The organism is Streptomyces sp. Y1, assembly GCF_041053115.1.
Taxonomy (GTDB): Bacteria; Actinomycetota; Actinomycetes; order Streptomycetales; family Streptomycetaceae; genus Kitasatospora; species Kitasatospora rubellomurina.
Map to the genome: position 1 here is coordinate 1878749 of NZ_CP163445.1, position 115343 is coordinate 1994091.

Sequence of the window (115343 nt, forward strand, 5' to 3'; positions counted from 1 at the left end):
TCGAGGTGCTTCAGATCGCCACCCCCGATCTCTGCCTTGCGGTCGGCGCGGTCCCGGATCTTGCGGGCGCGCTCCATCTCGTAGCGCGCGGCCCGTTCGGCGGACTGCGCCCAGGTTTCGCGCTTCATGCTGTTCAGGCGCAGGGTGAACTGTTCCAGCAGCTGCCAGACGCTTCCGCGTTCGGGGCGGGTGAGGGCGCGGCCCATGCCCGGGCGCCGGGCCTTGAAGTAGTCCTGCCTGGTGGCAAGCGACTGGCCCAGAATCACCTGTTCCCACTCGTCGAACAGGAATTCCGTGTCCCAGCGCCGTTGCGGGTCATGCTCGAAGAGGATCTCGCCGAGAACTTCCTTTGCCTGGGCGTCGCCGATGAGCGAGCGCTGGGCGCCGGCGGCGCTGTTTTCGTTGAGGACGCCCTGGGCGAGGATGTCGATGTGCTTGATGTCCACGCGGGCGAGCAGGTCAGGGGTGACCAGTGAGCTGAGCCGGGACCGGAGGTCAGCGGTGAGGTTCTTGGTGTAAGTGGTCAGAAGGATCGGCTTGTCCCGGCCGGGCTGGAGCTGGGCGGCGAGCCGGGCGGTGCGGTGCAGCGCGACGATCGTCTTGCCAGTGCCGGGGCCTCCGCTGACCCGGGCCGCACCGCTGTAGTTCCGCTCGACGATCTTGCGCTGCGTGGGGTGGAGGTAGACCTTCCAGGCCCTGAAGTCACCCTCGGCGAGCACGTTGCGAAGGTCGTCGTCGACAGTGGTGACGGCGGTACGGATGAGGGCGGCACCCATGTCGTCCTCGAAACCTGGTTCGAGGACCGTGGCGGCGGGCCGGGTGATCTCGCTCTCCACCTCCTCGACGCTCATGCCGGCGCCCAGGCCAGTGAGCACTTCGGCGGTGAGGCGCGGTGCGCCGGCGACGAGCTGGTCGAGTTCGTCGTCGGTGGTGACCAGGAGGGCCACCTCGACCAGAGCTTCCGCGACGCCGAGACGGCGGAGGTCGTCGGCGGTGCAGGCGGCGAGCAGCGGCACCGCGGACGGTTCGGCGTCAGGGGTCGGAACGGCGGCAGACTCGGGTACGGCAACGGGCTCGGGTACGGCAGCGGCCTCCACCGGAACGCGCTCCGCCGGGTCGGGCGTGAGCTGGATGCCGGCCCGCTTGAGCACGCTCTGGCCGACGACGCCGAGGTCGACGAATTCGATCTCGCCGGTGACCCGGTTAATGGCGACGCTGAGCTCTTCGTAGACGTGCTTGCGGTGCCGCACGGCAACGACGAGCCATTGCTCGACGCCGTCCGGGCCCACGCCGGCGGGAGCCAGGAGGGCGCGGTACGAGGGGTCGATCTTGGCGCGGTAGATGCGGCGGTCGCCCTTGAGGGGCTTGAGGTCGAGCTTCGGGTGCCCCGGGTCGTTCCGGAAGAGGTGGCAGAAGTCGTAGAACTTCGTCTTGACCGACGAGTCCATCTTGTAGAGCTCGTTCTCGGCCTTCTGATAGAGGCTCAGGCGTGCTGTCATCGTGCGGCACTCGGTTCGTTGGAGTCGGGGCGGTCAGTGGCATCGGGGAGGGCGGCGAGCAGGTCGTCGAGCCGGTCGAGCCATTCGTCAGCGGAGCGTACGGTGAAGTCCGCGTCGCGGTAGGCCTGCCAGGTCCTGTGGTTCTCCTCGTCGTCGCTGTCGTACGGCTCGGCCATGATGGCGATCCGCAGCCCTTCGTCGGCCCAGACGAGGTCGGCGAGCCAGCCGCGGTCACCGAGTTCGTAGCCGTAAACGGGTGCCCGCTTGCCGCGGTCGGCCAGCACGTGGGCGAGGCGGGCGAGCGGAGCGCCGGCGTCGTCCTCGTCCAGGTATCCGAGGATCTCCCGGTCCCACAGCAGGTCCCGCAGGGCGGCCTCCAGCGGGGTCTCGTCCAGCAGTTCGGCCACTGCTACCTGCGCTGCGCGCTCGCCCTCGCCGTACTGGACGACCAGGGATTCGAGTTCGCCGATCCCTCCGAATGCTTTGAGCATGCCGAGGTCGAACAGGCCTGCGCTGGAGGTGGTGAGCTGGACGCCGTCGCCACCGGCGTGGGTGAGGAACTGCAACAGGTTGGACCACTGGAGCCAGGCCCGCCACCTTGCCTTGTGCTCGGGTGTACCGAGCTGGTCGGTCTCCGTGTCGTCGAGGCACACCAGCGCCGTCCAGCGACCGGTGGTGCCATCAACCATGAAGGCAACGGGCAGTCCGGACCGATCGCTGGCCTGAAACAGGTTGACCGTCCCGCCCCCGGCCACAGGGGCCGGGTCGATGCCGCCGGTCCGCCCCCAGGCTTCGAGGAGCGTCCCGAGCGTCCGGTGTGCCTCCTCCGCGGAGCCGTTACCAACGAGCGCCATGGGGTCGGCACCGAGCAGTCCGCCTACGACGGATGCGGCCCGCCTGCCCCAGGCGGCGTCATCGGGGCTGCGCAGGTATGCGAGGAGCTGGCTCATCGGGTCGAGGAAGGCAGTCGAGTCCAGGTCGTCCTCGCCGTGGTCGGCGTGCAGCTGCTTGGCCACCGCTCGGGCGCTGTGCTCGTACGGCGGCCACACCGGGTCGGCTGCATCGCGGTCCCCCGTGTGCACGCCTATCTGCTGTTCGAAGGCGGCCAGGTCGTCCCACGTGAGCTGGAAGACGGCACGTCCCTTCGCTCGCAGCCGGTTTCGCTTGTCCGCGTCACCTGCGAGCCGGTTGTGGCGGCGGGAGGCATGAAAGCGGCGGCCGTCGAGGTACACCGTCACCTTCCGCTTGGGGCCTTCGGTGCGTTCGAAGGTGAAGTCGGTGCGAGTGAAGCCCTCGCTGCGCTGCGCGGTGAGGCGCCAGCCGTTCACCGTGGTCGAGTCCTTGAGCCGGAGATACCCGCTGTTGTCACCGCTCTCGTCGAGCGAAGCGTCGCTGTCCCGCTTCTCGGCCCAGGCCCGCAGCACGGTGAGGAAGCGTGCCTCGAGATCGGACTCGACCTGTCCGTCCAGCCCGATCTGGTCGGTGTTGCCGACCTCCTGGGTGGTCCAGCCGTCGGTGCCGCGGCCGAGGAGGTCGTCGAGGATCTCCAGCGCCGCCTGCCGGGACACGGCCTCGATGTGCCGTTCGTCGGTGTAGCGGTACAGGCAGCGGTGACAGGCGGGCCGGTTCTCTTGGACGCACGGGCAGTCGACGAGCAGGGTTCGCGCGTCCTCCAGGACCTGCCGGAAGTCGGCCGGCTTGGTGAGCCGGTCGAGGTAGCCGGTGCCGTGCGGAAGCCGGTCGTAGAGGACGAGGAAGTGCCTGGTCTCCTCGGTGTCGCGATCGGGCATGGTGGCGAGGCAGGAGTCCAGGTGCTGCGGGTCGCCGCCGAAGGCACGGTCGACGCCGAGCCGCAGGGCTGCCTGGAAGGAGTACACCTTCTCGTCGACCAGAACGGTCGCCGCGGGGAGCAGGATGCGCAGCGCCTCGGTCTCCAACTCGTGGGCGAGCAGCACCTGTTCTTGCGCCACCGCCTTCGTGCCGCGCCGGTGCGGGCACCAGGGCGTGTGGTGCTTGAGGGCGCGCTGGCGGTTGGCCGAGATGTCGACGGCGTCGCGGTCGTCGTCGAACACCGGCTGCCCGTCCGCGCTCGCCGCACCGCATGCGGTACACACCTGGAAGGGCGCGATCCGTACGGGCCGCCCGGCGAGCTGGTCGCCCTCCTGGGCGCCGATCCTTAGCGGCCCGACGTTGACCCGGCGGATCACGGCCCGTCGCGTGTAGTCGACGCCGAACACCTGACTGGTGTGCCGCCAGGAAGTCTTGGGCACGAAGTCACCGGGGGCGATGTCGACCATGTCGACGACGCTGTAGAACCGCCGGTCGCGGTCGTCGCTCTCGTCCCCGATGCGGGCGTCCTCGCGCTTGGCGCGGGCGGTGACCGTGGTCGGCTGGACGATCTGCCACAGGCTGCCGGAGTCGGCGATGCCGGTGTCCCCGCAGCGTGGGCAGGGTGAGATGTCATGCTCTGCGTTGTGCGTGCGCACGTGGCCGCAGGAAGGGCAGAAACGCCAGTAGCGCCAGTCCTGTTCCTCGCCCGTGACGATGTCGATGCCGGTGATGCGGTGCTTGTAGCCCTCCGCGTAGAAGGTGTTGCCGGGCGCGAGTTCGGCGATGGCGAAGGAACGTGGCCGTTCGTAGGTGTACGGCTTCGACTTGTACTGCTCCTGCCCTGTGCCGGCCTTCCCCTCCGGCCAGTAGAGCGTGGCCGACAAGGTGGTCGTCGAGTCGATCAGTGCGTAGTTCGGGAGCAGCCCGAGATCGCACAGAACGCTCTGGGCGGGCTGGCGCAGCCTGGCCCCGCCCTTCTTCGACAGTGCCCGCGCCTCGGCCTCCAACTCGGCCTTCGTCCGGGCCTGTTCCTCGTCGCCGTCCTTCAGCTCGTCGATGGCCGACCGGATCGTACGGATGCGGTCGCGCAGCTTCTGGCTCTCGCGCTCCCAGTTGCGCTCGGCACGCTCGACCGCGCTGCGCAGGCCGCGCACCGCGTACTTCGTCAGCTCGGCCCGGGCGTTCTCGCTCACACCGGTCGGGAAGAGGTCAAGGAAGCCGCGAACCAGCTCCTCGCCGTGGGCGAGGGCGGCTGCGGCGAAGTCCTCCAGGTACCCGGACGGGCCGAAGAGTTCGTCCACCCGGCGCGGCAGCGCGGCCAGCGGCCTGCCGTCCTCGCGCAGCAGCCGTCCGCGGGCCGCGAGGTCGAGCAGGTGGGCGGTGTACTGGCGGCGCAGGATCTCGACGGCCGACAGGTACGAGCCTGGCGGCACGATCTCTCCGTCGATCATGTCGCGCGGCCGGTCCAGGAAGTACAGGTCGCGGCGCGAGCGGTCCGGGATGGTGAGCAGGAACGCGTTGCCGGTACGGCGGCCGGCCCGGCCCGCCTGCTGGGTGTAGTTGGCGGGACGGCGTGGCAGGGCCCCGAGCACGACGGCCGACAGGTCGCCGATGTCGATGCCCATCTCCAGGGTCGGGGTGCAGGAGAGCACGTTGGGGTCGTTGAAGCCCTCACCCTTGCGGAACGCCTCCTCGACGCGTTCGCGCTTCGCCCGGGAAAGAAGTCCGGTGTGCTCTGCGGTGATCACCTGGAAGGTGCCGGCCCGCCGGTAGAGGCCTCGGTAGTAGTCGTCGCGGTAGTCCCGGTCGCGGTCGTGCCGGTCGATGGTCTCCTGCCAGCGGTCGCCGGCGACGAGCCGCCCGGAGGCACAGCGGTACGCGCGGCAGGGCTGGTCGTGGTACTGGGCCAGCAGCGACGGGTGCACGGTCTGTTCCCAGAAGCACTTGGGGCAACGCACGTACGCGCTGTTGACCTGCTCGTCGGAGAGCAACTGAAGGTGCACGGACCCGGGTTGGAGGCCGTAGATCCGGGCCGCCGAGTCGCCCGGCGTACGGACCGCGAGCAGTCCGGCGTCGGCGAGCCGCGGCAGCAGGCGGAGCCAGAACTCGTCCGCCTGCTCGCGGGTCAGGCCGAGGCAGCGCTGCGCCCACGTCTCGTACCAGGACAGGCGCCCGGCCGCGACGTCGAACTCGCTGTTGAGCTTCGGCTTGGCGAGCAGGAAGACCGGGGCGGAGACACCCTTGGGGAATGCCTTCATGCCAGGCGGACGGCCGCCCCAGATGAAGAACCGGCTGGTCCCCGCTTCGTCGAGGTATTTCCCCAGCCAGCGGTGGCCGATCGCGCCTCGGGTACGCATCCGGTCAAGGAAGCCCCGCAAGAAGGCAAGGTAGCGGTCGTCGTCGTGCTCGGTGAAGGCCAGGCCGCGGTCTGCGGTCTCCTCGTGGGCGGTGCGGACCAGCGCGGTCGCGGCGTGCTCGTCGGGGATCTCGGCGAAGGCTGCGGCGGTGCGAGTGAGTTCGAGGGTGCGACCGTTGCGGGAGCGGTGGCCGAATTCCATCACCGCCTCGAAAGCGAACCGCTCGCCGATCAAGTCCCAGGTCCGCTTGTCCCCGCCACGGCCGGCACCCGACAGCAGGCGGGCCACCCCCGTGTCGTCATGCAGGTCGGGCGGGACGACGGCGGCCAGGGTCTCACGGTCGGTGGTGGCCTCGACCACGTCGGCCACCAGGTCGTTGAGCGCGGTGGGCCGGTGCTCGTTCAAGTGCTTGGTGAACAGGGCACGCAGGGAGAACGTGTAGGAACGGGAAGCGACGAAGCCGGCCCGGTGCGCGGCGTCCTGCACCGAGTCGTTGAACATCAACGTCTTGGTCTCTCGCTGCTTCTTGTCCATCTCGCCGCCGGTGAACAGCTGAGTGACGGAGGCGGCGGCGAGCGCGGCGGCACCGGTACCGAGGAAACGAATCGCGTTGTGGGTGCCACAGGCCGGGCACCAGTCGTCCTGTGCCGCACGCTCGGCGCGCTCGCCCAGCTGGACGAGGACGAAGGCCGCGTCCGCGCCCCGGGGTCGGGGATCGCCCTCGGCGGTGTAGTCGTCGATCGGATCCGGCAGCCGCAGCCGGCGGTCGGGGCCGTCCAGCACCATCAGGACGCCCGCACCTCCGGTGGTCAGCGACCGCTGGGCCGCCGGGTCCATCGGGGCACGGCCGCTTCCCTCCAGGGCCTCCCTGTCGGTGGCCGCGATCAGGGTACGGATCTTCGCCTTGTCAGCGGTCACCGAAGCGCGTCGGATCTTGTGGGACTCGAAGCTCAGCTCCTCGTCGTCCGACTCGGGTGCCAGCACCGACCAGCCTGAGCGACCGCACTCGCGGCAGTACACCGCCGGCAGGAACAGCCGAGTCTCACGGGGGCCGGTAGTATCCGGCGTCGTCCGCGGCTGAGCCTGCGTCCCGGCCGCGTCCCAGGCGAACGATGCCTGCGGCCACGGCTGAACGCCGCGCAGCATCCGCGTCACCGACCGCGCCCACTGGTGCACCTCCACCTGCACCAGCGGACGGCTGGTCTCGGCGGGCGCGTCCGGATCCCGGGCGACGGACAGCAGAGCGACGAACCGGGCCAGGGCGAGTGCCGCCACCTCTGGCCGGGTCGTGATCGCCTCGTCCCAACTGGCCGCTCCTTGGCGCCGCATAACGTCCAGGATCTCGTCGTAGCTGCGCACCGTGCCGTCGAACCCGGACAGGACGGCGTAAGTGAGCCGGTTCCGCTTGAGCGCCGCGCCCAGTTCCCGGACGTCGATCGGGCCGGCCGCGTCGAAGTGGCTCCCGGTGACGGCCTCGGCGAGTGCGGCCAGTGCCGCGTAGCCGGAGGCGGGGTCGGGCAGTGTGGTGAGCGCCTCGGGCGTGGGCACCCGGCCCGGCAGGAACTTGGCGTCCGGGACCGTCTCGTCGAGCATGAACTCGTCGACGGTGAGCCGGTCCTCGCCGACGATGGCGTCCTCGGTGAACTCGGTGCCGAAGACGTGCGCGGCGACGTCGAGGAGCTGGCGCACCCCGTCCGCGTCGGTTCCGGACGCGAGGGTGGCCGAGGTGGCGACCGGGGTGATCGTCCCCAGCGGCTTGCCGGGCTGCGTCGCCCCGACTGCGGAGGCCAGGCGGCGCAGCAGCATCGCCACGTCGGTGCCCTGCGCGCCGTCGTAGGTGTGGAACTCGTCCACGACGACGTAGCGGATGTCGTTGCTGTCCCAGAGCGGGGCGTCGGCGGAGCGCTGCAGCAGCAGGTCCAGCATCTTGTAGTTGGTGATCAGGATGTCCGGCGGGGACAACTGCATGTCCTGCCGGCGGGTGTAGACGTAGTCGTAGTGTGTCGCCGCCTTGTCGCCGATGTACAGGCCAGCGCGGACTCCCTTGAGCGCGTCCTTCTCTGCGTCCAGCAGGTCGTTGATGCGTCCTGCCTGGTCGGTGGCGAGGGCGTTCATCGGGTACAGGAAGACGGCCTTGACGCCGGCGTTCCCGGCCGCGCGCTCGCGGGCGCAGTGGTCGAGCACCGGGTAGAGGAACGACTCCGTCTTGCCGGAGCCGGTGCCAGTGGTGACCAGGGTCGGCTGCGGGGTGTGCCCGTCCTTGGTGGTGAGCCGTGCGAAGGCGCGGGCCTGGTGCGCGTACGGCGACCAGCCGCCGGCGCGGTGCCAGTCCAGGTGCTGCTGCCAGCCGTCCTGGGCGCGCGTGAACGGCGTGCGCAGGCGCAGGTACGGGCCACGGAACATGCCCGTGGCCTCGTCCCCGAGGAAGGTGTGCAGCGCCTTGCGAGCGCCCTCGTCGGCCAGGCCGTAGGTGGTGGAGAGGTATTGGAGCAGGCTCTCCTTGAGTCCCTGTGCTTCGAGAGTCGGCCTCACGGCTTCGGGACCTCCATCGTCGTCGGGTCCCACAGTCCCTTGGCCACAGCGTCGTTCAGGCGCTCGGTGAAGTGGGCGTGGGCACGGCGCATCTCCGCTTCGCGGTCGGCCTTGTAGAAGGGCGCGGCGTAACCGTCTGGGACGGGGTTCGTCGCAGCGTCCTCCTGATAAGCCTCGAACTGCTGCCAGTGCTCCTTGGTCTGGTCGAAGCCGTAGGTGTAGCGGTCGCCAGCAATCTTCCGCTCGTTGGCGTCGAACCAGGTCACCCGATCGAAGTCCTGCATGATCGGGAACCGGGCCCGGTACATGGCGACGAGCGTGTCCGCGTCGATGCCGAGCCACACGGCGACGAGCGCGTCGATCTCGACAAGGGCGGCACGGCGCGCGTACTCGGTACGGAGCGGCGTGTCCCGCTGCCAGGAGGGGGTTACGGCGTGCAGCTCGGTCTCCATGCCGGGCCACTCGATCGCCCAGGGCTCGTAACCGGCCCAGAGGGGGTCGAAGAGCTCTTTCCAGAGGTCAGCATAGGCGGTGGTCAGAACATTCAGGCGCAGGGTACGGAGGAGGAGGGCAGGCGCGAGGGGGTGGTCTGGCTGAGGGGCTGGCATAGTCCGTGCCCCCGCTGGCAGAAGATCGGAACGTGCGGCGATCCGCAGGAAGTAGTCCAGTGGCAGGGACGCCCAGAAGCCTGCATTGAGAACGGTCGATTGGCTAGTGGCAACCCGGGCGCTATGCATCGCATACAAATGAGAGACGCCACGCGGAATCACAGCGGCATAGAGAGCGCGTTCAGTGTCAGGTGCGATCTGGCGTCGCCACGCCAAGCGATACCACTTGCTGTACGGCGTGCCAGCCTTGTCACGCAAGAACGCCTCAATCTCCGCGCTCTCGACCTGCTCTGGCTCCACCTTCTGCTTCGCTGCAACCGCCAACCGGCCGGCGACCCACTCCTCCTTCGAAGTGACCAGTTCCTCGTAAAGCTCCCAATCGATCCAACAATCCTGTTCGCCCTTGAATACCCCGACCGGGGCCACCCGCCGATACTCCGACTCTGGTACCGCATCGTCCGCGAGCACCCGCGGGTCCAGGCCACGCGTCTCGCCTCCGCCCTGGCTGGGTTGCTTGAACATCGGGTTGGCTACACCGATTTGCGGACCCTTGAGAATGACATCCTCCCAGGACTCCGCGTGGTAGTCCTCCTGGCCATCGACGCCGGTGTTGTAGTCGATGAGCCGCACGTTCTTGTCCGGGCCGAACGTTGCCTTCTTGGCTCCGCTTTCGTCGTACCCGCGAGTGATGTCCGACTCCAGGGCGCCAAGCCGCAGCGGGTACAGGCCCAGTGCGTCGATCGCCGGGTCCTCAGCAGTACTCACCGGAGTGAGAAGGCGTGTGTGCTCCACCGGCCCCATGTCACCGGCGAGGCGTTGCCAGCGCCGCAGGGTGTCCGGGGTCACCCGGATGACGCGCTTGGGGTGCGGGCGCTCGTCCCAGTCGCCCTGGTACTTCACTCCAGGATCTGCGTCGTCCTTTTCAACAGCAGCGGTGGCCGACATTCGCAGGGTGTCGACCGTGAACAGCCAGGACAGCGAGTCGAAGGCGATCTCGCCCACGCTCCCGTAGATGTGGATGCCGAAGTGGCTCGACCGACCCACCGGCGGCGGGAAGAACCGGTTACCCGCGTTGACGAAGTCGCCGTGTACCCGCAGTCGCGCATAAGTGGCTGCCCGCAGCTTCGCCTCTTTATCGCCAGCGAAGTGCGTGTCCGGGTGCACCATTCCTGCCGTGCCGCCAGCGCCTGCGTGGTCCCACACCTCACACATGAACGCGCGGTACAGGTCGGGCTGACTCCCCGAAATCAGTGGATAGACGGGCCCGGCCGCCAGGTACGACGCCGTCGTCACGGTGCTCGTGACCTCGCCCAGCAGGTAATCCTGCACCTTTCGCTGTTCGAGTTCAGCCTCCCGCCGACGGGCCTTCTCCTCGGCCTTCGGCTTCTCCTGCAGCACGAACCATGGCTCGGACTCGGCAAGGGCTGGGTCTTCCGCCCACTGGGGCCGCACCCACGGCGGATTACCGACCTGGAGGTCGAACCCTCCGGCCTGCCCCGCGAAGACCCCGGCGTACTCCAGCTCCCAGTGCAGGAAGCCCTGTTCCGCCGCGATGTCCCGAACCGTCCGCATCCACGGGTATCGCGTCTCGACGGCTCGGCGGGCATCGTCCATGCCCATCTCGGCCTCGACCAGCTTCTCCAGGTCCCTCAGCTTCGTCAGGGAGTCGACGGACGTGGCGAACGTCCCCGTGGGCACCTCACCCGTCCCGACCATGGACTCCAGGAACGCGAGCCAGTCGTCGAGGCCGGTCAGCGCGATGACGTCACGGCGACGCACCGGCCCGCCCGCGCCGCCCTTGCGGCCGGACGACGACGCGCCGGCCTTCTTGATCTCCCGCCGCTCGACGAGGTCGTCTCCGCCCTCGCCGAAGGCCAACTGGTCACCGGGCAAGGCGAACAACAGCCCGTGCTCCACGAACGCGGGCTCCGCCTCAGGTTCGGCAACCGGCTCCGCAGCCCCCGTGACCGGCGCCACTCCGGAGGACAGCAGCACATCCAGACCAACAACCGGTGCAGTGGCGTACTCGGGATCGGAGCCGTCCAGCAGGCCCACCTTGTCCAGCGGCCAGAACCAGAGCGCGCACCAGGCGTCCATGACCTGCTTGAGTCGCCAGTACGGCGAGCCCTCCGCCGCGAACAGGTCCTTGAAGACCTGCTCCTTGCTCAGCGGCAGCGCGCCGCCCGCGCTCTCCTTGTCGCGGCGGAGGAAGGCGTACTCCTCGGCGTCCTCCGGCCGGTCGGTGCCCCAGACGTCTATGGTTCGGGCGATCTCCTGCTCACTGAGCTCCAGCCGCATGACGACCAGCCCCCACAGGTACTCCACCCGCTCCGCGACTGCCTGGAGCCGGGCCAGCTGGCTGCCCTTGCCGCCGGTGGACTTGGGCTTCGTCATCACCGTCTTGCGCCACGCCTTCAGAGCGTCGACCTGGTCCCCGGCGAGCCGCTCGACCAGCTTCTTCGCGTCCCCGCCGGCGTCCTGGACCGCGCCCCACCCGGGCGAGGGCAGCAGGAACTGGTGCACCGCGCCTTCCGGCAGCGGCTGCTTCTTGCCGTCCTCCGCCGACCTGAACGGCAGCTTGGTCGGCGTCTGCGCGGCGACCGTCCGCTCCTTCTTGAGGGATTCGACTGCGTACACCCAACGCCTGGCCCCGATCAGCGAGTTGCCGCGCCGTAGGTGCAGGCCGAACCACGGTGCTCGCATGCCGGGGTGCATGGTGTTGAGCCACAGCGACACCTCGGCGAGTTCGACACCGGTGGCGTTGAGATCGACGCCGTACGCGTTGTGGAGGGCGATGTACGCCTTGACCTTCTGCTTCGCCTCCAACGCCTGCGAGGTGTCGAGGGTGAGGCCCAGCTCCTCCTGGCGGCGCTTCAGGTACGCCTCGGCGACCTGGTTGATCGCCTCGTTGAGGAACGCGCCGGAGCCCAGGGCCGGTTCGCAGATGGTGTAGCGGAGCAGTTCGCTCGCCCGGGTCCGGACGGCCTTGCCCTCCTCGTCCGTCTTCTGGTCGAGCCGGTGCTTCAGGGCCAGTTCGACGGTGACCTTGGTCAGCGACTCGGGGGTGTAGTAGGACGCCGAGGTCTCGCGGTCGCGTCCGGCGAGGCGGTAAACGAAGGTGCCGGGCTCGTACTTCTTCGGGCCGCGGAGGCCGTGCTGTTCAGCGTCCTGCGCGGAGTAGACGACGTGGGTGTTCGCCGGGTAGTCGCTCAGCCGGTCGGCGGGGATGAGCCAGGAGCCCTTCTCGGGGTCGCCGTGCTGCTGGGTGCCGCTCTTCGCGCCCGGTTTGGCGACCTCGGCCAGCAACCGCTCGTCGTCGATGATGCCGGTGTAGGACATCAAGCCCTCGTAGACGGCGCCGAGCTGGTTGATGCCGAGGTTGCGGTAGGAGATGAAGCCGCCCTGCCGGCCCTTTGCGCTCGCCTCCTTCATGGTCAGCAGGCGCAGCACCTCGTGCAGGGCCTCGTTGCGCAGCCGGAGGTCGAGCCACTTCGGGAGTTCGTCCGCGCCGCTGTCGGCGTCGACGCGTGGGTCGCGGACGCCGCGGCCGATGAGGGTGATGGCCTTCGGGTCGAAGAGTTCGCTGCGCAGCGGCTCGAAGCGCAGACCGCGCCGTTCGCTGCGTTCACCGGCGGCCTTGTGGTCCTCCGGTTCGGTGCCGTGCGGGCGGTGGCCGTAGTTGACCTTGTTGAACAGGACGTCGAGCGAGGCGTAGAGGTGGAACCCCTTCTTGCTCTCCTCGTCGACCAGCTTCCGGTCGCGGGAGACCAGTTCGCGCAGCCGGGCGACGGAGTAGCCCGCCTCGTAGGTGGAGTCGTCGGCGGGCAGGATGCCCAGTTCGGGGCGGGCCTCGGCGTACAGCAGGAAGAGGATGCGGTACAGGTAGCGCAGCGACTCGCGGGTCAGCTGCTTGGCGAACGGTCCGTGCCGCTCCGGGTCCTCGATCTGCCTCGGGGTGACTTCGTGTTCCTTGAGCCGGGCGAGCACCTCGTTGGCGATGATCTCGACCGAGCGCTGGAGGCCCTTACGCAGCTCGGAGTTGACGCCGACTGCGTTGTCGCGGGACGCCTTGAGGAGGTCGTCCATCCGGCGGCCCTTGCCGTCGGGTCGGGGGGCCAGCATGTCGTGGGAGAAGAGTGCCGCGAGCAGGGCGAGCTCGCCGGTCTTCTTGGTGTCGTTGCGCAGCAGCGCCGCGTCCACGCTCGCCGCGAGGTACCGGCCCTCGGACCAGGTGGTGCGGTCGGCGAGGACGATCACGCCGCCGCAGAGCAGCAGCACAAACCGCGGTGCCTCGCCGCCGGGCTCGTGTAGTTCGCTCTGGAAGAGCCAGCCGGCGAGCTTCTCGCCCGTACTGATCAGGCCCTCGGACGTCTTGAGGGGGTTCAGCAGGCGGCCCGCGCCGTCGGCGTCGAGGGCGTCGTCGAGGTTGTCGGTCCACCCGCAGTCGAGGGCGACGATTCCGTCACCGTGCCAGGCGACGGGGAGTTCGTACGCGCGGCCGGCGTTGTGCAGCGGCAGCACGCGGTCCGACGTGCGGTATCCGAGGGCGGCGAGCAGGGCGGTGTGCCAGGCGGCGAGGCGCTCGGCCCGCTCGCCCGCCGGGTCGTCGTCAGCGGCGAGGGCCGGCCGGACCCGGCCGGCGTACTCGGTGTGCAGCCTGAGCAGCAGCTCACGCGGGGTGGATTGGGTGTCGTGCTGGTCGGTCTCGCGGTAGGTCCACAGTGTGAACAGGCCTTCGTCGTCCGCCGACTTCTTCTTGAGGGTGTTCTCCAGTTCCTCGCTGAAGTAGTGGGCGGAGAGGTACTCGCCGCGGTTGGCGAAGGAGTCGAAGGTGTAGCTCATCGGGCGGACTCCTCGGCGCGGGCGGCGGTCGGTGCGGCGGTGGGTGCGGCGGAGTAGAGGGGTTCGAGGACGGCGAGGACCCGGATCATCGGGTCGCCGGAGGTGCGCATGCGTCGGACGAGCTCGCGGCGGTCGGTCGCGGTGTCCTCGACCTTCTCGCGGCGGCGGTGCTGGTTTCCTGCGACTTCCAGCGCGAGCTGCTCCCAGGTCTGGACGCGGTCCTCGTACGGGGCGAGGTAGCCGTCGATCAGCCGGTCGTACTCGGCGCGCCGGGCCCGCAGGTGGGCCTCCGCGGCGTCGACGGCGGCCGGCACGAGGGCCTTCAGGCCATTCTTGTCGAGGATCCGGTCGCGTCCCGGCATGTTCGGGCCGACGCCGCAGGCGGCGAGGAACGCCGAGTCCATCCGCCAGACCCGGGGGTCGGCGCTGTCGAGGCCGGTGACGGCCATCCACTCGACCACGGTCGGAGTGCCGGCGGCGTTGGAGTGGACGCCCTGCAGCAGGTAGACGGGGCCGTTCAGGGCGGCCGGCAGATCGGGGTGGATGCGGGCGGCCCTGGCGGCGTCCGGCTGGTGGGCGAGGACGAACGCCTCGTCGTACTTGAGCTTGGCGAGGACCTTGTCCGTCACCCAGTCGAGGACGGGGTGGATGTCGGATACGTAGGAGACGTTCGGCCACTGCGACGCGGTCTGCTCGGTCTTTCCCCGCTTGGCGTCGCGGGCCGCTTCGAGTCGCTCCGCCGCGTACTTCCGGTTGAAGGTGATGCTCAGCGTGCCGTCGTACTTGGACGTCGTGAGGATCTTCTCTTGGTCGAGGTACGAGGCGGGCAGTGCGCGCAGCCGGTACTGGAGGTCGTCCGGCGGCGTGAACTCGACGCGGCCCCGGTCCGTGACGGGCTTCCAGCCCATGGCCTCGCGCTCGGCCTGCGGGTAGACCAGGTCCATCGCGGCGTGGAAGTACGCCTCGGTGTCGGCGAACAGATGCGGTACGTCCGCCTTGGCCACCGGGGGGATCCCCGCGGCGGTCGGCGCGGCCGACGGATCGGCGATCAGCGCGTTGACGTTCGCGAGGAGGCCGGCCAGGACGCCTCCCGCCTCCTGCCGGGACTGCTGGATGGAGCGCTCCGCCGTGCCGCCCTTGATGAGGTCGCGGGTCAGGCGGTCGTCCTCCTTCTTGGCGTCGTACAGGCCGGTGACGGCCTCGGCGCAGCCCTCGCCCGTCTCGATCTCGTGGGCCTGCGCCTCGCGGCGCAGCAGCCGGACACCGACCAGCCGGTCGTCGAGGGTGAGCTGCTCTCCGGTCGATTCGTCGCGCCGCCACGGGACGTCGGCGGTCAGGGTGATCGCGCGGAACTCGGGACTGACGGCCTGGCCGTAGCGGTCGATTCGGCCGTTGCGCTGCTCGATGCGGATGAGCGACCACGGCAGGTCGTAGTGGATGAGGTCGTGGCACTGGTGGTGCAGGTTGACGCCTTCGGAGGCGATGTCGCCGGTGAACAGCAGCCGTACGGGCTCGTCGCGGCGGCCGAAGCGGTCGACGATCTCGCGCTGCTGGTCGTCGTTGGTGGCGTCGCCGTGCATGACCTCGACCGCCCCGCCGTACGCCTTCCAGGGGCGCGCCTTCTCCGCCAGGGCCGGCTTCGCCTTGAAGCCCAGCCGCTCCGGGACGACCTGCGCGAGCCACTCCAGCGTGGCGATCCGCTCCGAGAAGATCACGACCCGGCGTTCGGAGCGCGGGCCGACGCCGAGCTCCTTCTTCAGCGTGTCCACCAGAGCGTCCAGCTTGGCGGAGTCCTTGTCCTCGAACTCCGCGACGAGCGCTTCGAGTTCGGTGAGGGCCCGGTGTTCCGCCGTGAACGCCTCGCGGGCCTTGGGAGCCGCCTCGGCGCGCCGCGGGTGCTCCAGGTAGGCACGGCGGTTGGCGAGCGACTTGCGCAGGGCGACGTGGGAGGAGAGGAACGCCTTGAGGAAGCCGTACGCCACCATCGGCTCGGCACAGACCGAGGAGCGGGCGGGATCGCCGGGGGTCCATTCAGCGGCCAGCTTCTCCAGGATGGCCACCTCCTTCGGCGTGGCCGGGGCCGGGACGGGAAGGGACGGGCCGCGCTCCGCCCACGGCTTGTCCTTCAGGCCGTCCCGCACCTCGCGGTCGGTCTTGGTGCGGCGGATGTAGAGGTGGTCGAGGTCCGCGACCTTGTAGTTCTTGACGTCGGCGATCGCCGCCGGGTCGAGCATCCGGATCAGCTCGGCGAAGGACTCGGCCTCGCCGTTGTGCGGGGTCGCCGAGGCCAGGATCAGCGCGTCGGTGTTCTTGGCGAGCCGCTCTGCGAGGCGGTTGTTCCGGGTGCCCTTGTTGACGAGGTTGTGCGACTCGTCGATGACCACCGCGTCCCATGCGGTGTTCTCCAAGTGGTGCGCGTAGGTGGCCGACTTGAGCGTGTCGACGGAGACGATCACCCGCTTGAAATGGGCGAAGGGGTTGCGTCCTGCGGGGATCTCCTGCTGGATGCGCTGGATGCCGGTGGAGTCCAGTCGCACCAGCGGCAGGGAGAACCTGGTCCACAGCTCGCGCTGGAACTGCTCCAGGACATGGGCCGGCGTCACGACGAGGATGCGCTCACCCCTGCCCCTCCGGATCAGCTCCGCAAGGATGATGCCGATCTCCAGCGTCTTGCCGAGACCGACCACGTCCGCGATCAACAGCCGCGGCTGCGGATTGCGCATCGACAGCGCCCGCTCGGCCGGGCGCAGCTGGTGCTCCTGGCGGTCCATCAGGAACGAGTCGGCCAGCGCGAGCCCGTGCTCGGTCTGTGGGAGCGCGGTCTTGCGAATCACCGCCTCCAGGTAGAGGCGGGCCTTGGCGTGCTTCGAGGTCTCGTCCGCGACGAGGTCGGTCTTGCGCGGGTCGAGCACGTCGATCTGGTCTAGGCCCTGGTAGAACACGGCGTCCGTGCCCCGGACGAACGAGGAGACACCGCTGACCTCGACCATCAGCCCGTCGCGGCTCTCGGTGACCGACTTGACGAGCCACTGCTCATCCCGGATCCGGACCTGGGCGCCGGGGGCGAAGGTCGGCTTCGCCCCCGCCGGGAAGTGCGAATCCTCGGCGGTGCCCGCAGCAGAATCGTCGGGCAGTGGCGCCGTCGTCACGTTGTGCTCCTCGATAATGGTGTGCTCGGCCGATTCAGCGGTGCCGCCGCATCCGTGCCTACTGTCTACCGCAAGCGGTCGGGACGGGGCGAGGCGCTCAGAGCTTCTGGCGCTCGGACCAGGTCAGCTGCCCACGGGCCGCGTACCGCTTGCGCAGTTCGTCAGCCACCCGCCGGGACGCGGGCGGACGGCCGGGGCGCGCGGCGGGGGGCCGGGGTTCCGTGGGCGGGCCTGCCGGTGCGGGCGTCGGCCCGGCAGGATCGCCACCGGCGGCGGGGCTGCCCTCCTCGGCGGGCACGGAGTCGGCCTCGGCCCCGGGCACGGCCTCCGGCTGCTCCCGCAGCAGCTTGTCGAGGGCCTCCAGGCGGTCCAGCATCAGGGCGTCCGGTTGCGGGAGGGTCACCGACGCGCCGTCGGCCGGCCTGGTCTGTTGAATCAGCGCGTGGCGGGCCCGGGCCGGGCTGGTGCCCAACTCCCGCAGCAGGTCGGCGCAGTGCCTGGTCACCTGGTCCAGGGTGGGACGGTCGCCCGGCTCGTACGCGAGCATCGAGGTCAGCAGCGGGGTGAGTTGCTCCGGCAGTCCGGACAGGTCGGGCCCGATGTCCGGGCTCACCACCTGCACCGCGATCGCCTCCCACCGCACGCCGTCGTACGGTGCGTGGCCCGTGGCGGCGTGCAGGAGGACCGTTCCCAGCCCGTACACGTCCGCCGCTCCCGTCACCTCCGTCTCGCCGCGCGCCTGCTCGGGCGGCATGCAGCGGACTGTGCCGAGCACGGTTCCGGGCTGGCTCATGGAGCCCTTCGATGCCTCCAGGAAGGCGCCGAGGCCGAAGTCGATGATTACCGGGCCGAAGTCGCCCAGGATGACGTTGGACGCCTTGAGGTCCCGGTGGAGCAGACCTGCCCCGTGAACCGCGGCCAGCCCCTCGGCGAGCAGTGCGCCCACACTCGCTACCAGCTGTGCCGACAGTGGGCCCTGGTCCTTCACGACCTCGGTGAGCGGGCGGCCGGGCACGTAGTCCATGGCCAGCCACGGCTGCTCGGCGAGCGGATCCGCGTCGAGGAAGCGCGCCACCCGGCCCGTACCCGAGATGGTGCGCGCGATCTCCGCCTCCCGCTCGAAGCGGGCGCGGGAATGCGGATCGATCTTGTCGGGCCTGATGACCTTGACCGCGACCGGGTCGCCCGCGACGGAGTACGCCAGGTACACCGCCCCCATGCCTCCGGTGCCGAGGCACCGCTCGACGGCGTACGGGCCGATCCGCTGCGGCAGGACGGTACCTGTCACCAGCTTCCCCCCGGGTTCCACAGTGCCGACACGAACGCGATTGACGTGAGTGTCTCACCCGCCTCAGAAGGCTCTGCTGAGCAGTGTGGACACTGACGAATCACCCGTACAGCGTACCGATCGATATCGGCCCGGCAGAAGGTGCCATCGTTCCGTGACCCGGAGTAACAAGCGAGCGCGGCCGAGACGACAAGCGCCCGGGGGACATCGGCTCGCCAACAGGCCCCGCGGGCCACAACACCTACCGTCCGCTGCGAAGCCTTCGGGTAGGCCGGCCTTTCGCGGCCCACCCGAAGGCTTCACATCGGCTACAGGCGCTCGGGTGTCCCGATGCCGAGGAGGTCCATGCCCTGGCGGAGGGTCTGGCCGGTGAGCTGGCAGAGCAGCAGCCGGGTCTCCATGACCTCGCGGCTGGGGGCCTTGAGGACGGGGCAGTGCTCGTAGAAGGTGGTGTATGCCGCCGCGAGGCTGTGCAGGTAGGCGCAGAGGCGGTGGGGTTCGAAGGTCTCTGCGACGAGGTCGATGGTGGTGCCGAATTCGTCGAGGAGGAGGCCGAGGGCGCGTTCGGCCGGTTCCAGGGCGAGGTCCTGGTGGGCGGTCGGGGTGACGTCGTCGGGGGCCTTGCGCAGGATGGACTGGATGCGGGCGTAGGCGTACTGGAGGTAGGTGCCGGTGTCGCCGTTGAGGGAGACCATGCGGTCGACGTCGAAGATGTAGTCGCGGGTGCGGGAGGTCGACAGGTCGGCGTACTTGACCGCGCCGATGCCGACCTGCTTGGCCCGGTCTTCGAGTTCCTCGGTGGCGAGTTGGGGGCTCTTCTCGGCGACGACGGTGCGGGCCCGGTCGACGGCTTCGTCGAGGAGGTCCATGAGGCGGACGGTCTCGCCGGAGCGGGTCTTGAAGGGCTTGCCGTCCTTGCCGAGGACGGTGCCGAAGCCGAGGTGCAGGGCGCGGACGTTGTCGGGGAGCCAGCCGGCGCGACGGGCGGTCTCGAAGACCATCTGAAAGTGGAGGGCCTGGCGGCTGTCGACGATGTAGAGGAGCTGGTTGGCGCCGAGCATGCCGACGCGGTCGCGGATGGCGGCGAGGTCGGTGGTGGCGTAGCCGTAGCCGCCGTCGCTCTTCTGGACGATGAGCGGGGTCGGTTCGCCGTTGGGGCCCTTGATGTCGTCGAAGAAGACGCACAGGGCTCCGTCCGAGCGGACGGCGACGCCGGAGGCTTCGAGGTCGGCGCAGACGTCGGCGAGCATGGGGTTGTAGTAGCTCTCGCCGATGGCGTCGGCGTCTTCGAGGAGGACGCCGAGGCGGGCGTAGACGGCTTCGAAGTAGACCTTCGACTCGTCGACCATGCCCTGCCAGGACGCGACGGTCTCGGCGTGGCCGGCCTGCAGCTCGACGACGCGCCGGCGGGCCCGGTCGGCGAAGTCGGTGTCGCTGTCGAACTTGGCTCGCGACGCCTTGTAGAGGCGGTTGAGCCGGGACATCGACGGCCCGGAGTCGTCCGGCTCGGTGCCTTCGTCGAGCTCGGTCGGGTGCTCGATGAGGTACTGGATGAGCATGCCGAACTGGGTGCCCCAGTCCCCGAGGTGGTTGCGCCGGATGACCTTCTCGCCGCTGAACTCGAGGGCGCGCACGAGCGCGTCCCCGATGATCGTGGAGCGCAGGTGGCCGACGTGCATCTCCTTGGCGATGTTCGGCTGGCTGTAGTCGATCACCGTGACGCCGGCCTCGGCGTTGCTGCCGACACCGAGTCGGGCGTCGGCCGCGCGGGCGGCCAGGCGTTCGAGGATGGCGGCGTCGGTGACGGTGACGTTGATGAAGCCGGGCCCGGAGACCTCCAGGTTCGCGATCACCTGGTCAGAGCCGAGGTTCTCGAGCACGCGCGCGGCCACCTCGCGGGGGTTGGCCCGCAGCGGCTTGGCCAGGCTCATGATGCCGTTGGCCTGGAAGTCGGCGCGGTCGCTTCGTCGCAGCTGGGGGTCGCTGTCCGCGGCGTCGGGGAACGCAGTGGAGATCGCCTGTGCGAAGCGCTCGCGCAGCGCGTCGGCGATGGAGAGGACCGTAGGCATAGATCGAAGGACCACTTCTGTGAGAGGGCGGATCCGCGGACGGGTCGCGGGAGTCGCACGGCGCCGCTCCGTCGAGCGGTCGGCGCCGTCTGCCGAGTATCCCATGCTCCGCACAGCCGGCGGCCCGATTAAGGGCGCCGCAGAGCGAACCCGGCCCGCTCAAGGCCCTTGGCCGTAGATCATCCTGAGTGTTCATCAGCAATCCCCGCGAGTTCCGCCAGCTCGCGAGGAAGCAGGCGCTCCGCATCCCCTTGAGCCGAATCCGCAAATTCGATCGAACACAGCGTGATGGAGCGGCTACGGTGGCAAGCCTGCCGTGCGGCACTCGGGAGGGGAGTGGGGTGAGCAGGCTGTCTGGGGGTGCGGATGGTTCGCTGGGCATCGCTGCGGCGATCCGGGCGGTGTTCGTCAGCGACGGCGCAGTGCATGCGCTCGACGATCCGGAACTCGGTGACATCACCGGTGCCGTGCGGCGGCTGCGCCATGACGGCCGAGACCTTGTGGCCAAGCGTCGGTCGTGGGCGGCGGCGCACGCGGAGCGCGCCCTCGCTGCGGAGGCAGTGCGCCGCCTGGGTGCGCTCGCGGTGGACGGGTTCGGGCGCATCGAGGTGTGCGTGCCCGACCTGGTTCCCCTGGACGACCGTACGGCGGCTCTGGTGTCGCCCTACCTCGGTCGACCGCTCTCCGCCTCGACGGACGGCCTGGCCGGCTTGTCGGCAAAGGAGATCGAGGATTTCCTCCTGGCGGTGCTGGGGTGCGGCGTGGAGGCGTCCGGGTGCATTCCGCGGAACATGTTCCGGCGGAGCGGCCGGACGGTTCTGATCGACTGGGAGGACGCGTTGCTTGTTCCGGCGGGCACCGCCGCCCCCGGTGCCCTGACCGTGATGAAGTGGGACATCGCGTGGTCCGACTTGGCCGGACGTGATCTGGGGCTCAGAAAGCGCATCACGGCGGAGGGCGACGAAGAGCCGACGCTGGACGGGTTCGAGGCCGTACTCGCCGCCTGGCTGCCGGCCGGACTGGCCGCGCGGGAGGTGCGTCGCCGCGGCATCGAGTTGACGCTCGCGAGCGAACTGCCCACCGTAAGGCCGAAGTCCGCGAGTGCCGCCCGCCTGGGTCATCTCGCCGAGGACGTCCTGCCGCCCGGTCTCGGCGTCTTCCACACCGTGCTGACTGCACGGCTGCGAGCAGACCAGGGTGAGGACGCCTATGCGGACCTCCTTCACCGCCTGGATGCCCTCACCGAACGCGCCCGTGCCAACAGCGGCCGTGGCCTGGAGCGGTTACGCCGGCCGTGGGTTCTCGCCCTGTTCTCCACGGCCGAGCTCCAGTTGGCCACCGACCACCAATCGCTCGAACAGCTGGTCGTACGTCTGGAGGAGCTGCGGGGCGTCGGCGGGTGGGACGCGGCGCGTGAGCGCGCCGAGGTCGCTGAGGAAGTCACCGCCCGCATTGCCCGGACTGCTCAAGGCTCCCTGGGACTGGAGGGGTTGGAGCTCATCCTGCGCGGCTCGTGCGCGCAGGGAGTCCTCGGACGTGACAGCGACGTCGACTTCGAGCTGAGCTCACCCGATCACCCGAACGGGCATCGGGCGCTCGAGGATCTTGTGATCGAGGCGCTCGCCTGTCTGGGTCTTGCGGCCGAGGGCTCCGCCGCCCGGCCGACCGAGCGGGATGTCGTCAGCGCGGACGGGATGTTGAGCCGCGATCTCCACGAGTGGTTCGAACTGCGCCGGCCCGGCATGGACCATCACAGCCTCGGCTGGGTCGCCACCGCCATCGCTGCCCCGTCCACCGCCGTCACCAGCCGCCCGAGCGAGTACGAGCAGCGGGGCCGCGAACTCACCGCCAAGTACCTGTGGTTCGAGTCCCGGGCGCTGCTGGCCCGGCTCGTGTTCACGCGTGCCGCGGCTGCGCCGCCTCCGGTGAAGCTGGTTGCCCAGCTGTCGCTCCTGAACGAGCTCGTTTCGGGCGACGAGGCCGCCGAGGTGGAAGCCCTGGTGCGCCGGGCGTTCGCCCTGCGGGAGGCAGCCGATCCCGCGCCGCCGGCACCCGACCTGGACGTCGAGGTGGAGCAGCTGGCCCACCGGCTGGACGTACTGCGTCGCCGTCTCGGTGTGCCTGGCCCGCGCAAGCTGTAATCCCGTTCCGCCCCGATCCGCGCCATCTCAACCCGAGAGGTCAACCGTGATCAGCGACGCGATCCCACTGTCCACCAGCGATGCTTCGCATGTCTCCTTCGCGGACGGCTACACCTTCCATGTCCGCGGCGGCCAGATCACCCCTCCCGGCCAGCCGTGTCCGTGCGGCGGCCTGGAGCCGGTCCACCAGATCACCTCCTACCGTGAGGCGTACCCGCAGGCCCAGCTGTCGCTGACCGACGTCTGCAACATGGGCTGCACGTACTGCTCGTTCCGGGACCGGGTGCACGCCGACGGCAAGCCCGTCACCATCCCGCTGGAGACCGTGGTGCAGGGCCTTCGCACACACCGCGACCGGTTGGTCGAGGAGGACGCGCGGTACAGCCGGATCGACTTCGGCCTGGCCGGTGAGACCATGCTCGTGCGCCACATGCACGACACGGTCCAAGACTTGGTCGCCGAGAACCTCGCCGACTCACCCGTCGCGGTGGTCTGGGCTGGGCCCATGGTTACCAACGCCACGCTGTCGATGACGGCCGAGCTTGCCGAGCAGCTCGGCCCGCCCCAGGACATCAGCCTGGACGGGCCCAGGGACGTCCACGACCGGGTTCGCTTCTACACCGGTGGCCGCGGCGGCACGTACGACCACGTGCGTTCCGTCCTCGACCAGGTGCTGGCCCGCCACCCCGACATGGGGGTCTCGGCGGTCCTGACCGCATACTGCACCGACTTCGTGGCGATCTTCCGCCACCTCTTCGAGGACGTCGGGGCCCGCAACATCTACATGAAGCCGGTCAACGCCACCCACGACAAGGACTACGCGCTCAACGCCGAGACCCTGCCGGCCTTCCGCCAGGGCTATGCCGACCTCGTCGAGCACATCCTCGCCCAGCCGCCGGAGGGCATCCTCGCCCGGTTGCTGGCGCTGAACTCCGAGGACTTCTTCATGCGGTTCTTCTACCGGGTGAAGGACCGCGCGGCTCAGGTCTACCGGTGCGGCGCCGGTAAGAGCGGCACCTACCTAGACACCAACGGCAACCTCTACCCGTGCGCGCACTTCATCGGCAAGTCCGGCTGGCACATCGGCCACACCTCCACCGGCGTCGAGGACTCCGAGCGCCGCAAGTACCTCGACCTGGTCGTCGACCAGCGGGACGAGTGCTCCTCCTGTCCGTCGCGGTACGTGTGCGGCGGCGGCTGCTACTACCAGGCAGTCCTCGCGAACGGCGACATCACCAAGCCCGACGGCGTGAAGTGCGACCTGATCCGGTTCATCACCGACCTGGCGATCCGCCTGGTCGTCGCCCTGCGCGAGCAGCACCCCGAGGTGCTGGACGCCCTGCCCTCTCCGTACGGACTCACCGACGAGGCACTCGCCTCCTCCCCCGAAGCCGCCTACCTACCCGCGGCCCACCTCGACACCACGGTCGACAACCAGCCGATGTCCATCCCGCTTGCCGGCCCGGGCCGGGTACGAGGCGGCCTGGCCAACCCTGCGGGACTCGCGGTCACTCTCGCCCGACGCGCCGAAGGGCTCGCAGTGCGGCTGGACTTGGGCGATACGCCCGACGCCGTCCAAGCGGTCCGCATCCGCCTGCAGCCCTTGGGCGAAGGCGGGTTCACCCTTCATGACCTCGCTGCAGGGCAGTGGCCCGGCGAGCGGTACCTGCGGTGCACCCGCGACGGCGCCCGATGGCTCGCAGCCCCCACCACGCGGTTCCGCCGCGTTCCGCATCCCGATCCCACCTGGGAGGACTCCCACGACGTCCGCCTCTCCTGGGAGGCCGATCACCTGGAGCTCCTCCTGCCGCTTCCCGAACCGGCCGCCCCCGACGAGGGGCTCGGTGTGAACGTGTTCGCGGACTTCACGGACGGCGGCTGGACCGCCCTGACACTTCACGAGCCCTTCGCCGTACTCGCCGACGACGCGGCGGGTCCGCTTCACCTGTCCGGCCCGGAAGCACCCGGGCGACCCGCCTCAGCGGAAGTCAACGGCCGCATGCCCGTTGAGCTCACGCCGCTCGGTCGCTGGGCCGGGCTCCAGGGCAACACCTGCTGACGGGAGGCGAGATGCGCATTCTTCTGGTCACCCACCGGTTCGCTGGCGACGAGGCCGGCGGCACGGAGATCCTGGCCGACGACCTCACCCGGGCCCTGATGGCACGAGGCTTGGACGTCGCGTGGCTGGCAGCCGGCGACCCGCCGTCGCCGCAGCAACGCACCGCGGCCGAGTACATCAGCGTGCCCGCCGTCTTCGCGCGCGACTACCCGGCCGGTTGGCACGCCCAAGAGGTCCAGCAGGCGGCACGCATCGAGCAGTTGCTCGCCTCGCGACCTGCCGTCGACCTCGTCCACGTCCTGCACTTCAGCCGCATCGGCCTGGCGTTCCTCGACACCGCGCCGCTGCGGGACGTGCCGGTCGTCGCGACGCTGACCGACTACACCGCCGTCTGCCCCGACCACCAGCTTCTCGTGCGCTCCACGGGTGGCCAGTGCACCAGCACCGCCCCGTCCAGCGCCTGCACGGGCTGCCTCGACGCACCGATGAACGCGGCCGACGAGGTGCAGCTGTGGCGGGACCGAAATGTCGCGTGGCTGAACGACCAGGTGCGGGCACTGTGGACACAGACACCACACCAGGCTGCGGAGCTCGCGAAGGCCGGCGTCGCGATGAACAAGATGGTCCGGAACCAAGCTCGCTACGGGCTGCCCGGCAGCTGGCAATCGCTGGCCGAGAGCAGTGGCGGCAGCGAGTACCTGCTGTTCCTGGGCCGGTGCTCACCCGAGAAGGGCCTCCACGTCGTGCTCGACGCCCTCGCGGAAAGCCCAACTATGCTGCCGCTCCTGGTCGCGACGGTGCCGGACGACGCCGAGTACGAGGGGCGGATGCGCCTGGTCGCCGCCGCCAATCCGCGGGTGCGCTGGCTTCCTCCGCTCTCCCGCTCCGACGTCGGGCCGGTGCTGGCCGGCGCCCGGGCATTGCTGGTGCCCTCGCAGTGGTGGGAGAACCATCCGATCGTGGCGCACGAGGCCCGGGCCCTGGGCGTGCCGGTGTGGTCCTCGGCGGTACCGTCCATGCGCCATCTCGCGGACGACGGAGGCGTCCACCTCGTCGAGCAGTACGCCGACCCCGGTTCGTGGAGGCAGGCGATCGATGCGGCGGCCGGATGCCGGGGGCCGCGGGTGTCGTCGTTCGGCCGCCGGGTGGCGGCGTTCGAGGCGTTCGTCGACGAGATGGTCTCCGTCTACCGGAAGGAGGTGGCCAGGTGACGCCCGAGCGCGTGCCTTCGATCGTGGTGCCGGAGCGCTTTCGGAAGTTCCTCGTCACCGACGACTTCGACCGCTACGGGCTCGAGCCGGGCCGTCCGACGCCAACTCCCCAGTACCTGCAGGTGGAGCTCACCGACCTGTGCAACCTCGCCTGCGCCGGGTGTGTGCGGGCGGTGCACGACAGCAGCGGCGGTCACCTGCCGCTGGACGTCTTCGTCGCGTTGCTCGATCAGCTGCCCGATCTCGGCCACGTCTCCTTCGTCGGCGCCGGTGAGGCGCTGATCGTCCGCGACTTCGCTGCCTTCGTCCAGGCGTGCACCGACCGGTCTGTGTTCACCTCGACGAACACCAACGGCCTGCTCGTGCGCCGTCGTCTCCAGGCGGTCCTCGACGCCGGACTGGGTCTGCTCGCCATCAGTGTCGACGGCGCCGACGATGCCACGCTCGGGCGGATGCGCTCGGGCCTTCGCCGATCCCAGCTGTCCACCGCGCTGCGCGAGGCCGCGGAGATGACGCGGCAGCGTGACACCGCGCTGTCGGCCGCGGTGACGCTCTCCACCGCGAACCTTGACCAGTTCCCGGCGATCGTCGACTTCGTCGCGGACCACGGCGTCACGCGCATCAGTGTGGAGAGCCTGCATCACTGGGGCGAGGACAAGACCCTCAACACCGAGTCCCTGTTCGCCGCTTCGCCATTAATGGTCGTGCCTCACTTGGAGGCCGGCCTCGCCCGCGCCGACGAGCTGGGGCTGCAGCTGTCGATCTTCGACTACTCCCGGCTGGCCTCCCCGGCCGCCGGCCGGGCCGTGTGCCCGTGGCCCTGGGACGCCGGCTACATCACCAAGGACGGTGACGTCACGCCGTGCTGCATCCACATGGAGTCTTCACCCGGCAACGTGCTCGGCAACATCCGCAAGGCGCCGATGGCCGAGATCTGGACCTCGCAGCCGTACGGAGCTCTGCGAGACTCCTTCCTCTCCCAGGCCCCGGCCTGGTCCTCGTGCGAAGACTGCGTCTACCGAATGGAGTTCGGACGTGTCTGACACTCACCCACCCGCCCTCCTTGGCAACCGCCCGACCGAGGACAGCCGACGGCTGCTGCACCGCGCGGTCGACCTCGGCCTCGACTTCACCTCCGGCGCCTTACGCGACGACCTGGTCCTGCGGCACGCGACGGCCAAGGAGCTCATCGACCGCTTTGCCGGCCCGCTCCCCGAGAACGGTGAGAACGACGAGCAACTCCTTGAGGCCCTTACCGAGATCGCCCGGTGGTCGATCTCCCAGGCGGACCCTCGCTATCTCGCGTTCCCCGACACCGGCGACAGCGTCGCCGCCCTCGCGGCCGACATCGTCGCGTCGTTCCTCAACCAGAACCTGATCGCCTTCGACCGCAGCGCGCCCGCCGCCAGCGTGATCGAGGCCCAGCTGATCACCTGGCTCCGGGAGTTGGTCGGCTACGACACCACTACCTTGGCCGACTACCAGGGGCTCGGCGCGCTCGGCGGCATGTGGACCTCTGGCGGCAACATGAGCAACCACATCGCCATCGCTGCCGCCCTCTCCCACGCCTTCCCCGAGGTCCGCACCACCGGCCTGCGGGCCCTGCCCGAGCAGCCGGTGATCCTGCTGGCCGGCGGAGTCGAGCACTTCTCCTACCTCGCCGCCGCCCAGGCCCTCGGCCTCGGCACCGACGGACTGCTCTGGGCAGACGCCACCCCGGACTTCACCAGCGACCCCGTCTCCGTCGCCCGCCTGCTGGCCTCGCCGCCTCCCGGAAAGCGGATCTTCATGGTCGTCGGCGTCGCCGGCAACTGCCGCACCACCGGCATCGACGACCTGCAGGCCCTCGCCGAGCTGAGCGAGCAGCACAACGTGTGGTTCCACGTGGACGCCTGCCACGGCGGCAGCCTGCTGTTCTCCGAGAAGCTCAAGGTCCAGCTCGCCGGCACCGAGCACGCCGATTCCATCGCCCTCGACCCGCACAAGGGCCTGTTCATCAGCTACCCCTCCAGCTACGTCCTCTTCCGCGACCCGGCCGCGCTCGGCCGCTTCGCCCGCTACCCGGACCGCGCCCACGACCCCGACTGCCTCGACCTCGGACTGATCACCCCGTTCTACGGCTCCCGCGGCTTCGAATCGCTCAAGCTCTGGGCGCTGATGAAGCACCAGGGCGTCAACGGCATCGGCCGGCTCGTCGAAGACCGTCAGGCCACCTTCCAGAAGATGGTCGACCTGCTCGAGCGCACCGGCTGCTTCCGGATGCTCGGCACCTCCGACTTCTACCGGTGCGCCTTCGTCTTCCTCCCCACCCCGGTCGCCGAAGCCCTCGAACAGACCAAGCTGCCGACCGCGCACCACACCACGGTGCGCGACCTCATCTCCCACTACACCGCCGCCTTCGCCGACCGCCTGTACCGCGCCGGCACGGTCGTCCTCGACCTGTTCGCACTGCAGGACCTCGCCGACCGGATCGGGCTCGGCAGCAGCGCCAAGTACCAGGTCATGGGGATGTGCGTTGGCCACCCACACATCCCCGAGGAGATCGAGTACGGCATCGAGCGGGACATCACCGAAGCTGCCCATGAGCTCACGGACCGCATGCTGAAAGACCTCCGTGCCCTGCTCACGTCCACGGACCGGGCCGGCAGCGCCCCGGGGCCGGACGTGACCGGACCGGCGGGCTGGTGACCACCGTGACGACCTATCCACCCTCATTCACGATCGCCTACCTCGTCCACAGCGACGTCGAACTCCTGCGCCGCACCATCCCCACCACCCTGGCCGCCCTGACCCGCGGTACCCGCCACCCGTACGACCTGGTGCTCGTCGTGGACGGGGCAGAAAGTGCCCCGGCCGACGAGATCGTCGAACTCGCCCACGCCACCTGGGGGTTCGACGAGGTGCGGCTGCGCTGGCGCACCCGCCACCGGGCCTCCGGCGACCAGGCGAACAACATCCACACCCACTTCGTCAGCGACAAGAGCCGCTTCCTGATCACCGTCGAAGGCGACGTCGTCGCCTTCCGCGACCCGAACGCCACCGATGTCCTCGCCGAGATCGCCGAGACGTTCGACCAGTGCCCGCAGCTCGCCCTCGCCCAGCGCATCGACGACCACGACTGCTGGCAGTGGAAGCTGGAAGAGGTCGGCCCGCCGCTGAGCGACCGAGCCCGCTCCGTCAACCGCGTCTCCTCGCACTTCCTGATCTACGACACCCAGCGAGCCCGCCCCGTCATGACCGCGGCCGGCGGCATCCCCGGCGACCGGTTTCACGACGACGGCCAGCGCTGGATGAACTACGAGGACTGGCTCTCCCACACCTTCGCCCATCCCGCCGGCCCCGGCATCGGCTACCTGCACCACCTCCCACTCCGGATCTTCCACTGCGACGAGAAGACCACCCCCGGCTCCGCCCACTACCGCCGCGACATCACCACCCGCCTGCGTGTCTTCGCCGAACGCGAGCACGCCGTGAAGGAGGAACTCGGTGCCTGACCACCGTCTTGTCCCCTCGCCCGTGTTCCTCCTCTCCCCGATCCGCTCCGGATCGACCCTGCTGCGCTGCTTGCTCGGCTCCCACCCCGACGTCCACGCCCCGCACGAACTCCACCTCGCCGGCTACACCGTGGCCGTCGACGACGAGTTCACCGACCTGTCCATGCGCACCCTCGGCCTCACCCGTACCGACCTCGAACACCTGCTCTGGGACCGCCTGCTGCACCGCCAGCTCACCGAGGCGGGCAAGAGCGTGCTCGTCGAGAAGTCCCCGGGCAACGTGTTCATCTGGCAACGCCTCGCAGCCTGCTGGCCCCAGGCCCGCTATATCGTCCTGCGCCGCCACCCGGTCGCCATCGCCGACTCCATCCGCCGCGCCGGCGACGCCGACGACCTTGCCGAAGCGGCCGTGACCGTGGACAAGTTCGCCGCCGCCCTCGACGAGGCCGCCGCCAACCTGCCGAGCACCGTCCACGTCACCTACGAGCAGCTCACCGCCGACCCGGAAGCCACCTGCAAGGCCCTGTGCGAGCACATCGGCATCCCCTGGGATCAGAGCATGCTCGACTACGGCTGCCACGACCACGGCCCCTTCGTCTATGGCATCGGTGACTGGTCGCCCCAGATCGCCTCCGGCCGCATCCAGGCCGCCACCCCGCCGCCCGAGGCCCCCGACGTCCCACCGCTGCTCAACTCCTGGTGCCAGAAGTGGGGTTACGCCCCGTGAACCAGCCGCGATCATCAGCCGTCTTCTGGTTCCTCGGGCTGCCGGCCTCCGGCAAGACTACCCTCGCCCGGCACCTCCTCGCCCACCTCCGTACCGAGCACGGCGCCGACTGCGGGCTCTACGACGCGGACGCCGAACGCGCCACTGGCGTCCTGCGAGATCTCGGCTGGTCACCCTCCGACCGCATCGCCACCATCCACGCTCTCGCCCGCGCCGCAAGCCGCCACCAGGTCGGCATCGTCACCCTGGTGACCTCCACCGAGGCGGAGCGGCAGCTCGCCGCAGACCTTCTCGGAGAACGCCTCCACCTCATCCACGTCCACGCGCCCGAACGAGTGCGCCACGCCCGCGACGCCCTCCGCACCGTCCGCGCCTACCGGACCAACCCGGCACCGGACGCACCGGAGCTGTCCTGGTCCGATCCCGAACTGCCCGCACTGGCGCTGGACACCACTGCCCCGCTCAGCACCAGCGTGAAAGCTCTGTGCGCGTTCGCCGCCACCACCCTCACGAACGCCGCTTCCCCATAGACGCCGGTCAAGCAGCAGTCGGGAAATGCGGCATCGAGCCGACTCTCCCAGGCGTCGGCCTCTGGCCGCGGTACAAACCGGCCCCATGCCCGATGCGACCGCTCCTCGCCTTCTCCGCCACCGCGATGAACGCGAGCTCGGAGAAGAAGAAGCCGCCCAGCTGGTCCGCATCGCACACCGAGGTGTACCAAGCCTCGATCTCTTCAGGAGCGACCGCACCACGACCGTGCCTTGCGGCGGACAGCAGAGCCTTCCGGACCTGGTCAACCCGATCCTTCGCGTGCCCCGTGAACGCGGTCGACCACGCCAGCAACGGCTCGACGCCGACGAGGTCCAGCGGGCTGCGGGCGAGGAGCAGCCCGAGCTTGCGGCCGATCCTGCCGTCCGCATGGTCCATCCAGCTCTGCGCGTCATCCGCAAACGCGTGGCACACCCGCCGGTCGAGATCGGCGTCCGCGCCCGCGATCACCATCGAGTCGAAGTCGACGTGCGCGATGACCGCCCGCCCGCCAGGCCGAAGAACCCGTGCCACCTCGGCCAGCATCTCCTGCGGGTTCGGCAGGCACTCGATGGTGTTGTACGACACGACGACGTCCACGCTCTCGTCGAAGCACGGGAGACGGTCGCGCAGGTCCGCAACGATCGTCGCCGTCGCCCCCTTGTGACCTGCCAGGGCCGCGTGGACCTGGCGCAACGACTCCGCCGAACGGTCGATCCCTACGAGGGAAGCCTGCGGCGCTATCCGGCTGACTGCCCGCAGCGTCGGTCCCGCACCGCAGCCAAGATCAACGACAACCTGGTCGGAATCCTGGGGGCCAGCAAGCTCCGCAAGGCGCGCATGGATCGGCTCAGCACTGTCGGACACGGCACTGCCCTCCTCCCCTGTCCGCGCCAGAGCCCGAGATGGCGGCACCAATAGTTCAGGTTTGCACCTTATGACATGCTTCGAGATGTCTCATCCCGAGAAGGGAGCCCGCCACCCATGGATCGCCCCTTCGAGCCACCGCCCACTCCAGCCGCGCGTCCCATCAAGCGGAGAACACCCAGCCCCCAGCCGCTCGGCCGTTCGCAGCCACAGCCTCCTGGAGCCGGCCGAGAACGCCGCCGGGTAGAGCCGACGAATCCCGGCGCAAGTAGGCCGAGCCTGCCCATTGCACCGGTCGGGGGCCTCCCGTCCGGTGATCTCTCGAGCACGCCGGTCTCCGTGATGCCCCCGCACCGCTGGTCTCATCCGAACCCGTCGAGGAGCCTGCAATTTGGGGTTCAAGCGCCTCTGCCGCTGAGGGGGCTTCGCTCTCTCGCAGCGACAGACGCCCGTCGGCTGCACGGCCCGGCGTTCTCTGGCGGTGCGTCAGAATGGCTCGGCGCCCGGCGGCGTTGCCGAGCAGATCACCGGAGGTACGGCTTCATGACCCGATACAGCATCGACCCCGGGCGGCACGAGCTCATCGCGACCTGGGGAACCGGCGAGGGCGATCTCGCCGCCCGCATCGCCGCCCTCCCGGCCAGCACGGACACGGCCGCGCTGATGCGGCTGGCCCGCGCCCTCACCCACCTGTCCGAGGCCGCGTGGCGCACCTACACCCACCCGGCCAGCGCCGCCTCCTCGGTGGAGCCCAACTCCGAGGGCTGGCGCCGCGCGGAGGAACGCAAGGCGTTCGACGAGGTCCCCGGCGCCATCACCCAGCCCAACCTCCCCCAGGACGGCATGCTCGACGTCGACTACAGCCCCCTGGTCGAATCCGCCCACCGCGTCGGCCGCGCCCTGCACGCCATCGGCAACGCGGACCTCACCGACGCCGTCCTCGCCGAGGTCGGCACCGAACTCGCCGCCGTGGAGAATGCCGAACTCGGCGACCTCACCGGCCGCGCCCGCCAGGCCGTCCTCCTCAGCCGCGAAGGCGCCTCCCCCGTCCAGGTCGCCGCCGCCGATCACCTCCTCGAACAGGACCCCTTCGGCCCCGCGGCACTGTTCACCGACATCGACCCCACCGCCGCCGCCGTCGCCGCAGCCCACTGGCTCGCAGCCGCCGCCGAGGTCACCGCCGAAACCACCGGCCACTCCCCCACCGCCGTACTCTTCGAAGCCGACAACATCGAAGCCCTCCCCCACGAAACCCCCACCCTCGTCCTCGAACTCCTCGAAGCCGGCGCCTCCCCGTACGACGCCGTTACCGGCCTCGTACGCCATGCCCTCCACATCGCAGACGGCCTCCTCTCCGACCCCGCCGGCCTGCGCGAACAACTCGAAGACATCGACGACACCCTCGCCCAGCACACCGGCCCGGACACCGACCCCGAAGACACCGGCCTGCGCCTGACCCCGCTCGACCCCAAACGCCCCGCCCCCGATCTCCTCGAAGACCTCCTCGCCGGCATCCGCGGCTGCTGGCTCCTCCACGACGAATACGACGAAGTCGACGACGAAGACGACTTCGGCGATGACGAGGACTGGGACGACGACGAACAGGCCGGGCAGCAGCAGGACCGCAGCCGCAGCGACTTCGCCCAACTCGTTCGCGAAGCCGCAGCCGCCCACCGCAACCGGCTCATCTGAACCGCCTGCCGCAACCCCCACGCGGATCAAGGCGCCCCGACCTCGGCGGCCCGCCCGCCTCGGCCCAAGGTCGCGCAGGGCCAGCCACCCCGACCAGCCGTTCACACTGCGTAGCCGCATCGGAGGGCAGGAAGCACCCCCCGGCCGCCCGCGTGTGCCTCCGGGTCAAGGCCCCGGCTAGTCACATACGGTGATGGTTTTCGCATGCCCACATCGACCATGACAGGTGCCACCGCAACCCGCCCGAGCTTGGCGCATCCAGGTGCGGATCCTCACCGTGAACCGCAGGTCAGAGACCTATTTCCGGGTTGGTGATCGCATGGTGGTCGCAGACGATCATGCTCTCGCGGCGCGTGTAGCCTCCGTGAACTGATCAAGAAGTCACAGCCACAGGAGGTACACGGAGTGCGCAGGTCAGGACGACCGGGCCGGGTCTACCGCCGATGCGGGTGCCGCGATGCGACTCGGCGCCAGCTCGGCGCGAAGTGCCCACGCCTGGCCGAGCAGGATCACGGCACGTGGACCTTCGCCGTCGACATCCCCTCCCTCACCGGCCGCAGGCGCACCATACGGCGCGGCGGCTTCGAGGACGAGTGGTACGCCGAGACGGCACTGCGACGCTTCCTCGAAGGCCGACAGCTGGGCTTCGACGCCGACCCGCACGAGACGGTGGCCGCCTACCTCACCAAGTGGCTCAAGGGCATGGAGTTCCTGCTCAAGCCCACCACCTACGCCCGCTACCGCACCTACGTGCTCTGCGAGTTGATACCCGTCTTCGGCAAGATACGCCTCGAGGAGCTCGCCCACGACCACATCGCCGCCTACACCCACCAGCAGCTCGAAGCCGGCCGCGGACGCCAGGCCGTCTACCACTGCCTCGCCACGCTCTCCAGCGCCCTGGGCACGGCCGTGCGCACCCACCGCCTCCCCTACAACGCCGCCCAGCCCCTGCCCATGCGCAGGCCCCAGGCCGCCGAACGCGTCCCCTGGACCGCGGAACAGGCCGTCGCCTTCCTGAGTCACTGCCGAGGCGTCGACCCCGCCTTCGCCGACCTATTCGAGGTCGTCATCGGTACTGGCCTGCGCAAGGGCGAGGCCCTCGGACTCCAGCGCCCGTGCGTGCGGCTCGACGACCGCGTCATGTACATCCGCCACACCCTCTCCGCCATCGACAACCACGAACTCGTCCTGACCGCACCGAAGACGAAGAAGAGCCGCAACTGGGTACCCCTGTCCGACCGCGTCGCCGCCGCCCTCGAACGCGCGATGGCCAGGAACACTTCCCCGGACAACGGCCACGTCTTCCAGGACACCGACGGCAAGCCCCTCCACCCGGCCGCGGTCCGCCGGCGCTTCCACGAACTGCGCGAACAAGCCGGACTGCCGCACGTCACCATCCACGACCTACGACACCTCGCCGCCACCCTCGCCCTGGAGGGCAACGTCCCCATGGCCATCATCTCCAAGACCCTGCGGCACTCCACCCTCTCCACCACCGCGAACATCTACAGCCACCTGACCTGGGACGTCGCCATGGCCGCGGTCCACACCATCGAAACCAGGCTCCACCTCGCCGAGTCCCGCACCCACTGCGGCGCCGACGCCCTCGCCAACCCCTTGGCGAACCCGCTGTTCAGCCACGCGGCCTGACACAACCGCACGCCCACACCTCGGTCCACCGGGCCGCTCAGAACGCCGCAAGGGCCAGCTAAACGGCCGGAACCGCCGGTCCATCACTGACACCCGCTCAGCCCCGGAGCCACCACCACACCTGACGCCGCGGGCCCCACAGGCATGCCCACTTCCGGGACACCATGCCCACTTCGACGCCGGGGAGAAGCTCACGCACCTACCGACTACGCTCGGTCATCTCGACTGAACGGACAAAAGCCGCATATCAGTTGTGACTGAGCGGCTTCACACCCCCGGATGCGCCCCCTGAAATGACGCGAACGAGCGCCCGCGACCACACTGCGACCACCACAGCAAAAGAGCGGGCACCTGGCTTCCCAAGTACCCGCTCTCACAACCGACTTCACAGTCGGGACGACAGGATTTGAACCTGCGACCCCTTGACCCCCAGTCAAGTGCGCTACCAAGCTGCGCCACGTCCCGTGGTCTCGGTGCCCGGTAGCGGGGCCTGGGGGGCTCTGCTGTGGGCTTCTCGACCTTGTCTCCGGGTTGTCCCGGCGACATGGAAAACAATACAGCACGTCGGGGGGTGCTCGCTGCCAGGTTTCGGGTGAGGGGGACGGGGCGGGGAGGGGCGGGGGTGGGGTGGGTCAGGGGGTCGGGTGGCGGGCGTCGTAGGTGAGGAAGGCGGGGCGGCGGGCGGCGAGGAGGAGGACGGCGGCGACGCAGGCGAGGCCGCCGGTGATGACGGAGGTGGCGGGGTTGGTGAGGGAGGCGACGGCGCCGGATTCGAAGTCGCCGAGGCGGGGGCCGCCGGCGACGACGACGATGAAGATGCCCTGGAGGCGGCCGCGCATCTCGTCGGGGGCGGCGACCTGCATCATCGTGTTGCGGAAGATCATGCTGACGGTGTCGGCGCAGCCGGCGACCGCGAGCAGGAGGAGGCCGAGCCAGAGGTTGTGGAGGGCGCCGAAGGCGGCGATGGCGAGGCCCCAGGCGCAGACGGCGGCGAGGACGGCGGCGCCCTGGCGGTGGATGCGGCCGACCCAGCCGGAGAAGAGGGCGCCGATCAGGGCGCCGACCGCGGGGGCGGAGACGAGCAGGCCGACGGTGCGGGCGTCGCCGCCGTAGAAGGTGACGGCGATGGCCGGGAAGAGGGCGCGCGGCATGCCGAAGATCATCGCGGCGAGGTCGGCGAGGAAGCTGGTGCGCAGGTTGGGCTGCTCGCGCAGGAAGCGCAGGCCGTCGAGGACGGAGGCGCGGCCCTTGCGTTCGCCGAGCGGGCGGAGGGAGGGCAGGCGCCACATCGCGTAGAGGGTGCCGGAGAAGGCGACGGTGTCGACGAGGTAGGCGGCCTGGCTTCCGTAGGCGCCGATGAGGACGCCGCCGAGCATGGGGCCCACGGTGAGGCCGAGGTTCATGCTGATGGTGTTCAGGGCGTTGGCCGCCGGGAGTTGGTGGCTGGGGACGAGCCTGGGGATCATCGCCGAGCGGGCGGGTGAGCTGATCGCGAAGAACGCGGCCTGGAGGGCGACGGCGGCGTAGAGGACGGCGACCCGGCCGTTGTCGGCGGTGGCCTGGACGGCGAGGACGGCGGAGACGGCGGCGAGGCCGGCGGAGCCGATCAGGCCGAGCCGGCGCCGGTCGACGGTGTCGGCGATCGCCCCGCCGTAGAGGCCGAAGGCGACTAGCGGGACGAGCGAGAAGAGGCCCACCAGGCCGGTTGCGAAGGAGGAGCCGGTCAGGGCGTAGACCTGGACGGAGACGGCCACGGCCGTCATCTGCTGGCCTATGGAGGACACCGCCTGGCCGAACCACACCCGGCGGTAGTCGGGGTTCTCGCGCAGGGGGCTCAGGTCGGCGAACGCCCCGCGGACGGCCCGCCGGTACCAGCGCGGGGCAGGAGCCGGGGAAGCGGAGGCGGACGGGGAAGGGGTGGACGGGGAGGCTGCGTCGGGAGGCTGATTGGTCGGCACAGTCGTCCATGCTCGCCCCGGCCGCCGCGCCGCCCGACACCGGGGGCGGCGCAGCGCGGCGGCGTCGGCGGGGCGCCGCACCGCCTACCGGCTGAGGACCTGCCGCTCCCCCGCCTCGACCGCGAAGTCCAACCGGTTGCCCGGCGGCGGGAACGGGCAGATGAAGTGGTCCGAGAAGGCGCACGGCGGCAGGTAGGCCCGGTTGAGGTCGAGCACCGTGTTCCCGTCCGGATCGGGTGCGGGCAGCGTGATGAAGCGGAACCGGTAGGTGTCGACGCCGCTGGTCGCGTCGGCGATCACCCCACTGAGCCGCTGGCCGGCGCGGCTGACGGTGAGGGTGCGGTGCTCGCCGGCGACGGTGAACTCGATCCGCCCGGTGACGGCGAGCGGGCGTTCCCGTCCGTCCGCGTTGGGGACGACGACGGCCTGCGGCTCGCCCTCGAAGGGGGTGAAGACGGCGGGGACCGCCCATTCCGGCGCGTACGGGTAGCTGGAGATGCCCGCGAAGGCGACCCGGCGGGGTGCGGCCGGGTCGAGGACCCGCAGGGCGAGTTCGCCCTCGCGCTCGATCGGGACGAGCAGCAGGTCGTCGAGGGCGGCGGTGTCGGCGGCCGGGTCGGTGTCCGGGCGCAGCAGCACCTCGCCGTCGACGGGCCGACCGCCGACCGTGACGCCGTCGGCAGCCGCCGCCCGTACCCGGACGCCCTCGCCGTCGGCCCACCAGCGGCCGGGCAGGCCGGGGACCTCGCCGGGCTCGGGGGCCAGCCAGTGCGTGCCGGTGAGCGCGAGCTGGCCGTGCGGCGCGCTCACCGACGCGGCCCGCTGCTCGGTCCAGTGCTTCCAGTCCTCCGCGGCCGTCGCCGTCATCGGTCCACCCTCCCGCTCAGTTCGTCGACGGCCCGCCGCTCGGGCCGTCACCTCGGTCGATCACTTCAGCCGTTCGCCTCAGCCATTTCGCCTCAGCCGTTTCGCCTCAGCCGATTGCCTCAGCCGTTCGCCTCGACCGTTCCGACGCCGACCACCGCGGCGTCGACCACCACAACGCCGCCGACCCTGCCGGGCCATTCCCGCCCGCCGGGGAACGACCGGGGAACGACCGGGAACCGCCACACCCCGCCACACCCGGCAACATGCCGACACTCATCGACACCTCACCGACACCGCGCCTCAGCGATTCGCGCTCACCCACCCAGCGGCCGGAACAGCCCCTCCTGCACCACGGACACCACCAGCCGCCCCTCCCGGTCGAAGATCTGCCCGCGCGCGAGGCCGCGCGAGCCGTGGGCGATCGGGGACTCCTGCTGGTAGAGCAGCCAGTCGTCCGCCCGGAACGGCCGGTGGAACCACATCGCGTGGTCCAGCGAGGCCATGTCGAAGTGCCGCGTGCCCCAGAGCGGTTCCACGGGCGCGCGCACGGCGTCCAGCAGCGTCATGTCGCTGGCATAGGTGAGGGCGCACACGTGGATCAGCGGGTCGTCGGGCAGCGGGCCGTTGGTGCGCAGCCAGACGCCGCTGCGGGCCTCGATGCCCTCCAGCTCCTCCTTGGTCCAGCGCAGCCGGTCGACGTACCGGATGTCGAACGGCTGGCGGCGGCTGATGAACGGGGGCAGCTCGCCGAGTCTGGAGCCGACCTCCTCCAGCGCGCTGGGCAGGTCCTCGGGGGCGGAGACGGTCGGCATCGGGTACTGGTGCTCGATGCCGCCCTCCTCGGGGAGGTGGAAGTCGGCGGTGAGCGCGAAGATCGACCGGCCGCCCTGGATCGCGAGCACCCGCCGGGTGGTGAACGAGCGGCCGTCGCGGATCCGGTCGACCTGGTAGACGATCGGCACGCCGGGCACCCCGGGGCGCAGGAAGTAGGCGTGCAGCGAGTGGACGGGGCGCTCGCCGTCCACCGTGCGCCCCGCCGCGACCAGCGCCTGCCCGGCGACCTGGCCGCCGAAGGTGCGCTGCAGCGCCTCCTCGGGGCTGCGCCCGCGGAAGATGTTCAGTTCGATCTGCTCCAGGTCGAGCAGGTCGACAAGGTCGTCGACGGGGGTACCCATGCGTGCTCCCTCTCCGGGCTGCGGGGGGTCCGCGCCGGTCGGCGCCGCCCGCTCCGCATCGAATTCTTCCGCTCACTCGAATTCTCCGGCGACCCGGGTCATTCCCGCTCACCGAGCCGGAACGACCAGTTCACTCGAACGTGTGAGCGGCACCACCGGGAGTGACCGGCGACGTCCGCGCTACCGCTCCAGCCCCGACTGCCGCACGGTGATGTTGAGCCGCCCGACCAGCCCCAGCGCCGGGTCCGCCGTCCCCGGCAGCGTCCGCACCACCCCGTGGTACGCGAACCGGGCCGGGCCGCCGAACACCAGCAGGTCCCCGCTGCGCAGCTCCAGGTCGGTCCACGGCCTGGTCCTGGTCTCGGTGTTCCCGAGCCGGAAGACGCAGGAGTCGCCGAGCGACAGCGACACCACCGGCGCGTCCACCCGCTCGTCCCGGTCCTGGTGGAGGCCCATCTTCGCGCCGTGCGGGTAGTGGTTGACGATCGCGATGTCCGGCTCGTACGCCGCCGCGCCCGCGACCTGCGCGCCGCCGGCCTCCCCGACCGACCCGTCGGCCCCGACCCCAGACCCGCCCCCGCCCCCGGCCCCGACCTCAGACCCGCCCCCGGCCCCGCCCCCGTACGCCTCGACGACGGCCCGGCGGGCGAGCAGGCCGAGCTCCGGCGGGAACGGCTTGACCGGCGCACCGTCCTCGGCGAACCGCCGGTAGCCGTACGGGTACCAGTGCAGGCCGAGGCTCACCATCCGGACCGACATCATGCCGCCGGTGGGCATCCGCACCTCGTGCAGGCCGGCCGGCGGACGGGCCCACTCCCGGCAGGCCGCGACCAGCCGCAGCTGCGCGTCGAGGTCCAGCCAGCCGGGGAGCAGCACGGCACCGGGGGCCGGCTCCCGGCGCCCGCCCCGCACCGCGGACCCGCCCCGCTCGGCAGAACGGCCCTCCTCACCGGACCGGCCCCCCTCGCCGGAACGGCGCCCCTCACCGGACCGGCCCGCCGGATCGCCGAACAGCTCACCCTGGATCACCCCACCATCCTCCCGCACCGCCCTCGCCCCGGGCGGCCGACCAGCCCCCGAACGAAGTCCCGGAGCCCTTCGGCCCGCCGAGCAGCCCCAGTTCCCGCGCGCAGCCCGACCAGGCCTCCCACCCCTCCCGCCGCAGGATCTCCTCGGCGACGGTCGTCTGCTCCCGCCGGCTCGCGTGGTCCGGCCGGTCGGCGTACCGCAGGCCGCCGGCGTCGGCCCAGGTGGGCGGCCAGATCTGCAGACCGCCGTAGTAGCCGTTGCCGGTGTCGGCCCGCCAGTCGCCGCCGCTCTCGCAGTCGGCGAGTTCGTCCCACACCACATCCGCGACCCGCACCGCCGCACCGGCCCGGTCGCCCCCGGGACCGCCACCGCCGCCGGAGACGACGGCCACCACCACCGCCACCGCGACGCTCAGCCGCAGCGCCGCCCGACCTGCCGGCCCGTCAGGCCGCTCATCGGACCGTCCGCCGCACTGCTCGTCGGACCGTCCGCCGCACTGCTCGTCGGACCGTCCGCCGCACTGCTCGTCATACCGTCCGTCACGCGAATGCAGCATGGCGCCCGACCCTAGGCAGCGCGGCCACGCCACCGCCCCGACACACCGGACACGCCGAAGGCCGCTCCCCCACACGGAGGAGCGGCCTTCGAGGTCAGCTCGAGCGCACCCGAGCCGAGCTCAAGCTCAGATGCTCAGGACCTGGCCCGGGAAGATCAGGTCGGGGTTGCCGCCGACGACCTTGGCGTTGTTCTTGTACAGGTCGTGCCAGTCCAGGCCCTGCGCGGCAGCGATGGAGCTCAGGGTGTCACCGGACTTGACGGTGTAGTCGCCCTTGGCCGGCTGGGCCGGCTTGGCGGGCTTGGCGTCGTTCGAGCCGGTCCAGGACTGGGCGCCCTTGGCGGCGTCCTGCTTCGGCGCGGCGTCGTTCTTCGGGGCGGACTTCGGCGCGACGTCGGCCTTCGGCGCGGCGGCGGCCTTGGGGGCGGCGGCGGCCTTCGGGGTGGCGGTCTTCGGCGCCGGGGTCTGCGCCGGCTTGGCCGCAGCCGAACCGGTGGACGAACCGGTGGACGAACCGGCCGAGGTGTCGACGGCGGCCGGGGCGCCGCCCTTGGTCAGGCCGGCCTTGACGGAGCAGACGGGCCAGGCGCCCGGGCCCTGCGAGGCGAGGACCTTCTCGGCGACGGCGATCTGCTGCGCCTTGGTGGCCAGGTTGGCCTGCGCGGCGTACGCGGTGCCACCGTAGGCGGCCCAGGTGCTGGAGGTGAACTGCAGCCCACCGTAGAAGCCGTTGCCGGTGTTGATCGACCAGTTGCCGCCGCTCTCGCACTGGGCGACGGCGTCCCAGGTGGAGACCGAAGCGGCGGAGGCCGAGGTGGCCGTGACGAGGCCGGCCACCGGCAGGGCCGCGACGGCGGCACCCGCGACGACCGCCATCCGCACGCGGTTGCGCTTGGTGACGGCGGAGGTGGTGGCAGCGGCGTTCTCGTTACGGAAGGTCATGGGGTTCCTCTCGACAGCCCCGGGCGGGCATGCGGAACCAAAGCCCTGGAGAGGGCCGAGTTCGCTTGCCGCGTCCGTGGGGCGGCCGTGCACGTGTCGGACGTGCCGCTGCCGCCCCGGCCACCCAGCCACTCGCCGGCGACCTGTTCGAGCGATCGCGTCGGCGGGCACCTGCCGCGCCCGGCGGGCCGGGGGGCTGTGCGTCGGGGGTGAGCCCGGGTGGCGCTCGTTGCGCCGCTGAAGAAGCTACGAGCCGGTCGGCGGGGATTCCAAAACTCGGACGGTCTGCCCAGCTCAGCAAGGGGTTACCGCCAGTAACAACCTGCGAATCATGCCCGAAATGTCCGATTTAACCGTCAATTCCTAGATCGAACATCCGGGTGCCGTGACCCACCTCACGGTTTCATTCCGGCAGTCTCGCCACCGACATCGACAGATTGCGACCACGAGAACACCCGGCGCGATCGGATCGCGGGCAATTCCCGTCGGCCTCGGCCGGCACCCGTGACGCCTGACACAGGGGCCCGTTGGGCATGGCGACCTCCCCTCACCAACCGCCGCTCAACCTCCCCACCACCCCCCACGGCACCACGAAGCCCATCCGCACCCACCTCCCGAGGAGACCCAGTGCCGCGCATGCTCGACGTCAGCGACGAGGTCCGGTCCGAGATCGGCGACGACGAGGCCGACCGCCTCCTCGCCGGCGACCGCGCACCCGCCAGCTACGAGTGCACCTCCTGCCGCACCCCGGGCGACACCGACATCGAGGCGACCAGCACCGTGCTCTTCGTCGCCGACGAGACCGCGGTGCTCGCCTTCGCCCACGCCCGCTGCATCCCGTCCCAGGTGGTGCCGGTGTCCGAGGAGCAGCTGGCCGGCGCCGTCCGCAGCATCAGCCAGGCCCAGACCGGCGCGCCCGGCCCCGGCGCGCCGAACACCCCGACCGTCCCCGCCTCCCCGGCCGCCCCCGCCGCCCCCGCCGGTGCCGTCGCGGACCCGGCCGCCCAGCCGACCGCCCCGGGCCAGGCCGCCATCCTCGGCATCACCTGCGGGCTCGTCCTGCACGACAAGGTCGGGCACGCCTCACTGGTGGTCGAGCCCACCGGCCCGGTCGGCCGCCCCGGCAGCACCTCCGGCGAGGACGAGTTCCTCGACCTGCTCCAGGACGCCGGCTTCCAGCCCGTCAGCGACCTCAACGAGACCCCGGACCAGCTGGCCGGCTGGTCGGTCCTGGTCGCGATGGGCAAGCTGCACGCGATCCTGCAACCCGCCGCGGCCGGCGGCAGCACCGGCTGGTGGCAGGCGCACCAGCCGCTCCAGGTCACCGAGGCGTGGCGGATGGCCGCCAGCCAGCTCTCCGAGGTGACCATGTACGCCGTCCCGGCCGGCATGGTCGGCCGCCAGCCGCGCGAGGACCTGCTGCGCCAGGCGCTGGAGCGCGCGGTGTCGCTGGGCCAGGTGGTCGCCGCCTCGCTGCCGCTCGCCGGCACCTGAGCCGTACCCGGCGGAGCCGCCCGACCGGGCGCCGCAGAACCGCCGCACCCCAGGAACCCGCCGCACCCCAGGCCCTCTGGCCCCCAGGCCCCCAGGAACCGCGCACCACAGGCACCACCGCACCGCGAGGCGGCCGCCGACCGATCCACGGCGGCCGCCTCCCGGCCCGCGGAAGCCACGGCCCCACATCCCCTGCCCCCGCATCCCCCCGCCCCCTCACTCGTTGGCCCCTATGTGTACAGCTACGACGTCTCCGCGTCCCCCGGACGGTCCGCCACCGGACACCTCACCATCCCGGGCATGCGCCCGTCGTACGACGCGGAGCACCCGTACGTGACGACCCAGACCGCCTCCACCACGCCGATCTACGACGAGCTGTACTCCGAGTACCGGCGGCTGTTCCGCGCCCTGCCCGGCGACCGCACCGGCGAGGAGGACCTCAGCTTCACCGCCTTCGCCGTCCGCGACGGCCACCCGCTGTCGGGCGGGTCGTTCCCGTACCCACCGCCCCAACACCACCAGCACCAGCACCAGCACCCCCAACCCCAGGCCTTCCACACCTACGGGGGCCAGCCGCACGGCCTCCCCCCGTTCATGCCGCAGCAGCACGCCCCGGTCGGCGGCCACCCCGAGCAGCCGCCCGCCCCCGCCGGCAGCGGCCCGGGCCCGACCACGCACGCCGCATCGCCGTCCCCCCAGTTCACCAACGGCCAGGGCTGGGTCGCCACCGGCTACCTCGGCGTCCTCCCCACCCCGACGCCCCAGCCGCAGCCTCAGCCGGTGCCGCACACGGTGCCCGCCCCTCCCCCGCCCCCGTCCCCCCTCCTGGGCACGGCCCCCGGCCCGGTCGCCGCCCAGCCCGCCGGCGGCCGGCACCGCCAGCTGCTCTCCCTCCCCCCGGGCCGCGTCGTCGACCACCACCACTGACCCGGCGAGCCAGCAGCAGACCCCCGGGCCCCGAGCCAGCAGCAGACCCCCGGGCCCCGGCAAGCAACGCCCCCCGGCCCCCGGGCAAGCAGAAGGGCCCCGCCGCCACCGCGACGAGGCCCCTCGGCCATCCCCCACCCCTACCGACTACTTCTTCTTGCGCTTCTCCCGCACCCGCACCGAGATCGAGATCGGCGTCCCCACGAAGCCGAACTCCTCGCGCAGCCGGCGCTCGATGAAGCGCCGGTAGCCGGCCTCCAGGAAGCCCGAGGCGAACAGCACGAAGCGCGGCGGACGGGTGCCCGCCTGGGTGCCGAACAGGATGCGCGGCTGCTTGCCGCCGCGGATCGGGTGCGGGTGGGCGGCCACGAGCTCGCCGAGGAAGGCGTTCAGGCGCGCGGTCGGGATGCGGGTCTCCCAGCCCTCCAGCGCGGTCTCGATCGCCGGGACGAGCTTCTCCATGTGCCGGCCGGTCTTGGCCGAGACGTTGACACGCGGGGCCCACTGCACCTGGACGAGGTCGCGCTCGATCTCGCGCTCCAGGTAGTAGCGGCGCTCCTCGTCGAGCTGGTCCCACTTGTTGTAGGCGATGACGACGGCGCGCCCGGCCTCGACGGCCATCGAGATGATCCGGGTGTCCTGCTCGGCCAGGGTCTCGCTGGCGTCGATCAGGACGACCGCGACCTCGGCCTTCTCCAGCGCGGCGGAGGTGCGCAGCGAGGCGTAGAAGTCGGCGCCGGCGGTCAGGTGGACGCGACGGCGGATACCGGCGGTGTCGACGAACTTCCAGGTCTTGCCGCCGAGTTCGATCATCTCGTCGACCGGGTCACGGGTGGTGCCGGCCAGCTCGTTGACGACGACGCGCTCCTCGCCGGCGACCTTGTTGAGCAGGCTGGACTTGCCGACGTTCGGCCGGCCGATCAGCGCGACGCGGCGCGGGCCGCCGGGGGCGGCGTCGCCGAAGGTCTGCGGCGGGGCCTCGGGCAGCGCGTCCATGACGGCGTCGAGCAGGTCGCCCGAGCCGCGGCCGTGCAGGGCGGAGACGGGGTACGGCTCGCCGAGGCCCAGCGACCACAGGTAGGCGGCCTCGGCCTCGGTGGACGGGCCGTCGACCTTGTTGGCGCACAGGACGGTCGGCTTGCCGGCCCGGCGGATGAGCTTGATCAGGGCCTCGTCGGTGTCGGTGGCGCCGACCGTGGCGTCCACGACGAACATCACCGCGTCGGCCTGCTCGATGCCCAGCTCGGCCTGGGCGGCCACCATGGCGTCGATGCCCAGGACGTCGATCTCCCAGCCGCCGGTGTCGACGACCTTGAAGCGGCGGCCGTTCCAGCTGGCCTCGTAGGTGACCCGGTCGCGGGTGACGCCCGGCTTGTCCTCGACGACGGCCTCGCGGCGGCCGATGATGCGGTTCACCAGGGTCGACTTGCCGACGTTCGGGCGGCCGACGACGGCCAGCACCGGCAGCCGGACGTGCTCCTCGCCGTCCGCGGCGTCGAAGCCGTCGACGTCGAAGCCCTCCTCGGCGGCGATGGCCATGAACTCGGCGTAGTCTGCGGCGTCCAGCCCACCGTGGTCGGTGGCGGAGTGCTCTGCGGTCATGTTCGTCTGTTCCGTTTCCCGGCCCGGCCCTTCCCAGGGGCGCGCCGTGCGTTCCTGCCCCACCAGGGGCAGCGCGATGGTTTCCTCCGCGGCACCTCGACGGCCCGCGGTTCATTCAATGGTCAGATGGCCGGACGATCGGATGATCGGACATCCCTCGCCCGCTCGCCCCCGGTCGTCAGACCGGTTCGCCCCCGGTCGTCAGACCGACGACAGCCCGGCCCGCTCCTCCACCAGCGCGGCGATCCGGTCGATCACCTGCTCCAGCGTGAGGTTGCTCGTGTCCACCAGGACGGCGTCCGCGGCCTGCGCCAGCGGGGCCGTCTCCCGGGAGGAGTCGGCGGCGTCCCGGCGGGCGAGGTCGGCGGCCATCGCGGTGATGGTCGCCTCGTCGACGCCCTTGGCGCGCAGCTCGGCCGCCCGGCGCTCGGCCCGGGCCCGCTCGGAGGCGGTCAGGAAGACCTTGACGGTGGCGTCCGGGAACACCACCGTCCCCATGTCCCGGCCCTCGGCGACGATGCCGCGCTCGGCGACCTCGGCGCAGCCGCGCTGCAGCTCCACCAGCCGGGCCCGGACGGACGGCACCGCGGCGACGGCGCTGACCTTCGCGGTCACCTCGGGGCCGCGGATCGGGCCGGAGACGTCCTGGCCGTCCACCGTGATGGTGGGGCCGTCCGCGTCCGTGCCGGACACGATCACCGGCTTGCCGCAGGCGACGGCCACCGCCTCCGCGTCCTCGACGTCGACCTCGTTGGCCAGCATCCACCAGGTCATCGCCCGGTACATGGCGCCGGTGTCCAGGAAGCTCAGGCCCAGCCGGGCGGCGACCGCCCGCGAGACGGTCGACTTGCCGGAGCCGGAGGGTCCGTCGATGGCGACGACGACCGGGGCGTGCGCTCGGTCGGCAGTGTCCACGGCGCGAACCTCTCTCTGAGCACGGGAACCGGGCGCCTGCGCGGGCGGACGGCCGGGGATTGTCTCCCTCAAGGTTAATGGACCGCCGCCGACTCCCGATCCGGGCCGGTCACCGAGCGGCCACCCACTGACCGCCGGTCCTGCCACGAGGCCCCGCTCACGCCCCGTCCCGGAGCACCCGCAGCACCGCGTTCCCGAGCCTCGGCCGCACGAACCCGCCGTCCCGCTCGATCCCGAGCACCCCGCCGACGAAGGCCATCCGCGAGGTCCCGAGCGGCGTCTCCCACGCGAAGGGCACCTTCGAGACGTGCGAGGGGAAGGCGTTCTCGGTGAACCTGGTCCGCCCGTCCCGCCACCGGAAGTCCGTCCGCGGCTCCGGCTCCCCCGAGATCCGGGTGTGCGCGAAGAACGCGGTGAGCCAGCCGGAGACGTAGTCCCCGCCGGACTCCGACTCCCACTTGTACAGCGAGCGCCAGAAGCCCTCGTCCACCGGCCCGCCGGCCGCCGTCAGCGCGAGGGTGCGCAGCACCGGCCGCAGTGCCTCGAACCACGGCCGGAGCGGCTCGAACCACTCCGCCAGCTCGGCGACCCGCCGGGCCAGGAACGCCCAGTCCGGCCCCGTCCCCTCCAGCCGTACGCGCGGGATGCCGCAGAGCGAGACCCACCTGAACTCGTAGTACGGGCTGACCACGTCCATCAGCGCCACCAGCACCGCGGACGCGTCGTCCGGCGTGGTCGTGGAGAAGGTCGCCCGGAAGAGCCCCACCAGCTCCTCGCCGACCGCCGCCGCCAGCGGCTCCCGCACCAGCCGGATCGACCGTGCCCAGTCCGGCTCCGGCCCGAGCAGGCTGTCGTCCCGGACGGTGATCGTCTGCCGGTGCCCGGGCGTCGTGGTGAACAGCCCCTCGTACAGCTCGGCGTTCAGCCGTACGTGCACCGCGACCTCGTGCACCACCGCGTACCAGAGCACGTCCGGCGACAGGCTCAGCGGCAGGTGCCCGCAGAACGCGACGTGCGCGGCGCGCAGCAGCAGGCTCCAGGTCGGCTCGTCCTCCTCCACCGGCCGCTCCCGGGGGCGGCGAGCAGCGTCCCGGTGCTGCGGTGGACCAGCTCGAACTCCCCGCCCACCACCGCCGCCAGGAAGGCCTCGTTGCCGACCTCCGCCAACTCCCCCGCATCGCCGGGCTCCTGGCCCTCACCGAGCGGCACGTCGACGATCCTCATGGCGCCTCCCCCGTCGAACCCGCCTCCACCACCTCCGACCGCCCGGCCGCCCGACCAACCGCCCGACCGCTCGGCCGGCCGAGCGACGTCAGTCCCGCACGCTCCACCCGCCCGAGCGCAGCGCCGCCGTCAGCGGCCCGACCGCCCCGGGCGCGACCGACAGCTGCACGAACCCGACCTGCTGGCCCGTCGAGTGCTCGATGGCGACGTCCTCGATGTTGACCCCGACCGCGCCGACCTCCCCGAACAGCCGGCCCAGCTCGCCCGGCTGGTCGCCGAGCACGACCGCCACGGTCTCGTACCGGGTGGGCGGCGAGCCGTGCTTGCCCGGGATGCGGGACTGGCCGGTGTTGCCGCGCCGCATGACCGCCTCGATCCCGGCCGCGCCGGCCCGGCGCTCGCCCTCCTGGGCGGCCTCGAGGGCGCGCAGCGCGGTGACGGTCTCGCCGAGGTCGGCGGCGACCTCCTGCAGGACGTCGGCGACGGCGCCCGCGTTGGCGGACAGGATGTCGACCCACATCCCGGGGTTGGAGGCGGCGATCCGGGTGACGTCCCGGACGCCCTGGCCGGAGAGCCTTATGGCCGTCTCGTCGGCGTGCTCCAGCCGCGCGGCGACCAGCGAGGACACCAGCTGCGGCGCGTGCGAGACCAGGGCGACGGCCCGGTCGTGCTCGGCGGCGTCCATCACGATCGGCATCGCGCCGCACAGCGCGACCAGCTCCAGGGCGGCGTTGAGCGTCTCGGTGTCGGTGTCCGCGGTCGGGGTGAGCACCCAAGGGCGGCCCTCGAACAGGTCGGCGCGCGCGGCCAGCGGGCCGGAGCGCTCGCGGCCGGCCATCGGGTGGCTGCCGATGTAGCGCGTGGTGTCGCAGCCGAGCGCCACGACCTCGCTGCGCGGGCCGGCCTTCACGCTGGCCACGTCGGTGTACCAGCGGGCCAGGTTGCGGCGCTGGCAGTCGGCGAGCACCTTGCCAACCAGCGCGGGCGGGACGGCGATGATCGCCAGGTCGACGGGGCCGTCGGCCGGCTCGGTGGTGCCCGCGCCGAGCGAGGACGCGGTGCGCGCGGCGTCCGGGTCGGCGTCCTCCAGGTGGACGGTCAGCCCGCGTTCCGCCAGCGCGAGCCCGGCGGAGGTGCCGATCAGTCCGGTGCCGACGACGACTGCTGTGCGCATGGCGGGTCGCTCTCCTCATCAGGCCGCAACAGGTTCCCGGCGGGCGACAGGAGCCGACCGGGGTCTTCCGGGCCCCATCCTCTCGCATCCGCCCCACCCCGACGTCGACCCCCCACGCCCACGCCCACGCCCACACCGCCACGCCACCGTGCCGCCGCGCCGCTGTACCCGGCAACCACCGCGCCCCCGCCCCCGTCCCACACAGTGCGGACGCCACGGCGCACACGCCGCGCCCGGGAAATCCGGCGACGCCCGCCCCGGAGCGGGGCACACTGGCCGCCCGGGGACGGCGCGCGGCGGCACGCGGGGCACGGCGCACGGACCGCCGCCCGGCGGCGACGCGAACGAGCGAGGCCAACGAGAGGGGTTGCGCATGGATGATCAGGTGGACGGCCAGGTGGACGGCCGGATGAACGACCAGCGGAGCGGCGAGGCCGCGCCGCCGGAGGTGCCGGCCCACCCGTCCGTCCTGGACTCCGTCGTGGTGTACGCCGAGGGCGCGGTGTGCCGCCGCCGGGCCGCCGTGCCCGTCCCCCCGGACGGCCGGCTGCGGCTGACCGGCCTGCCCGACACCCTGGACGGCCGCACGCTGCGCGCCCGGGTGCTCGCCGGCCCGGCCGGCGCCGCCGTCGTCGAGGCCCGCCTGGAATTCCTCCCCGAGCTCCACGACCCCGCCGAACTTCCCCTCCTGCAGCGCGAGTTCGACGAGGCGGCCGAACGCTGCAGCGCGCTCGCCGAGCGCCGCCGACTGGTCCTGACCGCGATCGACGAGACCACCGCGCTGCGCGCCGTCCCCCCGCAGCGCCGGGCGGACGAGCCGCTGCGCCGCACTCCCGCCGAGGCCTGGCTGGAGCTGGCCGACTTCGTCGACGAACGGCTGGCCGGGCTCCAGCAGCGCGCCGAGGAGCTCACCCGCGAGGGCGAACTCGCCGAGCACGAGCGCCGGTTGGCCGCCGACCGGCTGGAGCGCGCCTCCACCGCCGGACGCACCCCGGCAGTCGGCACGGACGCCACCGTGCTGATCTCCCTCACCGGCACCAGCCCCACCACGCCCGCCGCCCCCACCACGCCCGCCGAAACCCTGGAGCTGGAGCTGGAGTACGGCGTCCCGGCCGCCCGCTGGGTGCCCGCCTACCGGCTCAGCTACCGCACCGGCGACGACTCCGCCCGCCTGGTCCTGCGCGCCTGCCTCGCCCAGCAGACCGGCGAGGACTGGACGGGCGTCCGCCTGGCCCTGTCCACCGCGGACCTCGACCGCCGCACCGACCTGCCCAGGCTCAACTCGCTGCGGATCGGCCGCAGCCAGCCCGCCCCGCCGCCCTCCGGCTGGCGCGAGCCCCCGGCCGGCCTGTCCGACCTCTTCGCCGGGTACGAGGCCGGGGCCCGCGATGCCCGGAGCCGCCGCTCGGAGCGCGCGGGCGCGGGCCCCAGCGGCCCCCGCCCGGCCGTCCTGGGCGGCGCCCGCCCGATGGCCCGGGGCGGCTCCCTGGCCGCCGACGAACCGCAACAGCCACCTCTGACGCCGCACGCCACGCCCCCGGCCCCCCAGGCGTACGGCTACGGCTACCCGCTGCAGGCCGACGCCCTCGCCCCGGAGCCCGTCGCCCCGGCCGCGTTCGCCGGCCCCCCGCCCGCCGCCTCGCTGCCCCCGGCCCCGAGCGCACCGAGCGCACCGAGCGCACCCACCGCACCCGGCGCCCCCGCCCCCGGCGCCCCCGCCCCCGGCGCCCCGGCCTTCGGCGCCGCGCCGGAGGCCCGCCGCTCGCACCGCCGCGACAGCCACCCCGCCCCGCCCCCGCCCCCCGGCCTCGCCCCGGGCGCCCTGCTGCTCGACTACCCCGACCTCGTCCTGGCCGGCCCCGACGCGCCGCACGCCGAGCGCGGCACCCTGCGCCCCCGGCCCGACCGGCTCGCCCACGAGGAGCAACACCGGCTGACCCCCGGCGGCAGCGGCGGCGAGCACGTCCGCCACCTCGCCCTCCCCCGGCACGCCGTCCCGCCCCGCGAATCGGCCGGCTCCTTCGACCACCGCTTCGACGCCGCCGCCCCCGCCGACATCCCGTCCGACGGCACCTGGCACACCGTCACCGTGGACGAGATCCGGCTCGCCGCTACCCCGGAGTACGTCACCGTCCCCGCCGTCGAGGAGAAGGTGTACGCGACGCTGGTGCTCGCCAACCGCACCGACCGCGCCGTCCTGGCGGGCCCGGTGGAGCTCACCGTGGACGACGAGTACCTGCTGACCGCCGCCCTGCCCACCCTCGCCCCCGGCGAGCTGCGCGTCCTGGGCGCCGGCGTCGCCGAGGGCGTCGAGGTGGCGCGCCGCACCGAGCTGCGCGAGTCCGCCACCGGCATGCTGAAGGGCAACAGCACCGTGCTCGACCACCGGGTGCACGTCCAGGTCGCCAACCGGCTCGGCCGCACCGTCACCGTGGAGGTCCGCGAGCGCGTGCCGGTCACCTCCGACGCCGAGATCCGGATCGAGGAGCGGGCCGACTGGCACGCCCCCGCCGTGTCCACGCGCGAGTGCCCGCCCAGCACCCGGCTCTGGCGGGTGGAACTGCCGCCGGGCGGCCGCGTGGAGCTGGACGGCGGCTACCAGATCAAGATCCCGGCCGGAAAGGCCATCGCCGGCGGAAACCGGAGGAACTGAGAGATGACCGGAGCCACCACCCCCCTCCCCGTCACCGCCGTCACCTGTCTGGAGGACCGCGGCCAGGTCGAGCGCACGACCACGGTCGAACTCACCGCGGGCGTCCAGCGGTTGCGTTTCGGCCCGGTCACCGCGCTGGCCGTCGACCACACCCTGCGGGCCGAGACCGCGGCGCCCGGCACCCGGGTGCTGGAGGCCCGGCTGGTCCGCAGCTGGGCGCCGCGCGCCCCGCTGCCGCCCGGCCCGGAGGACTCGGCGCTGCGCCGCCGCCTGCACGAGCTGGAGGCGGCCTACCGGCTGGCCGACCAGGCCCGCGCCCGGCTGGACGCCCGGCTGGCCCTGCTCGCCCAGCTCAGCGCCGACCTGCTGCGCGAGATCGGCGAGGGCGCGGGCGTCGGCGAGATCGAACGCACGCGCTGGGCGCGCGAGTTGGAGCGCGTGGACGCCGAGCGCGAGCGGCACGGCGAGGAACTGCGCGCCACCCACTCCCGGCTGCGCCGGCTGGACCAGGAGCGCTCGCAGACGCTGACCGCCCTCGACCTGGCCGAGGAGGAGCCGGCCGAGCTGGTCGCCCACCTGGAGCTGACGGTCGAGGCGGACGCACCCGGCCCGGCCGAGCTGACCGTCGCCCACCTGGTGCCCTGCGCACTGTGGCGCCCCTCCTACCGCGCCACCCTGCACAGCGGCGCCGAGGGTGCCACCGTGCACCTGGAGTCCGAGGCGGTGGTCTGGCAGCGCACCGGCGAGGACTGGGCGAACGTCCGCCTCACCTTCTCCACCGCCCGCTCGGCCCTCGCCACCGACCCGCCCGCCCTCGCCGAGGACGTGCTGACGCTGCGCGAGCGCACCGACGAGGAGCGCCGCAAGGTCGAGGTGGAGCTGCGCGAGGAGGCGGTGAGCACGCTCGGCCCGGCCGAGGGCGTCCCGGGCGTGGACGACGGCGGCGAGGTGCGGGTGCTGCCCGCGCCCGCCCCGGCCACCGTCCCCGCGGACGGCCGGGCGCACCGGGTGCCACTGGGCGGCTTCACCGCCCCGGCGAGCAGCGAGTACGCCTGCGCGCCGGAGCTGTCCCCGCTGGTCACCCAGGTGGTCCGGTTCCGCAACGCGGCCGGGCACCCGCTGCTGGCCGGCCCGGTCGAGCTGGTCCGCGGCAGCGGCTTCACCGGCCGCGGCGAGCTGCCGTTCACCGCCGCCGGCGCCGAGGCGGAGCTGTCCTTCGGCAGCTCCGACGACTACCGGGTGGTCCGCGAGGCCGAGGAGCACCGGGCCGCCGCCGCGCTGTCCGGGCGGCAGACCACCACCCGCACCGTCCGGCTGCACCTGTCCCGCTTCTCCGGCCCGGAGGAGCGCGACGAGCGGGTCGTGGCGGTCCGCGAGCGGGTGCCGGTCTCCGAGGTGTCGGCGGTGGAGGTCCGGCTGCGCAAGGAGGAGTGCGCGCCCGCGCCGGACGCCTTCGACGCCGAGGGCATCGTCCGCTGGGACGTCCCGCTCGGCCCGGGCGCCCACCGCACGCTCACCCTGGTGTACGAGGTCTCCGCCGCCGCCAAGGTGGCCGGGCTGTGACGACGTCCGCGCCCTCGTGACGACCGCTCAGGAGTGAAAGGGGTACAAAAGGAACATGATCCTCCACCTCACCCCCCTGGACGACTGGCTGGCCGACCCCGGCCGCCCGTACGCCGCCGCGTCGCTGCTCACCGACGGGTTCATCCACTGCTCGGCGGACGAGCAGACGGCACTCGCGGTGGCCAACGCCTTCTTCGCCGACACCCCGGACCCGCTGATGGTGCTGCTGATCGAGGAAGCACTGGTGGAGCCGATGGTGAAGTGGGAGGCCCCGCACGGCGCCCCACCGCCCGGGGCCACCCCCGACGTCCTGTTCCCGCACATCTACGGCCGGCTGAACCGCTCCGCCGTGGTCGGCCTGGAGAAGGTCGAGCGCGGCCCGGACGGCCGCTGGGCCTCGCTCAGCCCCTGGAGCTGACCGGAGCCCCTAAAGCTGACCGGAGCCCCCGGAGCCGACCGGCCCCGCAGTCACAGCCACCCCCGCTCCCGGGCCGCCATCCCGGCCTGGAAGCGGGTGGTGGCGCCCAGCGAGCGCATCAGGCTCTGCAGCCGCCGCTGGGTGGTGCGGGCGCTCCAGCCCAGCGAGCGGGCGATCGACTCGTCGGTGAGGCCGGCCGCGAGCAGGCCGAGCAGCTTGCGGTGGTCGGCCTCCGGCTCCAGCGAGGCCTCCCCGGTGCCGATCGCGGCCTGCAGCTGGACGGCCCGCTCCCACTCCGCCTCGAACAGCGTGTCCAGCGCCTGCAGCAGCGCGGAGGGGTGGATCACGTACGCGGCGTCCAGCACGCTGTCGCCGACGCTGATCGGGATGATCGCCATCCGGTCGTCCGACATGATCATCTTCATCGGCAGGGTCGGCCGCACCCGGGCCTCCTCGCCGTCCGCGACGCCGACCAGGATGTTCCGCTCCAGCCGGCCGGGCCAGGCCACCGCCTCCCGGTCGTAGACGGTCCGCACCTTCAGCCCCTCGCGCAGCCGCCGCCGCTGCAGCGGCATCGGCGCCACCGGGTCCTGGATGTACGGCGGCCGGTCGAAGCCGCGCACCTGGTACTGGCTGGTCTCGACCATGTGCTCCAGCCGCTGGGCGATCGCCTCGCCGCCGGTCAGCACCTCCACCGAGTGCGCCGGGTCGGTGTAGCGCGAGGCCTCCCGGAAGGCGTCCATCAGCCGGTGCATCTCGGCCCGGGCCTGCCGCAGCTCGGACTCCCGGTGGCCGATCAGGGTGCCGATCGCGACGTCGGGGGCGACGGGCAGGTAGCGCTGGCGGTCCACCGGCGCGCGGGTGGCCATGCCCTGCTGCGCCAGCCGGTCCAGCGCGCGCACGCTCTGCTGGAGCGTCAGGCCGCAGTCGGCCGCCAGCTCCTCCGCGGTGGACTGCGGACTGGCCACCAGCGCCGCGTAGACCTGCCCGTCCGGCTCGGCCAGTCCCAGTGCGCTGAGCGGTGCATCGGACACGACGCCGTCTCCCCCTGTTCGCCCCTGATCGCCCCCACCGACGACGGCGCTGGCGCAACCCCGCCACGCGGCCCGGTGGCGGCCCGGTGGCCATCCTCTGCCACGGATCACCCGCTGACAAGGCCGTGACCAGCGGTTGCGTCCCGGCTCACACACGACACGGAGGGCCCCCCGCCACCACGGGCGGGGAGCCCTCCGAGGAAATCCGGGTGAACCGGCGGCCTACAGACCGACCTCGCGCATCAGCTGGCCGACCTCCGGGTTGGTCAGGCGGCGCAGCCAGCCCGACTTCTGGTCGCCGAGCGCGATCGGCCCGAAGTGCGTGCGCACCAGCTTCTCGACCGGGAAGCCGGCCTCGGCCAGCATCCGGCGGACGATGTGCTTGCGGCCCTCGTGCAGGGTCACCTCGACCAGGTAGTTCTTGCCGACGTTGGAGACCACCTTGAAGCTGTCGGCGCGGGCGTAGCCGTCCTCCAGCTCGATGCCCTGGGCCAGCTGCTTGCCCAGGTCGCGCGGGATCGGGCCCTGGATGGCGGCCAGGTAGGTCTTGGTCACGCCGTACCGCGGGTGGGTGAGGCGGTGGGCCAGCTCGCCGTGGTTGGTGAGCAGGATGATGCCCTCGGTCTCGGTGTCCAGGCGGCCGACGTGGAACAGCCGGGTCTCCCGGTTGGTCACGTAGTCGCCCAGGCACTGGCGGCCGTCCGGGTCCTCCATGGTGGAGACCACGCCGGCCGGCTTGTTGAGCGCGAAGAACAGGTACGACTGGGTGGCGACGGTCAGGCCGTCCACCTTGATCTCGTCGTTGGCGGGGTCGACCCGCTTGCCCTGCTCGGTGACGCGCTTGCCGTTGACCTCGACGCGGCCCTGCTCGATCAGCTCCTCGCAGGCGCGACGGCTGCCCATGCCGGCCCGCGCCAGCACCTTCTGCAGGCGCTCGCCCTCGGGCTCGGCGAAGGTCTTCGGCAGCTTGACGGCCGGCTTGTCGTGCCGGGCGAGGACGGCGTCCTCGATCTTGGCCTGCAGCTCGCGCGAGCGCTGCGGCTGGCGGCGCGGGTCGCCCGGGGCGCCCTGGCCCTCGCGGCGCGGGCGCGGGGCCGCGCCGGGGCGCCGGCCGGCGAAGCCGCCGCGGGCGGGGGTGGCGTTCGGGCCGCCGCCGTACTCGGGGCGGTCGTACTTGCGCTCCTCGGGCCGCAGCGGGCGGTCCGGGTAGCGGCGGTCGTCGCGCCGGTCGTCGCGGCGACGGTCGTCCCGCCCGTACGAGCCGGAGCCGCCGCCGTACGAGGACCCGCCGCGCGAGCCGCCGCCGGAGCCACCGCCGTACGAGGACCCGCCCCGCGAGCCGCCGCCGTACGAGGAGCCGCCCCGCGAGCCCGAACCCGAGCCACCGCCGTACGAACCTCCGCGCGAGCCCGAGCCGCCGCGGCCGCCGCCGCTGCCGCCCCCGTAGGACGAACCGCCCCGGCCGCCCCCGCCCTGTCCGCCGCGGCCGCTGCCGCCGCCGCTGCCGTTCCTGCCGTTGCCACTGCTGCGCATCAAAGTGTCCGTACGTCGTTTTCCGTCTGGGCCGTGCGGTCGTCTCGGCCGACCTCACCGCCCCCTACCGATCGGGCCCGGCCCGATCGGCCTCGCCACTGCCGTCCGCGGCCTGCGCGGCAGCGGCGGCGACCGCCTCCGCGATCATCGTGCCCTCCAGGGACTCCGCTTCCACGTCGTCGACCTCGGGCAGGAAGGGTGCGAGTTCCGGCAGCTCGTCCAGGCCGCGGAGCCCCATCCGTTCCAGGAAGTAGTTCGTCGTCCGATACAGGATCGCACCTGTTTCGGGCTCGGATCCGGCCTCTTCCACCAGTCCTCGCTGTACCAGGGTACGCATCACGCCGTCACAGTTCACACCGCGGACGGCGGAAACCCGGGATCTGGACACCGGCTGCCGGTAGGCGACGACCGCCAGGGTCTCCAGCGCGGCCTGGGTGAGCCGGGCCTGCTGGCCGTCCAGCAGGTAGCGGTCGACGGCCGGCGCGCAGCCCTCCCGGCTGTAGAAGCGCCAGCCGCCGGCGACCAGCCGCAGGTCGAAGCCCCGGCCCTGGGCGGTGTACTCGGCGGACAGCTCGCGCAGCGCGACCGCCACCTCGGCCCGGGGGCGCTCCAGCACGCCGGCCAGCCGCGCCTCCCCGGCGGGCTCGTCGACGACCATCAGGATCGCCTCCAGCGCGGCCCGCAGCTCCCGGTCCGGGGCCTGCGGTGCGCCGGAAGTCGGCGGGGTCGACTTCTGGTGCACGACCCGGGCCTGCGCCGCGGCGTCCTCGCCGGGAACCGGCTCCGGCAGCAGCTCGAAGACCGGCTCCAGCCACTCGCCGTCCCGCGGCTGCCCGGGCAGCCCGAGCGGGCGCCGCACCGGCCGCCCGCCGCCGTCGCCGTCGTGGGCCCCGCTCGTGCCGCTCATCCGCGCCCGTCCTCCTCGTCCTTCCCGGCCCCGCCCGCCGGGCGGTCGAACTCGTCCGTCACCTCGACCGGCCCCCGGCCCGGCTCGGCGACCCAGCGCACCCGCAGCTCGCCGAGCGCCTCCGGCTGGGCGAAGTCGAGCGCCTTCTCCCGGTACAGCTCCAGCAGCGCCAGGAAGCGGGCGACCACCACCAGGGTGTCCGGCGCGTCCGCCACCAGCTGCTGGAAGGTGGCCTCGCCCAGCTCGGTGAGCAGCCGCACCACCAGCCCGGCCTGCTCACGGACGCTGACCGGCGGGCTGTGGATGTGGTCCACGTACACCACCGGCTTCGGCTTCGGCTCCATCGCCTTGGCCGCGAGCTCGGCCAGCCGCTGCGGCCCGATGGTGAGGACGACCTCGGGCAGCAGCGCGGCGTGCCGGGGCTCCAGGGCCGCGGAGCGCGGCCGGCGCAGCAGCTCGGCGGCCCAGCGCTCGCCGAACAGCGCCGCGGCCCGCTTGTAGGCCCGGTACTGCAGCAATCGGGCGAACAGCAGGTCGCGGGCTTCCAGCAGGGCGAGGTCCGCCTCGTCCTCGACCTCGGCGACGGGCAGCAGCCGGGCGGCCTTGAGGTCGAGCAGGGTGGCGGCGACGACCAGGAACTCGGTGGCGGCGTCCAGGTCCCAGTCCGGGCCCATCGCCCGGATGTGCGCCATGAAGTCGTCCGTCACGGTGGCCAGCGCCACCTCGGTGACGTCCAGCTTGTGCTTGGCGATCAGGCTCAGCAGCAGGTCGAAGGGGCCTTCGAAGTTGTCCAGCCGCACCCGGAAGCCGCCCCGCGACGGGTCCTCGGTCGCGTTCGCGGTGCTGGCGGCTGGTTCGGTGGTGCTCGGCATGGCGGTCCATCTTCACCCGGGCCGGTCACCGGCCCCGCCCCGGGGCCGCCGACACGCCGCCCGGCCGGCACCCTACCGACGCCCGACCGACGCGCTGCCGCGCCCGGCGCGTCAGCGCCCGCGCAGCCGCCGGACCAGGATCGAGGCCTCGCCGCGCTGCTCCAGGTCCGCCAGGACGACCGCGATGGCCTCCCGGACGATCCGCCCGCGGTCGACGGCCAGGCCGTGCTCGCCGCGCAGGACCAGCCGGGCGTGCTCGAGGTCCATCAGTTCCTCGGCGGACACGTACACGGTGATCTTCTCGTCGTGCCGCTCGCGCCCGCTCGGGCGGCGCGGCGCGCGGCCGCGCGGGCGGGCGCGCCCGGCCGCGGCGGGCTGTTCCTCGGCCCCGCCGGGGTGCTGGCGGGCACCCTGGCCCCCGGCGGCCGCCGTGGCGGGCCGCTGCGCGGGCGCCGGCACCCCGGCGGCCTGCTGCTGCTCGGAGGGCTGCTGACGGTCGTCCTGGGGCCCCTGGGCGCCCGGGACGGCCCCGGCGCCCTCGGCGCCGTCCGTGCCGTTGACGGTCCGCGCGGTCTCCGGTCTGGATGCCTCGGCGGCCGGACGCGGCGCGAGGGACGGCGACAACGCCATCCCGCCGGTGGTCCGGAACAGCTCGTCGGCACCCGGGAGACTCACTCGGCGGGGCGGCACCGGTCGAGCACCTCCCTGGCGAGCTGGCGGTAGGCGGCGGCGCCGACCGAGTTGGTGGCGTACGTGGTGATGGGCTCGCCGGCGACGGTGGTCTCCGGGAAGCGCACGGTCCGGCCGATGACGGTGTGGAAGACGTGCTCGCCGAACGCCTCGACGACGCGCGCCAGCACCTCGCGGCTGTGCACGGTGCGCGAGTCGTACATGGTCGCGAGGATGCCGTCCAGGCGCAGGTCGGGGTTGAGCCGCTCGCAGACCTTCTCGATCGTCTCGGTCAGCAGCGCGACGCCGCGCAGCGCGAAGAACTCGCACTCCAGCGGCACGATCACGCTGTGAGCGGCCGTCAGCGCATTGACCGTCAGCAGGCCCAGCGAGGGCTGGCAGTCGATGATGACGTAGTCGTAGTCGGGCAGCAGCGGCTTCAGGGCGCGCGCCAGCGCGGACTCCCGGGCCACCTCGCTGACCAGCTGCACCTCGGCGGCGGAGAGGTCGATGTTGGACGGCAGCAGGTCCATGCCCGGCACGGCCGTCTTGAGCAGCACCTCGTCGGCCGTCAGGCCCCGCTCCATGAGCAGGTTGTAGACGGTGACGTCCAGCTCCATCGGGTTGACGCCCAGTCCGACCGAGAGCGCGCCCTGCGGGTCGAAGTCGACGAGCAGCACCCGGCGGCCGTACTCGGCCAGCGCCGCGCCCAGGTTGATGGTCGACGTGGTCTTGCCGACGCCGCCCTTCTGGTTGCACATGGCGATGATCTGGGCGGGGCCGTGCTCGGCGACCGGCGCGGGGATCGGGAAGTACGGCTGCGGACGGCCGGTGGGGCCGATCCGCTCGCGGCGCTGGCGCGCGGCGTCCGGGGCCAGCGTGGCGGCGTACTCCGGGTCGGGCTCGTACTCGGCGTCCGGGTCGTCGTAGGCGCCGTAGGCGAACTCGCCGTAGGCCAGGCCGTAGGCCGCCAAGTCGGCGTCGTGATCGGTCACCGTGGTCACCTGTGCTGTGTTCTGGCGTGCTTCGAAGGTACGGAGTGCGACCGAGCCGACCTCGGCCGAGCCCACGGAGGGCTGCCGGGCCCCGGGCTCCTCACTCGGCTGGCCGGCGGTGAGCTCCGCCAGTCCTGGCTGACCACCCCCGGGAGCAATTGTCGACTCATTCACAAGTCGTCTTACCTCCTTGGGCGTCCCGGACTCTATGTCGATTCGTCAGCGTGGCAGCATGCCGACGGTTTGCGACTCTAGGCCGTTTCAGGCGTTCGCAGCAACACAATCCACGGTAGAGGGCCGGATGTGTCGACTCTCGGGCGGGCTGCTGTCAAGGGATGAGCGGGTCACGGAGGCCGACGTTTCCGCACGCGGGTGCGGTCGGGTGACACGACCGACCGAAATTGACGACAGAGCGACCCGCCCGGGCTGCCCGCCGCGCACGGGCACGGCGAAGCCCCCGATCCGAGGGGATCGGATCGGGGGCGAACGACCGCCGTGCGGTCAGGGTGTTCAGGCGAGCACGCTCTCCAGCGTGACCGACTCCAGGCCGAAGGCCTCGGCGACGGCCGGGAAGGTGATCTGGCCCTCGTGCACGTTCAGGCCCTTGGCGAGCGCGGCGTCGCGGCGCAGCGCCTCCTTCCACCCGCGGTTGGCCAGCTCGACGACGTACGGCAGCGTCGCGTTGGTCAGCGCGTAGGTGGAGGTGTTCGGGACGGCGCCCGGCATGTTCGCCACGCAGTAGAACACGGAGTTGTGGACCTGGAAGGTCGGCTCGGCGTGCGTGGTCGGGTGCGAGTCCTCGAAGCAGCCGCCCTGGTCGATGGCGATGTCGACGAGCACGGAGCCCGGCTTCATCCGGGAGACCAGCTCGTTGGTGACCAGCTTCGGGGCCTTGGCGCCCGGGATCAGCACGGCGCCGATGACCAGGTCGGCCTCGATGACGGCCTTCTCCAGCTCGAAGGAGTTGGACATGATGGCCTTGATCTTCGTGCCGAAGATGCGGTCGGCCTCGCGCAGCTTGTTGATGTCGCGGTCGAGCAGGGTCACGTCGTAGCCCATGCCGATGGCGATGGTGGCCGCGTGCCAGCCGGAGACGCCGCCGCCGATGACGACGCACTTGGCCGGGTGGGTGCCGGGCACGCCGCCGGGCAGCACGCCGCGGCCGCCGGCCGGGCGCATCAGGTGGTAGGAGCCGACCTGCGGGGCCAGCCGGCCCGCGACCTCGGACATCGGGGCGAGCAGCGGCAGCGCGCCGTTGCCCAGCTGGACGGTCTCGTACGCGATGGCGGTGGTGCCGGAGGCGACCAGCGCGTCGGTGCCGGCCCGGTCGGCCGCCAGGTGCAGGTAGGTGAAGAGGGTCTGCCCCTTGCGCAGCCGGTGGTACTCGGAGGCGATCGGCTCCTTGACCTTCAGCAGGAGGTCGGCGGTGGCCCACACCTCGTCGGCGGTGGGGAGGATGGTGGCGCCGGCGGCCACGTACTCCTCGTTGGGGATCGAGGAGCCGACACCGGCGTTGTCCTCGATGTAGACCTCGTGCCCGTTGCGGACCAGCTCATGCACGCCGGCGGGCGTGATGGCCACGCGGTACTCGTGGTTCTTGACCTCGCGGGGGATGCCGACCTTCACGACTGAACACGTCCTCTTGCCATGGGGGACCAACCGGCGAAAACCGGTGGGCGACGCGCGCGGGGGGAAGCCTCCGGGCATGCCCGTGGCAGGGGATCGCTGCGCGACTGAGTTCGAGTGTAATGAAGCCCAGTCGGCCTGTCAGCCTTCCAAAGTGAATAAATTTTCCGGATGCATTGGCAGGTTCGTAGGCTTCCCCTACCGCTTACCCAGGCAATGCACGCCAACCGGACAACTACGACGATACTCCGGAAACACCCCTCACCACCCGCCGTCGACCCGTTCCCGCAGGTCCGCGAGGGCCGCCCCGACCGCCTCCCGGCCGCGCTCGTCGCCGAGCCGGCGCAGCACCGCGAGCGCCGCCCGGTACTCCCGGTCGGCCTCCTCGAAACGGCGCTGGGCGGTGTGCGCCTCGGCCACCCGGGCCAGCAGCCGGGCCTCCGCCGCCCGGTCGCCGAGCGACTGCCGCAGGCCGAGCGCCCGCCCGTACCAGTCGGCGGCGCGCACCGCGTCGCCGAGCGCCCGGTGGCAGCCGGCCGCGCCCTCCAGGGCCCGGGCGCACAGCGGTTCGTCCCCGACCGCACGGGCGTGCTCCAGCGCGGCCCGGTAGTGCCCGGCGGCCTGCTCCCAGCGGCCCGCCGCCACCTGGAGGTCGCCCAGGTTGAGCAGCGCGGCGGAGGCCCGGCGCGGCCGGCCGTTGCGCTCGGCGACGGTCAGCACCAGCTCGTGCAGCCGGTACAGGTCGGCGGGGGCGGCGGCGCCGGTCAGCGGCAGCGCCCGCAGCAGCGCGGTGACCAGCCGCCCGGCCGAGCCGTCCAGGTCGCCCTGGCCGATCGCGTCGGCCACCGCGCCGAGCAGCAGCTCCCGCTCGCCGAGCAGCCACTGCCGGGCGTGCGCGGCCGAGTGCAGCCGCAGCGCGGCGGGCAGCGGCTCCGGGGCGGGGCCGGAGGCCGGGTCGAGCAGGGCGCGGGCGGTGTCGGTGAGCCGGACCAGCCGCTCCAGCAGCCGGGCCCGGGCCAGCTCGGTCTCGGTGGGCCGGTCCTCCCGCTCGCGCAGCCGCACCAGCCGCGGGTAGAGCCGCCCGGGCACCCGGTAGCGCGGGGTGCCGTCCTCGGCGGGCGCCTCCTCGCCGAGCAGTTCCCGCTCGGCGAGCGCCGCCAGCGTCTCGGCCGCCTCCGGCACCGGGCAGCCGACCAGGGCGGAGGCGGTCCGCGGGTCGGCGGTCTGCGCCGGGGCGAGGGTGAGGGCGCGCAGCATCCGGGCCCGGGCGGGCGGCAGCGTGCGGTAGAGCAGGGTGAACGCGCCGATCAGCGGGTCCGTGTCGGGGACGGGCACCGGCTCGGCCGGCTCCGGCGCCGGCTTCACCCAGCCGGCCGCCCCGGCGGCCCCGGTCCCCTTCCCCTCCTTGTCCCCCTTCCCTCCCTTCTCCGCCGTCTCCCCCTTCTCCTGCCCCTTCTGCGGCTGCTCGGCGTTCACGGGCTTCTCGGCCCCGACCGGCTTCCCGGGTTTCCCGGCCTTCCCGCCCTTGACGGCCTTCCCGCCCTTGACGGCCTTCCCGTCCTTGACAGGCGTGACGGGCTTGACGGGCTTCGCCGGCGCGGACTCGACGGCCGGCTCGGCGGCGGCGGTGTCCCCCTTCACCGGCGGCGCCGACTCCTCCGCCACCGCCCGGTGCAGCTCCCGCACCGCCTCCGTCACCGCGCTCTTCGGACTGGCCCGCAGCCAGCCGGCCATCAGCCGCAGCGCGGCCGGCCGGGACGCGCAGGCCTCGGCCAGGTCGGCGCCGCCGACCGGGTCGCAGGAGATCCGGGTGCCGCCGACCAGGTCGGCCAGCAGCTCGCCGGAGGCCGGCCGGTCCAGCCCGCCGAGGATCACCGGATCGATGTCCTCGATCCCGGTGAGCGGCCCGGCCGTGGTGGCGAGCACCAGGCAGCCCGGCTCGTCGGCGAGCAGCGGCCACAGCTGCCCGGCGTCCCGGACGTCGTCCAGCACCAGCAGCACCCGCCGCCCGGCCAGTGCCGCGCGCAGCGCCACGCAGCCGGGCTCGTCCCGCCCGTCCTCGGCGGCACCGGGCAGCGGCACGGCGGCCTCCGGGTCCAGCTGCTCCAGCAGCAGCCGGGCCGCCCGGGCCGGCGGCACCCGGGAGCCGTCCGGGGCGGACAGCCGGGCGAACAGCACGCCGTCCGGGTAGTCGGCGGCGGTGGTACGGGCGAAGCGGACGGCGAGCGCCGTCCGGCCGGAGCCGGGCCGCCCGGCCAGCACCAGCACCGGGCAGCGCCCGCTGGCCGGACGGGCGGCGGCGGCCCGCAGCGCGGCGAGCTCGGAGCGCCGCCCGACGAACAGCGTCGGCCCGGCGGGCAGCCGTTCCAGTCCGGGGGCGAGCCCGGCGGGCGCGTCGGAGCCGGGGTCCATCGTCGCGGTCTTCCTCGCCACCCGTGCCACTCCCGCTGTCCTCCGGCGCTCGGCATCCGGCGCTCACCGCGCTCGGCGCGGGCCGCCCGGAACGGGCGCCCTGCCTGCGAAGCGTAGTTCGACCGGCCGATCAGCCGAGGTGCCATCCGGTCGTACGAACCGGCGAATCACCCGGGCGAATCAACGGGCCGCACGGCCCGCCCCCCGATCGGGCGCTGAAGCGGATCAGGCGGTGAACGGCCGGGCCGGCCACGGCGCGTCGGCCGGGCGCAGCCCGTCCAGGCCCGCCGGGGAGGTGAGCGCGGCGTGCACGGCCAGGGTGCCGGTGATCAGGGTGGGGTTGTGCAGCCGCCCGGCGTGGATCAGCCGGATCAGCTCCGGCACCGGCACCCAGGCGAGCTCGATCTGCAGCTCCTCGCCCTCGGCCTCGTAGCGCTCGCCCTCGGCGGCCGACAGGTCGGTGGCCAGGAACATCCGCAGCGCCTCGTCGGTGCCGCCCGGGGAGGTGTAGTAGTCGGCGAGGATCCGCCAGGTGTCGGCCTTGCAGTGCGCCTCCTCGTACAGCTCCCGCTGGGCGGCGTGCCACGGGTTCTCGCCGGGCACGTCGAGCAGGCCGGCCGGCAGCTCCCACAGCCGCTGGCGCACGGGGTGGCGGTACTGGCGCAGCACCAGGACCCGCTGCTGCTCGTCGAGGGCGAGCACCGAGACCGAGCCCGGGTGGGTCTGGTAGTCGCGGCGGGCCCAGCTGCCGTCCGGCATCCGGACCTCCTCGCTGCGCACGCCGGTGACCTTGCCCTGGAACGGCGTCCGGCTGTCGCGGACCTCCCACTCCTCGGCCGCGTCGGCGATCCCCTGGCCGCTCTGCTCGTCCATCGCACTCCCCTTTTCGTCAGTACGACACAATCTAACGCCGAACGGCGGCCCCGCGGGAATCGCGGGGCCGCCGTCCGGTGAACAGCGGGGACTGCTCGGGGCTGCTCGGGACTACTCGGCGGCCGAGGTCTTGATCTCGATGGCCGCCTTGACCAGGCCCGCGAACAGCGGGTGCGGGCGGGTCGGGCGGGACTTCAGCTCCGGGTGCGCCTGGGTGGCGACCAGGTAGGGGTGCACCTCGCGCGGGTACTCGACGTACTCGACCAGGTCGCCCTTGGGAGAGAGGCCGGAGAACTGCAGGCCGGTCTTCTCCAGGTCCGCGCGGTACGCGTTGTTGACCTCGTAGCGGTGGCGGTGGCGCTCCTCGACGTACTGCTCGCCGCCGTAGACCTCGCGGACGATCGAGCCCTCGGCGAGCTTGGCCGGGTACAGGCCCAGGCGCATGGTGCCGCCCAGGTCGCCCTTGCCGTCGACGATCGCCAGCTGCTCGGCCATGGTGGAGACGACCGGGTGCTTGGCGGCGGCGTCGAACTCGGTGGAGTTGGCCTCGGGCAGACCGGCCAGGTTGCGGGCGGCCTCGATGACCACGCACTGCAGGCCCAGGCACAGGCCGAGCAGCGGGACCTTGTTCTCGCGGGCGAAGGTGATCGCGCCGACCTTGCCGTTGACGCCGCGGTCGCCGAAGCCGCCGGGGATGCAGATCGCGTCGACGTCACCGAGCTGCGCCTGGGCGCCCTCGGGGGTCTCGCAGTCGTCCGAGGTGACCCACTTGATCTCGACCCGGGCGTTGTTGGCGAAGCCGCCGGCGCGCAGCGCCTCGGTCACCGACAGGTAGGCGTCCGGCAGGTCGATGTACTTGCCGACCAGGGCGACCTTGACGATGTGCTGCGGCTCGTGGACGCGGCGCAGCAGGTCGTCCCAGGTGGTCCAGTCCACGTCGCGGAACGGCAGGTCCAGGCGGCGCACCACGTAGGCGTCCAGGCCCTCGCCGTGCAGCACCTTCGGGATGTCGTAGATCGACTTGGCGTCGATGGCCGCGACCACGGCCTCCTCGTCCACGTCGCACATCAGCGAGATCTTGCGCTTGATCGCCTGCGGGACCTCGCGGTCGGCGCGCAGCACGATGGCGTCCGGCTGGATGCCGATGTTGCGCAGGGCGGCCACCGAGTGCTGGGTGGGCTTGGTCTTCAGCTCGCCCGAGGGGCCGATGTACGGCAGCAGGGAGACGTGCACGAAGAAGACGTTGTCCCGGCCGACCTCGTGGCGGACCTGGCGGACGGCCTCCAGGAACGGCAGCGACTCGATGTCGCCGACGGTGCCGCCGACCTCGGTGATCACCACGTCGACGTCCTCGGTCGCCATCCGGCGGATCCGGGACTTGATCTCGTTGGTGATGTGCGGGATGACCTGGACGGTGTCGCCCAGGTACTCGCCGCGGCGCTCCTTGGCGATGACCGTCGAGTACACCTGGCCGGTGGTGACGTTCGCCGAGCCGTGCAGGTTGGTGTCGAGGAACCGCTCGTAGTGGCCGATGTCCAGGTCGGTCTCGGCGCCGTCGTCGGTGACGAAGACCTCACCGTGCTGGAACGGGTTCATGGTGCCCGGGTCCACGTTGAGGTACGGGTCGAGCTTCTGCATCGTCACGCGCAGGCCGCGGGCCTTGAGCAGCGCGCCGAGGCTGGAGGCGGTCAGCCCCTTGCCGAGCGAAGAGGCGACACCCCCGGTGACGAAGAGGTGCTTGGTCGTCACGGCGCGGCCGTTCGCTGCCTTGCCGGAATGGGGCTGTGCCAAGAGGGGGCTCCCGTGGGTCGCGTGTCGAAGGTGACGTGGTGGGAGGCTCACGGGGTCGCCGGACGACGGGAGCCCGGTGCGGTGTGCACGGCGCTCGGGGGGTCGTCGGTTCGGCTGGTCCGGGGCGTTTGATCCCACCGGTCCACGGGATACCAGGGTAACAGTGCCTCGGCACGGTCGCCTTCCGGCCCGCCCGCCCGGCACCACCGGCGCGCGGGGGGCGCACCACCGGCGCACCACGCGCCGCACCCGTCCCACCGGTCGCACGCCGGTCGGACCGGGCCACTCCGGAGCCCCGGACGGCACGCCGTACGGGCCATGGTGCCCCCTCCCACGGGACCACCCGGAGGTGATCCTTCCGGGCCATCCTGACCGCCGGGCCCGCGATGCACGGCATTTCCGCCGAATTGCGGCGCCACACGAGGCTGCGCCCGCGTGCTTCGCCCCTTTCGTCCGTCGTAAGCTGCACGGACGCATCGCCGACAGCACGAGCACGCGGAGGGCGTGGGAGGGTCAGGCGCTCCCGGTCCCCGATGCGCGACCGGACCTCCCCGTATTCCAAGCTCCTCCCCACCCACCTCAGGGGCCTACCGAGCCCCGCGCGGACACTCCAGCAAGGCCCGCCACCACCCTCCGGCGGGCCGGACGTCCCGGGGTGGACCTCCGGCCCCGCAGACCGCTCGCTCCCCCGGATCGCCGATGCGTCCTGACCACATTGCGAACTGGAGATCCACGTGGCCGGCCGTATCGAGGACTACGCACTCATCGGGGACATGCAGACCGCTGCCCTGGTCAGCAGGGACGGGGCGGTGGACTGGCTCTGCCTCCCCCGTTTCGACTCACCGGCCGTCTTCGCCGGCCTCCTCGGCACCGATGAACACGGCTTCTGGCGGATCGGCCCGGCCGAAGCCGTCCTGAGCGACGTCCCGGCCCCCGCCCCGGCCGCCGGCGCACTCGCCGCGGCCGCCGGCCGGGTCCGCCTCGCCGACACCATCGACCTGCGCGTCCCGCCGCCCACCGCCGCCGCCCCCGCCGTGCCGGCCGACCGCCGCCGCTACCGGGGCGACTCGCTGATCCTGGAGCAGGAGTGGGACGCCCAGGGCGGCACCGTGCGGGTGATCGACTTCATGCCGCCGCGCCCGCTGGCCGGCCGGGACGCCGTCCCGCAGGTGATCCGGATCGTCGAGGGCGTGGCCGGCACCGTCCGGATGCGCTCGGCGGTGCGGATGCGCTTCTCGTACGGCCGGGTGGTGCCCTGGGTCCACCGCATGGAGCAGGCGGACGGCGGCCACCGCACCGTCGCCGTCGCCGGGCCCGACTCGGTCTGGCTGGACGGCGAGGCCGAGACGTACGGGCGCGACCTCACCACCTACGCCGACTTCACCGTCACCGCCGGCGAGCGGATCGCCTTCGCCCTCACCTGGCAGGCCTCCCACCTCGACGCGCCGGCCGTCCCGGACGCCGAGGAGATGCTCGACGCCACCGCCGACTTCTGGCACGAGTGGGCCGGGCAGTGCACCTACCAGGGCCCCTACCGCGAGGCCGTGATCCGCTCGCTGATCACCCTCAAGGGCCTCACCTACGCCCCCACCGGCGGCATCGTCGCCGCCCCCACCACCTCGCTGCCCGAGGACATCGGCGGCGAGCGCAACTGGGACTACCGCTACACCTGGCTGCGCGACGCCGCGATCACCCTCTCCTCGCTGCTGCGCACCGGCTACCGCGACGAGGCCCGCGCCTGGCGCGAGTGGCTGCTGCGGGCCGTCGCCGGGGACCCGGAGAACCTGCAGATCATGTACGGCATCGCCGGCGAGCGCGAACTCACCGAGTCCTCGCTCGACTGGCTGCCCGGCTACGAGGGCTCGCAGCCCGTCCGGATCGGCAACGGCGCCGCCGGGCAGCTCCAACTCGACGTCTACGGCGAGGTGGTGGAGGCCCTGCACCTGGCCCACATGACCGGCCTGGTGCGCAACGACCACGCCCACCACCTCCAGCTGCGCCTGATCGAGTACCTGGAGGACCACTGGCAGAACCCGGACGAGGGCATCTGGGAGGTGCGCGGCCCGCGCCGGCACTTCGTCCACTCCAAGGTGATGGCCTGGGTCGCCGTCGACCGCACCATCAAGCTGCTGGAGCAGACCCCCGAGGACGCGCCCGCCGGCGGCCACCTGGAGCGCTGGCGCGAACTGCGCGACACCATCCACCGGGACGTCTGCGAGAAGGGCTACGACCCGGAGCGCAACACCTTCACGCAGTACTACGGCGGCAAGGAGCTGGACGCCTCGCTGCTGCTCATCCCGCAGGTCGGCTTCCTGCCGCCGGACGACAAGCGCGTGATCGGCACCATCGAGGCGATCCAGCGCGAACTGTCCACCGAGGACGGCTTCGTGCTGCGCTACCCGACCCACGACGAGTCCGGGAACAACGTGGACGGCCTGTCCGGCCACGAAGGGGCCTTCCTGGCCTGCTCGTTCTGGCTCGCCGACGACCTGGCCATGATCGGCCGGGTGCAGGAGGCCCGCGAGCTGTTCGACCGGCTGCTGGCGCTGCGCAACGACCTCGGGCTGCTCGCCGAGGAGTGGGACCCGCGGCTCAAGCGGCAGGTCGGCAACTTCCCGCAGGCCTTCAGCCACGTCCCGCTGATCGACACCGCCCTGCGGCTGACCGCCTGCGGCGCCGCCTACCTGTCGGCCCAGCCGGACGGCCTGGCCGCCGACCGGACCGAGCGGGCGACGGTCTAGGACTAACCGCGCTGCACGAGTTCGTCGTAGGTGCTGAGCACCTGGGCGACGGTGGCGGCCTCGTCCGGCCAGGTCTCGGCCTGCTGCCGGCCGGCCGCCGCCAGGCGCTCGCGGCGGGCCGGGTCGGCGAGCAGCTCGCCGACCGCCCGGCCGAGCGCGGCCGCGTCGCCGGAGGGCACCAGCACGGCGGCGTCGCCGACCAGTTCGGGGATGCCGCCGACCGCGGTGGCGACCACCGGCACGCCGGCCCGCATCGCCTCCTGCACCACCAGCGAGCGGGCCTCCCAGCGGCTGGAGACCACCACCACGTCGGCGGCGGCCAGCAGGTCGGGCACGTCCGTGCGGTAGCCGAGCAGCCGCACCGGCAGCTTCTCGGCGGCCGCCCGCTCGCGCAGCGGGCCCGCCTCGGGGCCGTCCCCGGCGAGCAGCACCAGCGGCTCGGGGGCCGACGCGGCCAGTTCGCGGGTGGCGTCCAGCAGCACTCCGAAGGCCTTCTGCGGGACGAGCCGGCCGACGCCGAGCACCAGCGGGCGGTCCGGGCCGTCGCCGAGCAGCGCGGCGCGGGCCTCGGCGCGGCCGAGCCGGCCCTCGGGCATCGGCGGGGCGGCCACCGGGCCCAGCCGGGCGTCGGTGGCGCCGAGTTCGCGGGCCCGGGCGACCAGGTCGGAGGAGGCGCCGAGGACGAGGTCGGCAGCGCGGGCGACCCGGCGTTCCATCAGCCGCTGCAGCCGCCGCTCCATGCCGGTGGCGAGCAGCGCGTGGTGCGAGGTGACCACCAGCGGGGTCTGCGGGCGCAGGCCGGGGAAGCGGCCGGCGGTGCGCAGCGCGAGGTCGGAGAGCAGCCCGGCGCGCAGCCCGTGGGCGTGCACCACGTCGGCGCCGGTGAAGGCCCGGCGGAGCTCTCCGATCGCGGTGGCGTCGCTGCGGGCGCCCGCGGTGGGGGTGATGTCGACGGTGTGGAACCGCGCGCCGGTGCGGGAGAAGCCGAACAGCGCGTCGGTGCCGGCCGGCGCGCAGACCGTGACCAGCACGCCGTGCGCGACCAGGCCCTGCGCCAGGGAGCGCACGTGCGCGCCGATGCCGCCGGTGCTGGCGGCCAGGACGAGAACCACGTGCAGCTGCCCCGGTTCGGGGGCGGCCGCGGTGGCCCGGGCAGCGGAATGGTCCACGTCGTCTCGCATCCGACTCGATCAGGTTCGCGCACCGCTTCGCGAGGATCGCTCGCCGGCGGCGCTCGGGACTGGAAAGCCAGTGTCCAGCCGCCACCATGCCAGGTCGGCGGCCCTCTTGGACAGTCGGCGCCACCCGGGGCGCGTCGCCGTCCCGGGGCTCATCGGGACGAGCCCGAGAGCCGCCGGCCGGCCTAGGAGCGGCGGGGCGCCCGGGCTGCGGCCAGCAGTTCCTCGGCGTGGGCGCGGCCCAGCTCCGAGTCCTCCAGGCCGGCCAGCATCCGGGAGAGTTCGCGCACCCGCTCCTCGTCGTTCAGCACCTTGACGCCGCTGCGGGTGACGGTGCCGTCGTTGGTCTTCTCCACCACCAGGTGCCGGTCCGCGAACGCGGCGACCTGCGGGAGGTGGGTGACCACCACGACCTGGGCGGATTCGGCGAGTTTGGCCAGCCGGCGGCCGATCTCGACCGCGGCCTTGCCGCCGACGCCCGCGTCCACCTCGTCGAACAGGTAGGTGGGGACGGGGTCGGCGCCCGCGAAGACCACCTCGACGGCGAGCATCACGCGGGACAGCTCACCGCCGGAGGCGCCCTTGGCGATCGGACGGGGCTGGGCGCCGGGGTGCGGGGCGAGCAGCACCTCGACCTCGTCCACGCCGTGCGGGCCGTAGGCGACGGTGCGGCCGTCGACCTCCAGCCCGGCCAGGTCGTCGACCTGGGTGATCGAGAAGGTCACCCGGGCGTGCGGCATGGCCAGTTCGGCGAGTTCGGCGGAGACGGCGTCGGCGAAGCGGCCGGCGGCGGCCTGCCGGGCGGCCGACACCTCGGCGGCCAGCTCGGCCAGCTCGGCCCGCAGCTCGGTCTCCCGGGCGCCGAGCTCGTCGATCCGGTCGTCGTCGCCGTCCAGTTCGAGCAGCCGGGCGGCGCCGGCCTCGGCCCAGGCGATCACCTCGGCCAGGGTGTTCTCCTCGCCGCCGTACTTGCGCAGCAGCTGGGCGAGGACGGCCCGGCGGTCCTCGACGGCGGACAGGCGCACCGGGTCGGCGTCCAGGTCGTCCGCGTAGCCAGCCAGGTCGCCGGCGACGTCGGCGAGCAGGTAGCCGACCTCGTTGAGGCGGTCGGCGAGCGCCGCCAGCCGCTCGTCGTGGTGGCGGACGGCCTCCAGGGCGCGCCGGGACTGGGCGAGCAGGGTGCCGGCGTCCAGCGCCTCCGGATCGGCCGGGTCGCCGGCCAGGGCGGCGTGCGCGAGCGTGGCGGCGGAGGACAGCGCGTCGGCGTGGCCCAGCCGCTCGGCCTCGGCGGCCAGCTCGGCGTCCTCCCCGGCGACGGGCTCGGCGGCGGCGACCTCGTCCAGGCCGAAGCGCAGCAGGTCGGCCTCCTGGGCGCGCTCGCGGGCCCGGGTGGTCAGCTCCTCCAGGGTGGCCGCGACCTCGCGCAGGGCGCGGTAGGTCTCCCGGTAGCGGGCCAGCGGCTCGGCCACCGCCTCGCCCGCGTAGCGGTCCAGGGCGCCGCGCTGGCGGGCCGGGCGCAGCAGCCGCTGCTGGTCGGTCTGGCCGTGCACGGCGATCAGGTCCTCGCCGAGCTCGGCGAGCAGGCCGACCGGGACGGCCCGGCCGCCGACGTACGCCCGCGAGCGGCCCTCCGCCGAGACGGTGCGGCTGACCAGCAGCGCGCCGTCGTCCAGTTCGGCGCCCGCCTCGATCGCGCGGGCCGCGACCGGGGAGTCGGCGGGCAGTTCCAGCCGGCCCTCGACCACGGCGCGCCCGGTGCCGTTGCGCACCAGGCCCGGGTCGGCGCGGCCGCCGAGCAGCAGGCCGAGGCTGGTCACGACCATGGTCTTGCCTGCACCGGTCTCGCCGGTCACGGCGGTGAAGCCGGGGGCGAGTTCGACCACCGCGTCGTCGATGACCCCAAGATCCCGTATCCGCATCTCGTCCAACACGGAGACGACCTTACGAGGTTCCACCCCCGGCGCGCGACGAGCGGCAACGGCGCGCGGCAACTCCGTGCCCGGAAGTTCATCCCTTCCGGGGCGTTTGCGCCGGGCCGGGGACGGTCAACCAGGGCAGGAACACCTGCACCAGCGGGCCGATGGCCAGCGCGTACGCGACGGTGCCGACCCCGGCGGTGCCGCCGAGCAGGATGCCGACCGCGAGCACCGCCACCTCGATGCCGGTGCGGATCAGCCGCAGCGAACGGCCGGTGCGCCGGTGCAGGCCGGTCATCAGGCCGTCGCGCGGGCCGGGGCCGAAGCGGGCGCCGATGTAGAGACCGGTGGCCACGGCGTTGAGCACGATCGCGCCGGCCATCAGCGCGATCCGGGCGGGCCAGCCCTGCGGGCCGTCGAACAGCCGCAGGGTGAGGTCCATGGCCGCGCCGATCAGCAGCACGTTGGCGACGGTGCCCAGGCCCGGGCGCTGGCGCAGCGGGATCCACAGCAGCAGCACCAGGGCGCCGCAGAGGGTCACCCAGGCGCCGACCGAGAGGCCGAGGCTGCGCTGCAGGCCCTGGTGGAGGACGTCCCAGGGGTCGAGGCCGAGGCCGGAGCGGAGCATCAGCGCCATGCTGACGCCGTACACGGCCAGGCCGACGAGGAGCTGGACGGAGCGGCGGCCGAGGAGGTGGGTGTCGCCGAGCACACGGACGGCGAGGCCCGGCCGGGCGGCTCCGGGGGCGGATGGAGGGGTGGTCGGTCGTGGCGTGGTCGTGCTGGCCAACTGGTGCTCCCGCGGTGGTGCTGCACCCCGGGGGCGGCCCGGTGGTGGCGGACTCGAAGGCCGCCCTGCCATGATGAGGAGGCCAAAGCGGCCCGCTCCAGGGCCAATCCCGAGCAAGTGGACTGGAAGATCCTGCGCCATGGCCGACTGGCACACCACCGTCACACCCCCGACGCTCGCCCGGCTGCTCGCGACCGCCCGGCTCCCCGAGCCCGCCACCGCCCGCCGCCCCGCCTACCGCACCCTCGCCGGGCAGATCCGGCTGCTGGTCACCGAGGGCCGGCTGCCGGTGGGCGCCCGGCTGCCCGCCGAACGCGAACTGGCCTCCGCCCTCGACCTGAGCCGCACCACCGTCGCCACCGCGTACGAGACCCTGCGCGGCGACGGCTACCTGCACAGCCGCCGCGGCTCCGGCAGCTGGACCGCCCTGCCCGAGGGCGCCCCGCCGCCCGGGGACGCCCTGCACCCCGTCCCGCCGCACGAGCAGGGCCGCACCCTCGACCTCGGCGTGGCCGCGCTGCCCGCCCCGCAGCCCTGGGTCGGCGCCGCCGCCGCCCGGGCCGTCGAGCAGCTGCCGTACTACGCCGCCGGACACGGCCACTACCCCACCGGCGTCCCGGTGCTGCGCGAGGCCGTCGCCCGCCGCTACACCGAGCGCGGGCTGCCCACCACCCCCGACCAGATCCTGATCACCACCGGCGCGATGGGCGGCCTGCACCTGGTCCAGCGGGTGCTGATCGGCCGCGGCGACCGGGTCGCCGTCGAGGCGCCCAGCTACGCGCACACCCTGCAGGCCCTGCGGATCACCGGCGCCCGGCTGGTCCCGGTGCCGAACACCCTCGCCCCCGTCCCCGCCTGGGACCTCGACGAGTGGCGCCACGTGCTGCGCGGCGCCGCCCCCAAGGCCGCCTACGTCATGCCGGACTTCCACAACCCGACCGGCACGCTGATCCCCGAGGAGCAGCGCCGCGAGCTGCTGGCCGCCGCCCGGGCCGCCGGAAGCGTCGTCCTGGTCGACGAGACCACCGCCGAACTCGCCTGGGGCGTCCCGGAGTCCGAGCCGCTGCCGCGGCCCATGGCCGCGCTGGACCGGGCCGCCCAGGTGGTCACCGTGGGCTCGGCCGGCAAGCTGCTCTGGGGCGGCCTGCGGATCGGCTGGGTACGGGCCGCGCCCTCGCTGGTGCGCCGGCTGGCCACCGAGCGGGTCTACAGCGACGTCGGCACCCCGGTGCTGGAGCAGCTGATCGCCGCCGAGCTGCTCGGCGACCCGCTCCCCGAGGTGCGGGCCCACCAGCTGGACCGGCTGCGCGCCACCGCCCACGCCTTCGCCGCGGAACTGCCCGAGCGGCTGCCCGGCTGGAGCTTCCGGACGCCGCCGGGCGGCCTCTCGCTGTGGGTGTCCACCGGCACCCTGTCCGGCGCGGCGCTGGCGCAGGCCGGCGAACAGGCCGGGATCCGGATCGCCGCGGGCAACCGGTTCGGCTCGGACGGCGCGTTCGAGCACCACATCCGCATCCCGTTCACGGTGCCCGCCCCGGCCGTGCCGGACGCCGTCGACCGGCTGGCCGCGCTGGCCGCCGGCGTGACGGCCGGCGGGCGGCTCGGCCCGGCCGACGAGGCGCAGCCGCTGGCGGTCTGACGCCGGCGGTCTGGCACCCGGCCGGCCGCCCGGCGACCCGTCAACCAGCCTGTCAGTGATGCGTGTTGGAGCGCCCGCGCCAACCCGTCACCGGCAGCGCGAACTTGGCGACCAGCCGGTCGGTGAACGGCGCCCGGTGCAGTCTGGCCAGCCGCACCGGCGTCTGCCCCCGGCGCACCTCCACCCGCGCGCCGGCGGGCAGTTCGACCGAGCGCCGCCCGTCGCACCACAGCACCCCGTGCGGGGTCTTCGGCTGCACCTCGACGGCCAGCACCGAATCCGGCGAGGTCACCAGCGGGCGGGCGAACAGCGCGTGCGCGGAGATCGGCACCATCAGCAGCGCCTCCACCTCCGGCCACACCACCGGCCCGCCGCCGGAGAACGCGTACGCGGTGGAGCCGGTCGGCGTCGCGCACACCACCCCGTCGCAACCGAAGTTGGAGACCGGACGGCCGTCCACCTCGGTCACCACCTCCAGCATCCGCTCCCGGGAGGCCTTCTCGATCGACGCCTCGTTCAGCGCCCAGTCCCGGTGCACCACATCGCCGTTGGTGCGGACGATCACGTCGATCGTCATCCGCTCCTCGACCTCGTAGTCGGCCTCGACCACCCGCTCGACCACCACGGCCAGGTCGTCCCGCTCGGCCTCCGCCAGGAAGCCGACCCGGCCCAGGTTGATCCCGAGCATCGGCAGCCCGTGCGAGCGCGCCAGCTCGGCGCCGCGCAGCAGCGTGCCGTCGCCGCCGGCGACCAGGATCAGCTCGCAGCCGTCCGCCGCACCCGGCCCCTCGGCCACCTTCTCGACGCCGTCCGGCAGGTCCAGCCCGACCGCCTCGGAGGCGAGCAGTCTGATCCGGATGCCCGCCTTCAGCAGCCCGTGCACCAGCGCCTCGACGCTGCGCAGCGCCGCCTCCCGGCCGGTGTGCGCGATCAGGAAGACCGTGCGCTCTTCATCGCTCATGCCGCTGCCCTCTCCCTACGCCTCGCCGGGTCACCCCTCGGCCCCGGTGCGGTCGCGTCACCCAGCATGACGGACCGGACGCCCGCAGAGGAGCCTACCGAGGCCCCTCCGCCACGGCCCGGTCCGCCTCCGCGGGGTCCAGCTGCGGGGCGTCCCGGCGCAGCCAGAGGAAGTACTCGACGTTCCCGGACGGGCCCGGCAGGGGGCTCGCGGTGACGGCGCGCACGCCCAACCCCAGCTCCCACGCCTGCCCGGCGACCTGGCGCACCATCTCGGCGCGCAGCTGCGGGCTGCGCACCACGCCGCCGCTGCCCAGCCGCTCCTTGCCGATCTCGAACTGCGGCTTGACCATCATCACCAGGTCCGCGTCCTGGGCCGCGCAGGAGGCGAGCGCCGGCAGCACCAGGCCGAGCGAGATGAAGGACAGGTCGCCGACCACCAGGTCGACGAGCGTGCCGCCGATCAGCTCCGGGGTCAGCTCGCGGACGTTGGTGCGGTCCATCACCGTCACCCGCTCGTCGCTCTGCAGCGACCAGGCGAGCTGCCCGTAGCCGACGTCCACCGCCAGCACGTGGGCCGCGCCGGCGCGCAGCAGCACGTCGGTGAAGCCGCCGGTGGAGGCGCCCGCGTCCAGCGCCCGGCGGCCCTCGACCACCAGGCCCTGCGGCACGAAGGCCGCGAACGCCCCGGCCAGCTTGTGGCCGCCGCGCGAGACGTAGTCGGGGTCGTTGTCGTCCTTGGCCACCACGACGGCCGCCGAGGTCTCCACCTGGGTGGCCGGCTTGGTCGCGGTGGTGCCGCCGACCGTCACCCGGCCGGCCGCGATCAGCTCGGACGCGTGCTCCCGCGACCGGGCCAGCTTGCGGCGGACCAGCTCCGCGTCGAGTCGGCGTCGTGCCACTGCCACTGGTGCTTCAGCTCCTACGGGTCCTACGGATCATTCCTGGTCGAGCGCGGCCAGCGTGTCGGCGAGCCGCTGGTGAACATCTTCGTACACCGCGACGTGTGCCTCGGCCGGCACCCCGTCCAACGCCTCCAGCCGGGCCAGCCCGGCGTCCACCACCGGGTGGCCGGTCGGGGTCAGTTCGACGCCGAGCGGCCCGACCTGCTGGACGGGCCCGGCGGCTTCCCCGGCGGTGCCGGCGGGCTCACTCGTCACGGGCATCGGGCTGCTTCCGGCTGGTGGCCTTGCGGACGGTGGTCTTCTTCGTCGTGGTCTTCTTCGCCGTCGCCGCCTGCTGCGCGGCCGTCTTCTTCGCTGCGGCCGTCGTCCTCGCGGTCGTCGTGCTCGTGGCCGTCTTCTTTGCAGCCGTCTTCTTCGCAGCCGTCTTCTTCACGGCGGCCTTCTTCACGGCGGCCTTCTTCGCCGGCGCCTTCTTCACGGGCGCCCGCTTCACCGGCGCGACGGGCGGGTCGACCTCGACCGGCTCGTCCACCTCCACCCGCTCGGCCGCTATCGGCTCCGCCGGCACCTGCTGCTCCGCCCACTCGTCCGCGTCGCGCTCCCAGCCGCGCCCGAACAGGTCGTCCGCCCGGGGCGCCGGCGCGGGCTCCATGTCCGCCCCCTCGGCCGCGTACCGGCTCGCGTACGGATCGGCGTACAGGTCCGCGTAGGCGTTCGCGTCCGGCTCGGGCCCGGCCTCCGGAGCCTGCTCCCCTTCGAGGTCGCTCAGCTTGTTCTCCAGGTAGGCCAGCACCACGCCCACCTTGGTCACCTGGTCGCCGACCTTCTCGAAGACCTTCTCGACCTCGCCGCGCGCCACCCCGACCGCCAGGTCCACCCCGGCCCGCCCGGCCGTGAGCGCCTCCCCGGCCAGCGCCTGCAGCTTCTCGGCGGACGGCGGGAACTGCCCGCCCAGGCGGCGCTCGACCTCGGCGACGTCGACCCCGGTCTTCTCCAGGACCGCGGCCGCCGTCCCGACGACCCGCTTGCCGACCTCCTCCACCACCACGGCGGCCACCGCCACCGCTCCCCGCACCGTCCTCGGCAGCATCCGGGTGCCTCCTTAGCGCCTGCGCGCGTCGCTCCGTCGCCCTGCGGTACCCGGGCCGTTCCGGGCCGTTCCGGGCCGTTCCGGGCCCGCTCCGGGCCGTTCCACTGACGACGCTACCGCCAATGACGGCCTGCGGTACCGTGGCCCCGCAGTCAGGACCGCCACCACCGGGGATGGACACACCGCCATGGCCGACGCCGAGGAATGCCGCGAGGCGCTGGAACAGCTCAGCCGGAACATGGCGAAGTCCACCGGGGACGTTCGCAAGGCCGCCGCCCTCGACCGCTCGCTCAGCTGCCGGATCACCGACCTCGACCTGACCTTCACCGGCCGCCTGCGCGACGGCCGCATCCAGGACGTCGTCTCCGCGCCCGGTGCCCCCGCCGAGAAGGCCGAGATACGGCTCACCATGGCCAGCGACGACCTGCTCGCCCTGGTCGGCGGCGAGCTCAACTTCGCCTCCGCCTGGGCGAGCGGGCGGGTCCGGCTGGAGGCCGGCTTCCGCGACCTGCTGCGGCTGCGCACCCTGCTCTGAGCTCAGAACCCCAGGCTCAGAACCCCAGCTCGGCCAGCGCCTTGCCGCCGTCCACCGGCGAACCGTCCGCGTCCAGCGCCGTCCAGGCCGCCGCGCACAGCGCCCGCAGGCCGTCCCAGCGGTCCCCCGCGCCGACCACCCGCAGCGCGCCGCCCTCGGCCACCGCCGTCCAGCCGCCGCAGGCGAAGCCGCCGCCCGCCGCCGTCACCCCGGGGTGCGCGACCAGCAGGCCGCGCAGGTCCGCCGCCAGGTAGGTGGGCCGGTGCTCGACCGGCGCCGCCAGCAGCTCGGCCGGCGTGGTCACCCCGGTGAACACCAGCAGGCTGTCCACGCCGCCGTTGAACGCGCCCTCGATGTCGGTGTCCAGCCGGTCGCCGACCACCAGCGGCCGCCGCGCGCCGGTCCGCAGAATCGTTTCCCGGTGCATCGGCGGCAGCGGCTTGCCCGCCACCTCCGGCTCCACGCCGGTGGCCGCCCGCACCGCCGCGACCAGCGTCCCGTTGCCGGGCGCGATGCCCTCGGACCTCGGGACCGTCATGTCGGTGTTCGACGCCACCCACGGCAGCCCGCTCTGTACCGCGTACGAGGCCTCGGCCAGCTGCGCCCAGCCCACCGAGGGATCGAAGCCCTGGACCACCGCCAGCGGCTCCTCGGCCAGCGAGCGGACGGCCACCAGACCGTGCTCGGCCAGCGCCTCCACCAGGCCGGCGCCGCCCACGACCAGCACCTTCGCCCCGGCCGGCACCCTCTCGGCGACCACCCGGGCGGCCGCCTGCGCCGAGTTGATCACGTCGGCCGGCTCGGCCGGCACGCCCAGCTCGGTCAGGTGCTCGGCCACCACCCGGGGCGGCCGCGAGGCGTTGTTGGTCACGTACGCGAGCCGCATCCCGGCCGCCCGGGCCGCGTCCAGCGAGGGCACGGCGTGCTCGATCGCGTGCGCGCCCGCGTAGACCACGCCGTCCAGGTCCAGCAGCGCCGTGTCGTACGCCTCGGTCAGCGGGGCGGCGCTGCCGCCGGGGGCGGTGCGTCGCACGGGGGTGGCCGTCTCGGTCATGCCTTCGCTACCTCGTTCACTGCGTCGGTCGTTGCGTCGTTCGTTGCTTCGGGTCGTTGCGTCGGTCGTCGCGTCGTTGGCTCTGCGTCGTTCACCGCCGGCCGGTCACGGCGCCTCGTCGCCCGCCCCGGCCCGGTCGGAGCCCGCCGGGGGCTCCAGGTACCCGGGCGCCCCCGGCAGCAGCGGGCCGAACGCCCCGGCACGGGCCGCCAGAGTGGCCCGGGACTGCCGCAGCGCGGCCCGGTAGTGGTCCGTCTCCGGCCGCATCGCCACGGCCAGCGCCAGGTGCTCGACGGACGTCTCGAAGTCGCCCAGCCGGGCCGCCGCGACGCCCCACCCGAACTGAGCGTAGTCGTCCGAGGGATCGGCCAGTGCCACGGCCCGGAAGTTCTCCAGCGCCGCCGCGTACGAACCGGCGTCGAACTGGGCGCGCGCCAGCGTCTCCCGGATGCTGCGCGAGTGCGGCTCGACCGCCGCCGCCCGGGCCAGCAGCTGCTCGGCCGCCGCCGGGTTGCCCTGCGCCAGCAGCTTCCCGCCCCGGCGGAACCACTCGTACACGTCACCGGCCGGCTCCCCGGCGCGGCTCTGCGCCGGCACCGGCACCGCGCCGACCGTCTCCTCCGGCCCGCCCCCCGCCCGCTCCTGACCGTCGTCCACGCCGTACCTCGCCCTCGGTCGCACGCCCCCCGGTCGAATCCGGGCGGACATTCCGATCTCTCAACAACGCGTACCCGATTACGATGCCCAGAATGAGCACACCCAGTGCAGATGACGGAGTCGAGACTCCCGAGGGCGGCCCCGGCGATCCCGGGCACGTCGCCACCGCAGGCCTGTCCCTGTACCCGTTCCGCGGCCTGCGCTACGACCCCGACCGGGTCGGCACGCTCGCCGCCGTGACGTCACCGCCGTACGACGTGGTCGACCCCGGGCGCCGCCTCGACCTGGAGACCGCCGACCCGCACAACATCGTCCGGCTGATCCTCCCCAGGCCCGAGCCCGAGGACGCCGGGGACCGCCCCGACCGCGACACCCGGTACCGGCACGCCGCCCGGCTGCTCGCCGCCTGGCAGCGCGAGGGCGTCCTCGCCGCCGACCCCGAGCCCGCGCTCTACGTCTACGAGCAACGGGTGCCCGCCACCGCCGACACCCCCGAACTGCTCCAGCGCGGGCTGATCGGCGCGCTCGCGGTCAGCGGGCCCGAGGTCGGCGTCGTCCTCCCCCACGAGGACGTCATGCCGCGCCCGGTCGCCGACCGGGTCGGCCTGATGCGCACCACCCGGGCCAACCTCGAACCGCTGCTGCTCACCTACCGCGGCAACGGCGGCGCCTCCGGCGTCCTCGAGCGGACGGTCCAGGGCGAACCGCTGCTGGCCACCGCCACCAGCGACGGCACCCACCACCGGCTCTGGGCCGTCACCGACCCCGCCGACCTCGCCGAGATCCGCCGCGACCTGGCCACCTGCCGGGCGCTCATCGCGGACGGCCACCACCGCTGGGCGATGTACCTGCGGCTCCAGCGCGAGCACCGCCACCTGCCGCGCAGCCCCTGGGACCGCGGCCTGGTGCTGCTCGTCGACACCGCCCGCTACCCGCTGCGGGTCCGCGCCATCCACCGGGTGCTCTACCGGCTGCCGATCGCCGAGGCGCTGGACCGGCTCGGCGACCACTGGAAGGTCAAGGAGGTCCCCGGCCCGCTGACCGCCGCCCTCCAGGCCCTCGCCGAGCAGAAGCGGCACGGCGGCAACGGCTTCGTCCTCACCGGCGGGGACGGCGTCTACTGGCTGCTCAGCGAGCCCGAGGAGAGCCTGCTCGACGAGACCGTCCCGCACGACCGGCCCGAGGAGTGGCGCCACCTGGACGCCACCGTCCTGCACGCCACCCTGCTCGACCGCACCTGGAACGTCCCGGACGGCCCCGACGACATCGGCTACCTGCACACCGCCGCCGCCGCCGAACGCGAGGCCGCCCGCACCGGCGGCACCGCCGTCCTGCTGCATCCGGTGCGCGAGAGCGTGGTGCGCCGGCTCGCCGAACAGGGCGTCACCATGCCGCGCAAGTCCACGTCCTTCGGGCCGAAGCCGGCCACCGGGCTGGTGCTGCGCAACCTCGAACTGGGCTGACCCCCTCGGCACCCCCCTCCGGGCCCGCCCCGGACGCAGTGAGGCCCTACCGCTCCGGAAAATCCGGGGAGCGGCAGGGCCTCACGGCGTACTACGTCCTGCTACGCGGGCGCTCAGGCCTCGGACTTGGCGTCCTCCGCCTTGACCTCGTCGGACTTGACCTCGTCGGACTTGGCGTCGTCCGACTTGGCGTCCTGGGCGCGCTCGGGGACCACGCCGTCGAAGTCCTCGTCGATCTCGAGGTCGTCCTCGTCGTAGAACTCCTCGACGTCCTCCTCGTCCTCGAAGATCACGCGGTCGTCGGCGACGTCGCCGCTGCGCTTCTTCGCGGGGGCCTCGTCCTGCTCGGCCGCGTCGTCCTCCAGCTCGGGGTCGAGCGCGTCGGTGAACTCCACACCGTCGATCTCGGCCAGCCGCTCCGAGGCGTTGGTGCTGCCGTCCGTGTCCGCCTCGGCGGCCTTGGCGAACCACTCGCGGGCCTCGTCGGCCCGGCCGGCGGCGATCAGCGCCTCGGCGTAGGCGTAACGCAGGCGCGCCGTCCAGGCGTGCACGGTGCTGGACGCCAGCTCCGGGCTCTGCAGGGTCACGACGGCGGCGTCGAACTGCTCCATGTCGGTGCGGGCACCGGCGGCCACCAGACGCATCTCGACCTGGCCGGCCTTGTCCAGCTGCTTCACCTCGGGCTCGCCGGCCATCGCCAGCGCGCGCTCGGGGCGGCCCAGGCCGCGCTCGCAGTCGGCCATCACGGGCCACAGGTCGGCCCGGCCGGTCATCCGGCGGGCGGCGCGGAACTCGGTCAGCGCCTCGGAGTAACGCTGCGTCATGTACGAGGCGAAACCGGCCGCCTCGCGGACCGCGGCCACGCGGGAGGCCAGACGGAGCGCCACGCGCGAGTACTGGTAGGCCTCCTCCGGCTCGCTGTCGAGCAGGCGGGCGACCATCACCAGGTTGCGGGCGACGTCGTCGGCGAGGGTCTTGGGCAGGCTCTTGAGCTCCTGGCGCACGTCCGCGTCGATCTCGAAGCCGGTGACGTCCTCGGGGATCGGCAGGCGCTTGACCGGCTCGTAGTTGCCCCGGCGGTCGTCCTGCTGGTCCCGGCGGTAGCCGCCGCGGTCGTCACGGCGGTCGTCGCGGCGGTCGTCACGCCGGTAGCCGCCACCCTGGCGGTCGTCGCGACGGTAGCCGCCCTGCGGACGGTCGTCGCGGCGGAAGCCACCGCCCTGGGGGCGGTCGTCGCGGCGGAAGCCACCGCGGTCGTCACGGTCACGGTTGAAGCCACCACCGGACGGACGGTCGTCGCGGCGGAAGCCGCCACCCTGGGGGCGGTCGTCACGGCGGAAGCCGCCACCCTGGCGGTCGTCACGGTCGCGGAACGGACGGTCGTCGCGACGCGGACGCTCGTCGCGGTCGTCGCGGCGGAAGCCGCCCTGCGGACGGTCGTCGCGACGGAAACCGCCACCGTGCGGACGGTCGTCACGGCGGAAGCCGCCACGGTCGTCACGGTCGCGGTTGAAGCCGCCACCCTGGGGGCGGTCGTCGCGACGCGGACGGTCATCGCGGTCGTCACGGCGGAAGCCGCCCTGCGGACGGTCGTCACGGCGGAAGCCACCGCCCTGCGGACGGTCGTCACGACGGAAGCCGCCACGGTCGTCACGGTCACGGTTGAAACCGCCACCGGACGGACGGTCGTCGCGACGGAAGCCACCGCGGTCGTCACGGTCACGGTTGAAGCCACCACCGGACGGACGGTCATCACGACGGAACCCGCCACCCTGCGGACGGTCATCGCGACGGAAACCCCCACCCTGCGGACGGTCGTCGCGACGGAAGCCGCCACGGTCGTCACGGTCGCGGTTGAAGCCGCCACCCTGGGGGCGGTCGTCGCGACGCGGACGGTCATCGCGGTCGTCACGGCGGAAGCCGCCCTGCGGACGGTCGTCACGGCGGAAGCCACCGCCCTGCGGACGGTCGTCACGGCGGAAGCCACCGCCCTGCGGACGGTCATCGCGACGGAAACCGCCACGGTCGTCACGGTCACGGTTGAAACCGCCACCGGACGGACGGTCGTCACGACGGAAGCCACCGCGGTCGTCACGGTCACGGTTGAAGCCACCACCGGACGGACGGTCATCACGACGGAACCCACCGCCCTGCGGACGGTCATCGCGACGGAAACCGCCACCCTGGGGGCGGTCGTCACGACGGTAGCCGCCGCCCTGGGGGCGGTCGTCACGGTCGCGGAACGGACGGTCGTCACGACGGCCGCCGCGGTCGTCACGGTCGCGGTTGTACCCGCCACCCTGCGGACGGTCGTCGCGACGGAAGCCACCCCGATCGTTGGACCAGCCCCCGCGGGACCGGGGCTCGTAGCCTCGGCCGCCGTCCGATCGGCGCTCGGGACGGTCCTGGGACTCGTTCGACATCGTGGTGACTCCTTCTGCTTCTTCAGCTCCACCGCACGTCGGGCAACTCGGCTGCCGTCGCACGGTATCGGCGCCGGCCCCCTGGCCACGCGCCTACTCCATTGTCCGGCATGCCCGAACCCTCCGCGCCTGGGGCGACGGTGGTTCCGGTCCTGCCGGCCTCGTTGTACACGTTCGCAAAACACAAAAAGCCGCGGCCCCAGCGAAATCGCTGGGGCCGCGGCTCTTGAATAATTGTTCGGCGGCGTCCTACTCTCCCACAGGGTCCCCCCTGCAGTACCATCGGCGCTGTGAGGCTTAGCTTCCGGGTTCGGAATGTAACCGGGCGTTTCCCTCACGCTATGACCACCGAAACACTATGAAACTGTCGACCCGCCGGCAAGGCGGTCGTTGTTTCAGAACAACACAGTGGACGCGAGCAACTGAGGACAAGCCCTCGGCCTATTAGTACCGGTCAACTCCACCCCTCACAGGGCTTCCATACCCGGCCTATCAACCCAGTCGTCTACTGGGAGCCTTACCCTCTCAAGGAGGTGGGAGTGCTCATCTCGAAGCAGGCTTCCCGCTTAGATGCTTTCAGCGGTTATCCCTCCCGAACGTAGCCAACCAGCCATGCCCTTGGCAGAACAACTGGCACACCAGAGGTTCGTCCGTCCCGGTCCTCTCGTACTAGGGACAGCCCTTCTCAACACTCCTACGCGCACAGCGGATAGGGACCGAACTGTCTCACGACGTTCTAAACCCAGCTCGCGTACCGCTTTAATGGGCGAACAGCCCAACCCTTGGGACCTACTCCAGCCCCAGGATGCGACGAGCCGACATCGAGGTGCCAAACCATCCCGTCGATATGGACTCTTGGGGAAGATCAGCCTGTTATCCCCGGGGTACCTTTTATCCGTTGAGCGACGGCGCTTCCACAAGCCACCGCCGGATCACTAGTCCCTACTTTCGTACCTGCTCGACCCGTCAGTCTCACAGTCAAGCTCCCTTGTGCACTTACACTCAACACCTGATTGCCAACCAGGCTGAGGGAACCTTTGGGCGCCTCCGTTACCCTTTAGGAGGCAACCGCCCCAGTTAAACTACCCACCAGACACTGTCCCTGATCCGGATCACGGACCCAGGTTAGACATCCAGCACGACCAGAGTGGTATTTCAACGACGACTCCCACCCAACTGGCGTTGGGCTTTCACAGTCTCCCACCTATCCTACACAAGCCGAACCGAACACCAATATCAAGCTATAGTAAAGGTCCCGGGGTCTTTCCGTCCTGCTGCGCGAAACGAGCATCTTTACTCGTAATGCAATTTCACCGGGCCTATGGTTGAGACAGTCGAGAAGTCGTTACGCCATTCGTGCAGGTCGGAACTTACCCGACAAGGAATTTCGCTACCTTAGGATGGTTATAGTTACCACCGCCGTTTACTGGCGCTTAAGTTCTCAGCTTCGCCTCGACGAATCAAAGCTAACCGGTCCCCTTAACGTTCCAGCACCGGGCAGGCGTCAGTCCGTATACATCGCCTTACGGCTTCGCACGGACCTGTGTTTTTAGTAAACAGTCGCTTCTCGCTGGTCTCTGCGGCCACCCCCAGCTCGGAGTGCAAGACTCGTCACCAGGAATGGCCCCCCTTCTCCCGAAGTTACGGGGGCATTTTGCCGAGTTCCTTAACCATAGTTCACCCGAACGCCTCGGTATTCTCTACCTGACCACCTGAGTCGGTTTGGGGTACGGGCCGCCATGAAACTCGCTAGAGGCTTTTCTCGACAGCATAGGATCATCCACTTCACCACAATCGGCTCGGCATCAGGTCTCAGCCTTAATGAGTGACGGATTTGCCTATCACTCGGCCTACACCCTTACCCCGGGACAACCACCGCCCGGGCTGGACTACCTTCCTGCGTCACCCCATCGCTCACCTACTACCCCGTTGGGTCACCGGCTCCACCACTTCCCTTTGCCCGAAGGCTCCGGGACGGCTTCACGGGCTTAGCATCAGAAGGTTCAGCGTTGGCGCTTCAAAGCGGGTACGGGAATATCAACCCGTTGTCCATCGACTACGCCTGTCGGCCTCGCCTTAGGTCCCGACTTACCCTGGGCAGATCAGCTTGACCCAGGAACCCTTGGTCAATCGGCGCAAGAGTTTCCCACTCTTGTATCGCTACTCATGCCTGCATTCTCACTCGTATACCGTCCACGACTGGTTTCCACCGCCGCTTCACCCGGCACACGACGCTCCCCTACCCATCACAGCAACGCGTTAGGCCTTCACGTTGCAATGACACGACTTCGGTGATGTGCTTGAGCCCCGCTACATTGTCGGCGCGGAATCACTTGACCAGTGAGCTATTACGCACTCTTTCAAGGGTGGCTGCTTCTAAGCCAACCTCCTGGTTGTCTCTGCGACTCCACATCCTTTCCCACTTAGCACACGCTTAGGGACCTTAGTCGGTGTTCTGGGCTGTTTCCCTCTCGACCATGGAGCTTATCCCCCACAGTCTCACTGCCACGCTCTCACTTACCGGCATTCGGAGTTTGGCTAAGGTCAGTAACCCGGTGAGGCCCATCGCCTATCCAGTGCTCTACCTCCGGCAAGAAACACGTGACGCTGCACCTAAATGCATTTCGGGGAGAACCAGCTATCACGGAGTTTGATTGGCCTTTCACCCCTAACCACAGGTCATCCCCCAGGTTTTCAACCCTGGTGGGTTCGGTCCTCCACACGGTCTTACCCGCGCTTCAACCTGCCCATGGCTAGATCACTCCGCTTCGGGTCTTGGGCATGCAACTCAGTCGCCCTATTCGGACTCGCTTTCGCTACGGCTACCCCACACGGGTTAACCTCGCTACACACCGCAAACTCGCAGGCTCATTCTTCAAAAGGCACGCAGTCACGGCCAGCCAGCAAGCTGACTGACGACGCTCCCACGGCTTGTAGGCACACGGTTTCAGGTACTATTTCACTCCGCTCCCGCGGTACTTTTCACCATTCCCTCACGGTACTATCCGCTATCGGTCACTAGGGAATATTTAGGCTTAGCGGGTGGTCCCGCCAGATTCACACGGGATTTCTCGGGCCCCGTGCTACTTGGGAGATGAGCAAGCAAGCCGTACAGATTTCGTCTACGGGGGTCTTACCCTCTACGCCGGACCTTTCGCATGTCCTTCGACTACCCATACGGTTTCTGACTCGCCGACCGGCCGGCAGACCGATCAAGCTCATTCCCACGACCCCCTATGGCAACCCCTGCCGGGTCTCACACCAAACGGTTTAGCCTCATCCAGTTTCGCTCGCCACTACTCCCGGAATCACGGTTGTTTTCTCTTCCTGCGGGTACTGAGATGTTTCACTTCCCCGCGTTCCCTCCACACTGCCTATGTGTTCAGCAGCGGGTGACAGCCCATGACGACTGCCGGGTTTCCCCATTCGGACACCCCCGGATCAAAGCTCGGTTGACAGCTCCCCGGGGCCTATCGCGGCCTCCCACGTCCTTCATCGGTTCCTAGTGCCAAGGCATCCACCGTGCGCCCTTAAAAACTTGGCCACAGATGCTCGCGTCCACTGTGCAGTTCTCAAACAACGACCAGTCACCCACCTCAACAAGCATGGGACCGGCAACCACTGAGACAACGTTTCCGTTCCCTCAGGACCCAACAACGTGCCCGACACAGTCAATCCCCGACCACGTTCCACGCCCGAAGGCAGTACTAACGATCCGATCTCTTCCTGTGCCGAATAGTCAACGTTCCACCCATGAGCGAGCACTCCGGGACATTCGCCCGAAGCTGCTATGTGCTCCTTAGAAAGGAGGTGATCCAGCCGCACCTTCCGGTACGGCTACCTTGTTACGACTTCGTCCCAATCGCTGGTCCCACCTTCGACGGCTCCTCCCCTTACGGGTTAGGCCACCGGCTTCGGGTGTTACCGACTTTCGTGACGTGACGGGCGGTGTGTACAAGGCCCGGGAACGTATTCACCGCAGCATGCTGATCTGCGATTACTAGCAACTCCAACTTCATGGGGTCGAGTTGCAGACCCCAATCCGAACTGAGGCCGGCTTTTTGGGATTCGCTCCGCCTCACGGCATCGCAGCCCTTTGTACCGACCATTGTAGCACGTGTGCAGCCCAAGACATAAGGGGCATGATGATTTGACGTCGTCCCCACCTTCCTCCGAGTTGACCCCGGCAGTCTCCTGTGAGTCCCCATCACCCCGAAAGGCATGCTGGCAACACAGAACAAGGGTTGCGCTCGTTGCGGGACTTAACCCAACATCTCACGACACGAGCTGACGACAACCATGCACCACCTGTATACCGACCACAAGGGGGCACCCATCTCTGGATGTTTCCGGCATATGTCAAGCCTTGGTAAGGTTCTTCGCGTTGCGTCGAATTAAGCCACATGCTCCGCTGCTTGTGCGGGCCCCCGTCAATTCCTTTGAGTTTTAGCCTTGCGGCCGTACTCCCCAGGCGGGGAACTTAATGCGTTAGCTGCGGCACCGACGACGTGGAATGTCGCCAACACCTAGTTCCCAACGTTTACGGCGTGGACTACCAGGGTATCTAATCCTGTTCGCTCCCCACGCTTTCGCTCCTCAGCGTCAGTAATGGCCCAGAGATCCGCCTTCGCCACCGGTGTTCCTCCTGATATCTGCGCATTTCACCGCTACACCAGGAATTCCGATCTCCCCTACCACACTCCAGCCTGCCCGTATCGAATGCAGACCCGGGGTTAAGCCCCGGGCTTTCACATCCGACGCGACAGGCCGCCTACGAGCTCTTTACGCCCAATAATTCCGGACAACGCTCGCACCCTACGTATTACCGCGGCTGCTGGCACGTAGTTAGCCGGTGCTTCTTCTGCAGGTACCGTCACTTGCGCTTCTTCCCTGCTGAAAGAGGTTTACAACCCGAAGGCCGTCATCCCTCACGCGGCGTCGCTGCATCAGGCTTTCGCCCATTGTGCAATATTCCCCACTGCTGCCTCCCGTAGGAGTCTGGGCCGTGTCTCAGTCCCAGTGTGGCCGGTCGCCCTCTCAGGCCGGCTACCCGTCGTCGCCTTGGTGGGCCGTTACCCCACCAACAAGCTGATAGGCCGCGGGCTCATCCTGCACCGCCGGAGCTTTACACCCAGGAGCATGCACTCCCAGGTCATATCCGGTATTAGACCCCGTTTCCAGGGCTTGTCCCAGAGTGCAGGGCAGATTGCCCACGTGTTACTCACCCGTTCGCCACTGATCCACCCCGAAGGGCTTCACCGTTCGACTTGCATGTGTTAAGCACGCCGCCAGCGTTCGTCCTGAGCCAGGATCAAACTCTCCGTGAATGTTTACCGGTAATCCGGTCCACACCCGCGTTGAGCGGCACGGCAACCACCGGAATAGGGCGGCCCCGCGCACTGCGTCCTCGCTAGTGTTTATTTCAAAAGGAATCTCCAACCCCAGGAAACCTGAGGCCGGGGATGTCAACATATCTGGCGTTGACTTTTGGCACGCTGTTGAGTTCTCAAGGAACGGACGCTTCCTTCGAGCCGCCTTCCAGCGGGCCCTCCGGGCTTCGTTCTTTCGTGTTTCCAGCTTATCAGATGTTTTCCGCTCCGTTTTCCGGAGTTTCATTCATCCGATTTCCCGAACTGGTCGGGGTCGCTTTCTGCGACGTCCTCCACATTAGCGCATTTCGGTTGTCACCCGAAATTCACGCTCACCCCGGTTGACGGAAACGCCAACGAACCCAACCGAATGGGCGTTCAGGAGTGAGAGATGGGTCTTGCTGAGTGGATGGCCGCTCCAGCGACTCGTTCAACACTAGGCCACCTGGAGGACATCGTCAAACGTCGAGGGCGGGATCCGGCTGGATCCCGCCCTCGGTGGTCGAAACCGCAGCTCAGCGGCATCGGGTTTCGGTCACGCCGACGCCGGCACCAGCTCCGCCGCCGCCAGGTTCCGCTTGCCGCGGCGCAGCACGAGCCAGCGGCCGTGCAGCAGGTCGGCCTCGGTGGGCACGGCCTCCTCGTCCGTCACCTTGACGTTGTTGAGGTAGGCGCCGCCCTCCTTGATCGTGCGGCGGGCGGCCGAGCGGCTCGGCGCCAGGCCGACCGCGACCAACAGGTCGACCACCGGCTGGAGTTCGGTCACCTCGGCCTTGGGCACCTCGGCGAGGGCGGCGGCGAGGGTCGGGGCCTCCAGGTCGGCGAGGTCGCCCTGGCCGAACAGCGCCTTGGAGGCGGCGACCGCGCGCTCGTACTGCTCCGCGCCGTGGACGAGCGTGGTCAGCTCCTCCGCGAGGGCGCGCTGGGCGAGGCGGGCGGCGGGGCGCTCGGTGGTCTCGCGCTCCAGCTCCTCGATCTCCTCCTTCGAGCGGAAGCTGAAGATCCGCAGGAAGTTGGAGACGTCCCGGTCGTCCGCGTTCAGCCAGAACTGGTAGAAGGCGTACGGGGTGGTCAGCTCGGGGTCGAGCCAGACGGTGCCGGACTCGGTCTTGCCGAACTTGGTGCCGTCCGCCTTGACGATCAGCGGCGTGGCCAGCGCGTGCACGGACTTGCCCTCGGCCTTGCGGATCAGGTCGCTGCCGGCGGTGAGGTTGCCCCACTGGTCGCTGCCACCGGTCTGCAGGGTGCAGCCGTAGCGGCGGTTCAGCTCCAGGAAGTCCATGCCCTGGAGGATCTGGTAGCTGAACTCGGTGTAGCTGATGCCCGCGTCGGAGTTGAGCCGCCGGGCGACGGCCTCCTTGGCGATCATGTTGTTGACGCGGAAGTACTTGCCGACGTCGCGCAGCAGGCTGATGGCGGACATCCCGGAGGTCCAGTCCAGGTTGTTGACCATGCGCGCCGCGTACGGCCCCTCGAAGTCGAGGAAGCGCGAGATCTGGCCGCGCAGGCGCTCGACCCAGCCGGCCACCGTCTCGGGGTCGTTGAGGACGCGCTCGGCGGTGGGCTTCGGGTCGCCGATCAGGCCGGTGGCGCCGCCGACCAGGCCGAGCGGGAGGTTCCCCGCCTGCTGGATGCGACGCATGGTGAGGATCTGCACCAGGTTGCCGAGGTGCAGGCTGGGCGCCGTGGGGTCGAAGCCGCAATAGAACGTGACCGGGCCGTCCGCGAACGCCTTGCGCAGTGCGTCCTCGTCGGTGGACAGGGCGATCAGCCCACGCCACCGCAGCTCGTCGACGATGTCCGTCACGGTCACGCTTCTCCTTCGATCGGGCGTCCGCCCGGCTCGGCCCCGATTCGGTGAGGGGCCCCGGGTCGGTACGACTCCAGCCTGGTAGAGCCTACGCGGTTCCCGCCAGGGAGTTTTCGCCGAGGCACCCGGCCGGGGCCGCCCGGATACTCCCCCGGGTTCCTCCCCGACACCGGAAATTCCGTTGTTCGTCGGCTGTGTGCCCATTCAGAGTGGTTCCGCCGCCGCGCGGCGGCAGTGACGTGTGTGGAGACGGTCGTGCTGCCGTGGCACGCCCGTGGGAAGGGTGTGCCGAGTGCGCAACACGCTGGTTCTGAACGCGAGCTACGAGCCCCTGACGACGGTGTCGCTCCAGCGCGCCGTCGTCCTGGTGCTCCAGGACAAGGCGGTGGTGGAGCAGGCGCACCCGCTGCGCTCGATCAGGGGGACGGGCGTGACCGTCCCGGTGCCCCGGGTGATCAGACTGCAGCGGTACGTCCGGGTGCCGTTCCGACAACAGGCCCCGTGGTCGAGGCGGGGTGTCCTGGCCCGGGACCAGCACCTGTGCGCGTACTGCGGGCGGCGGGGCACCACGGTGGACCACCTGCAGCCCAAGTCGCGTGGTGGTGAGGACAGTTGGATGAACACCGTGGCCGCGTGCGCGGAGGACAACCAGCGCAAGGCCGACCGGACGCCCGAGCAGGCCGGGATGCGGCTGCTGCGCCGGCCGTTCGTGCCGACGCCGCAGGCGACCCTGATGCTGGCGCTCGGCCTGCGCGGCTCGGAGGCCCGGGAGCTGGCCGACTGGCTGCCCGCGATCCCGGGGCAGCCCGCGCAGGCGGTCCCGGCGGCCTGAGCCCACGGTCACGGTCACGGTCACGGGCGCGACCACGGTCACGGGCTCCGGCCCGGTCACCGGAGTCCCGGTACCCGCCGGGCTCAGCCCTTCGCCTGGTAGCCCGCCGCCGTCCCGAAGGTGCCCGAGTGCTCGGGCACCACGACCACCTGCCCGCCGCCGATCAGCACCCGCCCGGACACCAGCAGCGAGCCCGTACCGGGCGGGAAGTTCCCGCCGGTCGCCTCCTGGCCCCCGGCCACCGGGAACCGGCTGAGGCGGGCGGGCTGGTCGCGGCGCTCGTCGGCGGCGAGCACCAGCGCGCCGCCGTCGAGCCCGACCAGCCGGACGGCGCCCTTGGCGGACGACTGCGCCTTCCAGCGCTGCTTGCCGGTGTCGAGGTCGTAGCCGGCCACGGTGACCGGGCCGCCGCCGCTGCCGCTCGTCGGCACGATCGAGGCGATCATCGTGCGGTCCTGGAAGTAGACCTCCGGAGTGGCCGAAAACGTGCCGTGGGCGACGTCCAGCCGGCCGCCGTCCGCGACCACCGGGATCTCGGCGGCCGGGTCGCCGGCGGCGCCCCAGGCGAACACCCGGTCGTCCTCGGGCTTCCCGCCGGTGGTGAGGACGACGGCGGGCTCGGCGGAGAGCACCGTGACGGTCTTCGGCTGGTTGTTCAGGCCCCGCCACCAACTCACCTTGCCGTCCGCGGCGTTCAGCGCGACGGCCTGGTCGGCGGGGGTCGAGTCGGCGCAGGAGGAGGCGACCAGCACGGTCTTGCCGGTGACGCCGCCGGAGAGCGTGCAGAACTTGCCCTGCCCGGTGTACTGCCAGACGTCCTTGCCGTCCGCGGCCGCCCAGGCGATCGCCCGGTCGTCGCCGACCGCGACCACCTGGTCCTCGGTCACGCCGATCCGCGCGGTGTACGCGCCCTTGGCGTCCGAGACGGTCTTCGTCCACGCGGTCTTGCCGGTCTTGGTGTCCACGGCCGCGACCAGCGTGCAGGGCGTCTTCGGATCGGCCTGGGCCCGGAACAGCGCCGCGCCCAGCCCGGCCCGGTTCACGGTCGCGGACAGCCCGCACGGGACGGCTCCGGCGGCCGGCGGCTCGACCGTCCAGGTCGGCTTGCCGCCCGTACGGTCGTAGGCGTGCACGCCGGCGGCGTCGGCCCGGACCACCGCGTCACCCAGCAGCCAGCTGCCGACCAGGGTGTCGTCCGCCCCCGGCTGCGCCGCCGCCGCGGGCTGGGCGGCCCACGCCCGGGTGTGCGCGACGGCGAAGCCCGGCTCGCCGCCGCTGTCCGCGGCGGCCTTGTCACCGCTCTCGGCGCCGACCGTCAGCCCGGCCGCGACCAGCACCGCCAGCGCCGCGACCCCGGCCCCCGTGCGCACCAGCAGCGCCCGGCGGCTCGGCACGTGCTCCCCGGTCAGGACGGCGCCGGCGGCCGCCTTGGCCCGGTCCGTCAGCGACGAGGACGAGCCGGACCGGCCGCCGCCAGCGCCCCCACCACGCCGCGAAGACCGGGTGGACCCGGCCGACCGGGCGGGCTCGTCGGCTATGGCGGGCTCGGCGGGCGGCTCCTCCTCCACGGGCTCCGGCTGCGGCTCCTCGGCGAGCTGGACGTAGCCGTCCGCCGAGTACTCCGCACCCTCCGGCGCGTACAGCCCGTCCGGCGCGGCGGGCTGCTGCCCGTGGTCCGGGTACTGCTGATAGGGCTGGTACTGCGGGTCCTGCTGGTACTGCGGGTACTGCTGATAGGGATCCTGCTGGTAGCCGCCCTCGACGTACCCGGTCCGGCCGTAGCCGGCCTGCCCGTAGTCGCCCTGCGGCTCGTAGTGATCGCCGCCCTGCGGCGCGTAGTGGCCGCCGCCCTGCCACTCCTGCTGGGCCTGCGGGTTCCAGGCCTGCTGCTGGTGGGCACCGCCCTGCCAGTCCTGCTGCTGCGCCTGCGGGTACCAGGGCTGCTGCCCGGCGTGGGCGTCTCCGAAGGGCTCCTGCGCCATCCGTTCCGTCCCTCCGAGCCGCCCTGCCTGCCGATGCGGCAGTCAGCATCTCACGGCGGTCCGGAGGAGGAACCTCCGCCTGCTCAGGCGTCCGCCGACTCCGCGCGCAGGGCCTCGTCGATGCGGGCGGCGAGGGTGAGGTCCAGACCGGTGAGCCCGCCGGCGCTGTGGGTGGAGAGGACGAAGCGCAGGCTGCGCCAGCGGATGTCGATGTCCGGGTGGTGGTCGAGCGCCTCGGCCTGCTCGGCGACGGCGACGACGGCCCGGATCGCGGCCGGGAAGTCGGGGGCGACGGCGGAGCGGACGATGCTGTCGCCCTCCCGGGTCCAGCGCGGCAGGCCCGCCAGGGCCGCCGTGATCTCGTCCTCGCTCAGCCGTGCCCTGCTGCTCATCGAAGCGCTCCCGTTCGGGGTCGTGGTGCGGGTCAGGCGACCTTCCGGCGCGGACGGACCACGAGCTCGCCGCCGCAGTTGGGGCAGGCGGAGGCCATCGCCGCGGTGCAGTCCGGGCAGAAGGTGCACTCGAAGGAACATATCGAGGCGGGGCCGTCCGCCGTCAGCGACACCGCGCACCGCTCGCACGACTCGCGCATCTCCAGGGCCATCTCACATTCCTCCGAATTCCGTACGATCACAATGAAGTTCAGCTACCGGAGCGGTCAGCTCAGCAGCAGCTTGGTGACGGCGACCAGCCCGACCACCACGATCACCGCGCGCAGCGCGACCGGCGGCAGTCGGCGGCCGACCTTGGCGCCGAGCGCGCCGCCGACCAGCGAGCCGACCGCGATCAGCCCGGCGGCCGTCCAGTTCACCGTCGAGGTGAACAGGAAGAACAGGGCGGCGACGGCGTTGACGATCAGCGCCAGCGCGTTCTTCACCGCGTTGATCCGCTGCAGGTCCTCCTGCAGCAGCATGCCCATCAGCGCCAGCAGCAGCACGCCCTGCGCGGCGCCGAAGTAGCCGCCGTAGATGCCGGTCAGGAAGACACCGGCGAGCAGCACCGGGCTGCCGTCCGGGTCGCCGCCGGGGCGCCGCCGGGCGGCGACGGCCCTGGCGACCCGGGGCTGGACCACCACCAGGACCAGGGCGAGCAGGATCAGCGCCGGGACGATCGCGTCGAAGGCGCCCTTCGGCAGCTTGATCAGCAGCAGCGCGCCGACCAGCCCGCCGAGCAGCGAGGCGGTGCCCAGGCGCAGCAGCCGGCGGCCCTGGTCGGCCAGTTCGCGCCGGTAGCCGATCACGCCGCTGAGCGAACCGGGCACCAGGCCGAAGGAGTTGGAGACGTTGGCGGTGACCGGCGGGATGCCGACGGCGAGCAGCACCGGGAAGGTGATCAGCGTGCCGGAGCCGACGATGACGTTGATCATCCCGGCGCCCACGCCGGCCACCAGGACGGCGATCGCCTCCCAGAGCGTCACGGGTCACCTCTTCTCGTGGTCCTGCCCGACGTGATCATGCCGGACGGCCCGCTCCCCCGACCAGACCCGCCCGCCATTCGGGACGCACGCCACAGTGGCGGGGAACGCCGAGGGCCCGCCACCGTACGGCAGCGGGCCCTCTCCGGAGTTCGCGGTCCGATCACTCCGGGTCGATCTTGCGGTACTCCCGCGCCGGGTCGACCCGCGGCCGGGCGGCGCCCTTCTCGGTGTCCACCGGGCGCGGCCCGGAGGCCGGGTCGATCGGCACCTGGGTGGCCGCCGGCGCCGCCGCCGGAACGCTGGGCGCCGCGACCGCGCCGCCGTTCATGCCGCCGCCGTTGCCGTGGCCGTTGCCGGTCAGCCCGTTGAAGGCGCCGCCGAGGCCCTTGAGCGCGTCGCCGACCTCGCTGGGGATGATCCACAGCTTGTTGGCGTCGCCCTTGGCCAGCTCGGGCAGGGTCTGCAGGTACTGGTAGGCGAGCAGCTTCTGGTCGGCGTCGCCGTCGTGGATGGCCTCGAAGACCGTCCGGATCGCGGCCGCCTCACCGTCCGCGCGCAGCACCGCCGCCTGGGCCTCGCCCTCGGCCTTGAGCACCTCGGCCTGCTTCTCGCCCTCGGCCTTGAGGATCTGCGCCTGGCGCTGGCCCTCGGCGGTGAGGATCGCGGCGCGCTTGTCCCGGTCGGCACGCATCTGCTTCTCCATCGAGTCCTGGATGGAGGTCGGCGGCTCGATCGCCTTCAGCTCGACCCGGTTGACCCGGATGCCCCACTTGCCGGTGGCCTCGTCCAGCACGCCGCGCAGGCCGGCGTTGATGACCTCGCGGGAGGTCAGGGTGGACTCCAGGTCCATCGAGCCGATGATGTTGCGCAGGGTGGTGACGGTCAGCTGCTCGATCGCCTGGATGTAGCTGGCGACCTCGTAGGTGGCCGCCCGCGGGTCGGTCACCTGGTAGTAGATGACGGTGTCGATGTTGACGACCAGGTTGTCCTGGGTGATCACCGGCTGCGGCGGGAACGGCACGACCTGCTCGCGCAGGTCGATCCGGTTGCGGACCCGGTCGATGAACGGGACGACGATGTTCAGCCCTGCGTTGAGCGTCCGGGTGTAGCGGCCGAAGCGCTCCACGATCGCGGCGCTGGCCTGCGGGATGACCTGGATCGTCTTGATCAGCGCGATGAAGGCCACCACGACCAGGACGACCAAAACGATAAGGACGGGTTCCACGGACTCTCCCCTAGACGACCAGGGCGGTCGCGCCCTGGATTTCGACGACGTCGACCTGCTGCCCCGGCTGGTAGACCTGGCCCGGGTGGAGCGCGCGGGCCGACCAGATCTCGCCGTTCAGCTTGATCCGGCCGCCCTCCCCGTCGACGGTTTCCGCGACGACCGCGGTGGCACCCTTCAGCGCCTCGATGCCCATCTTGATCTGCGGGCCCGTCCGCAGTTGCCGACGGGCGATCGGGCCGACGAAGGCCACCAGGCCGACCGAGACCACCAGGAAGGTCACGGCCTGCGGAACCACGCCCGCGCCGAGCCCGGCCACGACGGCGGCGGCCACCGCACCGAGGGCGAACAGCGCGAACTCCGGCACCGCGGTGAGCACCAGCGGTATGCCGAGGGCCGCGGCGGCCAGGAGCCACCAGATCCAGCTGTCCACACCGACCATCCTAGGGAGCGAGGGGTCTTCGGGGGACGGTTCCCGCAGGTCCAGGGGCGGAAACCGGTCGCAGGTGCGACCGGTTCCCATCACCCCCGCGAAGGGGCTAACCCAGCGGCAGGCCCTGCGCCGACCAGCGGTCGCCGTGGCGCTCCAGGGTGAGCGGCAGGCCGAAGCACTTGGAGAGGTTGCGGGCGGTCAGCTCGGTGTCGATCGGGCCGGCGGTGAGCACCTTGCCCTGACGGATCATCAGGACGTGGGTGAAGCCCGGGGCGATCTCCTCGACGTGGTGGGTGACCATCGCCATGGACGGGGCGAACTCGTCCTGGGCGAGCGCGCCGAGCCGGCGGACCAGGTCCTCGCGGCCGCCGAGGTCCAGGCCGGCGGCGGGCTCGTCGAGCAGCAGCAGCTCGGGGTCGGTCATCAGGGCGCGGGCGATCAGGGTGCGCTTGCGCTCGCCCTCGGAGAGGGTGCCGAACTTGCGGGCGGTGAGGCCGGCCATGCCCATCCGGTCGAGCAGCGCGAGGGCGCGGCCCTCGTCGGACTGGTCGTAGGTCTCCTGCCAGCTGACCGTCATGCCGTAGGCGGCGGTGAGCACGGTCTGCAGCACGGTCTGCTCGGCCGGCAGCTTGTCGAACATCGAGGCGCCGGCCAGGCCGATCCGGGAGCGCAGCTCGAAGACGTCGACCTCGCCCAGCTTCTCGCCGAGCACCGAGACCTTGCCCGAGGTCGGGAACAGGTACGAGGAGGCGATCTGCAGCAGGGTGGTCTTGCCGGCGCCGTTCGGGCCCAGGATGACCCAGCGCTCACCCTCGGAGATGGACCACGAGACCTGGTCGACCAGCGCGCGCCCCTCCCGGACCACGGATACGTCCACCAGCTCCAGCACGTCGCTCATGCCCACGCCTTCCCCAAAACAGAATTCTCGGCCGTCGATGCGGGCGGCGTTCCCGGCCCCGGCAGCCGGTGGGCACGGGGTCGGTGCGCCGCACGCGCATGGGCAAACCTACGCCACCCGGATGACCGCCGATTCCGTAGGCTGGCCGGATGCTCGCCTCTCCTGCCGACAATCCGTACGAAGAGCCCCGTTCGGGGCGGCTGACCGCCTGGGGCAACGCCCTGCTCGCCGGGCTGGTGCCGCCGGACGACGCCGCCGCCGCGGTCCAGGGCGCCGACGAGAGCCACCGGGTGACCGGCCTGCCCGGGGACGGGCCGGCGGACCGGCACGGCCTCACCTGGGCGCTGGGGCGCCTGCGGGTGCTCGGCGCGAAGGGCCTGCGGCTGGCGCTGCCGTCCGCCGGCCACCCGCTGGGGCTGACCGGCCCGGCGGCGTTCAACGAGCTGGCGATGGGCGCGGGCGAGGCGGTGCTCGCGGTGGGCGTGCCGCTCGGGCTGGTGCCGGAGGTCACCGTGTACGGCCCGGAGGGGGACCGCTCGGCCACCGTGCTGTGGCGCTGCGCCGAGGTCGGCGACACCCCGCCGGCCGACGTCCCCTCGCTGCACGAGGCCGAGCGGGAGCTGGCGGACGGGCTGCGCGAGGCGACGCTGCTGCTGACCCGGCTGGACGTGGCCGGCGCCGGGCCCGGGGCGCTGCGCGCCCTGGAGGCGTACCGCCGGCGCGGGCACGCCGAGCTGCTGGCGCCCGGTTACCCGCCGCGCGCGGTGCGGGTGCTGGAGTCGGCGCGGCAGGTGTCGGCGCTGCTGGCGATCGCCGCGGACGGGCACGGCGCGGCGGTGAGCGCCTCCGAGATGGCGGCCCGGCAGTCGGTGCTGGCGCCGCTGCGGCGCACCGCCCGGCGGGCGCAGGTGGCGGCGTACAACGCGCTGGTGGACGAGCGCGAGGCCCGCTAGGCGCTGCCGGGGCCGGCCTCGCCGTTGCGGACGGCCCAGAGCGCGGCCTGGGTGCGGTCGGCGAGGTCCAGCTTCATCAGGATGTTCGACACGTGGGTCTTCACCGTCTTCTCGGACAGGTGCAGGCTGCGGGCGATCTCCCGGTTGGAGCGGCCGTCCGCGATGTGGCCGAGCACCTCGCGCTCGCGCTCGGTGAGGGTGCCGCCGCGGCCCTGCGGGGCGCGCGGGCCCTCGTCGGAGAGCAGCGCCTCGGCCAGTTCGGGCTGGAGCAGCACGTGGCCGGCGTGCACCGAACGGATCGCGCCGGCCAGTGCCTCCGGGTCGACGTCCTTGTAGACGTACCCGGCGGCGCCGGCCCGCAGCGCGGGGACCATGGTGCGGTGCTCGGTGAAGCTGGTGACGATCAGGATGCGGGCGCGGCTGCCCTCGTCCTTGAGGGTGCGCAGCGCCTCGATGCCGTCCACGCCGGGCATCTTGAGGTCCATCAGGACGACGTCGGGGTCGAGTTCGCGGGCCCGGTCGACGCCCTCGGCGCCGTCGGCGGCCTCGCCGACGACCTCGATGTCGTCCTGGACCTCCAGGAAGGTGCGCAGTCCGCGCCGGACCACCTGGTGGTCGTCGACCAGCAGGACGCGGATCGACGGCGTGCTGTCAGGCACCGGGGACCTCCATCTCGACGAGCGTCCCCCGGCCGGGGGCGGATTCCAGGGTGAGGGTGCCGCCCACGGCGGCGGCGCGGTCGCGCATCGAGGCCAGGCCGAGGTGGCGGCCGGCCCGGCGGACGGTGTCGGGGTCGAAGCCCCGGCCGTCGTCGCGCACCCGCAGGACGGCGCCGCGCGCGGCCGTCCCGGCCAGGGTGACGGTGACCCGGCGGGCGCCGGAGTGGCGCAGCGCGTTGTGCAGCGCCTCCTGGGCGACGCGCAGCAGCGCGGCCTCCTGGGCGGGCGGCAGGGCGCGCACGCCGTCCGCGGCGTAGGCGAGGTCGGCGGTGTGGGCGCGGTCGAGGAGCTGCACCTGGGAGGCGAGGGTGGCGCTGAGCCCGTCCTCCTCCAGGGCGGCGGGGCGCAGTTCGACGACGACGGCGCGCAGTTCGTCGGCGGCCTCGGCGGCGAGCCGGGCGACTTCGGCGAGTTCGGCGCGGGCCCGGGCCGGGTCGCGGTCGACGAGCTTGGCGGCGGCCTTGGCGGTGAGGCGCAGCGAGAAGAGCTTCTGCGAGACGGCGTCGTGCAGGTCGTGGGCGATCCGGGCGCGTTCGCCGGCCAGGGTGAGTTCGCGGCTGCGCTCGTAGAGGCTGGCGTTGGTGAGGGCGAGGGCGGCGTGCGCGGCGAGGATGCGCAGCAGTTCCTCGTCGTGGTCGGTGAACAGGCCGCCGCCGCGCTTGTTGGCGAGGAAGATGACGCCGATGACGGGGGGTTCGTCCTCGGCGGCGTCGGTGTCGAGGATCGGCATCCCGAGGAAGGCGTCCATCTCGGGGTGGGCCTCGGGCCAGCCGCCGAAGGCGGGGGCCCGGCGGACGTCGGCGAGCCGGGTGGGGACGGTCTCGTGGAGCATCTTGGCGAGCACGCCGTGCTGGCGGGGCAGCGGGCCGATCGCCCGCCACTGCTCGTCGGTGATGCCGTCGACGACGAACTGGGCGAAGCCGCCGTGGTCGTCGGGCACGCCGAGGGCGGCGTACTCGGCGTCGAGCAGTTCGCGGGCGGAGGCGGTGATGCGGCGCAGCACCTCGCGGACCTCCAGGTGGCGGCTCATCGCGAGCAGGGCGCGGCTGACGGCGGCGATCCCGGCGAGCGGGTCGCAGGCGGGCAGCGGGTCGTCCTCGGGGCCGGGGCCGCCGGTGGTGCTGGGCATACGGCCAAACTACCGCCGCCGCGGGGGCGGTCGCGTCCGTCCGGGGCCGCCCCGGGTGCGGGTCCACAGGCCTAGGACCTGCGGCCCAGGAGGCCCGCGAACGCCGGAAGGCGGCCCTCTCCACGGTGGGGAGGACCGCCTTCCGGCGAAGCGACGAACCGGGCGTCAGCCCTTCTGCATGACCTCGGGCTCGTGCCGGCGCTGGAGCCGGGTGACGATCACGCCGATGACGACCGAGATGGCGATCAGCGCGGCCGCGTCGATCGACCACTGGGCGACGCTCTGGTGCCACAGCGGGTCGTACTTGGGGTGCTCGAAGTCCTTGTTCCAGGGGCCCATCAGCTTGGAGAGGTCGAGCGTGGTGGCGACGATGCCGGTGCCCCAGCGGGCGGGCATCAGCCAGGCGGCCTGCTCCAGGCCGGGCTTGCTGAAGATCTGGAACAGGCAGCCGGTGAAGACGACCTGGACGATGGCGAACATGACCAGCAGCGGCATGGTCTTCTCGGAGGTCTTGACCAGGGCCGAGATCATCAGGCCGAACATCATCGCGGTGAAGCTGAGCAGGATCATGCCGATGGTCATCTCGATGATCGGCAGGTTCTTGACCAGCAGGCCGTGCTGGGGCAGCTTGCGCGGCAGGAAGCCGACGGCGGAGATGATGGCGCCCTGGATCACGCTGAACACGCCCAGCACGATGATCTTGGACATCATGTACGCCGAGCGGGAGAGCCCGGTGGCTCGTTCTCGCTCGTAGATCGCCCGTTCCTTGATGAGTTCTCGGACGGAGTTGGCCGCGCCGGAGAAGCAGGCGCCGATGGCCATGATCATGATGATCGTCGCGGCGCCGCTGTTGAGGTGCAGCTGGGTCTTCGGGTTCGCCGCCAGGCCGGCCTCGTTGGGGACGAGCACGCTGACCGCGCCGATGACGGCGGGTAGCAGCACCGACAGCGCGAGGAAGCCGCGGTCGGAGGCGAGGACGGACATGTAGCGGCGCATCAGCGTCCACAGCTGGGAGCCCCAGCTCTGCGGCTTCGGCGGTTTGACGGCCTCCTGGGCGACCTGGGCGTGCTGCACCTCGCCGGCCTCGACGGTCGGCGCGGAGTACTGCTGGTAGTGCACCGAACCGCGGTAGCGGCCGGCCCAGTCGTGGTCCGGGTAGTTCTCGAAGGCCTGGAAGACGTCCGCCCAGGTCTCGTAGCCGAAGAAGTGCAGGGCCTCGTCCGGCGGGCCGAAGTAGGCCACCGAGCCGCCCGGCGCCATCACCAGCAGCCGGTCGCAGAGCGCGAGTTCGGCCACCGAGTGGGTGACGACCAGGATGGTGCGGCCGTCGTCGGCGAGGCCGCGCAGCATCTGCATGACCTCGCGGTCCATGCCCGGGTCGAGGCCCGAGGTGGGCTCGTCCAGGAAGATCAGCGAGGGCTTGGTGAGCAGCTCCAGGGCGACCGAGACGCGCTTCTGCTGGCCGCCGGAGAGCGCGGTGATCTTGTTGTCGGCGCGCTTGTCGAGGCGCAGCTCGTACAGCACCTCGTCGATCCGGGCGTCGCGCTCCTTCGCCTCGGTGTCGCCGGGGAAGCGCAGCCGGGCCGCGTACTTGAGGCCCTTCCGGACGGTCAGTTCGCGGTGCAGGATCTCGGACTGCGGCACCAGGCCGATCCGGGAGCGGAGCTCGGCGAACTGCTTGTAGAGGTTGCGGCCGTCGTACAGCACCTCGCCGCGGTCGGCCGGGCGGTAGCCGGTGAGGGCGCGCAGCAGGGTCGACTTGCCGGAGCCGGAGGGGCCGATGACGGCGACCAGGGACTTCTCCGGGAGGCCGAAGCTGACGTCGTTGAGCAGGACCTTCTTGCCGCCCTTGTGCTCGACCTCGACGGTCAGGTGGCGGGCGGAGAAGGAGACGGCGCCGTTGTCGACGAACTCCTGCAGCTGGTCGCCGACCAGCTGGAAGCCGGAGTGGCCGACGGTCAGCCGGTCCTGCGGGCCCATCAGCTGACGCTGGACCCGCTGGCCGTTGAGGTAGATGCCGTTGTGGCTGCCGAGGTCGACGATCTCGTAGCGGCCGTCCGGGAGTTGGCGCAGCTCGGCGTGGTGGCGGGAGACCTGGAGGTCGGACACCACGATGTCGTTGTCGAGCGCGCGGCCGATCCGGACGGTCCGCATCGCGGCGGTCAGGTTGCGGATGACGGTCGGCTGCGGGCCGCCGCCACCGCGCTGCGGCGCGGACGGGAAGCCGTCCTGCGCGAAGGGGTCCGGGGTGAAGCCGGGCTGCGGCTGCCCCGGGTACCCCTGCTGGTGCGGGAACGCACCGGGCTGCGGCTGCGGCTGGTACGGCTGCTGGGGGGCCTGCGGCGCCCAGTTCTGCTGGACCGGCGGCTGCGCGTCCGGCACCGGCCCGCGGCTGGTGACGGCCTCGTGCACGGGGGTCGCCTGCGGGGCGGTGGCGGCCACGGGGGCGGAGAAGGCGAGCCGGGGGCCGTTCTCCGGGTTGCCCAGGTTGACCAGCGCACCGGGGTACAGCTGGGCCTGCATGGTGCGGGCGCCGGCCACGTACGTGCCGTTGGTGCTGCCGTGGTCGTCCAGCTGCCAACCGCTGCCGTTGAAGCTCATGGTCCCGTGGTGCCAAGAGACCCTGGCGTCGTCGAACGGGAAGTCCGACTGCGGGTTGCGCCCGATGGTGTAGGACCGCCCGGGCTCCAGAGTCCGCTGCTGTCCGTTGATCTCGATGACGAGTTGCGGCACTTCTTGCCTGCCCCGCTCTCTCGGTTCCCCCGATTTGTGGCCCCCGCCGGGGGTGCACTGTCCTGAAACTGACGGAGGAATCATTCCAGCCCGCCGACCTCGGGTGAAAGTCACCCCGGGTGACTGTGACCAGGCTGCTACCGAGGTGCCGGTCCGCGACGTGGGACGGGTGCCCGGGGGCCGCCGGCCGGCGGGTAGCGTGGGAGACACCATGAACGCATCGCCCCTGGCCGCTGAGCCCCTCCCCGCCGCCCAGCCCCGGACCTCGGACGAGCGCACCCTGCTCGTCAAGGTGTTCGGCAAGGACCGCCCCGGCATCACCGCCGGCCTCTTCGCGACGCTGGCCGGTTTCGGCGTCGACGTCATCGACATCGAGCAGGTCGTGACCCGTGGCCGCATCACGCTGTGCGCCCTGGTCACCCCGCCGTCCGCGCCGGGAGCCGAGGGCGGCCTGCGGGCCACCGTGCACCGCTGGGCGGAGGAGCAGAAGCTGCAGGCCGAGATCCTCTCCGGCATCGGCGACAACCGGCCGCGCCGCGAGGGCCGTTCGCACGTGACGGTGCTCGGCCACCCGCTGACCGCGGCCGCGGTCTCCGCGCTGACCTCGCGGATCACCGCGGCGGGCGGCAACATCGACCGCGTCTTCCGGCTCGCCAAGTACCCGGTGACGGCGGTCGAGCTGGCCGTCTCGGGCGTGGCCCCCGAGGAGCTGCGGGCGGAGCTGGCCCAGGAGGCGGCCACCCAGCGGGTGGACGTCGCGGTGGTGGCGGCCGGCCTGGAGCGCCGGGCCAAGCGCCTGGTGGTGATGGACGTGGACTCCACGCTGATCCAGGACGAGGTGATCGAGCTGTTCGCCGCCCACGCGGGCTGCGAGCAGGAGGTCGCCGAGGTGACGGCGGCGGCGATGCGCGGCGAGCTGGACTTCGCCGAGTCGCTGCGGGCCCGGGTGGCGCTGCTGGCGGGGCTGGACGCCTCGGTGACGGAGAAGGTGCGCACGGAGGTCCGGTTCACGCCGGGGGCGCGCACCCTGATCCGTACGCTGCAGCGCCTGGGCTTCCAGGTGGCGATCGTGTCCGGCGGGTTCACCCAGGTCACCGACCACCTGGTGGCGGAGCTGGGGCTGGACTTCGCGGCCGCCAACACCCTGGAGGTCGAGGACGGGAAGTTCACCGGCCGGGTGGTCGGCGAGGTCGTGGACCGGGCCGGCAAGGCCCGCTGGCTGGCCCGGTTCGCCGAGCAGGCGAAGGTGCCGCTGGAGCAGACGGTGGCGATCGGCGACGGCGCCAACGACCTGGACATGCTGAACGCGGCCGGGCTCGGGGTGGCGTTCAACGCCAAGCCGGTGGTGCGGGAGGCGGCCCACACCGCGGTGAACGTGCCGTTCCTGGACACCGTGCTGTACCTGCTGGGCATCACCCGCGAAGAGGTCGAGGCGGCCGACTGCGCGCCGATCGAGTAGCGGCGCCGGACGTACGTGAGGGGCGCGCGGATCGGATCCGCGCGCCCCTCACGTATGGCCCGAGGATCCCCCCGTACGGCCCGAGGACCCTCCCGTACGGCCCGGGGGTCAGTCCTGCGGCGTGTGGTACGAGACCAGCTCGGCCACGCCCGGCTCGACGCCCTTCCAGGAGCCGCTGAAGCTGAGCACCGCGATCGCCGCGGTCGGGAAGCCGCCGAGCCGCAGCCGCTCCAGCGCGTCGCGGTCGCCCTCGTCCCCGGCCAGCACCTGGGTCAGCCCGAGCACGCCGGGGTTGTGGCCGACCAGCACCACGTCGGCGTACTCCTCCGGGACCTCCTGCAGGACGGCGATGATCTCGCCCGGGCTGGCCTCGTAGATGCGGTCCTCGTACACCGTCCTGCGGGCCCGCTTGGGCAGCTCGTGCGCCGCCAGCTTCCACGTCTCCCGGGTGCGCAGGGCGGTGGAGCAGAGCACGAAGTCGGGGTTGATGCCGGAATCGGCCATCCAGCGGCCGGCGTCCGGGGCCTGGTGGCGGCCCCGGTCGGCCAGCGGCCGCTCGTGGTCGTCCACGCCGTTCGGCCAGTCGGCCTTGGCGTGGCGGAGAACGATGATCCTGCGGGGCGTTTCGGCGCTCATACCCAGCAAGCTTGGCAGAAAAGCCGCCGGGCGGCGCGATGCTCCCGGATGCCGCCACCCGCGGGGGCGACGGGTGCCATCATGCGCCGTTCACCGGCGTGTCATCCGGACGGTGGCGGCCGGTCAGCCCATCGCGTCGGCGACGGAGGCGACGATCGCCACCAGCACCACGATGGCGGCGAAGACGAGGGCGATCCGGCCGAGCTGCTTGCGGCCGTCGGTGGGGTTCGGGTCGAGAACGGGCATGTCCGGGATTCTCCCATCCCGAACACGCCCGCCCGTCGTCGGCCCACGTCCCTTGGCCAGCCCTTGACCGTCAGCCCTTGACCGTCAGGCCCTGACCGTCAGGCCCTGACCGTCAGGCGTTGGCCCGAGTGACGGGGAGCACCGCCTCGTCCTCGATGTGCCGGGCCCGCGCGGCCCGCAGGCCGAACAGCATCTGCGGCACCAGCAGCAGCGCCAGGAAGCCGAGCGGCCAGTACCACTCGCCGGTGACCTGGTAGATCCGGCCGATCAGGATCGGGCCCGGGATCGAGATCAGGTAGCCGACGCCCTGGGCGAAGACGGACAGCTGCGCCACCCCGCCGGCCGTCCGGGCGCGCAGCCCGATCATGGTCAGCACCAGCGGGAACGCGCAGTTGGACAGGCCCACCAGGACGCACCACAGCCAGGGCACCCCGGCCGGGGCGAGCGCCAGGCCGGCGTAGCCGGCGACGCCGCAGGAGGCCAGCACCACCACGAACAGCCGCTGGTCGCCGCGCCGGGCGGCCAGGTTGGGCAGCACGAAGGACACCGGCACGCCGATGACCATGGTGACCGCGAGCAGCGCCCCGGAGGTGCCCTTGTCGATGCCGGCGTCCTGGAAGATCTTCGGCAGGAAGCCCATCACCACGTACGCGCCGGTGGCCTGCAGGCCGAAGAAGCAGGCCAGCGCCCAGGCCGTCCGGCTGCGGGTGATCGGCAGCCTGGTGTGGGCGGCGCCGCCGGGGGCCCGCTCGCCGCGCTCGCGCCGGACGACCAGGACCACCAGCCACAGCACCAGGGCGAGCGCGCCCAGGCCGGCCCAGGCGCCGAGGCCGTAGCGCCAGTCGCCCCCGAGCGCGTTGGTCAGCGGCACGCTGACCAACGCGGCCAGGGCGGTGCCGGCGGACAGCGCCATGGAGTACAGGCCGATCATCGGACCGACCCGGTCCGGGAAGTACCGCTTGATCACCACCGGCAGCAGCACGTTGGAGACCGCCACCCCGGCCAGCGCGAGTGCGGTGAGCAGCAGGAACACCGCGGTGCCGCCGGCGAAGGAGCGGGCCACCACGCCCGCCGTGATCGCGGCCATGCCGGCCGTGATCACCGCGATCGGGCCGATCCGGCGGGCCGCCGCGGGGGCGAGGAAGCCGAACAGCGCGAAGCACAGCGAGGGCACGGCGGCGAGCAGCCCGGCGAGCGTCGGGTTCATCCCGAGGTCGGCGCGGACCTGGTCGAGCAGCGGCCCGAGGCTGGTGACCACGGGGCGCAGGTTGAACGCCGCGGCGGCGATCGCGACGGCGAACAGCCAGACGCCGTACTTGGCGGCGGAGGAGGCAGGAGCGGAGGAGGCGGGAGCGGAGGAAGCGGGCCGCTCGGTCTGCGGCCGGGCCCCGGCCCGTGCGGAAGCGGTGGTGTCTGCTGCGGGAGGCATGTGGGCCATCATAGAATGATGGGATGAATTGACGCACCTTTGAATTGGCATGATGGGCGGACCGCCCGTCCGCCGCCATCCCCCGGCCATCCACCGGACACCATCCACCCGGCCCCACCCGAGCCGTAGCCGCAAGGAGACTTCCGTGGCGCTGTCCTCGCCGAGGCGCACCCCGCTGTCCGACCAGGTGATCGCCCAGCTGCGCGCCCAGATCACCTCCGGGGAGTGGCCGGTGGGCTCGCGCATCCCCACCGAGGCGGCCCTGGTCGAACAGCTCGGGGTGGCCCGCAACACCGTCCGCGAGGCCGTCCGCGCCCTCGCCCACAACGGGCTGCTGGACATCCGGCAGGGCTCCGGCACGTACGTCCTCGCCACCAGCGAGCTGGCCGGGGTGATGCACCGCCGCTTCTCCGACGCCGACCCGGCCCAGGTCGCCGAGCTGCGGGCGACGCTGGAGACCGCGGCGGCCGGCCTGGCCGCCGAGCGCCGCAGCGAGCGCGACCTCGTCGTGCTGGACGCCGCGCTCGCCCGCCGCGAGAACGCCTGGCAGTCGGGGGACGCCGAGTCCTTCGTCCAGGCCGACGCCGCCTTCCACCAGGCCGTCGTCGCCGCCGCGCACAACGACGTGCTGCTCGCCGTCTACTCCGACCTCGGCGAGGTCACCCGGGAGCACCTGCGCCAGGACGTCGGCCCCGAGCTGATCGCCGAACGCTACGTCGGCCACGACACCATCCTGGAGGCCATCCGGGCCGGTGACGGCCGGCGCGCCTCGGTGGAGGCCGGCCGCGCCATCGGCGCCTGCGCGGACGCCTGACGGAGCCCGCGCCCGGCCGACGCCCGCCGGACGCGCGAACGCCGCTGCCCGGCACCCCCTGCGATCAGGGGTGCCGGGCAGCGGCGTACGGGCGGGGCGGGTGTCAGGCGCCGATGGCGTGCAGACCGCCGTCCACGTGGACGATCTCGCCGGTGGTCTTCGGGAACCAGTCCGACAGCAGCGCGACGATGCCGCGGCCGGCCGGCTCCGGGTCGCTCAGGTCCCACTTCAGCGGGGAGCGGTGGTTCCAGGTGTCGGCCAGCTCGGTGAAGCCCGGGATGGACTTCGCGGCCATCGAGCCGATCGGGCCCGCCGAGACCAGGTTGCAGCGGATGTTCCGCTCGCCCAGGTAGCGCGCCAGGTACCGGTTGGTCGACTCCAGCGCGGCCTTGGCCGGGCCCATCCAGTCGTACTGCGGCCAGGCGAACTGCGCGTCGAAGGTCAGGCCGACGACCGAGCCGCCGTCCTGCATCAGCGGCAGCAGCGCCGTGGTCAGCGACTTCAGCGAGTACGCCGAGACGTGCATCGCGGTGGCCACGGACTCCCACGGGGTGTCCAGGAAGTTGCCGCCGAGCGCGTCCTGCGGGGCGAAGCCGATCGAGTGGACGATGCCGTCCAGGGTCGGCAGGACCTCGCGGACCTGGTCGGCCAGGCCGGCCAGGTGCTCCGGGTTGGAGACGTCCAGCTCCAGCACCTTGACCGGCTTCGGCAGCTTGCGGGCGACCCGCTCGGTCAGGCTCGGGCGCGGCCACGCGGTGAGGATGATCTCCGCGCCCTGCTCCTGGGCGAGCCGGGCGGTGTGGAAGGCGATGGACGACTCCATCAGCACACCGGTGATGAGGATGCGCTTGCCCTCGAGGATTCCACTCATGATCAGTGACCCATGCCCAATCCGCCGTCCACGGGAATGACGGCTCCGGTGATGTACGCGGCCTCGTCCGAGCTGAGGAACCGCACGGTCGAGGCGACCTCGGCGGGCGCCGCGTAGCGGCCCAGGGCACGCCGGCGACGATCTCCGCGCGGCGCTCGTCACTGAGCACGGCGGTCATGTCGGTGTCCACGAAGCCGGGGGCGACCACGTTGACGGTGATGTTGCGCGGGCCGAGCTCGCGGGCCAGCGAGCGGGCGAAGCCCACCAGGCCGGCCTTCGACGCGGCGTAGTTCGCCTGGCCCGCCGAGCCGGACAGGCCCACCACGGACGAGATCAGGACCACGCGGCCCTTCTTGGCCCGCATCATCAGCTTGGAGGCGCGCTTCACCACCCGGAACGCCCCGGTCAGGTTGGTGTCCAGGACGGACGTGAAGTCCTCCTCGGACATGCGCAGCAGCAGGGTGTCGTTGGTGATGCCCGCGTTGGCGACCAGCACCTGGACCGCGCCGTGCTTCGCCTCGATCTCGGTGAAGGCGGCGTCGACCTGGGAGGCGTCCGTGATGTCGCAGCGCACCGCGAGGACGTCGTACTTGGCCAGCGCCTCGGGCACCTCGCCCGAGCGGCTGGTGATGGCGACCTTGTCGCCCGCCTCGGCGAAGGCCTGGGCGATCGCGAGGCCGATGCCCCGGTTTCCTCCGGTGACGAGAACCGAGCGGCTCAACGATCCACCTCTCTCCCCTGGGTCTGCGCGTACGTCGGAATGCGTACGCAGTCTGTGACGCTATCGGGCGCCCGGCGACGGCGGCGCATCGGGCTCCGACAGCGCAGCACCGGAGGAACTGTCGCAATCCGACAATCCCGGCCACCGCGGCCGACTCCGCAGGTCGGCGCCCCGAAGGGTTGCGCGGACGCCCCTTTCCGGCCACTCTGCCGGGAACAACACGGACGGGCGCACCCGTTGCCCCCGTGGTGCGGACCGACCCGGGACCGACCGCACCGCCCCCGAAGGCGTCCCGGCGAGCAACGAAGGCAGCGCCCATGACCAAGGCCCGGCCCGGGAGCACCCACCGACCCGCACGACTGCTGGCCCTGACCGCCCTGGCGGCAGGCCTCGGCGCGGCCGCCTGGTCGCTGCGCGACCTGCCGGCGGCGTTCGGGCGGCGGCCGGACGCCGAGCGCGAGGAGCGCGTGCGCGACTCGCCGCAGTACCGCGACGGCGCCTTCCACAACGCCCCCTCGACGCTCGCCCGCGCCTCCGAGGCCCCCGGCTTCGACGCCGGCACCGCCCGCCGGATGCTGTTCGAGCGCGGCGGCCGGGTCCCCGCCCACCCGGTGCCGACCGTCCGCCCCGCCTCGACCGCCGGCCCGGCCCCCGAGGGCGTGCGGATCACCTGGTACGGGCACGCCTCCGCGCTGGTCGAGCTGGAGGGCTTCCGCGTCCTGCTCGACCCGATCTGGAGCGACCGCTGCTCCCCCGCCGCGCACGTCGGCCCCAAGCGGCTGCACCCGGTGCCGGTGGAGCTGGAGGAGCTGCCGCCGGTCGACGCCGTGCTGATCTCGCACGACCACTACGACCACCTCGACATGCCCACCGTCAAGCGCCTGGTGCACACCCAGTCCGCGCCGTTCGCGGTGCCGCTCGGCATCGGCGGCCACCTGCGCCGCTGGGGCGTCCCCGAGCACCGCATCATCGAGCTGGACTGGGACGAGACCTGCACCCTGGGCGACCTGGTGCTCACCCTCACCTCGGCGCACCACTTCTCCGGCCGCGGCCTGACCCGCAACACCACCCTGTGGGGCTCCTGGGTGATCGCCGGCCCGAACCGCCGGGTCTTCTACACCGGCGACTCCGGCTACTTCGAGGGCTACGCCCGGATCGGCGAGCAGCACGGCCCCTTCGACGCCGCGCTGGTGCAGATCGGCGCCTACGACGCGGCCTGGGCGGACATCCACATGACCCCCGAGGACGCCGTGCTCGCCCACCGCGACCTGCGCGGCGGCCTGCTCGTCCCGGTGCACTGGTGCACCTTCAACCTCGGCCTGCACCCGTGGGCCGAGCCGGTCGAACGGCTGCTCGCCGAGGCCAAGACCCAGGCCGTCCCGCTGGCCGTCCCGCGCCCCGGCGAGCGGGTCGACGTGGACAACCCGCCCGAGCTGGACGGCTGGTGGGAAACGGTCAGCTGACGAGGCCCGAACCCCACGGGCCGGCCGGCCGAAATGTGCTGGCCGAATACCCGGTGGACGGGAAATGATGCGGTGCGGGCACCCCTGTGCGGTGCCCGCACCGCCACCCCCGCGACCTGGGAGCCCGATTGCCTCCGACGACTCCTGCGGCCGACCGCGCCGTCGACCCGCTGTTCCTCGCCCTCCCGCTGCGCGCCCTCGCCGACGCCGCCCTCACCCGGGCCCGCGAACTCGGCGCCGCGCACGCCGACTTCCGGCTGGAGCGGGTCCGCAGCGCCTCCTGGCGGCTGCGCGACGCCCGCCCCGCCGGCACCTCCGACAGCCTGCAGCTCGGCTTCGCCGTCCGGGTGCTGCTGGACGGCGCCTGGGGCTTCGCCGCCGGCGTGGACCTCACCCCGGGGGCCGCGGCCAGGGTCGCCGAGCAGGCCGTCGCGGTGGCACGCCTGTCCGGCGGGATCAGCCGGGCGGCCGGCGCCACCGAGCGGGTCGAGCTGGCCGACGAGCCGGTCCACCGGGACGTCACCTGGGTCTCCGCGTACGAGGTGAACCCCTTCGAGGTGCCCGACGCCGAGAAGACGGCGCTGCTCGCCGAGTGGAGCTCCCGACTGCTGGCCGCGGAGGGCGTCTCGCACGTCCAGGCGAGCCTGCTGACCGTCCAGGAGAACAAGTTCTACGCGGACACCGCCGGCACCGTCACCACCCAGCAGCGCATCCGGCTGCACCCGGAGCTGGAGGCCACCTCCGTCGACGAGCGCACCGGCGCCTTCGACACCATGCGCACGCTGGCCCCGCCGGCCGGCCGCGGCTTCGAGTACCTGACCGGTACCGGCTGGGACTGGGACGCCGAACTCGCCGAGCTGCCCGGCCTGTTGGCCGAGAAGATGAAGGCCCCGAGCGTCCAGGCCGGCCGCTACGACCTGGTCATCGACCCGTCCAACCTCTGGCTGACCATCCACGAGTCGATCGGCCACGCCACCGAGCTGGACCGCGCGCTCGGCTACGAGGCCGCCTACGCCGGCACCTCCTTCGCCACCTTCGACCAGCTCGGCTCGCTCAAGTACGGCTCCGAGCTGATGCACGTCACCGGCGACCGCACCGCCGAGCACGGCCTGTCCACCATCGGCTACGACGACGAGGGCGTCGCCACCCAGTCCTGGGACCTGGTGAAGGACGGCATCCTGGTCGGCTACCAACTCGACCGTGGCATGGCCAAGTTGAAGGGCTTCGAGCGCTCCAACGGCTGCGCCTTCGCGGACTCCCCGGCGCACGTGCCGGTGCAGCGGATGGCCAACGTCTCGCTCCGGCCCGCCGCAGACGGCCCCGACACCACCGGGCTGATCTCCCAGGTGGAGAACGGCCTGTACATCGTCGGCGACCGCTCCTGGTCGATCGACATGCAGCGCTACAACTTCCAGTTCACCGGCCAGCGCGCCTACGCCATCAGGAACGGCGAACTCGCCGGCCAGGTCAAGGACTTCGCCTACCAGGCCACCACCACCGACTTCTGGGGCTCGATGGCCGCGGTCGGCGGCCCGCAGACCTACGTCCTCGGCGGCGCCTTCAACTGCGGCAAGGCCCAGCCCGGCCAGGTCGCCGCGGTCAGCCACGGCTGCCCGTCCGCGCTGTTCCGCAACGTCAACGTGCTCAACACCCAGCAGGAGGCGGGTCACTGATGACCGACCTGACCGCGAACCGGCCGCACGAACTCGTCGAGCTGGCGCTCGGCCTCTCCCGCGCCGACGGCTGCGTGGTGATCGCCGACGAGGAGTCCACCGCCAACCTGCGCTGGGCCGGCAACGCCCTGACCACCAACGGCGTCACCCGGGGCCGGCGCCTCACCGTGATCGCCACCGTGGACGGCGCCGAGGGCACCGCCTCCGGCGTGGTCTCCCGCGAGGCCGTCACCGCCGAGGACGTCGAGGCCCTGGTGCGCGCCGCCGAGGACGCCGCCCGCGCGGCCGGCCCGGCCGAGGACGCCCAGCCGCTGGCCGCCGACCGGCCGTCTTCCCCGGACTTCACCGAGCCCCCGGCGGAGACCTCGATCGAGGTGTTCGACGCCTTCGGCCCGGCCCTCGGCGAGGCCTTCGCCCGCGCCGCCGCCCAGGGCGAGCTGCTGTACGGCTTCGCCCGGCACGAGATCACCAGCAGCTACCTGGGCAGCTCGACCGGCCTGCGGCTGCGCCACGACCAGCCCACCGGCATGGTCGAGATCAACGCCAAGACGGCCGACCTGTCCGGCTCGGCCTGGGCCGGCGCCGCCACCCGCGACTTCACCGACGTCGACGTCGCGGCCCTGCACGCCGAGCTGACCAAGCGCCTCGGCTGGGGCGCCCGCAAGGTCGACCTGCCGGCCGGCCGCTACGAGACGCTGCTGCCGCCCTCGGCCGTCGCCGACCTGATGGTCTACCTCCACTGGTCCTCCGGCGGCCGGGACGCCCACGAGGGCCGCACCGTCTTCGCCAAGCCCGGCGGCGGCACCCGGATCGGCGACAAGCTCAGCGCCCTGCCGCTGACCCTGCGCTCCGACCCGCGCGAGGAGGGCCTGGAGGCCGCGCCGTTCGTGCTCGCGCACTCCACCGGCGGGGACGTCTCGGTCTTCGACAACGGCCTGCCGATCGAGGGCACCGAGTGGATCCGCGAGGGCGTGCTCAACGACCTGGTCACCAACCGCCACGCGGCCGGCCTCACCGGCCTGCCGCTGCGCCCGCCCGTCGACAACCTGGTGCTGGAGACGGCCGACCAGGCGGCGGCGCCGACGCTGGACGAGATGATCGCCCGCACCGAGCGCGGCCTGCTGCTCACCTGCCTCTGGTACATCCGCGAGGTGGACCCGGCGACGCTGCTGCTCACCGGCCTCACCCGGGACGGCGTCTACCTGGTCGAGAACGGCGAAGTGGTCGGCGCCGTCAACAACTTCCGGTTCAACGAGTCCCCGGTCGACCTGCTGAACCGGATCACCGAGGTGGGCCGCACCGAGCGCTGCCTGCCCCGCGAGTGGAGCGACTACTTCACCCGCACCGCGATGCCACCCGTGCGTGTCGCGGACTTCAACATGAGTTCGGTCAGCCAGGCCTCATAGCCACTGGCCAACGGGGGGATACGAGAGACATGACGGACGAGAAGCGCGTGGTCAAGGTCAGCAAGATGCTGTCCCGCATCCTGCGGCACGAGCCCGAGCGGGTCGGCATCGAGCTGGACGAGGCCGGCTGGGTCCGGGTCGACGTGCTGCTCACCGCCCTGGCGGCCAAGGGCAACCGGCTGACCAGGGCCGAGCTGGACCACGTCGTGGCGACCAACAACAAGCGCCGCTTCGGCTACTCCGCGGACGGTCTCTCGATCCGCGCCAACCAGGGCCACACGGTGGCGGTCGACCTCGGTCTGGCCGCCGCCGTGCCGCCCCCGGTGCTGTACCACGGCACCGCCGACCGCCACCTGGCGTCGATCTTCCACGAGGGCCTGCGCCCGATGGCCCGCCAGGACGTCCACCTGTCGGCGGACACCGAGACGGCCACCCGGGTCGGCGCCCGGCACGGCCGCCCGGTGGTGCTGACCGTCAACGCGGCCGCGATGACGGCGAACGGCCACGAGTTCCGGCTCAGCGATAACGGCGTCTGGCTCACCGACGCCGTCCCCCCGCAGTACCTCTCCCGGCGCTCGTAGGGCCCCCGCACACCCGACCGGGTGGGCGCCGCCCACCCGGTCTCGTCGCCGCACCGCCCCCGGCGTACCGTGAGGAAGTCGTGCGGCGAGGCGCGCGGACGCGTGGACGAGGGCGGTTGAGACATGAGCAAGAACGGTGGCGAGGTCTACCGGATCACCGGGGCGCGCAGCAGCCTCAGCGAGGACGTCCGGGGGCGGCAGCGCCGCTACGTCGTCTCGATGCTGCTCCGCACGGTCTGCGTCCTGCTCGCCGTGGTGCTGTGGGACGTCCAGCGCTGGCTGGCCTTCGGGGCGCTGGCGGGCGCCGTGCTGCTGCCGTACTTCGCGGTGCTGGTCGCCAACGCGGGCCGGGAGCGGGCCCCGGGTCTGCCGAGCACCTTCGACATCCCGGCCGACACCCCGCTGATGCTCGGCCCCGGCGGTACCGGTGGGGCGGGTGGGACGCCTGCGACGGCCGGTACGGGCGGGGCTCAGGGGGCGACCACCGATTCTTCACAGGACGTGAGCTGACTGCCCGTTTTGCACGGTTCTCTCCCGGTTTGAACCGCCGAAAGCTCAGAATAACCTCAGATTAATCATGCAGGACCTCCCCATCCGAGGCCCTCGGCGTGACATACTGCGTACGCGCTCCGCATCCCCCGTCGGAGCGACGGACCGACGCCGGGCGGCTCCCCCCGTGGCTGCCCGGCGTCGCCATGCCCGCAGCCTGACGGGCCGGGGGCGCGTGACAGACTGGCGGTGACGACGCACCCGCCAAGCACCGAGGACGGCCCCCGATGGACACCCCGATCTGCTCCGCCAAGGGCTGCCGGGCGGACGCCCGGTGGGTGCTGGTGTGGAACAACCCCGCGCTGCACACCCCGGACCGCCGCAAGACCTGGCTCGCCTGCGACGAGCACCGTGAGCACCTGTCGCAGTTCCTCGGCGTGCGCGGCTTCCTCAAGGAGACCGTCGCCTTCGCCGACTGGACGCCGGAACCGTCCGGGAGCTGAGCGCGGACGAACCGGATGAGCCGGACGAGCGGACGAACGGGGCGAACTAGCCGCCGATCGCCGACATCGGCCGGTCGGGCTGGTGGAACTCCGGGTCGTCGATCCCGGCGCCGGCCTTCTTGCCCCACATCGCTGCGCGCCACAGCGCGGCCAGTTCGGCGTCGTCCGCCCCCGAGCGCAGCGCCGTCCGCAGGTCGGTCTCCCCGGTCGCGAACAGGCAGTTGCGCACCTGCCCGTCCGCGGTGAGCCTGGTCCGGTCGCAGGCCCGGCAGAACGGGCGGGTGACGGAGGCGATCACGCCCACCCCGCCCGGGCCGCCGTCCACCAGCCAGCGCTCGGCGGGCGCCGCGCCGCGGCTGGCCGAGGGCTCCGGGGTGAGCGCGAAGCGGGCGCGGAGCAGGTCCAGGATCTCCCCGGCGGTGACCATCGAGGAGCGGTCCCAGCCGTGC

83 protein-coding genes, 1 tRNA gene, 3 rRNA genes and 2 pseudogenes (2 of these 89 running past the window's edge) are annotated in these 115343 nt (G+C 72.1%); 29 read left to right on the plus strand and 60 right to left on the minus strand.

Annotated features, from left to right (window positions below):
- The 6 genes from AB2U05_RS07810 to argS form a co-directional block, all read right to left on the minus strand.
- Window positions 1-1499, minus strand: the 5' portion of a protein-coding gene (locus AB2U05_RS07810; RefSeq protein ID WP_369182855.1) for a UvrD-helicase domain-containing protein. Its footprint begins 844 nt before the window's first position; 1499 of the gene's 2343 nt are visible here — the first part of the coding sequence; its start codon is at window positions 1497-1499; the stop codon falls past the left edge of the window.
- Complete coding sequence (locus AB2U05_RS07815) at window positions 1496-8218, minus strand: DEAD/DEAH box helicase (RefSeq protein ID WP_369182856.1); 6723 nt, start codon at window positions 8216-8218, stop codon at window positions 1496-1498. Before AB2U05_RS07815 ends, AB2U05_RS07810 begins: the two co-directional genes overlap by 4 nt.
- Complete coding sequence (locus AB2U05_RS07820; RefSeq protein ID WP_369182857.1) at window positions 8215-13668, minus strand: hypothetical protein; 5454 nt, start codon at window positions 13666-13668, stop codon at window positions 8215-8217. The genes AB2U05_RS07815 and AB2U05_RS07820 overlap by 4 nt, the downstream gene beginning before the upstream one ends.
- Window positions 13665-16817 (minus strand): DEAD/DEAH box helicase, encoded by a 3153-nt coding sequence (locus AB2U05_RS07825; RefSeq protein WP_369182858.1) that lies wholly within the window; start codon window positions 16815-16817, stop codon window positions 13665-13667. Before AB2U05_RS07825 ends, AB2U05_RS07820 begins: the two co-directional genes overlap by 4 nt.
- Window positions 16818-16914: 97 nt before the next feature.
- Complete coding sequence (locus tag AB2U05_RS07830) at window positions 16915-18105, minus strand: serine/threonine-protein kinase (RefSeq protein WP_369182859.1); 1191 nt, start codon at window positions 18103-18105, stop codon at window positions 16915-16917.
- A gap of 308 nt (window positions 18106-18413) precedes the next feature.
- Window positions 18414-20174, minus strand: coding sequence for an arginine--tRNA ligase (gene argS / locus AB2U05_RS07835; protein WP_369182860.1), 1761 nt, complete (start codon window positions 20172-20174; stop codon window positions 18414-18416).
- Between the two features lie 188 nt (window positions 20175-20362).
- Here argS and AB2U05_RS07840 point away from each other — a divergent pair, with 188 nt between their 5' ends.
- Genes AB2U05_RS07840 through AB2U05_RS07875 form a run of 8 tightly spaced genes read left to right on the plus strand, consistent with a single transcriptional unit; the run spans window position 20363 to window position 30336 of the window.
- Window positions 20363-22315, plus strand: coding sequence for a hypothetical protein (locus AB2U05_RS07840; protein WP_369182861.1), 1953 nt, complete (start codon window positions 20363-20365; stop codon window positions 22313-22315).
- 46 nt (window positions 22316-22361) lie between these two features.
- Window positions 22362-24374, plus strand: a complete 2013-nt coding sequence (locus AB2U05_RS07845) for a radical SAM protein (protein ID WP_369182862.1) — start codon at window positions 22362-22364, stop codon at window positions 24372-24374.
- Between the two features lie 11 nt (window positions 24375-24385).
- The gene (locus AB2U05_RS07850) at window positions 24386-25585 is read left to right on the plus strand and encodes a glycosyltransferase (RefSeq protein WP_369182863.1); all 1200 of its coding nucleotides are present in this window, start codon (window positions 24386-24388) and stop codon (window positions 25583-25585) included.
- Entirely contained in the window at window positions 25582-26628 is a 1047-nt protein-coding gene (locus tag AB2U05_RS07855) for a radical SAM/SPASM domain-containing protein (protein WP_369182865.1), read from the plus strand. The genes AB2U05_RS07850 and AB2U05_RS07855 overlap by 4 nt, the downstream gene beginning before the upstream one ends.
- Entirely contained in the window at window positions 26621-28273 is a 1653-nt protein-coding gene (locus AB2U05_RS07860; RefSeq protein ID WP_369182866.1) for an aspartate aminotransferase family protein, read from the plus strand. The genes AB2U05_RS07855 and AB2U05_RS07860 overlap by 8 nt, the downstream gene beginning before the upstream one ends.
- Window positions 28270-29079 (plus strand): hypothetical protein, encoded by an 810-nt coding sequence (locus tag AB2U05_RS07865; protein ID WP_369182867.1) that lies wholly within the window; start codon window positions 28270-28272, stop codon window positions 29077-29079. The genes AB2U05_RS07860 and AB2U05_RS07865 overlap by 4 nt, the downstream gene beginning before the upstream one ends.
- Entirely contained in the window at window positions 29072-29806 is a 735-nt protein-coding gene (locus AB2U05_RS07870; RefSeq protein WP_369182868.1) for a sulfotransferase, read from the plus strand. The genes AB2U05_RS07865 and AB2U05_RS07870 overlap by 8 nt, the downstream gene beginning before the upstream one ends.
- Window positions 29803-30336, plus strand: a complete 534-nt coding sequence (locus AB2U05_RS07875; protein ID WP_369182869.1) for an adenylyl-sulfate kinase — start codon at window positions 29803-29805, stop codon at window positions 30334-30336. Before AB2U05_RS07870 ends, AB2U05_RS07875 begins: the two co-directional genes overlap by 4 nt.
- A 7-nt stretch (window positions 30337-30343) precedes the next feature.
- Here the strand turns inward: AB2U05_RS07875 and AB2U05_RS07880 are convergent, their stop codons facing one another.
- A complete protein-coding gene (locus tag AB2U05_RS07880; protein ID WP_369182870.1) occupies window positions 30344-31201 on the minus strand; it encodes a methyltransferase domain-containing protein in 858 nt (285 codons plus the stop codon).
- A 543-nt stretch (window positions 31202-31744) separates the two neighbouring features.
- Here AB2U05_RS07880 and AB2U05_RS07885 point away from each other — a divergent pair.
- Together AB2U05_RS07885 and AB2U05_RS07890 are read left to right on the plus strand one after the other, a co-directional pair.
- Window positions 31745-32893, plus strand: coding sequence for a hypothetical protein (locus AB2U05_RS07885; RefSeq protein ID WP_369182871.1), 1149 nt, complete (start codon window positions 31745-31747; stop codon window positions 32891-32893).
- A 405-nt stretch (window positions 32894-33298) separates the two neighbouring features.
- A complete protein-coding gene (locus AB2U05_RS07890) occupies window positions 33299-34543 on the plus strand; it encodes a tyrosine-type recombinase/integrase (protein WP_369182872.1) in 1245 nt (414 codons plus the stop codon).
- A gap of 391 nt (window positions 34544-34934) precedes the next feature.
- Here AB2U05_RS07890 and AB2U05_RS07895 read toward each other — a convergent pair.
- The 7 genes from AB2U05_RS07895 to AB2U05_RS07925 form a co-directional block, all read right to left on the minus strand.
- Window positions 34935-35008 (minus strand) — tRNA-Pro (locus AB2U05_RS07895).
- A gap of 167 nt (window positions 35009-35175) precedes the next feature.
- Window positions 35176-36381 carry an MFS transporter gene (locus tag AB2U05_RS07900; RefSeq protein WP_369185924.1) on the minus strand — a complete coding sequence of 402 codons (1206 nt, stop codon included), beginning with the start codon at window positions 36379-36381 and terminating at the stop codon, window positions 35176-35178.
- A 204-nt stretch (window positions 36382-36585) separates the two neighbouring features.
- Entirely contained in the window at window positions 36586-37368 is a 783-nt protein-coding gene (locus tag AB2U05_RS07905; RefSeq protein WP_369182873.1) for a DUF1684 domain-containing protein, read from the minus strand.
- 314 nt (window positions 37369-37682) lie between these two features.
- Window positions 37683-38543 carry an acyl-CoA thioesterase II gene (locus tag AB2U05_RS07910; RefSeq protein WP_045705341.1) on the minus strand — a complete coding sequence of 287 codons (861 nt, stop codon included), beginning with the start codon at window positions 38541-38543 and terminating at the stop codon, window positions 37683-37685.
- Window positions 38544-38723: 180 nt separating this feature from the next.
- Entirely contained in the window at window positions 38724-39455 is a 732-nt protein-coding gene (locus AB2U05_RS07915; protein ID WP_369185925.1) for an alpha-ketoglutarate-dependent dioxygenase AlkB, read from the minus strand.
- Window positions 39456-39558: 103 nt separating this feature from the next.
- The gene (locus tag AB2U05_RS07920; RefSeq protein ID WP_369182874.1) at window positions 39559-40128 is read right to left on the minus strand and encodes a transglycosylase family protein; all 570 of its coding nucleotides are present in this window, start codon (window positions 40126-40128) and stop codon (window positions 39559-39561) included.
- Window positions 40129-40254: 126 nt separating this feature from the next.
- Window positions 40255-41070 (minus strand): transglycosylase family protein, encoded by an 816-nt coding sequence (locus AB2U05_RS07925; protein WP_045705342.1) that lies wholly within the window; start codon window positions 41068-41070, stop codon window positions 40255-40257.
- A gap of 627 nt (window positions 41071-41697) precedes the next feature.
- Here AB2U05_RS07925 and AB2U05_RS07930 point away from each other — a divergent pair.
- Together AB2U05_RS07930 and AB2U05_RS07935 are read left to right on the plus strand one after the other, a co-directional pair.
- The gene (locus tag AB2U05_RS07930) at window positions 41698-42564 is read left to right on the plus strand and encodes a hypothetical protein (RefSeq protein ID WP_369182875.1); all 867 of its coding nucleotides are present in this window, start codon (window positions 41698-41700) and stop codon (window positions 42562-42564) included.
- 300 nt (window positions 42565-42864) lie between these two features.
- On the plus strand, window positions 42865-43491 hold the full coding sequence (locus AB2U05_RS07935; protein ID WP_369182876.1) for a hypothetical protein: 627 nt from the start codon (window positions 42865-42867) through the stop codon (window positions 43489-43491).
- Between the two features lie 147 nt (window positions 43492-43638).
- Here the strand turns inward: AB2U05_RS07935 and der are convergent, their stop codons facing one another.
- From der to AB2U05_RS07960, 5 genes are all read right to left on the minus strand, one after another.
- Complete coding sequence (gene der / locus AB2U05_RS07940) at window positions 43639-45093, minus strand: ribosome biogenesis GTPase Der (protein ID WP_045711499.1); 1455 nt, start codon at window positions 45091-45093, stop codon at window positions 43639-43641.
- A gap of 201 nt (window positions 45094-45294) precedes the next feature.
- Window positions 45295-46008: a (d)CMP kinase gene (cmk, locus tag AB2U05_RS07945; protein ID WP_369182877.1), complete on the minus strand. Its 714-nt coding sequence runs from the start codon at window positions 46006-46008 to the stop codon at window positions 45295-45297.
- Window positions 46009-46165: 157 nt separating this feature from the next.
- The gene (locus AB2U05_RS07950) at window positions 46166-47068 is read right to left on the minus strand and encodes a DUF4419 domain-containing protein (protein WP_369182878.1); all 903 of its coding nucleotides are present in this window, start codon (window positions 47066-47068) and stop codon (window positions 46166-46168) included.
- Window positions 46993-47232, minus strand: a complete 240-nt coding sequence (locus AB2U05_RS07955; protein ID WP_369182879.1) for a hypothetical protein — start codon at window positions 47230-47232, stop codon at window positions 46993-46995. The genes AB2U05_RS07950 and AB2U05_RS07955 overlap by 76 nt, the downstream gene beginning before the upstream one ends.
- 88 nt (window positions 47233-47320) lie before the next feature.
- Window positions 47321-48406 (minus strand): prephenate dehydrogenase, encoded by a 1086-nt coding sequence (locus AB2U05_RS07960; protein ID WP_045702450.1) that lies wholly within the window; start codon window positions 48404-48406, stop codon window positions 47321-47323.
- Between the two features lie 373 nt (window positions 48407-48779).
- Here AB2U05_RS07960 and AB2U05_RS07965 point away from each other — a divergent pair, with 373 nt between their 5' ends.
- Genes AB2U05_RS07965 through AB2U05_RS07975 form a run of 3 tightly spaced genes read left to right on the plus strand, consistent with a single transcriptional unit; the run spans window position 48780 to window position 53040 of the window.
- Window positions 48780-51059 (plus strand): DUF4139 domain-containing protein, encoded by a 2280-nt coding sequence (locus AB2U05_RS07965; protein ID WP_369182880.1) that lies wholly within the window; start codon window positions 48780-48782, stop codon window positions 51057-51059.
- 3 nt (window positions 51060-51062) lie between these two features.
- Window positions 51063-52622 (plus strand): mucoidy inhibitor MuiA family protein, encoded by a 1560-nt coding sequence (locus AB2U05_RS07970; protein ID WP_369182881.1) that lies wholly within the window; start codon window positions 51063-51065, stop codon window positions 52620-52622.
- A 55-nt stretch (window positions 52623-52677) separates the two neighbouring features.
- Complete coding sequence (locus AB2U05_RS07975) at window positions 52678-53040, plus strand: DUF952 domain-containing protein (RefSeq protein ID WP_045702456.1); 363 nt, start codon at window positions 52678-52680, stop codon at window positions 53038-53040.
- A gap of 50 nt (window positions 53041-53090) precedes the next feature.
- On the opposite strand, the gene AB2U05_RS07980 is transcribed toward AB2U05_RS07975, so the two are convergent.
- The 10 genes from AB2U05_RS07980 to AB2U05_RS08025 form a co-directional block, all read right to left on the minus strand.
- Window positions 53091-54074: a helix-turn-helix domain-containing protein gene (locus AB2U05_RS07980; RefSeq protein WP_052707652.1), complete on the minus strand. Its 984-nt coding sequence runs from the start codon at window positions 54072-54074 to the stop codon at window positions 53091-53093.
- Between the two features lie 222 nt (window positions 54075-54296).
- Window positions 54297-55607: a pseudouridine synthase gene (locus AB2U05_RS07985; RefSeq protein WP_369182882.1), complete on the minus strand. Its 1311-nt coding sequence runs from the start codon at window positions 55605-55607 to the stop codon at window positions 54297-54299.
- 64 nt (window positions 55608-55671) lie between these two features.
- Window positions 55672-56265, minus strand: a complete 594-nt coding sequence (locus tag AB2U05_RS07990) for an SMC-Scp complex subunit ScpB (RefSeq protein WP_369185926.1) — start codon at window positions 56263-56265, stop codon at window positions 55672-55674.
- A 245-nt stretch (window positions 56266-56510) separates the two neighbouring features.
- Window positions 56511-57386: a ScpA family protein gene (locus AB2U05_RS07995; protein WP_063773582.1), complete on the minus strand. Its 876-nt coding sequence runs from the start codon at window positions 57384-57386 to the stop codon at window positions 56511-56513.
- Between the two features lie 111 nt (window positions 57387-57497).
- Window positions 57498-58016: a hypothetical protein gene (locus AB2U05_RS08000; protein ID WP_078860748.1), complete on the minus strand. Its 519-nt coding sequence runs from the start codon at window positions 58014-58016 to the stop codon at window positions 57498-57500.
- Between the two features lie 41 nt (window positions 58017-58057).
- Window positions 58058-59125, minus strand: a complete 1068-nt coding sequence (locus AB2U05_RS08005; RefSeq protein ID WP_208615551.1) for a ParA family protein — start codon at window positions 59123-59125, stop codon at window positions 58058-58060.
- Between the two features lie 435 nt (window positions 59126-59560).
- Window positions 59561-60676: an alanine dehydrogenase gene (gene ald, locus AB2U05_RS08010; protein WP_045702462.1), complete on the minus strand. Its 1116-nt coding sequence runs from the start codon at window positions 60674-60676 to the stop codon at window positions 59561-59563.
- A 261-nt stretch (window positions 60677-60937) separates the two neighbouring features.
- Entirely contained in the window at window positions 60938-63109 is a 2172-nt protein-coding gene (locus AB2U05_RS08015) for a tetratricopeptide repeat protein (protein ID WP_369182883.1), read from the minus strand.
- Window positions 63110-63313: 204 nt separating this feature from the next.
- The gene (locus AB2U05_RS08020; protein WP_045702464.1) at window positions 63314-63961 is read right to left on the minus strand and encodes an NUDIX hydrolase; all 648 of its coding nucleotides are present in this window, start codon (window positions 63959-63961) and stop codon (window positions 63314-63316) included.
- A 111-nt stretch (window positions 63962-64072) separates the two neighbouring features.
- The gene (locus AB2U05_RS08025; protein WP_045702467.1) at window positions 64073-65752 is read right to left on the minus strand and encodes a CTP synthase; all 1680 of its coding nucleotides are present in this window, start codon (window positions 65750-65752) and stop codon (window positions 64073-64075) included.
- A gap of 773 nt (window positions 65753-66525) precedes the next feature.
- On the opposite strand from AB2U05_RS08025, the gene AB2U05_RS08030 reads away from it, so the two are divergent.
- Complete coding sequence (locus AB2U05_RS08030) at window positions 66526-68493, plus strand: glycoside hydrolase family 15 protein (RefSeq protein WP_341846034.1); 1968 nt, start codon at window positions 66526-66528, stop codon at window positions 68491-68493.
- A gap of 2 nt (window positions 68494-68495) precedes the next feature.
- Here the strand turns inward: AB2U05_RS08030 and AB2U05_RS08035 are convergent, their stop codons facing one another.
- From AB2U05_RS08035 to AB2U05_RS08045, 3 genes are all read right to left on the minus strand, one after another.
- Window positions 68496-69662, minus strand: coding sequence for a glycosyltransferase family 4 protein (locus AB2U05_RS08035; RefSeq protein WP_078860740.1), 1167 nt, complete (start codon window positions 69660-69662; stop codon window positions 68496-68498).
- A gap of 194 nt (window positions 69663-69856) precedes the next feature.
- On the minus strand, window positions 69857-71590 hold the full coding sequence (gene recN / locus AB2U05_RS08040) for a DNA repair protein RecN (protein ID WP_208615552.1): 1734 nt from the start codon (window positions 71588-71590) through the stop codon (window positions 69857-69859).
- Between the two features lie 88 nt (window positions 71591-71678).
- A complete protein-coding gene (locus AB2U05_RS08045) occupies window positions 71679-72377 on the minus strand; it encodes a YitT family protein (protein WP_369182884.1) in 699 nt (232 codons plus the stop codon).
- A 139-nt stretch (window positions 72378-72516) separates the two neighbouring features.
- Here AB2U05_RS08045 and AB2U05_RS08050 point away from each other — a divergent pair, with 139 nt between their 5' ends.
- Complete coding sequence (locus AB2U05_RS08050) at window positions 72517-74016, plus strand: PLP-dependent aminotransferase family protein (protein WP_045711892.1); 1500 nt, start codon at window positions 72517-72519, stop codon at window positions 74014-74016.
- 52 nt (window positions 74017-74068) lie between these two features.
- Here AB2U05_RS08050 and AB2U05_RS08055 read toward each other — a convergent pair whose 3' ends face one another.
- From AB2U05_RS08055 to AB2U05_RS08070, 4 genes are all read right to left on the minus strand, one after another.
- A complete protein-coding gene (locus tag AB2U05_RS08055) occupies window positions 74069-74977 on the minus strand; it encodes an NAD kinase (protein ID WP_045702481.1) in 909 nt (302 codons plus the stop codon).
- 94 nt (window positions 74978-75071) lie between these two features.
- Entirely contained in the window at window positions 75072-75878 is an 807-nt protein-coding gene (locus AB2U05_RS08060; RefSeq protein WP_045702484.1) for a TlyA family RNA methyltransferase, read from the minus strand.
- Window positions 75879-75914: 36 nt separating this feature from the next.
- Window positions 75915-76136, minus strand: coding sequence for a hypothetical protein (locus tag AB2U05_RS08065; RefSeq protein ID WP_369182885.1), 222 nt, complete (start codon window positions 76134-76136; stop codon window positions 75915-75917).
- A complete protein-coding gene (locus AB2U05_RS08070; RefSeq protein ID WP_369182886.1) occupies window positions 76126-76971 on the minus strand; it encodes a hypothetical protein in 846 nt (281 codons plus the stop codon). Before AB2U05_RS08070 ends, AB2U05_RS08065 begins: the two co-directional genes overlap by 11 nt.
- Window positions 76972-77158: 187 nt before the next feature.
- Between AB2U05_RS08070 and AB2U05_RS08075 the strand changes: the two genes are divergently transcribed.
- On the plus strand, window positions 77159-77506 hold the full coding sequence (locus AB2U05_RS08075) for an SCP2 sterol-binding domain-containing protein (RefSeq protein WP_045702490.1): 348 nt from the start codon (window positions 77159-77161) through the stop codon (window positions 77504-77506).
- A 16-nt stretch (window positions 77507-77522) separates the two neighbouring features.
- Here the strand turns inward: AB2U05_RS08075 and AB2U05_RS08080 are convergent, their stop codons facing one another.
- Together AB2U05_RS08080 and AB2U05_RS08085 are read right to left on the minus strand one after the other, a co-directional pair.
- Window positions 77523-78560, minus strand: a complete 1038-nt coding sequence (locus tag AB2U05_RS08080; RefSeq protein ID WP_369182887.1) for an HAD-IIA family hydrolase — start codon at window positions 78558-78560, stop codon at window positions 77523-77525.
- Between the two features lie 105 nt (window positions 78561-78665).
- Window positions 78666-79217: a tetratricopeptide repeat protein gene (locus AB2U05_RS08085; protein WP_244178996.1), complete on the minus strand. Its 552-nt coding sequence runs from the start codon at window positions 79215-79217 to the stop codon at window positions 78666-78668.
- 92 nt (window positions 79218-79309) lie between these two features.
- Between AB2U05_RS08085 and AB2U05_RS08090 the strand changes: the two genes are divergently transcribed.
- Window positions 79310-80680, plus strand: coding sequence for a DUF1015 family protein (locus AB2U05_RS08090; protein ID WP_369182888.1), 1371 nt, complete (start codon window positions 79310-79312; stop codon window positions 80678-80680).
- A gap of 113 nt (window positions 80681-80793) precedes the next feature.
- On the opposite strand, the gene AB2U05_RS08095 is transcribed toward AB2U05_RS08090, so the two are convergent.
- The 6 genes and pseudogenes from AB2U05_RS08095 to tyrS all read right to left on the minus strand — a co-directional run bounded on the left by AB2U05_RS08095 (window position 80794) and on the right by tyrS (window position 90279).
- Complete coding sequence (locus AB2U05_RS08095; RefSeq protein WP_341846033.1) at window positions 80794-81684, minus strand: hypothetical protein; 891 nt, start codon at window positions 81682-81684, stop codon at window positions 80794-80796.
- A gap of 690 nt (window positions 81685-82374) precedes the next feature.
- Window positions 82375-82965, minus strand: a pseudogene (locus tag AB2U05_RS08100) (hypothetical protein); the annotation flags it as partial.
- 374 nt (window positions 82966-83339) lie between these two features.
- Window positions 83340-83456, minus strand: a 5S ribosomal RNA gene (rrf, locus tag AB2U05_RS08105).
- 71 nt (window positions 83457-83527) lie between these two features.
- Window positions 83528-86647: ribosomal RNA gene (locus tag AB2U05_RS08110) — 23S ribosomal RNA — on the minus strand.
- 259 nt (window positions 86648-86906) lie between these two features.
- Window positions 86907-88430: ribosomal RNA gene (locus tag AB2U05_RS08115) — 16S ribosomal RNA — on the minus strand.
- The 16S, 23S and 5S rRNA genes sit together here, the layout of an rRNA operon.
- Window positions 88431-89007: 577 nt before the next feature.
- Window positions 89008-90279 (minus strand): tyrosine--tRNA ligase, encoded by a 1272-nt coding sequence (gene tyrS / locus AB2U05_RS08120; RefSeq protein ID WP_369185927.1) that lies wholly within the window; start codon window positions 90277-90279, stop codon window positions 89008-89010.
- Window positions 90280-90574: 295 nt separating this feature from the next.
- Here tyrS and AB2U05_RS08125 point away from each other — a divergent pair, with 295 nt between their 5' ends.
- Window positions 90575-91114: an HNH endonuclease gene (locus AB2U05_RS08125; protein WP_045708873.1), complete on the plus strand. Its 540-nt coding sequence runs from the start codon at window positions 90575-90577 to the stop codon at window positions 91112-91114.
- Window positions 91115-91197: 83 nt separating this feature from the next.
- Here AB2U05_RS08125 and AB2U05_RS08130 read toward each other — a convergent pair whose 3' ends face one another.
- The 7 genes from AB2U05_RS08130 to AB2U05_RS08160 all read right to left on the minus strand — a co-directional run bounded on the left by AB2U05_RS08130 (window position 91198) and on the right by AB2U05_RS08160 (window position 97069).
- Window positions 91198-93096 carry a PQQ-binding-like beta-propeller repeat protein gene (locus tag AB2U05_RS08130; protein WP_369182889.1) on the minus strand — a complete coding sequence of 633 codons (1899 nt, stop codon included), beginning with the start codon at window positions 93094-93096 and terminating at the stop codon, window positions 91198-91200.
- 83 nt (window positions 93097-93179) lie between these two features.
- Window positions 93180-93488 carry a 4a-hydroxytetrahydrobiopterin dehydratase gene (locus AB2U05_RS08135; RefSeq protein WP_045699472.1) on the minus strand — a complete coding sequence of 103 codons (309 nt, stop codon included), beginning with the start codon at window positions 93486-93488 and terminating at the stop codon, window positions 93180-93182.
- A 32-nt stretch (window positions 93489-93520) separates the two neighbouring features.
- Window positions 93521-93700: a DUF1272 domain-containing protein gene (locus AB2U05_RS08140; protein WP_045699470.1), complete on the minus strand. Its 180-nt coding sequence runs from the start codon at window positions 93698-93700 to the stop codon at window positions 93521-93523.
- A gap of 54 nt (window positions 93701-93754) precedes the next feature.
- The gene (locus AB2U05_RS08145; RefSeq protein WP_045699467.1) at window positions 93755-94513 is read right to left on the minus strand and encodes a sulfite exporter TauE/SafE family protein; all 759 of its coding nucleotides are present in this window, start codon (window positions 94511-94513) and stop codon (window positions 93755-93757) included.
- Between the two features lie 160 nt (window positions 94514-94673).
- Window positions 94674-95738: an SPFH domain-containing protein gene (locus AB2U05_RS08150; protein ID WP_045699465.1), complete on the minus strand. Its 1065-nt coding sequence runs from the start codon at window positions 95736-95738 to the stop codon at window positions 94674-94676.
- A 10-nt stretch (window positions 95739-95748) separates the two neighbouring features.
- Complete coding sequence (locus AB2U05_RS08155) at window positions 95749-96180, minus strand: NfeD family protein (protein WP_045699463.1); 432 nt, start codon at window positions 96178-96180, stop codon at window positions 95749-95751.
- A 97-nt stretch (window positions 96181-96277) separates the two neighbouring features.
- The gene (locus AB2U05_RS08160) at window positions 96278-97069 is read right to left on the minus strand and encodes an ABC transporter ATP-binding protein (protein ID WP_045699461.1); all 792 of its coding nucleotides are present in this window, start codon (window positions 97067-97069) and stop codon (window positions 96278-96280) included.
- A gap of 149 nt (window positions 97070-97218) precedes the next feature.
- Here AB2U05_RS08160 and AB2U05_RS08165 point away from each other — a divergent pair, with 149 nt between their 5' ends.
- On the plus strand, window positions 97219-98022 hold the full coding sequence (locus AB2U05_RS08165; RefSeq protein WP_369182890.1) for a hypothetical protein: 804 nt from the start codon (window positions 97219-97221) through the stop codon (window positions 98020-98022).
- On the opposite strand, the gene AB2U05_RS08170 is transcribed toward AB2U05_RS08165, so the two are convergent.
- The 3 genes from AB2U05_RS08170 to AB2U05_RS08180 form a co-directional block, all read right to left on the minus strand.
- Window positions 98019-98681, minus strand: a complete 663-nt coding sequence (locus tag AB2U05_RS08170) for a response regulator transcription factor (RefSeq protein WP_045699459.1) — start codon at window positions 98679-98681, stop codon at window positions 98019-98021. The genes AB2U05_RS08165 and AB2U05_RS08170 overlap by 4 nt on opposite strands.
- Window positions 98674-99771 carry a GAF domain-containing sensor histidine kinase gene (locus tag AB2U05_RS08175; protein ID WP_244178879.1) on the minus strand — a complete coding sequence of 366 codons (1098 nt, stop codon included), beginning with the start codon at window positions 99769-99771 and terminating at the stop codon, window positions 98674-98676. The genes AB2U05_RS08170 and AB2U05_RS08175 overlap by 8 nt, the downstream gene beginning before the upstream one ends.
- Window positions 99772-100035: 264 nt before the next feature.
- A complete protein-coding gene (locus tag AB2U05_RS08180) occupies window positions 100036-102603 on the minus strand; it encodes an FHA domain-containing protein (RefSeq protein WP_369182891.1) in 2568 nt (855 codons plus the stop codon).
- Between the two features lie 211 nt (window positions 102604-102814).
- Between AB2U05_RS08180 and serB the strand changes: the two genes are divergently transcribed.
- Window positions 102815-104062, plus strand: a complete 1248-nt coding sequence (gene serB / locus AB2U05_RS08185) for a phosphoserine phosphatase SerB (protein WP_369182892.1) — start codon at window positions 102815-102817, stop codon at window positions 104060-104062.
- Window positions 104063-104170: 108 nt separating this feature from the next.
- Here serB and AB2U05_RS08190 read toward each other — a convergent pair whose 3' ends face one another.
- The 3 genes from AB2U05_RS08190 to AB2U05_RS08200 all read right to left on the minus strand — a co-directional run bounded on the left by AB2U05_RS08190 (window position 104171) and on the right by AB2U05_RS08200 (window position 106373).
- Window positions 104171-104698, minus strand: a complete 528-nt coding sequence (locus tag AB2U05_RS08190; protein ID WP_045699452.1) for a histidine phosphatase family protein — start codon at window positions 104696-104698, stop codon at window positions 104171-104173.
- Between the two features lie 123 nt (window positions 104699-104821).
- Entirely contained in the window at window positions 104822-104944 is a 123-nt protein-coding gene (locus AB2U05_RS08195) for an SGM_5486 family transporter-associated protein (protein WP_279616841.1), read from the minus strand.
- A gap of 112 nt (window positions 104945-105056) precedes the next feature.
- A complete protein-coding gene (locus AB2U05_RS08200; RefSeq protein WP_369182893.1) occupies window positions 105057-106373 on the minus strand; it encodes a CynX/NimT family MFS transporter in 1317 nt (438 codons plus the stop codon).
- Between the two features lie 145 nt (window positions 106374-106518).
- On the opposite strand from AB2U05_RS08200, the gene AB2U05_RS08205 reads away from it, so the two are divergent.
- Window positions 106519-107187, plus strand: a complete 669-nt coding sequence (locus AB2U05_RS08205; RefSeq protein ID WP_045699450.1) for a FadR/GntR family transcriptional regulator — start codon at window positions 106519-106521, stop codon at window positions 107185-107187.
- A 103-nt stretch (window positions 107188-107290) separates the two neighbouring features.
- On the opposite strand, the gene fabI is transcribed toward AB2U05_RS08205, so the two are convergent.
- Both fabI and fabG read right to left on the minus strand, forming a co-directional pair.
- Window positions 107291-108058, minus strand: a complete 768-nt coding sequence (gene fabI, locus AB2U05_RS08210) for an enoyl-ACP reductase FabI (RefSeq protein ID WP_045708878.1) — start codon at window positions 108056-108058, stop codon at window positions 107291-107293.
- Between the two features lie 2 nt (window positions 108059-108060).
- Window positions 108061-108779: pseudogene (gene fabG / locus AB2U05_RS08215) on the minus strand (3-oxoacyl-[acyl-carrier-protein] reductase).
- 317 nt (window positions 108780-109096) lie between these two features.
- Here fabG and AB2U05_RS08220 point away from each other — a divergent pair.
- The 6 genes from AB2U05_RS08220 (at window position 109097) to AB2U05_RS08245 (ending at window position 114894) form a co-directional block, all read left to right on the plus strand.
- Window positions 109097-110242 carry an MBL fold metallo-hydrolase gene (locus tag AB2U05_RS08220; RefSeq protein ID WP_369182894.1) on the plus strand — a complete coding sequence of 382 codons (1146 nt, stop codon included), beginning with the start codon at window positions 109097-109099 and terminating at the stop codon, window positions 110240-110242.
- Window positions 110243-110370: 128 nt separating this feature from the next.
- Window positions 110371-111915 carry a TldD/PmbA family protein gene (locus AB2U05_RS08225; protein WP_045699443.1) on the plus strand — a complete coding sequence of 515 codons (1545 nt, stop codon included), beginning with the start codon at window positions 110371-110373 and terminating at the stop codon, window positions 111913-111915.
- Entirely contained in the window at window positions 111915-113321 is a 1407-nt protein-coding gene (locus AB2U05_RS08230) for a metallopeptidase TldD-related protein (RefSeq protein WP_045699441.1), read from the plus strand. Before AB2U05_RS08225 ends, AB2U05_RS08230 begins: the two co-directional genes overlap by 1 nt.
- Window positions 113322-113350: 29 nt before the next feature.
- Window positions 113351-113902 (plus strand): RNA 2'-phosphotransferase, encoded by a 552-nt coding sequence (locus AB2U05_RS08235; RefSeq protein WP_045699439.1) that lies wholly within the window; start codon window positions 113351-113353, stop codon window positions 113900-113902.
- 123 nt (window positions 113903-114025) lie between these two features.
- Complete coding sequence (locus AB2U05_RS08240; protein WP_045699437.1) at window positions 114026-114412, plus strand: DUF3099 domain-containing protein; 387 nt, start codon at window positions 114026-114028, stop codon at window positions 114410-114412.
- Between the two features lie 266 nt (window positions 114413-114678).
- Window positions 114679-114894: a hypothetical protein gene (locus AB2U05_RS08245; RefSeq protein WP_045699436.1), complete on the plus strand. Its 216-nt coding sequence runs from the start codon at window positions 114679-114681 to the stop codon at window positions 114892-114894.
- A gap of 46 nt (window positions 114895-114940) precedes the next feature.
- On the opposite strand, the gene moaA is transcribed toward AB2U05_RS08245, so the two are convergent.
- Window positions 114941-115343 carry the end of a GTP 3',8-cyclase MoaA gene (moaA, locus tag AB2U05_RS08250; protein ID WP_369182895.1) on the minus strand. 587 nt of this gene lie beyond the right edge of the window, so the window shows 403 of its 990 coding nt (coding positions 588-990); its start codon lies off the right edge, out of view — the gene reads right to left on this strand; the stop codon is at window positions 114941-114943.

Excerpts from the sequence above, each read along its gene's own strand:
- AB2U05_RS07820 (WP_369182857.1), bottom strand. The coding sequence starts at position 13,668 with ATGAGCTACACCTTCGACTCCTTCGCCAACCGCGGCGAGTACCTCTCC.
- argS (WP_369182860.1), bottom strand. The coding sequence starts at position 20,174 with ATGCCTACGGTCCTCTCCATCGCCGACGCGCTGCGCGAGCGCTTCGCA.
- AB2U05_RS07850 (WP_369182863.1), top strand. The coding sequence starts at position 24,386 with ATGCGCATTCTTCTGGTCACCCACCGGTTCGCTGGCGACGAGGCCGGC.
- AB2U05_RS07885 (WP_369182871.1), top strand. The coding sequence starts at position 31,745 with ATGACCCGATACAGCATCGACCCCGGGCGGCACGAGCTCATCGCGACC.
- AB2U05_RS07905 (WP_369182873.1), bottom strand. The coding sequence starts at position 37,368 with ATGACGGCGACGGCCGCGGAGGACTGGAAGCACTGGACCGAGCAGCGG.
- AB2U05_RS07910 (WP_045705341.1), bottom strand. The coding sequence starts at position 38,543 with ATGGGTACCCCCGTCGACGACCTTGTCGACCTGCTCGACCTGGAGCAG.
- AB2U05_RS07920 (WP_369182874.1), bottom strand. The coding sequence starts at position 40,128 with ATGCTGCATTCGCGTGACGGACGGTATGACGAGCAGTGCGGCGGACGG.
- AB2U05_RS07925 (WP_045705342.1), bottom strand. The coding sequence starts at position 41,070 with ATGACCTTCCGTAACGAGAACGCCGCTGCCACCACCTCCGCCGTCACC.
- AB2U05_RS07935 (WP_369182876.1), top strand. The coding sequence starts at position 42,865 with ATGCGCCCGTCGTACGACGCGGAGCACCCGTACGTGACGACCCAGACC.
- der (WP_045711499.1), bottom strand. The coding sequence starts at position 45,093 with ATGACCGCAGAGCACTCCGCCACCGACCACGGTGGGCTGGACGCCGCA.
- AB2U05_RS07955 (WP_369182879.1), bottom strand. The coding sequence starts at position 47,232 with ATGAGGATCGTCGACGTGCCGCTCGGTGAGGGCCAGGAGCCCGGCGAT.
- AB2U05_RS07960 (WP_045702450.1), bottom strand. The coding sequence starts at position 48,406 with ATGCGCACAGCAGTCGTCGTCGGCACCGGACTGATCGGCACCTCCGCC.
- AB2U05_RS07965 (WP_369182880.1), top strand. The coding sequence starts at position 48,780 with ATGGATGATCAGGTGGACGGCCAGGTGGACGGCCGGATGAACGACCAG.
- AB2U05_RS07970 (WP_369182881.1), top strand. The coding sequence starts at position 51,063 with ATGACCGGAGCCACCACCCCCCTCCCCGTCACCGCCGTCACCTGTCTG.
- AB2U05_RS07975 (WP_045702456.1), top strand. The coding sequence starts at position 52,678 with ATGATCCTCCACCTCACCCCCCTGGACGACTGGCTGGCCGACCCCGGC.
- AB2U05_RS07985 (WP_369182882.1), bottom strand. The coding sequence starts at position 55,607 with ATGCGCAGCAGTGGCAACGGCAGGAACGGCAGCGGCGGCGGCAGCGGC.
- AB2U05_RS07990 (WP_369185926.1), bottom strand. The coding sequence starts at position 56,265 with ATGGTCGTCGACGAGCCCGCCGGGGAGGCGCGGCTGGCCGGCGTGCTG.
- AB2U05_RS07995 (WP_063773582.1), bottom strand. The coding sequence starts at position 57,386 with ATGCCGAGCACCACCGAACCAGCCGCCAGCACCGCGAACGCGACCGAG.
- AB2U05_RS08000 (WP_078860748.1), bottom strand. The coding sequence starts at position 58,016 with ATGGCGTTGTCGCCGTCCCTCGCGCCGCGTCCGGCCGCCGAGGCATCC.
- AB2U05_RS08020 (WP_045702464.1), bottom strand. The coding sequence starts at position 63,961 with ATGGACGAGCAGAGCGGCCAGGGGATCGCCGACGCGGCCGAGGAGTGG.
- AB2U05_RS08030 (WP_341846034.1), top strand. The coding sequence starts at position 66,526 with ATGCAGACCGCTGCCCTGGTCAGCAGGGACGGGGCGGTGGACTGGCTC.
- recN (WP_208615552.1), bottom strand. The coding sequence starts at position 71,590 with ATGCGGATACGGGATCTTGGGGTCATCGACGACGCGGTGGTCGAACTC.
- AB2U05_RS08050 (WP_045711892.1), top strand. The coding sequence starts at position 72,517 with ATGGCCGACTGGCACACCACCGTCACACCCCCGACGCTCGCCCGGCTG.
- AB2U05_RS08055 (WP_045702481.1), bottom strand. The coding sequence starts at position 74,977 with ATGAGCGATGAAGAGCGCACGGTCTTCCTGATCGCGCACACCGGCCGG.
- AB2U05_RS08070 (WP_369182886.1), bottom strand. The coding sequence starts at position 76,971 with ATGCTGCCGAGGACGGTGCGGGGAGCGGTGGCGGTGGCCGCCGTGGTG.
- AB2U05_RS08075 (WP_045702490.1), top strand. The coding sequence starts at position 77,159 with ATGGCCGACGCCGAGGAATGCCGCGAGGCGCTGGAACAGCTCAGCCGG.
- AB2U05_RS08080 (WP_369182887.1), bottom strand. The coding sequence starts at position 78,560 with ATGACCGAGACGGCCACCCCCGTGCGACGCACCGCCCCCGGCGGCAGC.
- AB2U05_RS08090 (WP_369182888.1), top strand. The coding sequence starts at position 79,310 with ATGAGCACACCCAGTGCAGATGACGGAGTCGAGACTCCCGAGGGCGGC.
- AB2U05_RS08130 (WP_369182889.1), bottom strand. The coding sequence starts at position 93,096 with ATGGCGCAGGAGCCCTTCGGAGACGCCCACGCCGGGCAGCAGCCCTGG.
- AB2U05_RS08135 (WP_045699472.1), bottom strand. The coding sequence starts at position 93,488 with ATGAGCAGCAGGGCACGGCTGAGCGAGGACGAGATCACGGCGGCCCTG.
- AB2U05_RS08140 (WP_045699470.1), bottom strand. The coding sequence starts at position 93,700 with ATGGCCCTGGAGATGCGCGAGTCGTGCGAGCGGTGCGCGGTGTCGCTG.
- AB2U05_RS08155 (WP_045699463.1), bottom strand. The coding sequence starts at position 96,180 with ATGGTCGGTGTGGACAGCTGGATCTGGTGGCTCCTGGCCGCCGCGGCC.
- AB2U05_RS08160 (WP_045699461.1), bottom strand. The coding sequence starts at position 97,069 with ATGAGCGACGTGCTGGAGCTGGTGGACGTATCCGTGGTCCGGGAGGGG.
- AB2U05_RS08165 (WP_369182890.1), top strand. The coding sequence starts at position 97,219 with ATGCTCGCCTCTCCTGCCGACAATCCGTACGAAGAGCCCCGTTCGGGG.
- AB2U05_RS08175 (WP_244178879.1), bottom strand. The coding sequence starts at position 99,771 with ATGAGCCGCCACCTGGAGGTCCGCGAGGTGCTGCGCCGCATCACCGCC.
- serB (WP_369182892.1), top strand. The coding sequence starts at position 102,815 with ATGAACGCATCGCCCCTGGCCGCTGAGCCCCTCCCCGCCGCCCAGCCC.
- AB2U05_RS08190 (WP_045699452.1), bottom strand. The coding sequence starts at position 104,698 with ATGAGCGCCGAAACGCCCCGCAGGATCATCGTTCTCCGCCACGCCAAG.
- AB2U05_RS08195 (WP_279616841.1), bottom strand. The coding sequence starts at position 104,944 with ATGCCCGTTCTCGACCCGAACCCCACCGACGGCCGCAAGCAGCTCGGC.
- AB2U05_RS08200 (WP_369182893.1), bottom strand. The coding sequence starts at position 106,373 with ATGCCTCCCGCAGCAGACACCACCGCTTCCGCACGGGCCGGGGCCCGG.
- fabI (WP_045708878.1), bottom strand. The coding sequence starts at position 108,058 with ATGAGTGGAATCCTCGAGGGCAAGCGCATCCTCATCACCGGTGTGCTG.
- AB2U05_RS08220 (WP_369182894.1), top strand. The coding sequence starts at position 109,097 with ATGACCAAGGCCCGGCCCGGGAGCACCCACCGACCCGCACGACTGCTG.
- AB2U05_RS08230 (WP_045699441.1), top strand. The coding sequence starts at position 111,915 with ATGACCGACCTGACCGCGAACCGGCCGCACGAACTCGTCGAGCTGGCG.
- AB2U05_RS08235 (WP_045699439.1), top strand. The coding sequence starts at position 113,351 with ATGACGGACGAGAAGCGCGTGGTCAAGGTCAGCAAGATGCTGTCCCGC.
- AB2U05_RS08240 (WP_045699437.1), top strand. The coding sequence starts at position 114,026 with ATGAGCAAGAACGGTGGCGAGGTCTACCGGATCACCGGGGCGCGCAGC.
- AB2U05_RS08245 (WP_045699436.1), top strand. The coding sequence starts at position 114,679 with ATGGACACCCCGATCTGCTCCGCCAAGGGCTGCCGGGCGGACGCCCGG.